Below are 115343 nucleotides of genomic sequence, written 5' to 3'. Positions count from 1 at the left end.
CGCTGAGAAAATATTCTATTTTTATCCATATCAATCGCCGTACGGATAAATTTATGAACGTGACGATCGTAACCAATCCATAAATCAATAGACTGCTGCCCCCAACTAATAATACGGTCTAATTTATTTTGCAGGTCAAAAATCAGCCTATCAACCAAATCAGAAAAAATGGGAGCATTCATATTGGCTTCTTGAATGCGCAATAAATTGGCTTGAAGTTTATCACCCGCCGCTTCCAACGTATCTTGCAGCTCACGTAATGTGCCGGATGTCTCAGAAAGTAACTGCTCACAGTTCGCGATAGCTGCTTGCCAGTCTTGATTTAACAATGCAGCGATGTCTTCTTTTACCGAGTTCTGCTGCTCATCCATAATACGCTGAGATAAATCAATACTATCAAAGATTTCAGCAACTGAATATTTTAGTGGAGCAAATACATAGCGATGCCAATAAAACTCATCACCGCCCTCTTCAGCAGCTTCTGCTGCTCGCTGTAATTCCCCTGCAACAATCGAAAGTTGCATTGAAAGTCTTAACGTTGAAAACTCTCGTTGGCGAATATAGTAATCACTGATCCCCATTCCTAACGGCGTTAGACGGTAAATTGCATTACCTTCAACAAGGTCACTAGCAAAGCGGTTAAATATCTTCTGGCGAACCATGTCATTAATGGCATTATTTGCTCTCACGGCTAGAGACTCTGTTGTCTGCTCAAACCCTTTGCAAACCTCACGAAAGGCATCAACCAGCTCCCCTTCACTCATTTCGCCATTGACTCTTTCACTGTTAAGCACCGCAACCGCCAACAAAAATGCTAAGCGTTCCGCAGGAAGTGAAATCGCAAAATCATTTTTTCGAGCCCAAGACACAAGTTCAGGGACGGTCTGGGAAAAGTCACTCATAAATCGTCCTTTTGTATTTTTTTGCGTGCCATGACATGAATATAGCGCCCCATGCTAATGTAGGGTTCCTCACGACAATATTGTTGTTCTAATGCCAACAACGCAGGAAAATCTTTTTGTTGTAACTGTCTGCTTTGCAGATAATCATGGAAGACTCGGACACCACTTTTGCCTAATATTTCCATGTTACACTCACCTAACCATTCATCAACTTGTTGAGGTAAAAGTGGTTTTTGTGGTGATAATGAACGTTTACGGCGGCGTTGGATGTGTGGCGTTGCAAGGTGAAAATTTCCCAAGATTGCATTACGCATCACCAAACCATTTGCATTATAGAACATGACAGAAAATACGCCTTTTGGTCTGATTATATCTGCCAACTGTTCAATTGCATATTTTTGATCATTAATCCATTCAAGTACCGCATGAAATAAAACAAAATCAATGGGTTCATCAATGTGTTCTGCGATATCCTGTACTGCACAATGAACAAAACGCATGTTATCGCTAATTCCCTGTTCTTTAGCGAGTTCACTTGCACGTTCCAACATTTCCTCGGATAAATCGCAAAGTATCACTTGATGGCCCATAGCGGCTAGTTTGCGTGAAAAATGTCCTTCTCCGCCACCAGCGTCCAGTATTCTAAGGGTTTGCCCGTGAAACTGATTGTCTAATAATTGTATTAAATCTTGCCAAACCACCGCTTCGCGTATTTTTCCTTTTGTCGTTCCGTAGATATTTTTTGCAAATTTATCGACAATATCATCAAAGTTGCGGTCTGCCATGTGCTATCCGGTTGCCTATCATTCATCATTACTGCGTGTTTATGGGTAAATCAGTCTCGTCACGGCCCAAATTAGCCCGCTTTGATTTAGATCTTGATAAATGTCAGTCAAATCAGTCAACGGCTACTTGATGCTGCGCGTATCGCACAAAGTGTAGGCGATAGCTGAAATATGAATTATAACAGATAATAGTTATATTTTTGCATAGTACTTTATTTTGCGTAATGAATTTAATTTTAGCATCTTTAAAGATCAATTTTGTTATTTTACCGACAATTAACAACAATATCGTGCTTTTTTCAATCTCGATATTGTCATGGACATCTTTCGATCTCTCTTAAGAATAGGCCTAGTTATGTTATTTATTTTAAAAAAATATATTGGCTCACTTTTAATGCCACTGCCATTGTTACTCATTATTGGGTTTATCGGACTAATTTTACTCTGGTTTACTCGTTGGCAACGCTCAGGGAAAGTACTCACTAGCCTAAGTTTGCTGCTAATCGCTTTGCTTGGGTTACAACCAATCTCAGATAGCTTACTTTCTCCTATAGAAGGCAAATTTAATAAACGGTATGAACTGATCACTGAAGCGCCTCCGCAAGACGTCCAGTATATTGTTGTATTAGGTGGCGGCTTTACTTATAACCCAGATTGGAGCCCAAGCTCTAACTTGCTAAATAATAGCTTACCTAGGGTAACAGAAGGGGTACGTCTATACTTACTACATCCAGGAAGTAAGCTGATTTTTACTGGAGGTAAAGCTAGCAGCACAATCAGTAGTGCTGAGGTTGCGGCTAAAGTCGCACAATCTTTAGGTGTGCCTGCACAAGACACGATCCCATTGACTGAGCCGAAAGACACCCAAGAAGAAGCCTACGAGGTCGAAAAAATTATCGGTAAGTCACCGTTTTTACTAGTTACATCCGCCAACCACTTGCCCCGAGCAATCACCATGTTTACAGACAGAGGAATGAAGCCTTACCCAGCTCCCGCTAATCAGTTAGTCATTACAAGCAATATCAATCCATGGGAAAAATATATCCCTTCGGCATATTATTTTAGTCATAGTGAACGGGCATGGTATGAGTTTCTTGGTACGATTTGGTGGCATTTGAAGCCTAATAACACACAGGCTATTGAAGAACCACTCGCTACACCCGAAAGTATTGTTGCAGAGTAAAAATGAAAAAAGGTGTAATCCATTGAGATTACACCTCAGACTGCTGACAAAGTCCTCGCTTTTTATTGAGGACTTTGAACTAATATATATTAGTGCTTAACTTTTTAGGTACTTAGTAAATAATTCTGAGTATTCGAACTCTTTAGTTTGTTCTGGATTACCTGAGTTAGTCGGTTGCGCTACTTGATTACTTCCCCCAGGTTTGTCCCTTGTTAGACTCCACATTGAAACTAAATCAACACCATTTTTTTTCGAAAAATCAGATACAAGCTTGACATCTTGAAATTTAAATAAGCTTCTATCATCATTTAAACCAATCATTGGCGTTACTTGAATTAGACTAAACAACTCTTCATCCGTTAAACCTGTAAAAATAGTTGATAACTGTTTTTTCATACCATTAATTGTACTTATGACAGCTTCCCCCATATTAATATTTTGCCCTTGATAATAATCCATTGCCATTCCATTTACTTTCATTGTTAATCCAGCATCAAAAGATTTTTTAATTAGAAGCAATCCTGTAGACGATAATCCTGATGTTGTTGTTGGTAATGTTATACTGAGTTTTATTTGAGGATTGTTGCTTTTAATTACTTGCAGTGCAGCAAATATTTTATCCTCATTATACCGTCCATTTTCAAGGTCGAAGTCTAGGCAATTTGCCCCTAAAGAATTAATTACTTCCTGATAGGATTTAATTAACTCTTCTTTTGTTTGAACATAAGATATATCATTATTTGCAGCTCCTCCGAATGAAACTGCGAAATCAACTCCTCCAGCAATTAATTCGTCACATAATGGTTTTGCCCAATTAATAGGTGTTGCTGATTGAGCAGACCAAGCCGCTTTATTATTAATATCTGCTGTTAAAAAGCCAAGATATAACATATCCATTTTATATTTTATTGCCGCACTACTATATTTTGGATTTGGCCTAGAATCAGGCCACCAAAGAGCATCAACACTGACATCTAGATATGGGCCAAACTTTGTATTACTCATATTAATACCTCAAAATTTAAATTTACTTATAAGGATCTATGATTGAATAAATTCAATCGTTATATTTAGATATACGAGTAAACGATTGAGTGGGAGTATCATAGTGATATTAATATAATACCAATTACGACATCTTCACCTTCTGAATCCTTGGAGAGCATCGACTCCCCTGAATTGCTACCACTAACGCTTCCATTCTCTTCGCCTGCACATATACTAAAATCGGGTTAAAAATTAGTTAGGGGATAGCCCTTGGTACATTAATACTTGATGAATCAGGTAACATTTTTATGTTCTTTTTTTGTAACAATTCAGAGACATGATTATTATTGCTAACACCAAAATCAATAATAGTTATACTATTTTCTATATTAATAGATAATTAACTTGATAATTTATCCTATTTAACAATAGGAATACTATTTATAAGGTGCATGGTTTTAACCAGTGAAATATAGTCAATTGTATTTTTAATAGATTATCCATTTAGTAATTTAGAAAACCATTAACTATTTATGTTCTTAGTTATATAGCTAACGAAAAATGAATTACTGCTAAAATTAAAATAGTAGAAAAAATCCTCCTAAAATATAAAACCTTTATAAAGCTCTATTAATTGATGATATATAAAAGGTATTCCATCTATAATTTTATTTCTTTGATATTGCACCTCTATACACCTACCACGTTCATAAAAATGTCTTAGCGACACAATATTTGAAGAAATAGTAAAGATATTGTTTGCCAGATTTGGTGTAGCTTGATACTTAACCAGACGAAATTAATTTAATTATATTTAATTATTTTTTCTCGTAAGTTGATTATTTTTAGCCAGGTATCATTATCATAATTTCTTTTTATGCCATAAAAAGATGGAGCTTGTATGGTAAGGTCACCTAGTGGTGTATCATTCTTATACATTAAGCTCATAAAATGATTAGCTTCTTTAGCAAGCTGCTTTCCTTCATCGTCATTGCAATTTTTTAATTTATTTGCAAGAACGGGAAATAAGGGGATTTCTAACGTTTTGTCATATTCTTTCAAACGATGATTTTCATAGAAATTCCATGCTTCAAAGATCAACCTATTTTTTTCGATATTCAGCATCCATCCGGTTCCTGATTTTTTTACTCCATTTTCACTTCGTGTAAGGCTTGGGATTTCAACTAAACTTCCAAAAGGACGTTGAATAAATTCAATTACACCTAATCCGTTATGGATATGCCCATTTAGTAACACTATTTGAGGGTAGTCTGCGAATATTTGTTTAATCTCAGCATCTTGTTTGCCAAAGCCACCGAATAAGCCAGCTCTCCAATGAGAGCTATTTAAAGGTTGATGAGTAACAATAAAAATAGGTTTCTCTGGCTCAGCTTTTTTTGCAAGTTCTATTTTTAGCCAATCGATAGATTCTTGCTTTAACTCCATCATATCCTTAAGCCCTAAATCAGTATTCAAACATAGAAAATGATAGTTATTGATAGATGATGCTACACACATAGTATTACTGGTTGTACTAACACCAAAACTTTTTAAATAATCTTGATATAAATTGACTAAATCTGGATCTAAAGAACCATCGTGGCTAGCCCCTGTTCGTACATCGTGATTACCAAGCATTAATATTAGATTTTTGTGGTATTCAGTTGGCACTGTATTTTGAAATGCTTGAAATGATGCTTGACGACGACCATGACTATTTGCAATATCACCACTCATAACTAATCCAATAGCTCCGTTTTTGAAAATATTCACAATACTTTTTAATAGAATATTGTGAGTCTTATTACTATCATTGTGTATATCGCTGATTAATCCGATTTTCATATATAAATAATCCTTGCTATCAAATTTTAAAGTATACTGATGATATTGTATTTGTTATTACCATGACAACTAAAAAAAACTGATTATTTCTGATAACATTTTTTATTTCGTATTAATATGATATTTTATAAAAACAAATTTTCACTAATAAAAAAAACAAAAATGCTTCAGTGTAATTACCAATAAATATTACAGCAGGTATAAGGTATTCAGTTTTTTTGATGAGGTATTAAATAGCTAATTCATGCATGATATCTAACATAATTGTAAAGCTGAATATAACTTTCAAATTTATCAATAACAGACCAATGATTTATAAACGACAAATGGTTGAGTCTTCTTTACTTCACATAAAACCCCTAAGAACCTTTTCATTACCCTTATGGAAGGCCAGAATTGAGTGAGAATAAAGCTAACCTATACTTTATCGATTGTTACTATGTCGGGCTCACTATGATTATGGATAGCCTTACGATAAATTGTATTTTTCTATTTTAAGAGAAAAATTTAACTTTTTTTATTTGTACTCCACATAGTCGTGGCTTACTATTTAAACTCATCTAATGATTTTGATTTCATATCACAAACAAAGGTATTTCTTTATGTTGACTAATAATACATTAGAAGGTTTTTTCGAGTTTGAATTTGAAAATGGCCAAGTAATTACAGGTAAGCAACTTAAAGCAGTGTATGATGATGGTCATACTTTTATTCATATTGATTTAACGGACACTCATTTTTCACCAGAAATTACGCTGTTCAATGGCAGTGAACTAAACCCTATTAGAGGAGGGATCATTCGAATCGATAATAATTCATCTATGTCAACGCTAGTATCTATACAAAAGGATAATAAACCAGAAGTACTTAAAGATGGTTATTATTATCATGCTTCAGGTACAAGATACTGGGATATTATTGTTAAGCCAATTTAAATATAAAAAATAGTTTTATCGATTTAACATCCAAGTATCTAATATCTAGAACATAGAGTTTAGCATCAGTAATATTTTTATAAAATATTACTATTTAGCTTTCAAAAAACTCGAGTCAACATATTGGATACTTGATTTTTATACCAAAAAAGCCAAATAGTTCTAGTTAAATTAATTTTTAGTTAGTTAACTAATGGTATTGTTCTATTTAAACATTCTAATGAAACCTTTCATATAAATAGTGGAGTGTATATATGTTAACCTTCTTAATTAAGACATCTAATAATTTATTTATTGGTATATTAATCCTATTTCTTAGTTTTATTGTACAGGCAGCAGATTATGTTGATGCTGGTAATGTATCTGTATCTTGGAGTTTAAATAAATCATCTAACCAAGCTACTTTAACAAACTTAACATTCCGTTTTAATATTAATGAGGAAACTCTTCATTACGATGGTGTTTATTTTGCACAACAATTTCACTTTTATAACTCAAATAATGTTAATAGCTTAGGCTATTTAGGGCTACAACCAAGACCAAATAAAAATGGGAAAAACTACCTAAGAGCTGTATTTTCCTCTTTTATTAAAGGAACTAAAACGAATGACCCTAATTGTAGCTTAGGTGCAGATGGTGGAGATGGCGCTAGTTGTGGCGTAGTATTTCCAGCAATTTATGGACACACTTATGAAATAACAGTGTTTAAAACAGGTTCTAACACTTGGAATGGTGAAGCCTTAGATACGACGACAAATCAGATTACCCACATAGGTAGTTGGTCATTACCTGATAATATAGGAAATTTATTGCCTTCAGGAGAAGGATTCGCAGAGTATTACGCATATTACAAACCTGGCTATCCTCAGTTTGTAGTACCAAATTGCTCATTACTAGCAAAAATAAATGTTTTATATGGACCGGTAACAACAACCGATTTTGGCGGGGATATAGGCAGTATAACTAATCCCTATGAATATAATAGTAACGAATGTAAAGGAACCAGTAGTGGTTTTAATTCTCAGACAAAGCAAATGGATGTAACAATGCCAAATGGGAATGTTTTAAGTGCTGATGGTGTAAATATAAAACGAGGTTTTGTAAGTTCTTTAACTTATTGACCTAGGATAGATTTTAGTGGTTCTGGTGACTGTAATTTAAATTGTGTATTTGCCTGCTTTGACATGTTAAATCCAACAACAAAGCAGGCATATTATGGATAAGAAAAAAACTAAAAGACCTTGCAGCAGAATCTGCAAAAGGCATTAAAACTGAAGCTGACCTCAATTTGTTCACTCGTATGTTAACCAAATTAACCGTTGAAACGACATTAAACGCTGAGTTGACTGAGCATTTGGAATGTGCAAAAAATAGTGCAAAACAGGCTCTAATACCCGCAATGGCTATCCATCTAAAACATGACTCACCGATTTAGATGAAACCGACATTCAAAATTTAAATTCAGCATTATCCAAAAATGAATTTTATTCATTAATTTTCAAATGAATAACCCCTTCAAAAAAATAACGCTAACCAACACCCAAGGTCAACTACATACTAGTCCATCTCAATAGATTTGGAATATTCTCTTAGATATTTAACTGAGGAAACGCTTTTAATTTTGAACATTCCTTGAGGAGTTTTTTGAGGTTAATTTATATAAACATTAACTAGTTAAATAACCCCACCAATTAAAATTAAAAACTTGGTGGGGTTTAATAAAAATAAATTACTAAGTACATATGCTCATAAAATCAAGTACTGCAAAATGTTAGTTTCTTTTTCCTATTATGTAGAAGCGATTATTTTATCGTCGATATAGAACTCATAACTCACTGCATGAACATCTGTTGTTGATACTATTAATAATGGAATTATTATTTTTTGATTTAAGTTAGATGTCGGAACTATCAGTTCCTCTCCATTTTTCACGCAATAATTTTCTTTCGCCAACATAAAATGTCTCTATTATTTATATGATTTTATCAATTTAAATAAAAGCAAGATATAGTATATCCATTTTATATTTTATTACTGCGCTACTATATTTTGGATTTAGTCGTGAATCAGGCCATTAAATAGCATCAACACTGACATCTAGATATGGACTAAACTTTGTATTACTCATATTAATACCTCAAAATTTAATTTTATTTATTGGAAGTTATGATTGAATCAATCCAATCGCTATATTCAGATACGCGTGTAAACGATTGAGCGGGTGGCCAAAATGAACCAGATGTAATACCAATTACGACATCTTCACCCTCTTTATTCTTGGAAAGCATAGGCCCCCCTGAATCGCCACCACTAATGCCTCCACTCTCATCTCCCGCACATATACTAAATTTGGGGTCAAAATTAGTCGGAGGATAGCCCTCTGGTACATTAATACATGAAGAATCAGGTAATATTTTTATATTCTTTTTTTGCAAGATTTTAGGGACATGATTGTTACCGTCAACACCAAAACCAATAACAGTTACACTATCTCCTGTATTGAGGGGTAGTTTATTTGATGATTTATCATATTTAACAATAGGAAAATTGCTTATAGATCCGTTAATTTTAATTAATGCAATATCACCACTTCTATTTCTACCTGCTTGACCATTAGGTAGTTTAGAATACCATTTTTCATTAATGAATACCTTGCTTATATCTTTTTTAGCTAAAAACGTATCTGGAATGTAAGAATGTCTACCGATATAAAGATATATTTTTTTGTTGTTTGTATAGGCTACATCTACACAATGTGCGGCCGTCAAAACCCAGTTATCATGGATCATAACACCATCACAATGATGCTGATTCATATCACTATTATTACTATAGTTTAAAGCAACCAAATAATTAAATTCGTTTTCATCAGCATCGTTACCATTTATAATTCTAAGTGTATTACCAATTGAAAAAGAACTACTACTAAAAACAAAAATAGTAGAAAACAAAAACATAAGATATAAATTTTTCATAAAAACCCCCTATTAACTCTTTATTTTAATCACTCGGAAATTTTATTAAACATATTAAAGTATTAGTAAACACCTCCTATTTAAATAATTAAGATAAGTATAGAAGTTAAGTTTCTTAGCAAATGAAATTAATTTCAACTAATAAATACTAAAAAAAACTAAAATACATTCAACATTGTAACACTAAAATAATATTAAATATTTTGGTTAAAATTCAGTTTGTTATAAATTTTTTATACAAGGCTGTTATTGAGTTTTATATAATGTAATCTAGTGAAAGTATTAAACATCTAGCTAATTAAATTACTTAAACCCTATAATAACACCTACAAAATAAATAAATATGATTAATAAAAGAATATCGATCGATAAAAACAATTTATATTCGCTGTGTTTTTACACTAATCTAGTAACTAATGAACTTCTGGTTTTTTATGCTTCTTTGTTTGTTTATTTAAGATTAAGAGTCTGAGTTTTATTTTGTCTCCATTTTATGTCACCTATGAAGTGAAATTTTTAGGATTTAAACAAAATTTATTATCCAGCAAAGACAATAAATATGATTTTAACTTATTAAATTTAAAGAAAATAGAGGCTAAATATGAGAAGGAAAAAAAGATTTTCAATAGAAAATGATTATTTGATTTTTGATGGAATGAACAATGAGATTTTTTTTAAAAAAAACTCTTCAAGAATAAAATTAACTGAAAAGCAATATGTGTTTTTTTCTTTATTATTAAAGAATAAATGTAGCCAACAGACGATTATAAAATCATTATGGGGAGATAATAACATAGAGAGAAAATCTAACTATTACCAAATAATTTATCAATGTAGGAAGCTGTTAATAAACAATAGAATTTCTAAAGATTTTATTATGTCAGTACCAAATTATGGAATAAGACTAAACTATAATATTTTTAATTTGGTTCTATCACATTAGCAATCAGTGCCTACAAATATTAGCGTTTGGTCATGCTTTTTACGCAACTAGGACAGTATATTGCTCTGTCGGTAACAAGGTGTCATTTTTGCCGAGGGTAAACTGTCCTTTGCGAAACATGTGCATCAGCTCAATAGCTGATAATGGGATTTGAGCACTACGGAACGTTTTAAATCCCAGCATAGACCATATTCGCACTTAATGTTGCAATGATCTTGTTTGATACGGCTATTCAGATACTTGCTTTGGCATATCGTCACCGGCTTATAAGGCATAAAGCCAGCATTAAAATTGTCTACCGCAGTGCTGTTAGCGCTACTTTACTTGACTGTCAAAGAACACGAATACTGATTAATGGTCTGTTTAAAGAAGCGTTTTTCGGCGGTGATATCACGGTACTTAGACAGCCAGCATAAAATCGATGGTATTATCGGCTGAATCAATAGCACGGTACAGTTGGTAGCATTACGCATTTGACTTTATCATTGAGGGATTGATGTTGAAGTCCAGACTTTCATAACAATGATCATTAAAAAGCACTCCACCTAACATCTAAAAAAATAATCTCAATCTCAGTGCTTAATACGATAAAACTCATTTTCTGTTTCAAGAATATGGCAATGGTGAACTCAATGATTTTTAGGAGGGATTACTATTTCATGTTTAAGACACTAACGCGAATTAAACTAGCTAAAGCCATAAACCCCATGCTAAAAACATGGGGTTCATCATCAATCTGAGGTGTAATCCATTGAGATTACCCCCTTATTTTAGCCTAAAAATTGCTTTCTAACTAACTCTAAATCTTCAAGAGTATCAACGCCAGCACCAGGGGTTGCTTTCGCTACATCCACATGAATTTTCTCGCCATACCAAAGCACCCTAAGTTGCTCTAGCATTTCGATTTTTTCTAAAGGACTCGCTTCCCAGTTAATATAACGACGAATAAAGCCCGCACGATAAGCATAAATACCAATATGACGTAAAAATGAGTCACCGATTACATCGTGGCTTTTTGCAAAATTATCTCTATCCCAAGGAATTGCGGCACGTGAAAAATACAGTGCATAACCTTCGTGATCGGTAACGACTTTCACCGCATTAGGGTTAAAAGCTTCTGGGGCATCGTAGATAGGTACAGCCAACGTCCCCATATTCGCTTTACTGCCTTGAAGATTACGAGCGACTTGGCTAATTATCTCAGGTGGAATTAAAGGCTCATCACCTTGAACATTTACTATAATTTCGTCATCTGAAAAACCATAAGTGTCAATAACCTCAGCTAACCTTTCAGTGCCAGACTGATGATTAGGGTTGGTCATACAAGCTTCGCCACCCGCTACAATCACCGCATTCGCTACATCTTGATGATCCGTTGCTACAATAACGCGGCTTGCACCAGACTTAATAGCTTGCTCCATAACACGAACAACCATTGGTTTACCGTGGATATCAGCAAGCGGCTTACCAGGTAAACGAGTCGATGCGTAACGAGCAGGGATGATAACCGTAAACATAGCAATTATTGCCCTTCATCTAATGAAACTTGACGAGCTTCATTTTCTAGTAAGACAGGGATGCCATCACGGATGGGGTAGGCTAAATGATCAAACTTACAAATAAGTTCAAGATTGTCTTTGTTATAACTTAATTTGCCATGGCAAACAGGGCATGCAATGATTTCAAGTAAACGGTGATCCATATTTTCTCCCGAATGGATTTAACTCACTTGGAGTCAGGATACCACATGCAGATATCACCGTTAACTTAATTTCTGAATAAGATCTCCTGCATAAGATGAGAGGATAAGAGCAGGAGAAATTGTCTGTTAATAATTAATAAGCGATAACGTCAGCAGCCGTTATACCATCCGAATTACGAGTAACAGAAAACTCAACGTTTTGACCTTCGAATAATGATTTGATTTTTTTATTAGCAATTGATTTCGTTGTCACAAACACATCATCTCCACCATTAAATGGTGAAATAAAACCGTAACCTTCTTTTGCGTCAAACCATTTAACTCGACCCATATGTAATTGAAAATTCATATTAAAACTCCTTTTGTTCTAAGAACAATTTTTCTTTTTATCTTTGTATCATTACTCTTTTTTGCTTCCCATTTATCAATTTGCCGAACTATTAATACACTAAAGAGTAATTAACTTTACCTATTCATGCACTAAATGATGTGCACCTCTTTATAACGCCCATAAAATATAGATTTCAGGTACCACACATCTACTGTGAAGTTAACAGTCTATTTTGACATTAAGATGACAAAACGTTAGGGCGACAACTTAACAACGTAGACTTTGTGAGGATATGAAGACTAACTAAAGAACGGAGCGTAAAATTAAACTAGTATAAAATCCACTTACTGATGTATTGCATCTAGATACATAATAAATAGATCTATATCACAGTGACAATATTATTACCATAGTGAAACGTTAGTGGCAAGTTTTTTTGTTATTTGTGATAAGTTTTTTTATTTCACTTAAAATTTTATCAGCCCCATCTGTCGATAATTGAGCTTGAACAGGAAGATACCACCAGTTTGCTTGAGCAAACGTTTGACATTTTACGGCATCTTTTTCTGTCATCAACAAACTCTCACCAGCCTTAGTTAAGGAAGAAAGTTGCTGCAATTCATAAGATTGATGATCTGCGAAAGCATAAGAACCAACCAGCTTGACGCCTTTACTCCTCAAGGAAACAAAAAAGCGTGGAGGATGGCCAATTCCTGCCATTGCAACAACATTAGGTAACTGAGTAACAATTTTTCTTTCACCGTTAACAAGGTTATGAGCTATTTCACCTTCAAGGGTCATTAGCACTTCATTAGCGTTAGGTTCACCACCGTTAACAATTATTGCATTGACACTTTTTAGACGCCCTGCTCTTTCACGCATAGGCCCTGCTGGTAGCCACCAACCATTGCCAAAACGTCGTTGACCATCAATAACCACGATTTCATAATCACGTTGTAGTGCATAATGTTGTAAACCATCATCAGTGACTATGACATCCAACTGATGGACTTCTAGCAATGCTCTAATTGCCTCACTGCGTTTAGGCGCAACAGCGACAGGGGCTTTTGTTCGATGAAAAATCAATACGGGTTCATCACCTGCAAGTTGTGTCGTAGTGGTACTATCTAGAACTAATGGATAATGTTCAGATTTACCACCATATCCTCTAGAAACCACGCCGACCCGATAACCTTGCTTGACCAATGATTCAACTAACCAAATAACAACAGGGGTTTTGCCATTTCCCCCCGCAGTTAAGTTCCCCACAACAACGATGGGGATTGGAGCTTTCCATGATCGACTTAGTCCAACTTTATAGGCCATATGTCGAATTACCGTTATCAATCCATAGAGGAAAGATAACGGCAGCAACAAGAGATACAGCCAAGATTTGCCAGACCAAATACGCTCTATCATTGTTTAAATTGAATACTATGTAATTGAGAATACGCACCATCTTGAGCCAATAGCGACTTATGATCACCACGCTCAATGATATGACCATCTTGGATAACTAAAATTTCATCTGCATTTTCTATCGTAGATAATCTATGAGCAATCACTAAAGATGTTCTGTTTTTTTGTAGCTCATCAAGCGCTGCTTGAATCGCGCGTTCAGATTCTGTGTCCAACGCAGACGTTGCTTCATCAAGAATAAGAATTGGTGCATCACGCAATAATGCTCTTGCAATCGCAATCCGCTGACGTTGCCCGCCTGACAACATCACACCGTTTTCACCGATGACTGTATCTAGCCCTTTATCAAGCTTAGACACAAAGTCCATAGCGTAAGCCATTTCTGCTGCTTTCTCAATTTGCTCTCGGCTATAACTGCCATCCGTCGCATAAGCAATATTATTTGCAATAGTATCGTTAAAAAGATAAACATGCTGAGAAACAAGCGCCACCTGACTACGTAATGAGGCTAGGGTGTATTCGCGAATATCATCCCCATCAATTTTAATACTGCCTGAGTCAATATCATAAAAACGCGTAATCAAGTTAGCAATGGTAGACTTACCAGAGCCAGAACGGCCAACCAAAGCAACTGACTTACCAGCAGGCAATGTAAATGAAATATCATCTAATGCAGGATGCTCTTTTGTTTCATAGGTAAAGGTAACATGTTCAAACTCGATATCCCCTTTAGCCTCTTTAAGCACTTTAGTACCATGGTCTTTTTCTTGCTCTGTATCTAAGATAGCGAATAAGGTTTGGCACGCCGCCATTCCGCGCTGAAATTGAGAGTTGACATTCGTCAGTGATTTCAATGGACGCATCAAAGCAAACATGGAAGAAAATACAACTGCAATAGTACCAGAAGTTAATTCATCACGGATCTCTGGAAAACTTGCCGCATATAGCACAAACGCTAATGCAAATGAGGCAATCAACTGAACAATCGGGTCTGAGATCGCTGATGCAGTCACCATCTTCATGTTTTGGCGTCGCATATTATTGCTAACTTTGTTAAAACGCTCTGTTTCAACTTTCTGCCCACCGAAAATTAAAACTTCTTTGTGCCCTTTTAACATTTGTTCAGCACTAGCCGTAACGTGCCCCATTCCCGTTTGCATATTTTTACTGATTTTACGAAAACGTTTCGAGACAATACGAATGGTAATAGAAACAACCGGCGCAATGACGATTAAGATCAGTGAAAGCTGCCAGCTGTAATAAAGCATCATTGCAAATAGACCAATAATATAAGCACTTTCACGAATAATGGTAATCAATGCCCCAGAAGAGGAAGATGCAACTTGTTCTGAATCATAAGTAATTCGAGACAGTAATGTCCCGGTTGATTGTTGGTCAAAAAAGCTAACTGGCATTCCCATCATATGACCAAACAATTTACGACGCATATTCATAACAACTTTACCAGCAACCCATGAAACACAATAGGTTGAGACAAAACTGGAGCCACCACGAACAATCATTAGACCTAACACCGCAAGTGGAAGCCATTTTAAAACGTCATTATCGGCTTTATCAAAGCCTTCATCCAACAAGGGTTTTAATAAAGAAATCATAAACGCATCACCTGCTGCGTTGATGATAAGTGCTATTGCTGCAACAATTAAACCCGCTTTAAAAGGCGAAATAATTGGCCATAAGCGGTGGAAAGTTTGTTTTGTTGAAAGGTCTTTATCATTCATACTTTTAATTACCAGACTTAATGTAAGCGCACTATTCTACTCGGGAAATAGCGGTAAGCCAAACCACAGATGATACCAACGAGGCTGTATTTCATGTCTAAACCGTAGAATATTTATATTTTCTTTTTTAAACCATAATGTTAGCTGACCTTCTTCCGCGGTATTTAACCATCTAATATTGCTATTTTTATACCGAAAATAGATTTTTTTTGCTGGAATTTTCCATGCGCTATATCTTGCAGAAGAAACTAAAGCTATTGATGGGTTAACAGTTCTTAACAGTAATTTGGTTGACGATGTGTTACTACCATGGTGTGGTGCAAATAAAATAGTAGACTGAAGCTTATGTTTGTACATCTCCACGATAGATTTTTCGCCTTGTTTTTCTAAATCTCCAGTCAATAAAATTTTATGGTACCCATCTGTGAACTGAATAACGCAAGAATCATTATTATGCGAGATTTCAGATAACTTTTCTGGCCACAAGGTTTCGAATGTTAACACTCCCCACTGCCATTTTTGTCCTTTAATACAAGGAAGATGATGAGTAATTTTCTGTTTATCAATGATCCCTTGGTTATTTATTATCTTAGATAAGCTACCAAAACTACTGCGGATGCTGAGCCACGGATACATACGAAGTAATTCCGTTGTTCCTCCCGTATGGTCTAAATGATTATGACTTAAAATTATACTAATTGGTGTTATTCCCCAATATTTAAGAAAAGGAATAATTTGACGCTGTGCATTACTATTTCCTTTCCAATAATTACCAGTATCATAGAGTAATGCTAAATTATTTTGCTCTATAACTACCGCTAACCCATGTCCGATATCTAATACAGTTAGGCTCCAATCTCCTTTTGGCTTCTGGCTATTTTTGCTTTCAACAAGAATTAAAATAATAATGCAACTAACAAGCCCAAAATAACTTTTATACCATTTGAACACGACGACTAATACACTTAACCAACAGAGAAAAAATAGATAGTAAGGGACGTTATTGAATTCCAGCCAAAAGCGACTCAAATAGTTTAATGGCTTAAAACCTATTTCAATAACTTTATCAATTGAATATAAAATTACCTTCTGAACTTCACCTATTGGGATAAGAAATAGAGTTAAAATTGCAGGTACAACAATCCAAGAAATGAGCGGAACAAACCACAGGTTAGCAATTAAGCTCATAAAATTAATACCATTAAATATAATAAGTTGTGCTGGTATCAATAAAATTAGCAACCCCACCTGTAAATGAGTCAGAGCTATAATTTTACCCACCACAGCCCTTTCAATAAGTTGAGGAGGCAATGGAAATACTGTTAACCAATAAATAATAGCTAAAACAGCAAAAGCTGATAGCCAAAAACTGTCTGACAAAATTGCTAATGGGTCTAACAATAAAATTCCCGCTATACTCCAAAGAGCCCATTGCCAAGAAAAATAATACACTGGTTTATTACGAATATAAACCCACAACAGTAGCGAAAATAGTGCTCGTGTTGCAGGAATAGCTAGTCCAGAGACCCACGCGTAAAACAAAGCGAGCACTAAACCCAATATAATGGGAACTTTTTCATTAATATACTTTAAAGGTAGAAAATACTGTCCCCCTCTAGCTATCATAAAACCGAAGAAATAAGCCAGCCCAATATGTAAACCTGAAATTGCCATTAAATGAGTCAAGCCTGTAGATTGTAATAGTTGGGATTGACGAGACGACAGTAATGTCCTTTCACCAAACATGAGCCCATAAATAACCCCAGAGTTTGCTAATGGCATAATTAATTTATAAAAATAATCTATTGTTTTTTGCCTGATGGAACAATCAGGGCTTAATATCTGTGTATCATTACTTTTTAATGTACCAATAATTCTATTAGCTAATAGATAGCGTTGTTGGTTGAAGCTCCCTTCGTTTAAAGAAGAGTGTAGTGCTCTTAATTTTCCTGTAATGCGCCATGACTGCCCCGCACAAACTGACTCACTTGTTTTCCATGTTGCATATAACGGTGGAAAGATAAGATTATTATTGATTTTATCAATACGTACTTTAAGTTTTTGGTCTCTTCCTACTACTGGAATACTAATAACTGTGACATCTATTCGGTTATTTGTTTTTGATAAAAAATACACGTTATCCCTAATATTAGTACCATTCCAGTTCCCCCACAGAAAAGCCATAATAATTAAACAAACAAACTTTCCTACTTTCTTCGTAAAATAAAAAATAGAAAACAGTGATATTAAAACTAATATAATTATTTTATTATCTAAATTTAAAAGTTCTGTAATAAATAATAAGGGAAGTATCCCAACAATCAATGCAATTGCAGCAACAGTTACTGAAATTGATGCTTGATGACAATGCCCTACAGCCTTATACCCTACCTTATAGCATACCCCTGCTAATATTTGGACAATGTTTGCCATTCATTACTGATTCCTTCTCTACTTGTCATGATTTCAATTTTGCCAAAATTTATTTTATTTTTAATCTAACAGCATCTATTTTTCGTAGCGTTTCTCACTTATTTTACAGATAAGTATATTACTTACATTTGCTTGCGAAATGCCTCGCAAAACTATCAACGCCATACATCCCATATTGAAATTAGATTGGATACTATTTCTACAATTAACAGTGTTGATGTGGATGTGGATATGGATATGGATATGGATATGGATATGGATATGGATATAAAAAAACAGCGCTATACAATATGCAAGCGCTGTTTGTTGTAATAATTAAGATTTACTAGCCAATTATTGACCGTAAATATTTACACGATCACGTAACTCTTTACCTGGTTTAAAATGTGGAACATATTTACCTTCCAGTTCCACTTTATCGCCAGTTTTTGGGTTGCGGCCAACTCGTGGAGCACGGTAGTGAAGAGAAAAACTGCCGAAACCACGGACTTCAATACGCTCACCATCGGCTAGCGTATCCGCCATATGCTCAAGAATTTCCTTTACAGCTTCCTCAACGGTTTTCGCTGAAAGATGAGATTGCTGGCTAGCCAGTCTTTCAATTAATTCAGACTTGGTCATAGTACCTCCCTAAACTACCGATACAAAGGGATAACCGAAGTTACCCCCACTTAATTATTCGCCTTTAGCTGCTTTGAAAGCTTCAGCCATCGCATTGTTGCCGAATGCAGTATCTTCTTGCTTGTTCACAGCAGCGACAGCGTCTTTCTCATCAGCTTCGTCTTTAGCGCGAACAGACAGGTTGATCACACGGTTTTTACGATCAACACCAGTGTATTTAGCTTCAACATCATCACCAACGTTCAGAACCAGAGTTGCATCTTCAACACGGTCACGTGAAGCTTCTGATGCACGCAGGTAACCTTCAACGCCCAGTGTCAGCTCAACAGTTGCGCCTTTAGCATCAACTGCGATTACTTTACCAGTAACGATTGCGCCTTTCTTAGTTGCTGCTAAGTAGTTGTTGAATGGATCTTCAGCTAACTGTTTAACACCTAAAGAGATACGCTCACGCTCTGCGTCGACTTGCAGAACAACAGCTGCGATTTCATCACCTTTTTTGTATTCACGAACTGCTTCTTCGCCTGCAACGTTCCAGGAGATGTCAGACAGGTGAACCAGGCCATCGATGCCGCCGTCCAGACCGATGAAGATACCGAAGTCAGTGATAGACTTGATTTTACCTTCAACGCGGTCGCCTTTGTTATGAGTTTCTGCAAATTGCTGCCATGGGTTAGATTTACACTGTTTTAAGCCCAGTGAGATACGACGACGTTCTTCATCGATATCCAGAACCATAACTTCAACAACATCACCAACGTTAACAACTTTAGATGGGTGGATGTTTTTGTTAGTCCAATCCATTTCTGAAACGTGAACCAGACCTTCAACGCCTTCTTCGATTTCGACGAAGCAACCGTAGTCAGTCAGATTAGTTACGCGACCAGTCAGTTTAGTACCTTCTGGGTAACGTTTAGCGATTGCGACCCAAGGATCTTCGCCCAGTTGTTTCAGCCCCAGAGAAACACGAGTGCGCTCACGGTCGAATTTCAGAACTTTAACATTGATTTCATCACCAACGTTGACGATTTCGCTTGGGTGTTTAACACGTTTCCAAGCCATGTCAGTGATATGCAGCAGGCCGTCAACACCGCCCAGATCAACGAATGCACCGTAGTCAGTAAGGTTCTTAACGATACCTTTAACTTCCATGCCTTCTTGCAGGTTTTCCAGCAGTTGATCGCGCTCAGCGCTGCTTTCAGATTCAATTACAGCACGACGAGAAACAACAACGTTGTTGCGTTTCTGATCTAGCTTGATTACTTTGAACTCAAGCTCTTTGCCTTCCAAGTGAGTAGTATCACGAACTGGGCGTACATCTACCAGTGAACCTGGTAAGAACGCACGAATGCCGTTCAGTTCAACAGTGAAACCACCTTTAACTTTACCGTTGATAACACCAGTTACAGTTTCAGCTTCTTCGTAAGCTTTTTCCAGCATCAGCCATGCTTCATGACGTTTAGCTTTCTCACGAGACAGGATAGTTTCACCGAAACCATCTTCTACTGCATCCAGAGCCACATCGATTTCGTCGCCAACTTGGATTTCTAGCTCACCCTGAGCATTTTTGAACTGTTCTACTGGGATAGCAGATTCTGATTTAAGACCTGCGTCTACCAGTACTACGTCTTTATCGATGGCAACAACAGTACCACGAACGATAGAACCAGGACGAGTTTCAATATTCTGCAGGGATTCTTCAAAGAGTTGAGCAAAAGATTCAGTCATATTAATGATCTTCAAGTGTCTTTAATTAACGTCCACTTAGCTTCCCGCCAAATGGGGTTGTTTCACAGACCCCACAACATTCCATGTCGCAAGGTAGATGCTATGCTAATAATATAATCAACATAGCGGTAAGTGCGTATATTATCTAATTATAAGCTAAAATAAAGCTTATTATCACGATAATTGTAGAATTTTTTTTGCGTAGGTGTGTGCTTTTTCAATGACTTCCTCAATAGACATACTTGTGGAATCCAGCACCAATGCATCTTTCGCGGCAATAAGGGGCGCAACTGAACGGTTACGATCACGAAAATCGCGCTCTTCAATTTCACTTAAAAGACGTTCAAAATTAACATCAAAGCCCTTTTCTTGCAACTGCTTCATACGACGATGTGCACGCTCTTGTGCAGAAGCGTCAAGGAAAATTTTTACTGGCGCGTCAGGAAAGACGACTGTGCCCATATCTCGGCCATCAGCAATAAGCCCCGGCATGGTTCTAAAAGCACGTTGGCGTCTGAGCAAAGCTTCTCTAACTCGAGGAAAAGTCGCCGTCTGTGATGCAGTGTTCCCAACTGTTTCAGTTCTAATTTGATTAGAGACATCCTCCCCTTCAAGGATCACTTTTAATACCTTTTCTTCAGGAACGAAACGCACATCTAAGTTTGCGGCTAAAGGTACTAATGCATCCTCTGATTGGATATCAACGTGATGATGTAACGCAGCCAATGCTAACACACGATAAATTGCGCCAGAGTCTAAAAGTTGCCATCCAAATTCGTTTGCTAATGCTTGGCAAAGTGTGCCTTTACCCGCTCCGCTTGGTCCATCAACGGTGATTACAGGGGCTATCGCCACCATAAAAAGTCTCCTTTTCTGCAAATAGCATTTGCTAACTGCAATTAAAATCAGTGGCGGTATTATACCAATTCGCCAGTTTTGTGAAATAAGCAGGTTCTGATGATTGCGATAAAATAGGAGAAAATTGAACGAAATGATTAAGTAGGTTGATATTTCATTTATGATATCAACCTACCTAATTAATTAACTTAAGCAGGCTAATTGTTCGAAATAATCAGGGAACGTTTTCGCCGTACAACCTGGGTCTAAAATAGTCACAGGGGTATCCGATAACGCAACTAACGAGAAACACATGGCAATACGATGGTCGTTATAGGTTTCAATTTCTGCGTGTTTTAATTTTTCTGGTGGAACAATACGAATATAATCGTGGCCTTCTTCCACTTCTGCGCCAACTTTGCGTAACTCCGTTGCCATCGCATATAAGCGGTCAGTTTCTTTAACGCGCCAATTATATATATTACGAATAACAGTTTCCCCTTTCGCGAACAGAGCCACTGTACCTATAGTCATTGCTGCATCAGGAATTGAATTCATGTCCATATCAATACCTGTTAGTGTTCCACGCTCACATTCTACATAATCATCGCCCCAGCGAATGGTTGCTCCCATTTTTTCGAGCACGTTAGCAAATTTAGTATCACCCTGTAAGCTATTACGCCCAATTCCTGTCACACGAACAATTCCACCTTTTATTGCTGCCGCAGCTAAAAAGTAGGAAGCTGAGGAGGCATCTCCTTCAACCAAGTACTCTCCCGGTGACTGGTATTGCTGTTGACCTTTAATTAAAAATTGTTGGTATTGATGATTTTCAACAGTGACACCAAAGGTTTTCATCAGCGCTAGAGTGATATCAATATAGGGCTTAGAGACTAATTCACCGATAATAGTGATAGTCGTATTTTTTTCTGCAAGAGGCGCGGCCATTAATAACGCAGTTAAAAACTGGCTTGAAACCGAGCCATCCACCGATATTTCCCCGCCAGTAAAACCACCTTTTAGGCGAATTGGTGGGTAATTTTCTTGCTCTAAATATTCGATGACTGCACCACCTTCCCTTAATGCATCCACTAAGTGTCCAATTGGGCGCTCTTTCATTCGTGGCTCGCCAGTCAAAATAATGTTGTTATGACTTAACGATAATGCAGCAGTAAGTGGGCGCATCGCAGTCCCTGCATTGCCTAAAAATATTTCCAACTCATTAAGATGAGATAAATTGCCAGCTAAACCTTCAACACTGCAACGTGTTTTATCCTCTGATAGTTGATACTTCACACCAAGTAAGCTAAGTGCATTTAGCATGTGGCGAATGTCATCGCTATCTAATAAGTTGGTAAGTACCGTTGTCCCTTTTGCCATCGCAGCGAGCAATAATGCGCGGTTTGAGACACTTTTAGACCCTGGCAAATTAATCGTGCCGTTAATTGAAGAGATAGGTTGTAATGTCAGGGATTGCATAAAAAGCATATTCTCCAGTGAGGTTTGCAAAGAGTATAATTTGGTCCCACTGTTTTATTTATTAAATATAGAAGGACACAAAAACCAGCCAAACATCCTATTTAACTGGTTTAATAAAAACACTAGGCGTTGTGGCGCTCAAAATTAGCCATAAAATCAACCAAAGCCTGTACACCAGCTAATGGCATCGCGTTATAAATCGAAGCTCGCATCCCACCAGCTACTTTATGACCTTTTAATGACAGCAGCCCCTGAGCTTTTGCTTCTTCAATAAATTTGGCATCTAATGCAGGATTTTGCATCTGAAATGGTACGTTCATCCAAGAACGATTTTCAACAGCCACACGGTTGATATAAAACTGACTATCGTCAATGGCATTATAGAGTAGTTGTGATTTTTCATAGTTACGTTTTGCCATTTCCTGCAAACCGCCTTGCTCTTTTAACCATTTGAAAACCATTCCCGCTAAATACCAAGCAAAAGTCGGTGGTGTATTAAACATAGATTCATATTCAGCCAGTACCGTGTAATCAAACACAGAAGGAGTCTGTGGCGATGCATTTCCAAGTAAGTCTTCACGGATAATAACAATCGTTAAACCCGCAGGGCCAATATTTTTCTGAGCACCTGCATAAATAACACCATAACGACTAACATCAATAGGTTTAGATAAGATGGATGAAGAGTAGTCAGCAACTATAATTTTATCTTTCGGGAAGTCAGGTTCTTCATGAATAGCTAACCCACCGATAGTTTCATTTGGGCAGTAATGGACATAAGCAGCGTCATCACTTAATGGCCATTCATTCATTGGTTTTAAGCTAACAATACCCTCTTTTTCTTCTGCAATTTGAATGACATTAGGTTTACAGTATTTCTCAGCTTCTTTTGCCGCAGATTCTGACCAATAACCACTAACAATGTAGTCTGCCGTGGTCTTATTACCCAATAAATTCATTGGAATAGTGGCAAAATGGGCGCGCGCACCCCCATGGCAGAATAAAATCTTATAATTATCTGGAACATTTAATAAAGCACGCAAATTCTGTTCAGCTTCTTTTGCTACTTCAATAAAGTCTTTTCCTCGGTGACTCACCTCCATCACCGAAACACCTAAACCCTGCCAATTACAAAATTCTTGTTCAGCGCGACGCATGACTTCAACAGGTAGCATAGCTGGACCTGCACTAAAATTATAAACCTGACTCATCGACCTCACCCTATCTTCAATATTGTTAGTAAAACTGACTTGGAGCCTTAAAGTTGTACCATTCCAAGCCTTTAGCTGCAACGGTTATTGTGGGCTTCTAACGAAAACAAGCACAGTTATTTTTTGATTATAGAGAAAAGACTTTTGTTAATTCCGTCACACTATTGACCTGCGCCATTTTATGGAGAAATTAGCAATTAATAAGAGATAATATCCCGAATAATATAATTCACTCTATCATTCGGGATATTCGTTGAAATGATTTTTTATCTCAGCCAAAGAAAAACAAATTAACTAATTACTTTGCTTACTATTTCAATGGCTTCTTTTTCAATAAGACGTAAATGTTCTTCACCACGGAAGCTTTCACAATAAATTTTATACGCTTCTTCCGTACCTGATGGCCTAGCCGCAAACCAACCATAATCCGTCATGATTTTTAAGCCACCTATTGAGGCTCCATTACCCGGTGCAGTCGTCAAGCGCTGAGTAATTTTGTCACCGGCTAAAGTATCGGCAGCAACCATTTCTGGCGATAGTTTACTTAATTTGGCCTTTTCCTCGTAAGTAGCTTTCGCTTGAATACGGTTATAAATTGGCGCGCCAAATTTTTTAGCAAGATTATTATAACGTTGCTGAGGATTTTCGCCTGTAACCGCCGTAATTTCAGCAGCAAGTAAGCATAGAATGATACCATCTTTATCCGTTGACCACGGTGTACCATCAAATTTCAAAAACGATGCGCCAGCACTTTCTTCACCGCCAAAACCTAATTTGCCACTAAATAAGCCATCGACAAACCATTTGAATCCAACAGGAACCTCGACTAACTCACGCCCGATATCATTAACCACACGGTCAATCATAGCGCTAGAAACCAACGTTTTACCAACCGCTACATCTTTACCCCATTGAGGGCGATGTTGAAATAAATAATCAATGGCAACAGCAAGATAGTGATTTGGATTCATTAACCCATCCGGTGTGACAATGCCATGACGGTCGTAATCTGGATCATTAGCAAAGGCAAGATCAAACTTCTCTTTCATTCCAAGCAAGCCCGCCATCGCCCAACTTGATGAGCAGTCCATGCGGATAACACCGTCATGGTCAAGTGGCATAAAACGAAAAGTTTGATCCAACTGGTCGTTTACAATTTCGATATCGAGATGATAGTGCTCTGCAATTTTTTTCCAATACTCGATACCAGAACCACCAAGCGGGTCGACACCAATTTTCAGACCCGACTTAGCAATGGCTTTCATATCAACAACATCGCCCAGAGCTGAGACATAAGGCATGATTAAGTCTTGCTGGGTAAGATATTCGCTTGCCATCGCAGAATCAAAACTTATTCGTTTTACGCCATCAAGATTATTGGCTAATAATTGATTGGCATTTTGCTCTATAACCGAGGTTAGATCGGTATCAGCAGGCCCACCATTAGCTGGATTATACTTAATACCGCCATCTTCTGGTGGGTTGTGTGATGGTGTGATCACAATACCATCTGCAATGTCTTGATGTGATTTGTTATAACTTAAAATAGCATGGGAAACAGCTGGGGTTGGAGTAAACCCGTTATTTTCCTGAACAATGACATGAACCTGATTCGCAACTAACACTTCAACCACAGTAATAAAAGCCGCTTCTGATAAAGCGTGTGTGTCTTTACCTACATAACAAGGGCCTGTAACACCCTGCTTTTTACGCAAATCAGCGATCGCTTGTGCGATAGCTAATATATGGTTTTCATTAAAGTTTTTACGCAATGAGCTACCACGATGCCCTGAAGTACCAAACTTAACCGCTTGGGACGAATTTCCAGACTGCGGTTGTTGCGCATAATATTGAGCGGTTAATTGAGCGACATTGATCAAGTCACTTTGAAATGGAAGCTGCCCTGCGCGTTCATGTATTGTCACTTGTTTTCTCCCAAAGCACTGATGCTTTGTTACCAACATCAGTGATATTTCAATTTTTAAATGGTGTTACTTACTTTTTCAATCACATTGGCAGGAAACTGCATTTCCTGCATGATGGCATCCACCATGCTACGTTTACGATTCGTATTCGTATTCGTGATCACCCAATAAGGTGTTCCGGGAATATGCCGAGGCTTTGATTGTTTGCCGGCAGCGAGTAATGTTTGCTCATCGCCAGCAAAATAAATACGAGTTCGACCATGCATTAATTCTGTTGCACTCGCAAAACGCTTCGCATCTAAACTATATAAAGTAGACAGAATTAACATAAAGCGGTCAATAGCTTTGCTTTTTTCTGCATAAGCATCAGATAACAAAAGCTCTCTAATGACTCTCACAGGGTTTGGGGCAACAGCGGGTGTACTTATTGCAGTTTCAGCTTTTATTGGCTGTTCCTGACGAATTTCTTTTGCTTGTACTGGCTGCCCGGATTTGAAATTTAACATACGGCGCAAGATATCCGATGCACTTTCACCGATATGCTGTGTATGGCTCGCAATATAGCGGTAAAGCTCTTCATCAACTTCTATCGTTTTCATTTTTTCCCAGTACTTTCTATTTAACTAAAATTTGCGTTGTGATTATAAGACAGATTTAAAAAAAACAAAACAATTAAAATTTCAATAACTTAAAGTAAACAATATTCTAAGTTTAATGGTAATTCAGTATGTTACCAACTTATTGTTTTGCTTATTTCACCTTAGTGGCAACGTTTAATTTTCTTAAATTCTCTCCCACAAAAACCGATTTTTATCGGGTACAGCTTATAACTCCATCCTTTTGAAATGACCTCATAAAGTCTATATGACCATTTGGATTTTACTCTCAGCCATGACATGATAGGCCTACTTGTATCACTGATAAATTGATAGAACAAATATGACTGTGTTACTTAACTATACTGTCCATAAACCTGAAAATCCTATTTCCAATAGCCCTATTGTCTTGATTCATGGGCTATTTGGTGACCTAAATAATTTAGGTGTATTAGGCCGTGATCTACAACATTACTTTGACATCATTCAAGTCGATGTGCGTAACCACGGTGACTCTTTTCGTGATGAGCAAATGAGCTACCAGCAAATGGCTCAAGATATAATTAACCTAATAAAGTCATTAGGTTATGAAAATGCCATTTTAATAGGGCATTCAATGGGCGGAAAAATAGCGATGGCTGCTACCGCCTTAGAACCTGATTTTATTGATAAAGTTGTCGCTATCGACATTGCCCCAGTCGCTTATCAAGTTCGCCGACACGATAAAATTTTTGCTGCCCTTGATGATGTGACGAAAGCACAAGCCAAGACTCGCCAAGAAGCCACTTCGATTATGCGCAATATCATCGATGAAGATGGTGTTATTTCATTTCTCCTTAAATCCTTTAAACAAGGAGAGTGGAAATTCAATCTGCCAGCCCTAAAATCCAATTATGATAAAATTATTGGTTGGGAAACCGTTCCTGCTTGGGATAAACCTGTATTGTTGATCCCTGGAGGGAATTCCCCTTATGTGCAAGCTGAATATAAAGATCAAATCGCATTACAATTTCCTAAAGCGAAAGCTTGGGTTGTCGCAGACACTGGGCATTGGGTACATGCTGAAAAACCAGAGCATGTATTAAGAGCTATCCACCGTTTTTTATCCATTCCTGAATAGTTATTTTTTCTTATTAAGCTAGATATTGAAAAGGCACGCGCCTTTTCAATATCCAAATCTATAAAATATATAAAATCTAATTCCTCAACAAATAAAACAATGAGACTAACTTCAATATAAAGATAATTATAAACATTGTATTATCAAATTTTAAAAGATCGAAATTATTAACAATGTTAAATTAACATTTAATATAAACACTCATTTATCATCAAGAAAAAGGAATGATTAATATAAAAAATGGAAAGTATTCAATCACAATCCACGCTATATTTCATCAGTGTTATTGCAAAGTTATCGGGACAAATAAACCCACAGGAACTTGAAAAGACATTAAAACAACAGACTGATTACAATAACACCTTAAAATCCATAAAAAAAAAGCATAATATTAATCTCAGGAATAAATATCAAAAAAACAAAGATATCGCTAGGATTTCTTGCCCTGCTATTTTATATAATGAGAAAAATGAAGCTTTTTTATTAGCTAATAAAAATCAAGAACAAGTATTAGTACAGAAATTTGGTAACGTACCACCAGAAATTTGGAGTATTGCAGAGCTACAGCAGCACTGGAACGGACATTGGTTACAAATTAATTTTAAACAAGGGCAATTTGATATCACTTGGTTTCAAGCCGAATTCATGAAGTATAAGTCTATTATTTTATGGGTTTTATTCTTTTCATTTATTCTGCAAATATTAGCGCTAGTTTCACCTATTGTGATGCAGGTCATTATGGATAAGGTTCTAATTCATAATAGCTTAATTACATTGGATGTTTTAATTTTCGGTTTAATTATTGCTGCACTCGTTGAGGTAATATTAAAAGGATTGCGTGAATATATTTACCACCATACCGTTAATCGTATAGATATGACCCTTGGTTTAAAACTACTGAAACATTTACTTCAGTTACCTATTCCATTTTTTAAAAATAGGCAAATTGGAGCCATTGTTACTCGCGTCAAGGAATTAGAAACCATAAGAGAGTTTTTAACGAGTAGTTTTTTCACATTATGCGTTGATGTATTATTTTTATTTGTATTTATCTATGTGATGAATTTAATTTCTACCACACTTACACTAATATTCTTATGTTCTATTCCCCTTTATCTTTTATTAGCTTGGTGGCTCACGCCCAAAATCGAGACCGCGGCACAACAACAATTTACTAATATTGCCATTAATACCTCATTTTTGACAGAAACAATCAATGGTATTGAGACCGCTAAAAGTTTATCTGTAGAGCCTAACTTTACTCGCCGTTGGGATGGACAAACATCAGATATGAGCCAAACTAATTTTATTTCTGGGCAAATTAGTTCTCGTTCTGAGCACTTAGTGATGGCAATTGAAAAAATCACTAGCGCCATTGTATTGTGGGTTGGCGCCTCAGAAGTATTAGCTTTGCAAATGACTATTGGCCAATATATTGCTTTTCATATGATGGTCAACCATGCAAATCAACCATTAGTCAAACTCGTCAAACTATGGGGAGATTATATTCGTACTGGCGTTGCCATCGAAAAGCTTTCTCAAATTATCAATTTACCGGTGGAACAAAGCCAACAAGATAATATCCTACCTATATATGGGAATATCCACATTAAAAATGTTTCATTCCGCTATCAACCCAATATGCCTTATGTCCTTAAAAACTTTAATTTAGCAATTGAAGCAGGAGAAACCATTGGGATTGTTGGCACCTCAGGGTCAGGAAAAAGCACCCTTGCCCGTTTGCTTTTAAGGCTTTACACCCCTGAAAATGGCGCTGTATATATTGATGGCGTACCTATATCAAATATTAATTTACATTCACTCAGGCAACAAGTTGGTATTGTTTTACAAGAGAACTTTTTATTTAGCCAGTCGGTTTTTCACAACATAGCCCAAACATCACCGGATGCATCAATGGATGACGTAGTCTGTGCAGCTAAAATGGCTGGAGCCCATGATTTTATCCTTAAATTACCAATGGGTTATGACACAGTACTCGCTGAAGGGGGAACATCCCTTTCTGGAGGACAAAGACAGCGTATAGCAATTGCCCGCACACTACTAGCTAACCCAAAAGTGATTATTTTTGATGAGGCCACCAGTGCTTTAGATGATGAATCCCAAGCTATTATTCAAGAAAACATGGATGTGATAGCTAAAGGAAGAACCGTGATTACTATCGCACACCGTTTATCAACAATTCGCCACCACCAGCGAATTATTGTCATGCAAAATGGAGAAATTATTGAACAAGGCAGCCATCAGCAGCTTATTGATCAAGATAGTTTCTATAAACATTTATGGGCCCTGCAACAGTCACTAAAATAAGACACGGACGTAACATGAAACATCGATTAGAACGCAACCGTTATAATAGTTTTTTACCATCTCATTTAGCAATTTTAAAAACACCACCATCTTATTTAGCCATGTATGTCGCGATATCAATCAGTATTGGTATTTTCATTGCCGTGGCTTGGGCATACTTTGGCAAGTTAGATATTCAAGCCACCACTCAAGGGAAATTAATTGTGTCGGGTCGTACACAACTCATTCAAGCGTTTGAGTTAAGTCGATTACAACAGATCCACGTTGTGGATGGTCAAGCCGTCAAAAAAGGTGACCCGTTACTGACAGTCAATGTGCTGGGGGTTGATCAAGATATTCTTAGCTTGAGTTATCAACATAATTTTCAAATAGCTGAGACATTAATCCATCAGGCCCTGCTCTCTCAGCAACCTATAACTCAATTCCCCGGCTTTTATCAGTTAACGGAAGCAGAGCAAAAAAGCGCATTAGCCAGCTATCAAACCCAACTAGCGGAGTTTACATCACTGGTCAACGAAATTGGCAATGATATACAGATAAACATCGTTAACCAGCGGGCACGTAAGAATGAACTAAGGTCTATTGATGCTTTGATAAATAACATTAAAAAGCGACTTGATGCACATCGTTCACTGACTCAGAAGCAATTAATCAGCCAGAAAGAATTTTTAGAGCAAGAACGAGAGCTGTTAATCGCAAAAAAAGAAAAGGTAAATAAATTATCTGAGTTATCTACATTAGCAAGCCAACACAATGCATTAATTGAAAAACAAAAGAGGATCAAAGCGCAAAAAAAACAAGAATGGGATGACAAGTATAAACAAGCTGCTTTCAAACAAGTTTCTCTTGAACAGGAACTATTAAAAAGCAAAGAAAGGAACCAACTTGAAGTTATTCGTGCGCCAGTAGATGGTACTGTACAACAGCTCTCAACTTATACTTTAGGTGCGGTACTGCAACCCGCACAACAGCTGATGGTTATCGTGCCAAACAATCATGTGCAATTAGCAGAAATCAAAATCTTGAACAAAGATATTGGGTTCATTCGCGAAGGGTTAAGAGCCGATGTCAAAATAGATGCCTTTCCCTACACACGTTACGGCACCATTGAAGGCGAAATTATCTCCATTTCACGTGATAGTACACAAGATGAAAATCTTGGCCTCGTTTTCTTAGGGCAAATAGGGCTTAACAAGAAAGAATTATTGGTTAACGGTAAATACATTGAACTCACTCCAGGGCTTTCTATCGTTGCTGAAATAAAAACAGATAAGCGCCGAGTCATCGATTATTTACTTAGCCCTATAAATGAATACACATCTAATGCAATGAGAGAAAGATAATTGATGGAACAGCTAAATAATAATGGATTGGATGCCTTAGTATGGGTAGCTAAGTATTACCATAAAAATGTCACGGCTGATCAACTCAGACACGCCATTGGTATGCAAACAATTTCCCCGACAGAATGGGAAATTAGAGAATGTGCTCACATTTTAGGCTATGAAACAGGGCTAATTACTTCACCGTATTCAAAGTTAGCTCATATTCCTCTTCCTGCTCTAATCTATACAAGTGGAACTTGGCAAATTCTATATCAAGATAATGAGTTAGTACTCATTAACCCACTTAATGATGAAAGCAAGCCAATTAAAGACATAAATATTGAGCAGGAAACTGAATTTGATGTTCTGTTAATTAAAGAGCAGTTGGAATCTGAGCAAAAAAAAGCCTTTGGCTTTAGTTGGTTTGTTCCTTCCATCCTAAGGCAACTAGCTAAATTACGAAATATTTTTATCCTTTCTGCCATTATTCAGATATTTGCTTTAGTGAGCCCTTTATTATTTCAAAATTTAATTGATAAAGTGCTAGTTGGCCGAAGCCTCTCCAATTTGCACATTATTGCTTTAGCTATCATGGGGATAGCTATTGCTGAACCTATATATGGGTTTATTCGTAATAAGATTTTCAGTCATACTAGCGGGCAAATTAGTGCAGAACTATCTGGAAAGATTTATCGCCACCTTATGGCTCTCCCTTTAAATTATTTTAAGACCAGAGCCACAGGAAAAATTATTGCGCGGGTTCGGGAATTAGCGCATATACGGCAATTTCTAACTGGTTCAACTCTAATGTTATTTATTGATTCTATTTTTGTACTGTTATTTATCGCTATTTTATTTTCCTATAGCAGCGTAATGGCATGGATTTTATTAGGGTCAATGGGGGTATTTTTTGTCCTATGGATGGTACTAGGCCCAATCATTCGCCAACAAACTGAAAAATCTTATCAAGCGGATGAAAACGGCCTGACTTTTCTCACGGAAACCATCACTGGAATAGAAACGATAAAAACAACCGCGACAGAAAAATACTTTAATCAACGCTGGAAGAAAATATTCAGTAAACAGTTGACGCAAAATTTTAAAGTTTCGATGCGTAGTGAGGTTGCAACTCAGTTGATAACTCTTGTCAGTAAAGTCACTACAGCAATCCTCTTATGGGTCGGTGTGAAAGAGGTGTTAAATGGAGGAATGACGGCGGGAGAGTTAGTCGCATTTAATATGCTAAGTTCACATGTTACTCAACCTGTTTTAAGGTTTGCCCAAGTTTGGCAAGACTTTCAACATACAATAATCTCACTACGCCGCGTTGGGGATATCTTAGACAACCCTATCGAAAATGAGAGAAAAGGTCTTGCAAGCACCACCAATATTCAAGGAAAAATTGAATTTCAAAATATCCGATTTCGCTATCATCCCGATACACCAGAGGTTCTCAATAATCTCTCCCTGAGCGTTAATGCAGGGGAATTTATTGGTATTACAGGCCCATCTGGTTCAGGAAAAAGTACCTTAACCAAACTATTACAGCGGCTTTATATACCGCAACACGGGCAAGTCATTGTTGATGGTACGGATTTATCTGTAGCAGATACGATATCACTGAGACGGAGAATGAGTGTTGTCCTACAAGAAAGTACTCTCTTCGTTGGGAGTATTGCTGATAATATCCGCTTAAGTATGCCGCAAGCTTCCGATGAACAGGTTATTCATGCAGCAAAATTAGCCGGTGCTTATGATTTCATCATGGATTTACCTGACAATTTTAATTATCTCTTATCAGAAAAAGGGGGAAATCTCTCCGGTGGTCAGCGACAAAGAGTTGCACTGGCCCGCGCTTTATTGACAGAGCCCGACATTTTAATCCTTGATGAAGCCACTTCTGCACTGGATTACGAATCAGAGGCCGCCATTATGGCAAACATGCCATTGATCGCACAGGGAAGAACTGTGATAAGCATTGCACATCGCTTAAACACGATTATGCATGCGGATAAAATATGTGTGCTAAACAATGGGCAAATCATCGAAATAGACACTCATGACAATCTCCTAAAATCCAAAGGGCTATACGCCAGTTTGTGGCGACAACAAACCCAGTAAGAGCTGAAAAAAGCATCACTCATATGGCAAGTGGTGCTTTTTTATTAAAACTGCTTTATTTTTAGCCTATTAAGCATATTGCCCTATGATGCAACTATAGCACTAGCGAATTAGCTAGGGTATCATGGCGCGCTGAATTACTGGCACACCCCTTTAGCAGTTATAAACATGGCAAAAGAACAAACTGATCGTACCACTCTGGATTTGTTCGCTGAGGAACGAAGGCCTGGGCGACCTAAAACAAGTCCTCTATCACGAGATGAACAATTAAGGATAAACAAGCGCAATCAATTGAAACGCGACAAAGTAAAAGGATTGCGTAGAGTTGAGTTAAAACTGAATGAAGAAGCTGTCGCTGTATTGAATCAGTTAGCTGAAGAAAAAAATATAAGCCGTAGTGAATTAATCGAAGATATTTTATTGTCACAACTTGAACAGGTTAATGAAACAATACGCAAATAGTGTCATCTTGATAAATCACACAAATTTGACAGACTTAGAAACATTTTTTCGCCAAAATAAGGCGTAAAATTCTATTTATTTTCGATCTAAGTGAACGTTAGAAGCCCATATTTACTTCTATATCCCTTAGAAAAACAAGAGGTTAATCACTTTATGGCAGTCATAGGTATTTTCTTCGGAAGTGACACTGGTAACACAGAAAATATTGCCAAGATGATCCAAGAAAGATTAGGCAAAGATGTAGCAGAAGTTCATGATATTGCGAAGTGCAGTAAAGAAGATATCGACGCTTTTGATATTCTACTTCTGGGTATTCCAACTTGGTACTACGGTGAAGCTCAATGTGATTGGGATGACTTTTTTCCAACTCTCGAAGAAATTGATTTTGAAGGTAAACTTGTCGCTTTATTTGGTTGTGGCGACCAAGAGGATTACGCAGAGTATTTCTGTGATGCGATGGGAACTATCCGCGATATTATCGAACCACGTGGTGCTGTAATTGTAGGTCACTGGCCAACGGAAGGTTACCATTTTGAGGTTTCGAAAGGCATGGCTGATGATAACCATTTTATTGGCTTAGCTATTGATGAAGACCGCCAACCTGAGTTGACTGAAGAACGTGTCGATGCATGGGTAAAACAAATCTCTGAAGAAATGTCTTTAGCTGAAATTATTGGCTAAGCAAATTTATCTTATAGATAATGGGTCACATGTAGCTCAAAATGCACCATTAGCATACGTGATCCAGTCTAAAATAATCGATAAAATATCCTAATAGGGTAGACTTACGAAAGATTATCAAAATAATGAGACAATACATGGTTTCTATTTTTATTTTCCATGCCTATAATTGTAAATCAGTTTAGAAGACAACTGGATTTATGTTAAAAATGTCTCATTATTGTTAAATTTTGATTCAAGATACAGGACAAACCCGCATGACAGACAACAATAAGGCATTGAAAAATGCTGGACTCAAAGTCACTCTTCCAAGATTAAAGATTTTGGAAGTACTTCAAGAGCCTGAGTGCCACCACGTCAGTGCGGAAGATCTCTATAAAAAGCTGATCGATATGGGCGAAGAGATCGGGTTAGCTACCGTATACCGCGTATTGAACCAGTTTGATGATGCAGGTATCGTAACCCGTCATAACTTCGAGGGTGGGAAATCTGTATTCGAATTAACTCAACAACATCATCATGACCACTTAATCTGCTTAGATTGTGGGAAAGTGATTGAGTTCACTGACGAATCTATTGAAACTCGCCAGAAAAGTATCGCCGCTCGTCATGGTATTAAATTATCTAATCATAGTTTATATTTATATGGTCATTGCGCAGATGGTGATTGCCGCGAAAGTGCGGACGCACACGAAGCAAAAGAGTAAAACACTGTCATCCCTTAGTCAAAAGGGATGAATACAAACTAAAAACCCCAGATAGAATTGCTATCTGGGGTTTTCTTTTTGCAATGCTTAATGTTATTTCTTTTTTATAGTGATATTCCTAGAGGTATGCTTAACTGTTTCATTTTTATTGTTAATTTATTGTCTTAATAGCAATAACATTGAAGTTCTATATAATAAGTTGCAATTCAATTTAGATCCTTTATATTATTTTACTGATAAATTTATTGCCACTCTATTCTAGAGTATTATTTGAATATCATGGTGATATATAAACAGCACCGATGATGACTTCCTCAATTTATAACATATGAATATATATAAATTTATCTCATTAACTCACCATAAGTGTATTAACCCAAATTAATCATACTTGGTAAAATGTAATAAAACGTAAATTTACAACTTTAGAGCGTGCATAATTATTTAGATTAAACTGATTTTTTTGTAATTTGTAAGAGATTAACTGATGAAAAAAATATACCTTTTTATTAACATTAGTTTTTTCTTCTGGTTTCTTACTTTAATAGGATGGTTTTTCAATTACGCAACCATCACCTTGTTTTCATTTATATTATCAATTTTGTTCTTGATCTTATACTTCAATCAAAAAAAGGTAGGTAACATGTTCACCAAAAGACAAAACAAGCCAGCTCCAGAGATAAACATACAACCAACAGCTAGTGAGCCTGAAATTATTGCGAAAACAGCTAAGATAGAAGAACAAGTTACCACCGCCACTGTCAGTGAAGAAAAGACCAATACGGTGATCTCAAGAGATGTTATTTTTGAAGGAAACATTACTTCTAATGAGCAAGTACATATTTATGGTAAAGTCATTGGCAACATTACAGGTAAAAATAATAGCGTTAAAGTAATGCTCAATGGACAAGTTATCGGAAATATTACCTGTAACGATCTGGTTGTTAATGGTCGAGTTGAAGGTGAGTGCTTATCGGACTCCATCAATATTGAAAATAATGGTGAAATCCACGGTACTATCCATTACAGTAATTTATCAATTAAAAAAGGTGGTATTTTGTCAGGCCAAGCAAAAGTAAAAAACACTGCCTCACATGCTGATAAAGTGACTTTATTGAAAGATAAAATAAAGCATGACATTCCTACCGTTAATGAAGATAAAGGTATCGCTTAAATTTAAGCATTAGCTTACTTATTTAGAAAGTAAGGTGAAATGAATCCACCTTACTTTCTAGTTTAAAACTATTCTTTAATATACGTATATTTTCTTGTCTTATTATTCCATTTAATATCGTTCATATATGTTATGCGATTTAACAATATAATTTAATGGCAACCACAATACATATTTTATAGTAGTCATCTTACTCAGTAGATATTGCCACTAAAAAATGGTGAACGGCATCATCACCATAAATTTAATATCTTTTTCATCTTGGAAGATATTACCATAACCACCTCCATAACTAGGAATATCAGTATGGTTATCATACTTAGTAAAGTGCAGTTTAAATAACGTATCTTTTGCTCGCCCTGATTGTACGGTATATAAAATATCGAAGTTCCATGCACTTTCTTTTAAGCGAACATCTTGTGCATATTGTGAGTTAGTACTCGGCTTCGCATCCCAACCATAAATATAAGATGTTCCTACTTGCCAACCCTCTAAATCCCAATTTTTTAAATCGTACATCACGCCTGCATAAACGGCTTTTTCATTATTGGCGTTCCAGTCCGAACGACCATCCCACCAAATATCCATCCTACCGTTTGATGTTGCCCAACCTGGAGTCATACGCTGTAGGAAATATCCTTGATTGCCTTTCGCTTTGACATAAGTCCCTTCCACTTTAAAATCGAACTGCTCATAGGTATAGCCGAATGTCATCGCTTGTAGCCATGCTAAACCATCGTAAACATCGTTAACACCACCATCTGAGACCTTGTCTTTCGCTCCATAAAATTGATAGGAAAGACGTAAATCACGGTCCACAATAGGTACGGCATAGGAAGCCTTAGCAAAATACTGATCCATATAATCCTTCGCTTGACCATAAGCCCCTTCAAGCACTAAAGAATTTTTGAAATCATATTTAAAACCAACAGATTGTAGATAACTAATTCCAGTTAGGCCGTCCGCCTCGCGGAAATTGTACATCGTGCGATACCAAGGAGCCTTATAACGGTCAGTCCACATATAGGACATGCTCAGTTCACCATTTTGATCAAAGTCGAATACTCCCCCAACTTCTAACCCACGGTAGGTCCCTGGCATATAGCTCCAATGAGATGCTAATAGTGTTTGACCTGTCGGCTGAATGTAGCCACCTCTTCCCCAGAAAGGACCATATTTTAATTTTGCCGCCGCCTTATAGAACGTCACTCCACTACGATCACCAGTCCATTTTTCATCCCAACGAGATTTTGCATCACTAAAGCCAATTTCGTTTGGCGCAGCAGGACCACTATTTGATAATTCGATTGCGGTAAAGCCCGCTAAATCTAAACCTATAATGTCTTGAAAATACCCTGATGAAAAATCAAGGCTGGCATTGATAGTTGAGTGCTTAAGGTTATCGGCATATTTTTTATATTTATCACTATTTGGGTCTAAATCTTTACGTGACCGATCCCTTTGCCAATAATAAAAACCTCCTTTCAACGTTGAATCTTCAAGGAATTGTTCAGCGTGCATAATCGGCTGGTAGCCTATAGGAAGCATCGCTAACGCAATTTTTAAGACGAGCAACTTCCTGCCAGTATTGACATGTTGATTAACCATTCTTGTATTCCTCTAATATTTTTTAATTTTATTTTTCGGCCGAAATACGATTTAGCTTTTCATTTAAATCAAAGTATTCACAATAACTTATGTTATCTGTGATGTGGTTAGCCTATTTTTTGCAACGCGAATTATCAATACAGATACTGGCTTTGTTGCCAAAATATGATCAATGACACATTAATTTAAATTAACAACGATTATCACAAATGATGACACGATATATAGTTAAACATAACCATTTGATAAATTAGAACAATAATAAAATAGCCGTTAGGATAGAAGTCTTGCCAATAGACTAATAAATAGCTAATTAATGATTCAATTGACGTTATTTTGCTGTAATAACTTGTTTTATATCACCACATTGACCTCAGTGAATAAAAATGTATAACTGGTATAAGCATATTTAGATGGGTTTTCTTAATTTATTTCATATATCAGAGAAAAATGGATGACTCAAAATAACCAACAAGGCTGGAGCATTCTCCTGACGGGGAAAAACCTTTGGCTAACTCTAGCGTTAGCCGGTGGGATTTGCTTACATGCGATTAATGTTTATATCACAATTACAACATTGCCTTCTGTTGTTAGAGATATTGGTGGACTGCAATTTTATGCGTGGAACACGACGTTATTTATCCTTTCATCAATCATTCTTTCTGTTCTTACCTCTCAGATTTTAAATCATTTAGGTCCCAAGCGAAGTTATTTACTCGCCACTGTCATCTTCTTAATTGGTTCTGTTATTTGTGCAATCACACCCTCCATGCTTATTATGCTTATTGGCCGAATTATTCAAGGGGCTGGCGGAGGGATCTTACTCACGCTATCTTACTCAATGGTTCATATCGTTTTCCCTCAGCATTTGTGGTCTAAAGTTTTGGCTATGATGTCGAGTATGTGGGGGATGGCAACACTGCTAGGCCCTGCATTAGGTGGTTTTTTTGCTGAATATGCTGCTTGGAGGGGGGCATTTTGGTGCTTAGTGTTCGTTGGAATACCTTATTTGTGGTTAACTTGGCAAACTTTACCAAGTCATAACTTAAATGATAAAGACTCCCAACCCGCTATCCCAGTTCAAGCCTTAATGTTACTTTCGGCCGCGGTGCTGGCTATTTCACTCGGAAGCTTAAGTAAAGAAAGGTTTCTCCCCATTATTGGCATGTTAGCCGCTATTTTATTATGCATACGCTTAGCCAAACTTGAACGGTCAGCTAAAAATACGCTCTTCCCTCGTTCTACATTTCACTTCAAAGCTCAACTCGCCCCGATTTACCTCACGATGGCGCTACTGGGGCTTAGTGTGCAAACAGAAGTTTTTGTACCTTATTTTTTACAAACGCTTCATGGCACTGCTCCCTTATTGTCGGGTTATTTAGCCGCATTAGTTGGAGCTGGGTGGTCAATTTCAGCCATTATTTCGTCTTCTTTGAAGCCTGAGCATGCGATAAAAACGATACGAATTGGGCCTTGTTTTACTTTTAGTGCATTAGTTATTCTGGCACTGTTTATGACCAATACTTTGTATATTGGAAACCTGCAAATCTGGGTAATTTGCTTAGCATTATTCATAACAGGTGCCAGTATTGGTGCTACATGGCCCCATTTGCTCACTCGGGTTCTACAGGTTTCTATCGGCCCTGAATCACAAAAAGCGTCTTCCGCTATTACCACATTACAACTATTTTCGACTGCATTTGGCGCTTCTTTAGCGGGTTTAATTGCCAACCTTGCAGGATTATCAACACCTGGGGGCATCGAAGGAGCGCAATCCGCTGCGGGTTGGTTATTTAATATTTTCTCTCTGGTTCCATTATTTGCTTTGATGACTGCAAATATTGTTGCTAATAGGATGAAAAACAAAGAGAAGAAAGGCGACTAACTCATCGCCTTCTATCACTCACTAATATTGTTCAAACACTAATATTGTTCAAATAACTCTTGAATTTGTTTTGCATCTTTCGTTTGCGTTAAGGCTAATTGCAGTAAAACGCGAGCTTTTTGTGGATTTAACCTTTCGGATGCTACAAAGCCATATAAATTATCATCAACTTCGGTATTGCGTGTGGTATAACCTGTTGGAACGCGGCTTGAACGAACGACAACAACATCTTCTTTCGCTGCTTTCGCTAAAGCATCAAATATTGTTTTATACATATTACCGTTGCCCACGCCTGCGCTTACAATCCCTTCAACCCCTTCTTCTCTTAAGGCTTTCACTGGTGCTGCGGACGCATTAGCATAATTATAAACAATACCTACCGCAGGAAGTTTTTCGAGCTTGCTGACATCGAATGCCGCTTTGTCACCCCGTGGTTGTGGTGCTTGGAAATACGTGACTTTACCATCACGAATAAAGCCCTCCACCCCACCATTAACTGCATCAAACGCTTGAACTTCTGTGGTGTTCATTTTACCAATATTGCGTCCTTGAATCACTTTGTCATTCATCGCCATTAAAACACCGCGATTACCAGCTGATTTATTTGTCGCTAATACCACCGCATTATATAAGTTTAGAGGACCATCAGCGCCCAAAGCTGTAGAAGGGCGCATCGCACCAACCAGAACAATTGGCTTTTTACATTGCGTGGTTAAATCAAGAAAAAATGCCGTTTCCTCTAAAGTATCAGTACCATGAGTGACAACAAAACCATCTGTTTTATCACAATCTTGGTTAATTTTTTTCGCGAGTGCTAACCAGACTTGGTCATTCATATCTTGCGAACCTATATTAACTAGCTGTTCTCCGCTTAGATTAGCAATTTTTTTGGCCTCTGGTACCGCATTGATTAAGGCATCAATCCCCACTTTACCGGCTTGATAGCTTGAGGAAGTGGCCGAATCACCACCACCTGCTATCGTTCCACCTGTTGCCAATACCGTAATATTAGGCTGAGCGATAGCGGATACCGCAAACAGTGAAGCCAATGTCGCTAAAAGCACTTTATTTGTATTTTTCATCCTATTTCCCCTTCATTAATAAACTTTAGTTATTATGTGTATTTATACTGAATTTGATGTGACCTGTGTGATTATTTTAGGATAAATCATCAATATTAAGATGATTTATCTACGAATGAATAAAAAAGCGTGAGGCTTGCTGCAAAAATCCGTATCATAGCCCGTTTGAAACACGCTATTCACAAGTGACTGACAATGAGCCAAACTTTTATTCCCGGCAAAGATGCCGCTCTTGAAGACTCCATCGATGCATTCCAAACCAAATTAAAAAAATTAGGGTTTGAAATTGAAGAAGCATCTTGGTTAAACCCTGTACCAAACGTTTGGTCAGTACATATTCGCGATAAAGAATGCCCTCTTTGTTTTACCAATGGTAAAGGGGCGAGCAAAAAAGCCGCGTTGGCCTCCGCCCTTGGCGAGTATTTTGAACGTTTATCAACTAATTATTTTTTTGCTGACTTCTATTTAGGTAAATCCATTTCTGAAGGGGACTTCGTTCATTACCCTAATGAAAAATGGTTCCCACTCACAGAAGATGATAGTCTGCCTGAAGGCTTGTTAGATAACCGCCTGCTAAAATTCTATAACCCCGATGACGCCTTAGCAGCAAGCCAATTAATTGACCTGCAATCTGGCAATGAAGAGCGTGGCATTTGCGCCCTACCATTTACCCGTCAATCAGACAACCAAATCGTTTATATTCCAATGAATATCGTCGGTAACTTGTATGTCTCTAACGGTATGTCTGCAGGAAACACCGCTAACGAAGCTCGCGTACAAGGTCTGTCCGAAGTCTTTGAACGCTTTGTGAAAAATAAAATCATTGCAGAAAGTATTAGCCTGCCAACTATCCCAACCGATGTTATGACACGCTACCCTGCTGTCGTTGAAGCAGTTGAAACCTTAGAAAAAGAAGGTTTTCCAATTTTCTGTTATGACGCATCACTCGGTGGCGAATACCCTGTAATTTGCGTGGTGTTATTTAACCCACAAAACGGGACTTGTTTTGCCTCATTTGGTGCTCACCCTGACTTTGGTGTTGCTCTTGAACGTACCGTCACTGAATTGCTGCAAGGTCGAGGTTTAAAAGACTTAGACGTCTTTAACGCACCGACCTTTGATGACGAAGAGGTTGCTGATCATACGAATCTTGAAACCCACTTTATTGATTCAAGCGGTTTAATTAGCTGGGATCTGTTCAAAGATGATGCTGATTATGCCTTTGCAGATTGGAGCTTTAAAGGAACAACGCAAGAGGAATTTACGACGCTTATCAATATCTTCAATAAACTGGGAGCTGAAGTTTATATTGCAGATTATAACCATTTAGGCGTCTACGCTTGCCGCATTTTAGTACCAGGCATGTCAGATATTTACCCTGTTGAAGACTTGCATATCGCGAATAACGCCATGGGTGCTTATTTACGCGACACGATAATTAATCTGCCGGATAGCCAATGGGAAAAACAAGACTATCTTGCCCTTATTGAGCAATTAGATGATGACGGTTTAGATGATTTTACCCGTGTTCGTGAATTACTTGGTTTAGCCGTTGGTAAAGACAATGGGTGGAGCAACTTACGTATTGGCGAATTGAAATCCATGCTAGCACTCGCTGGCGGTGACCTTGAGCAAGCACTCGCTTGGGTTGAATGGACACAAGATTTTAATAGTTCAGTGTTTACTGCTGAGCGAGCAAATTACTATCGTTGCTTACAAACCTTGCTGTTGTTATCCCAAGAGGAAGAGCGTGACCCATCGCAGTACTTTAGCGCATTTGTCCGTATGTATGGGCAAGAAGCCGTGGATGCCGCCTCAGCGGCTATTGCTGGCGAGTCATGCTTCTATGGCTTGTGGTCAATCGATGATGAGCTCAAAGCATTACCTGCACATCAAGCCTTGCTGGCGGCTTACGAAAAGCTACAAAAAGCAAAGCGCGATAGCGCCTAATGTGAACTGAAAACTGACGGGGAACTTTACCCCGTCAATATTCTTACATTTTATAGCTTCATATTAATTATAAATCCAATGAACGTTTCCAACATAAAAATAAGTAATCAACCCGATGTATTCAATTTGAATTAATCCCTATCTTGATTAAAATTTAGAATTAGCCTAATTGTTAGATAAATATTGCAGCAAATCGAGATTTCTAGACGTGAATGCTCATGGTTTATATCATAAAATATAGAGGAACATTGATACATAAGTTAAATTCAATTCCAAAGAGATCATATTCATCTTAAATCGTTAACATTTACGCGTATATTTTCACTTATTTTGGTTCTCCAAATTAACATTATAAAAATTTTTAATAAAATTTAAAAAATATTTAAATGTTATTTATCAATAAGATAGGTCGCGTTTTAACATCTCATTAACCAAATTTGCCACTCTCTCTATAGAGTTCATGATCCATATCAAATTTATCATTTATTCCCTTTGTTACTATTATTACGTGCTATAATTAATCAACTTTGTAAGAGAGTGTTGGTATGAAAGCTGACAACCCTTTTAATTTATTGCCACCTGCCGTAATGGCACAAGTCGCAGACGATGCAGCCTTTTATAAGGCGAACAAACATCCTGCAATTACTTACTTGTCAGCATTCACTGCCGGTATTTTTATCTCTATTGCGTTTGTATTCTATATCACGGCAACTACTGGGGCGGCTGAAGCGCCTTATGGTTTTACTAAGCTCATTGGTGGAATTTGTTTTTCACTAGGTCTTATGTTAGTCGTTATATGCGGTGCAGACCTGTTCACTTCCACCGTACTCACTATTGTCTCAAAAGCCACAGGTAGGATCACTTGGGGACAAATGTTCCGCAATTGGTTTCATGTCTACATTGGCAACTTAATTGGTGCGTTATTCTTTGTCGCCATTATCTGGTTCGCTGGGCAATATACCGCAGCAAATGGCCTATGGGGTCTAAACGTTTTACAAACCACCAGCCATAAATTACACCATACGTTTGTTGAAGCAGTTGCATTAGGCATTTTAGCAAACTTAATGGTCTGCCTTGCGGTTTGGATGAGTTATGCAGGCCGTAGCTTAACAGACAAACTGGTTGTTTTAGTTCTACCCGTTGCGATGTTTGTTGCAAGTGGTTTTGAGCATAGCATCGCAAACATGTTTATGATCCCACTAGGGATTATGATTAAAGAATTTGCCCCTGCTGAATATTGGGCTCAAATCAATATGTCACCAGAGCAGTTTTCGCACCTCACTGTCGGAAACTTTATTACAGATAACTTAATTCCAGTCACGATTGGAAATATTATTGGCGGCGCAATTTTAGTCGGCCTCATTTATTGGTTCATGCATTTACGTAGTGGCCAAAAACACTAATAGCCACTGACACACACGAAAAGATTTATTAAGATCCCTAAAAGATCCATTGTTAAAAGGTAAAAGTATCATGTCCGAGTTAAATGAAAAATTCGCTTTAGCATGGCAAGGTTTTAACCAAGGTAACTGGCAGAATAACGTCGATGTACGTGACTTCATCCAGAAAAACTACACTCCATATGAAGGTGATGAATCTTTCTTAGCAGGCTCTACTCCAGCAACTGACAAGTTGTGGGACAAAGTCATGGAAGGGATCAAAATCGAAAACCGCACTCACGCACCTGTTGATTTTGATACAGATGTTGCGTCAACGATCACTTCTCATGATGCGGGATACATTACTAAAGAATTAGAAAAAATTGTTGGTTTACAAACTGACGCACCTCTGAAACGTGGTCTTATCCCGTTCGGTGGTATCAAAATGGTTGAAGGCTCATGTAAAGCTTACGACCGTGCCTTAGACCCTGAAATCAAAAAAATCTTCACTGAATACCGTAAAACTCACAACCAAGGTGTTTTCGACGTTTACACGCCAGACATCTTAAAATGCCGTAAATCAGGTATCTTAACTGGTCTACCTGATGCATATGGTCGTGGTCGTATCATCGGTGACTACCGTCGTGTTGCTCTGTACGGTATTGATTTCCTGATGAAAGACAAATTTAACCAATTCACCTCTTTGCAAGAAAGATTAGAAAAAGGTGAAGACCTGCAAATGACTATCCAACTGCGCGAAGAAATTGCTGAACAGCACCGTGCATTAGGTCAAATGAAAGAAATGGCTGCAAAATACGGTTACGATATTTCTGCGCCAGCAACAAATGCACAAGAAGCAGTACAGTGGACTTACTTCGGCTACTTAGCCGCTGTTAAATCACAAAACGGTGCTGCAATGTCATTTGGTCGTGTTTCTACCTTCTTAGACGTATATATCCAACGTGACTTAGAAGCAGGTAAAATCACCGAACAACAAGCACAAGAACTGATTGACCACTTAGTCATGAAACTGCGTATGGTACGTTTCTTACGTACGCCTGAATACGATGAGCTGTTCTCTGGTGACCCAATCTGGGCAACTGAATCATTAGCAGGTATGGGCCTTGATGGTCGTACTCTGGTCACTAAAAATACATTCCGTTTCCTGAACACACTGTATACTATGGGCCCATCTCCAGAGCCTAATATGACTATCTTGTGGTCAGAAAAACTGCCTCTGAATTTCAAAAAATATGCAGCGAAAGTCTCAATCGACACTTCATCTGTTCAGTATGAAAATGATGATTTGATGCGTCCAGATTTCGATAACGATGACTATGCAATTGCATGTTGCGTAAGCCCAATGATTGTGGGTAAACAAATGCAATTCTTTGGTGCTCGCGCTAACTTAGCAAAAACCATGCTGTATACCATCAACGGTGGTGTTGATGAAAAAATGAAAATGCAAGTGGGTCCTAAACATGCGCCAATCATGGATGAAGTCTTAGACTTTGATACTGTGATGAACAAAATGGATCACTTCATGGATTGGTTAGCAACTCAGTACGTCACTGCACTGAACTGCATCCACTTTATGCATGACAAATACAGCTATGAAGCATCTCTGATGGCGCTACATGACCGTGATGTCTATCGCACAATGGCATGTGGTATCGCAGGTCTGTCTGTTGCAGCTGACTCACTGTCTGCAATCAAATACGCAAAAGTGAAACCAATTCGTGATGAAGATGGTATTGCTATCGACTTCGAAATCGAAGGTGAATACCCGCAATTCGGTAACAACGATTCACGTGTTGATGACATCGCTTGTGACTTAGTTGAGCGTTTCATGAAGAAAATTCAGAAACTGCCGACTTACCGTAACGCAGTACCAACTCAGTCAATTCTGACCATCACCTCTAACGTTGTTTATGGTAAGAAAACAGGTAACACACCAGATGGCCGTCGTGCAGGTGCACCATTCGGACCAGGTGCAAACCCAATGCACGGTCGTGACCAAAAAGGTGCCGTAGCCTCACTGACTTCAGTTGCTAAATTACCATTTGCTTATGCGAAAGACGGTATTTCTTATACCTTCTCTATCGTGCCAAATGCATTAGGTAAAGATGACGACGTTCGTAAAACCAACTTAGCAGGTTTGATGGATGGTTACTTCCACCATGAAGCATCTATCGAAGGCGGTCAACACTTGAACGTTAACGTCATGAACCGTGAAATGCTATTAGATGCAATGGAAAACCCAGAGAAATATCCACAGCTGACTATCCGTGTATCAGGTTATGCAGTGCGCTTTAACTCTCTGACTAAAGAGCAACAGCAAGACGTTATTACTCGTACTTTCACAAGCACAATGTAATAATTAGCTTATTAAAATAAAGTAAATTAAAGACCCCGCTTTATGGGGTCTTTTTATCTATACCAACAACGATATTTTTCTCTAAAGTTTGCGGTATGACAGATATTTTGGAGTGCCTGCTATGTCTATCGATGATACTAAAACTAAAACAATAGCGACAACTAATGTGACAGAAACACCAACCACGCTCGGCCGCATTCATTCTTTTGAATCATGTGGTACCGTCGATGGCCCAGGAATCCGTTTTATCGTCTTTTTCCAAGGCTGTCTAATGCGCTGCTTGTATTGCCATAACCGCGATACATGGGACACTCACGGTGGCAACATCGTCACTGTTGATGAATTAATGAAAGAAGCCGTTACCTATCGCCACTTTATGAATGCGACTGGCGGTGGTGTTACTGCATCAGGCGGTGAGGCCATTTTACAAGCTGAATTTGTTCGCGACTGGTTCCGTGCATGTAAAAAAGAAAACATCCATACCTGCTTAGATACTAACGGCTTTGTTCGTCGTTATGACCCTGTCATTGATGAACTGATGGATGCCACTGACTTAGTGATGTTAGATTTAAAACAAATTAATGATGATATTCACCAAAAGCTCGTCGGCGTGTCAAATCACCGAACACTAGAATTCGCGCAATACCTTGCGAAACGTAACCAAAAAACCTGGGTTCGCTATGTGGTGGTGCCAGGTTGGAGTGATGACGACCATTCCGTGCATTTATTAGGTGAGTTTACTAAAGATATGAGTAATATCGAGAAAATTGAATTGTTGCCTTATCATGAGCTTGGTAAACACAAATGGGAAACTATGGGCGAAGAATACAAACTTGATGGTGTTAAACCACCATCAAAAGAAGTCATGGAACGTGTTAAAAGCATTCTTGAAAGTTATGGTCACAAAGTAATGTATTAACGCTAATTAGGGTTCTATCATGAACCCTAATTACCCAACTTTATATTATCGAAATAAAGGAAGGTGCCCTATCAACTGAGTAACCGATTTCTTATTTCCGACTAAACCAATACCTGCTAATTGAATATCTTGATATTGTTGTTCTGACAGCTTTTGCTGATATTCATCATAGGTTCGGCAAGACTGAGCAAGTAAACTAAAAGGAATAATATAAATATCATTTTTCTGGTATGCAGCCACTTCAATTTCTTTCATATATAGTTCTGCTGATTTTAAAATAGGTAATGGCGCATAGATCACTCCAGGGTAATTTACATTATCTAAACTATTAAGATCGCTCCCCACCATATTATTGACTTTATTTCCTAAACTGACACCAATAACACTTGCCGCATTCATCGCCAACCCATTGGATAATTCTTGATTTACCACAATGGCACAGCGGTGCTCTACAGGATTAAACAGTGTTTTGTACTAGCAAAAATACAGAATGGTTTATTAATCTCGATAAAATTTTGACTATTTTTATATTTCCATAAAATGCATTTTATTCACGATAATAATTAATCATCAATACCTTACCAGAATAGTCTGCTTTATAATGCATCAACTTATCTGCATACTACAGCAGATAAGTTAGTTACTCTGTAAACTTGAAATACTTATCTATAATAATATATTGCTAATTCACGACTAATAGGTTCCTTTTTTATCATGAATAATGAAAACTTCAGTGCAGATAACAACCCTGCACCTACAATTAACGCAGAAACTCAAGTCGATACATTTGTTTTTCATGCAGAGCCTCGATCAGTTGATGCAGGCGAAGGCGTTAACTGGATCAGCCAATCTTGGTCTCTAGTGAAAGAAAAACTGGGTATGTGGATCTTGATTAACATCGTTCTATTTGCTTTGATTTTAATCATTTCAATGATCCCATTCTTAAATTTATTGATCACTTTTATTACACCTATTTTTATTGGTGGTATTGTTGCAATCAGTGAAAACCAGCGTAAAACAGGTCAAGCAGAAATTGGCTTACTGTTCGCAGGCTTTCAAAATAAATTTGGTGCACTGTTTGCCGTTGGCGCAATTAACTTTGCGGCGAATTTAGTGGGGATGATCATCGCATTTGTTATCGGTGGCTCTGCTATATTTGGCTTATTAATGGAAAGCAACCAATATGGCACACCTTCTGATGCGGCTATTCTTGCATCTTCGGGATCATTCTTCTTTGCTATCATTATCATTGCTGTCGCGGCATTAGTGGGTACTGCGCTAACATGGTTTGCTCCGGCTTTAATCATGAACCATAACTTCACCGTTGGCGCGGCAATTTCAGCAAGTATTCAAGCGGTTAAGAAAAATATCCTACCAGGCCTGCTGTTCTTTATCGTTATTTCTATTTTAATGGTAATCTCAGCAATTCCTTTAGGCTTAGGTTTATTAGTTACAATGCCTATTATGTATGTTTGCTACTACAGCAGCTACCGCAGCCTATTTTACTCTCAAGTAAAATAATCTCATAGTCGGTTCAATGAATACCACTAAGCTATAACAAATTAAAAGGGAGACTTTATATCTCCCTTTTTACTTTTCATTCTGAACTCCCTACCCACATCAAGATCAGTTCAAAATAAATAAACTCTACGCTACACTCATCTACATTAATTTAAATTAATAGGAATATTCCACCCATGCATTTTGATATTACTGACCTAAAGCTGTGTGTGAATGTCGCCAATGCAGGAAGTATTACAGGTGGTGCAAACTTAACACATATTACATTGCAATCGGCTAGTGAGCGCATTCGAGGTTTAGAACATAAGCTAGGCGTTGATTTATTTATTCGCTCTGTAAAAGGAATCTCTTTATCTAATGCAGGTTCCACTTTCATCGAACACGCAAATGCCATTTTGCAACAACTTGAATTGATGCAAGATGATTTGCGCCAATATAGTCAAGGCTTACGGGGACACATCAATCTCCTATGTAATGCCTCAGCACAGATGGAATTCTTACCATTACGTATTAGCGCCTATTTGCGCCAACAACCTAGCATGTCAGTTTCTGTGAAAGAAATGCCAAGTAGCGATATTGTCAGTGCGATCAAAAACAAAGTTGCTAACCTTGGCATTATTGCAGATTCCTGTGACTTTTCAGGGCTTGAAAGCCGCCCATTTTGCTATGACGAACTTATCGTTTTAGTTCATACTAATAGCGTATGGACGCAATTTGAGCACATCTCATTCGCACAAATTATTAATTCTGAATTTATCGGTTTATCTGAAGATAATCCGCTACAAAAACATATTGATAGTCATGCGAGACAACAAGGTAAACGGCTCAATTACCGCGTACGAATGCCTAATTTAGACGCAGTCATGCAGGTTGTTAATGATGGAGTTGGCATAGCAATCATACCTAAACATGCGGCACAACGGTTTAACTCCCCCACAAGTAAAATACTTAAGCTCACTGAATATTGGGCACAGCGCGAATTAGTCATCTGTACCCGTGATTTCACTCAACTCCCTGATCATACTAATGAGTTTATTAATTTCTTAATCAACTGGGAGTCGCCGTAATATTAATACTAATTTATTAGCATATGCAGACCTAAAAGCATTAACCCGATGAAAAAACAACGTCGAAATAGGGTTTCACTGATAACTTTGCGAAAATATTGACCAAGGTACATACCAATAATGGCAGGAATTAATGCCAAAAAAGAAAGCCCCCAGTCAATGCTACTCTGTTGTTGATCCATTGCTAACTTTATTGCTAATGCCACTGTTGATGCAGTAAACGCTAGCCCTAATGCCTGAATCAGCTCATCTTTGTTAAGTTTTAAGCTCTGTAAATAGGGCACCGCAGGAATAACAAAAACGCCAGTTGCTGCGGTGATCAACCCTGTTATATAACCTATTGTTGGGGAAAGCCAAATTTCATTCTTTCCCTCGACTGATGGCATTTTTTTCGCCCGAATTCCCCAGAAGCCATAGATAATAAGAACACCACCTAAAGCTAGCATCGTCCAACTCGATGATGACGTTAATGAAGGTAAAAAACTAAATACCGTTCCTAACAAGATACCCGCAATAAAACCCCATAATCGTTTAACCAACGCCATAAACTGCGGCCCAAGCAACAATTGCCATATATTGGTGATGAAAGAAGGAACAATTAACAAACTCGCTGCAACCACAGGCTCCATAGAAATGCTCAATAATCCCATTGCTATCGTTGGCAACCCTAAACCGATCACCCCTTTCACCACACCTGCTAATAAAAACACGCCTATGACTATTTCCATTCAATCCTCCCCACCAAGATATTATTTGCTGTAGCCTAACCATCTTCATGAAGTGGCACTATCTGGAAAATACTCAGGGGGGCTCAGGGAAAACTGGAAGAAATTATATCTTTGACGTAAAAAAAACCGCCACTATAAGTAGCGACGGTTTGTTAAGAAACAAGTTTAATAGATCTGCTGAATTAACCGATGTATTCTAACCCTTTCATATATGGGCGTAATACTTCAGGAACCTCAATACGGCCGTCCGCTAATTGATAGTTCTCTAAAATCGCTACCAGTGTACGACCCACCGCTAAACCTGAGCCATTCAGTGTGTGAACAAGTTGAGTTTTCTTATCGCTCTTGCCACGAAAGCGTGCTTGCATACGACGTGCTTGGAAATCCCACATGTTTGAACAAGAGGAAATTTCACGGTACGTGTTTTGCGCTGGTAACCAAACTTCTAAGTCATAAGTTTTGCGAGAACCAAAACCAATATCACCAGTACATAAAATCACTTTACGGTATGGCAAGTTCAGGAGTTGTAAAACTTTTTCTGCATGACCTGTCAGTTCTTCCAATGCATCCATCGATTTTTCTGGATGAACGATTTGCACTAATTCAACTTTATCAAACTGATGCATTCGGATCAGACCACGAGTATCACGACCATATGACCCTGCTTCTGAACGGAAACACGGTGTATGTGCCGTCATTTTCAGAGGAAGTGCATCTTCATCTAAAATTTCATCGCGTACCAAGTTAGTTACTGGAACTTCCGCGGTAGGGATCAGTGCATAAGTACTGCTATCCGCTTCCTCTTCCAACGGTTTTGTATGGAATAAATCTTCACCAAACTTCGGTAATTGACCAGTACCATACAGCGTATCGTGGTTGACTAAATACGGAACATACAACTCTTGATAACCATGTTGTTCAGTATGCAAATCAAGCATAAATTGAGCCAATGCACGGTGCAAACGAGCGATTTGCCCTTTCATCACAACAAAGCGTGCACCTGTCAATTTTACTGCCGCAGGGAAATCAAGGCCGCCAGTCAATTCACCGAGACTAACGTGGTCTTTCACCTCAAAGTCATACTGGCGAGGTTCACCCCAGCGCGCAACTTCAACATTATCAGAATCATCTTTACCATCAGGAACTTGGTCATCTGGTATATTTGGAATACTGAGTGCAATATCACGGATTTCTTGCTGCAGCTTGTCTAATTCCACTTTCGCAGAATCCAGTTTTTCACCTAACTGGTTAACTTCCTGACGTAACGGCTCAATATCTTCACCACGTGCTTTAGCTGCACCGATAGTTTTCGATCGCGAGTTACGCTCTGCTTGCAGGGTTTCAGTTTCAACTTGTAAAACTTTACGGCGTTCTTCTAATTCACGCAGCTTTTCCACATCAAGGGTAAAACCCCTGCGAGCCAGTTTTTGAGCAACTGCGTCTAGCTCCGTACGCAGTAAATTTGGATCGAGCATGCTTATCCTGTGAGTATTGTTAGTTATTGATGGTACTTAATATAACGCATTCCAGCATTATAAATAAAAGTATAGTAATTCGCTCTATAACCTTACCGCATTGCCTAGTTTAGCGATAGCGTTTTGTCGCACTAATTTGATCCTGTTGGGCTAACCAGTCTAGTTTTTCAGCAAATTTACTTTCTTGCCCCCGTTTTGTCGGGTAATAATAACGCGTTGCCTTCATTGGCTCCGGAAAATAGTTTTCCCCAGCCGCATAAGCATTTGGCTCATCATGTGCATAACGGTACTCTTTTCCGGCTCCCATTTCTTTTAATAATTTAGTCGGAGCATTACGAAGGTGATCGGGTACATCATAATCAGGCTGCATCTGTGCATCTTTAATCGCTGCTTTATAGGCAAGGTACACGGCATTGCTTTTCGGTGCACAAGCTAAATAAACGATGGCTTGAGCAATCGCACGCTCACCTTCTGCAGGTCCTACCCGTGTAAAGCAATCCCATGCAGAAATAGCTACTTGCATTGCTCTAGGGTCCGCATTTCCCACATCTTCAGATGCAATAGCAAGTAACCGACGAGCAACATATAACGGATCTCCACCCGCGGTAATGATCCTTGCAAACCAATACAGTGCAGCATCAGGGGATGACCCCCTTATTGATTTGTGCAATGCAGAAATCAAATCGTAGTAACGATCACCTTTATTATCAAAACGGACAGCACGCTCTCCACTAACTTCTTTAAGTAATTCCGAAGTCAAAACACGCTGGCCTTTGATATCAGCCTCGGCCATATCAGCCATCATTTCAAGTAAGTTCAATGAGCGCCGAGCATCGCCATTAACTAGCTGTGCAATCATTTGGCGTGTGCTATCAGGTAATACGATATTTTGCCCACCTAACCCACGAGAGGAATCACTCAATGCCTGCAACAGTACCTGTTCAATATCACTTTCCTCAAGTGATTTAAGTAAATACACTCTTGCCCGTGATAACAGTGCTGAATTTAACTCAAATGAGGGATTTTCTGTTGTTGCACCAATGAAGGTGATAGTACCGTCTTCAATATGCGGTAAAAATGCATCTTGTTGGCTTTTATTAAAGCGATGTACTTCATCCACAAACAAAATAGTTCTACGCCCAGCACTGAGGTTTTGTCGTGCTTTTTCGATGGATTCACGGATCTCTTTAATACCGGAGGTCACCGCAGAAATACGCTCAATATCTGCTTGTGCATAGTTGCCAATAATTTCAGCGAGTGTTGTTTTACCTGTTCCTGGTGGCCCCCATAAGATCATGGAGTGCAGATGCCCAGCCTTAATAGCACGAGGCAACGGTTTCCCTTCTGCCAACAAATGCTTTTGACCAATATATTGTTCAAGAGTTTCAGGCCGCATGCGTGCTGCTAAAGGTTGAAATTCATTCTGCGAAAAATCAAGAGATAGGTTACCCACAAGATCCTCTTTTTACCTCTTAACAAATAGGGTATCTATCATCAGGTTAACTGCGCCTGATGATGATGAGTTTCATTAGCCCTTAATGCTTATTTTGCACTGGAACGTTGGTCATCTAAAGTAACCCCTTTTGGTACAGTAAATTTAAATTTACTGGCGTCCACATGACCATTTTTTTGCTCTTTTAGTTGATAAGCACTAACTTGCCCATCTTGCTCAACGGCAGAAAATTTTTCAATTGTTCCATCTGGTGAAACGGTAATTGAAAAGCTTTTCAATGTTCCATTTGTTTGCCTAGGCTTTAAATCAAACGTATTTCCTTGCTGAATGATTGAGTATTGTTTCCAATCCTTCGGGTTATTACGTGTGATTAATAAGAATGGGGTATCCTGCGTGGCATCCGCTAAATTGGTAACCGTCACTTGCTCAACAAATGGGTTATAGAACCACAAGTTTTTACCATCGGAAACCAATACACTTTCATCCGGTGATGTCATATTCCAATTGAATAAATTCGGGCGTTCAAGCCATAAGTCCCCAACACCTTCTTGTACGAGATCCCCTTCAGGACTCGTCACTTTTTGTGAAAAACTGGCTTGAAAACTATTGACCTTATTCAGGCGAGCCTGAAGGTCTTGACTCGCATCTGCCAATACTTGGCCAATATGTAAACTAAAGGCTAATGCGCCCAATAACAGCATTTTTTTCATCGAACAAAGCCCTTTATATTATCCCCCAAGAGACGTATCGACTTTATACACCCCTTGAATAAAACCCGCAATTAGTACATTAATTTATTAAATTGCTGACAAATTTTTAGCGCCCCATTGGCGGTGGTGAAAGGACTTCACGGTTACCGTTATGCCCTTGTTCACTAACAATACCTTGTAGCTCCATTTGTTCAACGATCCTTGCTGCTCGGTTATAACCAATTCGGAATTGACGTTGAACACCAGATATAGAAACTCGTTGTTTTTCAACGACAAACTCCACCGCTTGGTCGAATAGAGGGTCGAGTTCTTCCCCACCACTATCATAGCCACCACCGTCGTTATCATCGCTACAAGTCGTAATGCTATCAATATATTGCGGTTTACCGCGCGCTTTCCAATCATTAACAACTGCATGCACTTCTTGGTCACGGACAAATGCACCGTGTACCCGCATTGGAATTGAAGAGTTTGGCGGTAAATACAGCATGTCCCCCATACCAAGCAAGGACTCAGCACCACCTTGGTCAAGAATAGTACGTGAGTCAATTTTACTGGAAACAGTAAAGGCAATACGCGTTGGGATATTAGCTTTAATTAGCCCTGTAATGATATCAACGGAAGGACGTTGCGTAGCAAGTACAAGGTGAATACCTGCAGCACGCGCTTTTTGTGCCAAACGAGCAATAAGCTCCTCAACTTTTTTACCTGCTGTCATCATTAAGTCAGCAAATTCATCAACCATCACGACAATATAAGGTTCTTTTTTCAGCATTGGATGTTCCATTTCCATGCTATCTCCCGGTTTCCAGAAAGGGTCTGGAATTGGGCGCTGCATATCCGCTGCTGCTTTAATTTTTTCGTTATAACCAGCTAAGTTCCGCACACCCAGCGCCGACATGAGTTTATAACGACGTTCCATCTCATTAACGCACCAACGCAATGCATTTGCTGCGTCTTTCATATCGGTAACCACTTCCGTCAATAAGTGTGGAATACCTTCGTAGATGGAAAGCTCCAACATTTTCGGGTCAATCATAATAAAGCGAACATCTTCAGGCTTCGCTTTATATAAAATACTGAGGATCATCGCATTGACCCCAACTGACTTCCCTGACCCAGTTGTACCTGCAACTAATAAGTGAGGCATTTTCGCTAAATCAGCCACCACTGGGTCGCCTTCAATATCTTTACCCAAAACAATCGTTAGTGGTGAAGGATTCTTTCTAAAATCATCGCAATCCAGCACTTCTCTTAAATAAACGGTTTGACGTTTCTCATTAGGCAGTTCAAGCCCAACATAGGGTTTGCCAGGTATGACTTCAACCACACGTACCGCAACGGTAGATAACGAACGCGCTAAATCGCGAGATAAGGTTGAAATACGTGCAGCTTTCACCCCCGGTGCTAAGTCGAGCTCAAAACGTGTGATAACAGGCCCCGGTGAAAAACCAACAACTTCGGCTTTAACACGATAATCATTTAAACGCGCTTCAATTAACCTTGCTGTTTGCTCAAGCTTAAACATATCCACCGGCTCTTCTTGCTCAGGAGGGCTAGACAGTAGATCAAGAGATGGCATTGGCGTTGTTGGTTTTGGTAATGGTTGATCATTACGTACCAAGAACGGATGAAATAGGCTGTCTTGCTGTGGCTGCTGTGGCTGCTGTGGCTGCTGTGGCTGCTGTGGCTGCTGTGGCTGCTGTGGCTGCTGTGGCTGCTGTGGCTGCGCAAAAGTGTGTGCCGTTGATAACGGACTAGCAAGCCCTTCACTTATATTATTTTGTGAGATAACAGGCGAAGCTGACACCGCGCTAAATGACGGCATAAAGAGTGGATCTGCCGGTTCGTCATCGACTAAATCATCAACCGGAGAAAAGCTATCTAGCACTGAAAACTCTTTTCTCAGGTCAATTTTGGGTTCAAAATTATCTTGCTCCTGCTGATAGCGACTGTCGCTATCCATGCTATTAGCCACGGGTGCAGATGCAGGAATTGTATGGGTATTTTCCGTTGATGGCCAACGATGCTCAATTTCAGGCTGAGTCCATGCGCTCGTTTCCGGTGACACTACCTGCTCAACGGCAGGTTGAGTCGGCGTATCAATCGGATCTAACGCTTGTTTAGTTGACTCGTAGTCTGTTTCATCAATATCACCATAGCGTTCTCGTTGCTGCTCAATGAACTGTGCTCGTAACAATTCATCTTGTTCTATATCTTCATTATTCGCTGTATCACTCGCGTCCCCAGCTGACCACTGCTGGTATATTTGTTCACGTTTTGACGCTTCTTCTTGACGACGTTGTAATTCAGCGTCGCGCTGAGATGGTATCCGAATACCATATAACTCACGGCGAGTTGGTAACCGGACAGGATTCGGTCTTGGTAGCTCAGGTTCCATATTTTGCTTAACTTGAGCATGGCGTTCTAACGCTGCAACTGAAATACCCGCAGCTTCTAATGCCGCAGGGTCTGAAACCCGTTCAGATACTGGCGTGTGAGTGATATTTTCAACAATATCACTCACATTAAACTCTGTTGATGAAGGTGTTGAAACGGGGGAGCTATACTGTTGCTGCACTGGATTATTTACTTGCTCAGCGTAAGAAACAGTGCTTTGATGCTGAGACTCCAGTTGTTGGGGCGCAACATTGTGTGATTGAGATGCAGGTGGAACATTTGAGACTTGAGATGCTATACCTAATTGCGGTTCATAGTCATCAGGCACCTCAAAATGATAGGTGTTAGCTTCATCTACCGCTGAGAAAGATGGTATATTTTCAGATTGTGTCGTTTCTTGTGCCACTGGTGAAACCACATCTTCGGTGACGGCTTTAGTTATTACAACATTTTCACTAGCTACAGACTCTACTGAAGGAAGTTCTTCTGTTACTAATTCAGCAACAGTCGGCGCTGAAAATAACACATCATCCAAATCAATATCAGCTTGATCATCATTTGCTCTATGCTCAGCTTCTTGTGCTCGTTGTAAAGCACCTTCAGTTTCTTCTACATCATAGTCATTTAAATCATCTCCCCTTGCACGATTCGTTAGTAACGTAATAGGGAGAAGGATTGCTGCTCCTATCTTTTCTGCAATAGTCAACCATGACCAACCTGTGAACAAAGTAAAACTAATCACCCACAAAAATAGCAGCGCTAATGTAGCTCCCAATGAATTAAACCAAGGCATGATTGCGCTACTAAACACGCTGCCAATAACTCCACCTGACGCGAAATTAGGTAAATCATCAAAGTTAAGAGCAGCTAAACCACAAGAAGATAAAATTAAAGCAAGCCCACCAATTAGCCTTAATGATAGTGAGAAAAAATCAACATACCTACGCTGACTTTCATACTGAAAAATTGCCCAACAACCTAGGAGCAATAAAGGGGGAATAGCAAATGCAAGGACACCAAAAGCGGAGAAAAGGATATCTGCGCTCCATGAACCAACGCTACCGCCTAGATTCTTAACCGGGGCATTCCATGTTGTTTGCGACCAACTAGGGTCGGAAGGACTGAAACTCAATAAAGCAACCATTAAAAAGATAGCGCTCAAACAAATTGCGAGCAAAATAACCTCTAATAGCCGTCTTCCGCTACTTAGCTTTTTAAACTTAATATGTTTATCTTCTGTATATTCTTGGCTCATTATTGTTTCTTTTACTGACTGATGTACTTTACTTACTTATGTTTATTCTAACATTAATCGTCTTACTGTGCCTGTTTTGCTGTGACTAAGATAAATCGCTACATCACCGCATCCATAGGATTCAGTATTTCATCTAACGTATAAGGATTCAATTTCTATTTATCGTTAAAACTCTTAATTATTTATAGCTTTAAAATCAATAAATTGGAAATTAAATTTATTGATTGCTAATAGAGTTTCGTAAAAAAACGTAAGAAAGGCTTAGTTTGCTATCAAATAAGGGATTTAAAGAGAAAAAATCAGATTTTCATTATATTTAAACGGAACAACGCTGAGTAAACTCAGCGTTGAAACTGCAGTGCGACAACAAAGCTGAAGAGCTGTGCTGAAGTGAGGCCAAAAAAGCAATAATTAGCGAGTTTTAATCACTAAGCGATTGCTTTGTTTAACTTCTTCCATTACCACATAAGTACGAGTATCGTTAACGCCAGGTAAACGTAACAGAGTTTCACCTAACAGCTTACGATATGCGGACATATCAGGCACACGCGTTTTCAACAAGTAGTCAAAATCACCAGAAACAAGGTGACATTCCTGAATTTCTTCAAGTTTTTGAACTGCATTATTGAATTGTTCAAATACATCTGGCGCACCACGGTTCAATGTAATTTCAACAAATACTAATAAAGATGCATCTAAGTAGTGAGGGTTTAATAACGCCGTATAACCAGAAATAAACCCTTGTCTTTCAAGACGACGAACACGTTCTAAACATGGAGTCGGAGATAAACCAACACGTTTAGATAATTCTACATTAGAAATTCGTCCGTCTTTTTGCAATTCGTTTAATATATTCCTGTCGATACGGTCAAGGTCTTTGCCAGGACGCTTTTTATTGTCAATCATCTCTTTATCTCTCTTTCTCTAATTGTTATTTTCTACATCTATAAAATAGCACCTTCGCCGCCACCTTTTTTATTTAAGAATAGTGTTCAGGAGCAAATTTTATTCATAATACTGAATTCGTGTGAATGTAATTATCACTCACAATCATTACTCGTTTTCTAAGTTTGTAAGTAGCGTAAAGCTAACTTTCCAGCAAGAACAAAAATAGGCCATTTCCATTGACCTGCTAGATAATTAACTCTTACATAGATGTTTTCGCAAATGCGCAGCCGATTGTCAAAGTAAATGAATAAAAATCAGTACAAGATTTCGCTTTTTTTTCCAGTAAAACGTTTCGCAGCCTTAATTCAAGATAATTCCTAAAAATTGTGATGCGTGACACAACCAATTTTTCTCACACTTTTTTTACAATTAGTTGATGTTGCCTATCAGAGAAATTAGCAACATGACACTAACTCGCACCTAAACCGCTTTTGTTAACCTTCTATTTCTCCTACAATCTTACTAATGGTTTTTTTAGATTAAAAGAGGAATTCATGAGCACAACTATACATCGCAAGTTAATCATTCTAGGTTCCGGTCCTGCGGGTTACACTGCCGCAGTCTATGCTGCGCGAGCGAACTTAAGCCCTGCTCTCATTACTGGGGTAGAAAAAGGCGGTCAATTAACGACTACGACTGAGGTTGAAAACTGGCCCGGTTCCCCTGAAGGGCTAACGGGTCCGGGTCTCATGGAGCGTATGCACGAGCACGCAGTAAAATTTGAAACTGAGATTATCTCTGACCATATTCAAAAAGTAGACTTAAAGCAACGTCCTTTTCGTTTAATGGGTGACGAAAGTGAATATACCTGTGATGCTTTGATTATCGCAACAGGGGCTTCCGCTCGTTATATCGGTTTACCCTCTGAAGAGGCATTTAAAGGTCGCGGTGTTTCAGCTTGTGCAACCTGCGATGGTTTTTTCTACCGTAATCAAAAGGTTGCTGTTGTAGGCGGGGGAAATACGGCGGTCGAAGAAGCGCTGTATTTATCAAATATCGCTTCAGAAGTTCACCTTATCCACCGTCGTGATAGCTTCCGAGCAGAAAAAATTCTGATCAATCGTTTAATGGATAAAGTAGAAAACGGCAATATTATCCTACACACTGACCGCACCTTAAACGAGGTCTTAGGTGATGATATGGGCGTTACCGGCGTTCGCCTTGAATGCACTAAAACTCATGCTATGGAAGAAATTCCTGTAATGGGGGCATTTATTGCTATTGGTCATAGCCCAAACACGGCGATGTTTGAAGGTCAATTAGATTTAGATAATGGCTACATCAAAGTCCAATCAGGTACCCACGGTAATGCAACTCAAACTTCTGTCGAGGGGGTATTTGCTGCTGGGGATGTTATGGATCATATCTATCGTCAGGCTATTACATCAGCGGGAACCGGCTGTATGGCAGCATTAGATGCAGAGCGATATCTAGATGGACTGGCATCTAAATAATTCATCACTTATTTAGGACGGGTCATTATTTTAAAATAAGGCTTTAATCTTAAACGGATTGAAGCCTTATTATTATCTATCGTCATGATGTCCCTCTTTGTTAACTATTTGCTATTACGAAGTATTTTTAAGAGCAAGTTTATATTGTGGCCCTACATCACTACCTATACTGTTTTTACATAATATTAACTTTAGAAGGTATGAGTATGGGCAACAATTAAAATGTGATTCAATTCGCAGTTATGTTTATTTAATTATTGTGGTGCTTGCTATCATCTAAGGAGTTGTCATCATAGGAACAATGAATTGCGCCGTTCGTTCTGAAAGTCAGTTAAGTTAAATTGACCGCATCCCCGCCTATGTTACTCGCTGTTTTTATCCCCCTCTATTATGAGCTACCTTATTGCCAATGCAAAATCGGAGATTTAATACCATAGAAGAAAAAGACAGAGCATGGGGAAGTTTATTAAACGGGAAATATTAATTTTACCTTTGCAAAACAATTTAATAACAAAACACTATTCGCGTTAAATAACCTATTTTTATTATGTAACATATCTTAATGAAACTGCTATGATGTACTCTAAATTAACCAAATTGCATGGTCAGATCAAGAACACAACTTTTCGTATCATCATCAATTGTGTTGCTAGATCACTAAGTTATCGTTCCATGTGATTTAAAATGCAATAAACACATGATAAAAACAACGTTAGATTGCGCAATCTAACCACACTCAAACTACACCTGCTAACTAAATCATTATGGATAAATCAAGACAGACTGAATTGGTACGTTGGTTAAAACAACACAGTGCCCCTGCTAAGCGCTGGTTACGAATTTCTATGCTGTTAGGCATGCTCAGTGGCTTACTGATCATCACTCAAGCATGGTTTTTAGCCGTTATCCTACAAGCTTTAATTATGGACGGTATACCACGAGAACAGTTAATTACCCCTTTTGTTCTGCTAATTGGCGTCTTTATCCTCCGGGCCATTGTCACTTATATCCGAGAACGTATTGGTTTTCGCTGTGGTCAAGTTGTTCGCCAAGAAATCCGTACAAAGGTGTTAGATAAGCTACAAGAACTCGGGCCTGTTTGGGTTAAAGGCAAGCCCGCAGGTAGCTGGGCAACTATCATTCTTGAGCAGATTGAAGATATGCAGGATTACTATTCCCGTTATTTACCTCAAATGTATTTAGCGGCGATTATTCCTGTGATGATTTTGATAGCCATATTCCCATTTAATTGGGCTGCCGCCATGATCTTATTCGTTACAGCGCCCCTGATCCCTATTTTTATGGCGCTGGTTGGTTTAGGTGCAGCAGATGCTAACCGACGCAATTTTATTGCTTTGGGCCGCCTTAGTGGTAGCTTCCTTGACAGGCTACGCGGGTTAGATACCCTGCGCTTATTCTTCCGTGAAAAGGCAGAAATTAAGCAAATTCGTGAATCAACTGAAGATTTTCGTTCCAGAACGATGGAAGTTCTGAGAATGGCATTTTTATCTTCTGGTGTACTCGAATTTTTCGCTTCGATTTCGATTGCGGTTGTGGCTGTTTACTTCGGGTTTTCTTATCTGGGTGAAATAAATTTTGGTAGCTATGGCTTACCTGTGACTCTATTTGCAGGTTTTCTCGCGTTAATCCTCTCTCCTGAATTTTTCCAACCTTTACGTGATCTTGGCACTTATTATCATGCAAAAGCACAAGCTGTTGGCGCAGCTGAAACTTTAGAGATGTTATTACGTAGTGAGGGTGAGAAAAAGCCACAGCAAGGCAATAAAACTGTCCCTAATGAACCCATTCGTATCCAAGCCAAGCAATTAGAAGTTTTATCGCATGACGGCGTGCGTCTTGCTGGCCCGTTGAATTTTACCATCGAACCACAACAACGTATTGCAATTGTCGGGCAAAGTGGTGCGGGCAAAAGCTCATTACTCAACTTATTGCTGGGATTTTTGCCCTATAACGGCTCTATCACGATTAACGACATTGAACTTAGTGAGTTGTCCCCTGAGCAATGGCGTGAGTTACTCGGCTGGGTTGGACAAAACCCACACCTACCAGAACAAACATTGATAGAAAATATCTGTTTAGGTAAACCCGATGCAACTGAAGAAGAAATTCAGCAGTGTATTGACCGTGCTTACGTCTCTGAATTTTTGCCCATGCTACCTGATGGGCTAAATACCCGTATTGGGGACTACGCTGCTCGCCTTTCTGTCGGCCAAGCTCAACGTATTGCGGTTGCTCGGGTCTTATTAAAACCGTCGCGTTTATTACTCTTAGATGAACCAGCCGCGAGTTTAGACTCCCATAGTGAACAACGGGTTATGCAAACTCTAAATCAATTATCAGAGCAGCAAACAACCCTTTTAGTTACCCACTTACTGGAAGAAACCATCGATTATGACCAAATATGGGTGATGGCTAATGGTCAAATCATTCAACAAGGTAACTATAAGCAACTTAGCCAATCTGAAGGCCCATTCGCTCAATTACTTGCCTACCGTAGTGAGGAGCTTTGATAATGAAAGTCTTATTACCCTTCTTAGCCCTTTATCGTCGCCATTGGTTTTTAATCACTTTGGGCATCATTTTAGCCATCGTCACGCTGCTCGCAAGTATTGGTTTGCTAACACTATCAGGTTGGTTTCTAGCGGGAACAGCCATTGCCGGCTTCCCTGGCCTCTATTATTTCAATTATATGCTACCTGCCGCAGGTGTTCGTGGTGCAGCTATTTTCCGTACCGCAGGCCGATATGCAGAGCGCTTAGTTAGCCATGATGCCACCTTTAAGGTACTGGCTCACTTACGGGTTTTTGCCTTTAGCAAAGTGCTCCCTCTTTCTCCCGGTGGTATCAGTCGTTTTCGGCAAGGTGAGTTACTTAACCGTCTTGTCGCTGATGTGGAAACCCTCGATCACCTCTATTTACGTGTATTATCACCGATTATTACTGCATTTTTCGTCACGTTTGTCTTGATCTTCGGTTTAAGTTACCTCGATCCTCGCCTTGCATGGACGCTCGGTGGCGTAATGTTGTTCTTGCTATTTACCATGCCATATGCATTTTACCGTGCAGGAAAACCAATTGGTCACGAACTGACTGAATTAAGGGGCCACTATCGGGCTATTTTGACATCCGCTTTACAAGGGCAAGCTGAGTTAACCCTATTTGGTGCGATGGCTCGTTTTCGCCAAAACTTATGGGACATAGAAAACAGTTGGCAAGCTCGCCAACAACAACAAGCGGCACTGACAGGGCTGTCCCAAGCGATTATTTTATTTGCCTCTGGGGTCACTGCGACATTGCTCTTGTGGATGGCTGCAGACCATGTTGGCGGAGATACCAAACCCGGCGCGTTAATTGCGTTATTTGTTTTTTGTGCGCTAGCGGCTTTTGAAGCGCTCGGCCCAGTTGCTGTTGCTTTCCAACATATGGGGCAAGTTATTGCCTCAGCCACACGGGTTTCTCAGCTAATGACCGCGAAACCTGAAGTCACTTTCCCAACGGAAAGCACAACGATAAATACCCTCGAAAATTTGACCGTCGATAATATTTCATTTACTTATCCAGAACAGCCATTCGCTGTTTTGAATAATGTGTCATTAACGTTAAATAAAGGCCAGCACGTTGCTTTACTCGGCAAAACAGGCTGTGGTAAGTCCACACTTTTACAGCTTCTAACACGTGCATGGGATACCGATAGCGGCACTATTTATTTGAACGGCAAACCAATTCAGGAATATAGTGAGCAGACCCTACGCAGTGTCATGTCCGTAGTTCCACAGCGTGTACATGTGTTTAGCGATACATTACGCAATAACTTACTGCTCGCTAATGAACAAGCAACAGATGCAGAACTTAACGATGTTTTACATCAAGTAGGTTTAGGCAACTTGCTGGAAAATGAGCTTAAGCTTAACGCATGGATGGGTGAAGGTGGTCGCCAGTTATCTGGTGGAGAACAACGCCGTTTAGGCATTGCCCGCGCCTTATTGCATAATACCCCATTAGTGTTAATGGATGAGCCAACAGAAGGGCTTGATGCGCAAACTGAACAACAAATTTTAGTGTTGCTCAAAGAAAAATGTGCAGACAAAACGTTGATTGTGATTACTCACCGTATGCAAGGCCTTGAAGAAATGGATAACATCTGTGTAATGGATAATGGTAAAATTGTTGAGCAAGGTACTCATCAGGCACTAATTGCGATGCAAGGCAAATATTACCTGTTCCGCCAACGCCACTGGGCACAACAACCACGTTGAGGCGTATATGTACCAACTAGATGACGACTCTTACCTATTTCCTCCCGTGTCTGAAGCGATGCGTGAGCCCAATGGTTTATTGGCCATCGGTGGAGATCTTTCATCAAAAAGGCTGCAAGCAGCTTATTATGATGGTATCTTTCCTTGGTTTAATCCTGGAGAGATGCCTTTATGGTGGTCCCCCGATCCCAGAGCCGTATTGATGGTTGGTGATTTACACATCAGTCGCTCAATGAAAAAGGTATTGAAAAAGCAGCGTTATCGCGTAACAGTTAACCATGCTTTTAAACAGGTTATAGAAGCCTGTTCTGTACGCCAAGAAGGTACTTGGATTTTACCTGAAGTCCAAGAAGGCTACTTGGCTTTACACCAAGAGGGACGAGCGCACTCTGTTGAAGCATGGTATGGCGATCAACTTGTTGGCGGTCTTTATGGCGTAAACGTGGGTCACCTATTTTGTGGGGAATCCATGTTCAGTAGAATGAATGATTCATCCAAATTTGCTTTTATTACATTCTATTTTCATTTTTTGCGCTATAATGGGCAGCTTTTTGATTGTCAGGTGCTTAACCACCATACCGCCTCAATAGGTGCAAAAGAAATATCCCGTAGGGATTTTTTACATATTCTTTATCGGTGGCGTGACAAAGCGATTGATCCCGCCTGCTGGTTACCGCAATCGATTGAATTACCGCCAATTTTCAATTAGTGAATTTTGGTTTTACAATAATTTTATACCCCCATGTAGAAATAAAGATCGTGTTAAAATGCGACACTTCTTTACTTAGTGCGGGTTTTTGGGCATTATCTTGCCCGTTAAAAATCAGGTTATTAAACTTAGAGGATTAGATGGCCAAAGAAGACAATATTGAAATGCAGGGCACTGTGTTAGATACCCTGCCAAACACAATGTTCCGTGTTGAACTGGAAAACGGTCACGTGGTGACTGCTCATATTTCTGGAAAAATGCGTAAAAACTATATCCGCATCCTGACAGGCGACAAGGTAACTGTAGAGTTAACTCCTTATGACCTGAGCAAAGGCCGAATCATTTTCCGTAGCCGTTGATATTCTCTTCAGGCAAGGCCTGACATGACCACAGGTGAAAAATACACCTGTGGTTTATTTTGTTAGAATACCGCATCCTCCGGGGAGGCCTTGTGCACGCTACTGAAGCTGTACGTCAGTGTGTTACTTTTTTCATCAAGCCCGATACTTACCGAGCCACCATTTGTTAATGAACCAAACAGCAATTCATTTGCTAATGGTTTTTTAAGGTTATCCTGAATGGCGCGAGCCATAGGTCGGGCTCCCATTGCTTTGTCATAACCTTTTTCACATAACCAACGACGAGCCGCTGCGCTCACTTCAATTGATACCCCTTTCTCATCAAGCTGAGCTTGTAGCTCGACAATAAATTTATCAACTACTTGGGCGATAATATCTGGCGTTAATGAATTGAACCAAATGATCCCATCGAGACGATTACGGAACTCTGGTGAGAACGCTTTTTTGATTTCGGACATCGCATCTGTACTATTGTCTTGCTCTGCAAAACCAATAGAACGACGTTGTGTCTCCTGTACCCCTGCATTCGTTGTCATCACGACCACAACATTACGAAAATCAGCCTTACGGCCATTATTATCCGTTAATGTTCCGTGATCCATGACTTGCAGGAGAATATTAAACACATCAGGATGTGCTTTTTCAATTTCATCCAACAGCACAACGGAGTGAGGGTGTTTAATGACGGCATCAGTCAATAAACCACCTTGGTCAAAACCAACATAGCCTGGAGGGGCACCAATAAGACGACTGACGGTATGGCGCTCCATATACTCCGACATATCAAAACGTAGTAATTTGATGTCTAATGCTTTAGCTAACTGTACGGTAACTTCTGTTTTACCTACCCCTGTTGGGCCTGCAAACAAGAATGAACCGACGGGTTTATTTTCCAAGCCTAAGCCAGCTCGATTCATTTTGATGGCTTCAGATAATGCATCAATGGCTTTATCTTGACCAAATACTAACATTTTCAAACGTGAATCAAGGGTTTTGAGTTTGTCTTTATCACTCGACGAAACTGTTTTTTCTGGGATACGAGCAATGCGAGCCACCACGGTTTCAATTTCAGGAACACCGATGGTTTTTTTGCGCTTGCTGATAGCGACAAGACGAGTTCTTGCCCCTGCTTCATCAATAACATCAATTGCTTTGTCAGGTAAATGCCTATCAGTAATATATTTAATAGATAAATCCACTGCCGCCTGAATAGCTTTTGCGGTGTAACGCACATCGTGGTGCGCTTCATACTTAGGTTTTAACCCTGTGATGATGCGAATAGTTTCTTCTGGTGTAGGTTCAACAATGTCAATTTTTTGGAAACGGCGGGCTAAGGCTCTGTCTTTCTCAAATATACTGCTAAATTCTTGATAGGTTGTTGAGCCAATAACGCGAATGCGGCCACCTGACAGTAGCGGCTTAATCAAATTAGCGGCATCAACTTGCCCACCAGAAGCGGCACCCGCACCAATAATGGTGTGAATTTCATCAATAAATAAGATACTTTTCGGGTCTTTTTCCAGCATTTTCAACAGCGCTTTGAAACGTTTTTCAAAATCACCACGGTATTTCGTTCCCGCTAATAAAGACCCAATGTCTAAGGAGTAAATGATGCAACCTTTCATCACATCAGGGACGTCGTTTTGCTCTATACGCCATGCAAGGCCTTCTGCAATAGCTGTTTTACCAACGCCTGATTCACCGACCAATAGAGGGTTATTTTTACGACGGCGACACAAAACTTGAATGGTACGCTCTAATTCAGCCTGACGGCCCACCAGCGGATCGATATTACCTTTCCTAGCCTGCTGGTTCAGATTGGTCGTAAAGTTGTCCATATGGTCTTCTGAGACTGGTTGCTCTTCATTTGGCGTACTATTGGAGGATATATCTTGTTCTGATGAAGAAGGTTCTTCACCTTTAACCGTACCATGAGAAATGTAATTCACTACATCTAGGCGGCTAACATCATGCTTACGCAATAAATATGCAGCTTGCGACTCTTGTTCGCTAAAAATCGCCACAAGGACATTTGCACCACTCACCTCACTGCGCCCAGATGATTGCACATGGAAAACGGCTCGCTGCAACACACGTTGGAAACTCAGCGTAGGCTGTGTATCTCGGTTATCATTTTCGGGTAGCAAAGGTGTAGTTTGTGCGATGAAGTGTTCCAGTTCTTGGCGTAATGCGACAAGATCAACCTTACAAGCATCTAAAGCTTCGCGCGCAGAGATATTACTCAGTAACGCCAGCAATAGGTGCTCCACAGTCATAAATTCATGGCGACTGTCTTTCGCTTTCGTAAAAGCTACATTTAAACTAAGCTCCAGTTCTTGATTGAGCATAAGCACCTCCCAAAATTGATATTAAGCCCGGTCAGACCTTCTCTATAGTGCAAAGCAAAGGGTACTCATGTTCACGGGCAAAAGTATTGACCTGTGCCGCTTTTGTTTCAGCAACCTCTGCGGTAAAAATTCCACAAACTCCCTTTCCTTGAAAATGGACATCTAACATTATCTGTGTAGCGCGTTCTTCATCAAAAGAAAAGTATTTTTGTAACACTTCGACAACAAAATCCATCGGAGTATAATCGTCATTATTTAATAGTACCTTATACATTGATGGTGGCTGTAAGGTTTGATCCACTTCATCTTTAAAAATGACGTCAGTTTTAAATGTGCCCAGAAAATCACTCATTACTTTCTTGCTCAGTGTTTAACTTCAATTTAAGCATAGTCTTTATTATCAACGATTTCTATCAGTCATGCTGATAGTCTTACCAAACTATGCCGTTAGAGACCATACTCTTTTTTTCTTATCAATCTTTAAATCACAGTGTAACACGGCTGATTCACTAACTCCTATAATTAGCAATTTGTGAGCCACATCAAATATCACAGAAAATAGCCGTCAACGTTTATCGAATTCTTAACACTTTACCATAATTCCTGAGACTCTCCTCTTGACCTGAGAATCTAATTTATTACAGTATGTTTTGCGAGCAATGAACGCAGTATTTTTACTTAAATTCTGTGTATTTTTTATACATTTCTGTAAACATAATATTTACAAATTTAAAGGATAAAATATGGAGACAGGTATCGTTAAGTGGTTCAATAACGCAAAAGGCTTTGGTTTTATTTGCTCGGCTGATGGCGGAGAAGATATTTTTGCTCACTATTCCTGTATCAAGATGGACGGCTACAGGACGCTAAAAGCAGGCCAGAAAGTTCAATTCAGCGTAATTATTGGCCCAAAAGGTAACCATGCTGACCTCATTATTCCTATTGAAGCTGAAGATAGCCCTACCGATAGCAGCGAATTGAATTAATTTTTTAATCAATAGAGCACAGTTAATTATTTCAATTACATTGATGAGGTCAATAATTAACTGTGGCTATTCTTTGAAATTACTGAGTTTTATTACCGCCAGTTTGTAAATGACACATATCACCATACAGCGATGTTAATAACGCGTACTGTTCAATATCGTAGAATGCGCACTGATTTGCAGTAAACTCTTTTGCAACTTCAATCATAAATTTCACGGCAGCAGCAATATCCACTTCATGGCTTGCCCCCGTTGAACACCCTGGCACTAGTGTTTCTGAGCAGATAGCAACCCCGACAACAGGTGCTGATGTTGATACCGCTGGTTGTAAAATGCTATTGATGTGGTGAAGGCCATTACCGTATGGAGTGATGTCTTGAATAGATAATGGAAATGTGATGGCTTTTTGCCCACTACTCCACTCCATTAAACGGATCAAGTCCTCAGATACTGGTAGGATATAACCATTTTTCACCGTAGGTGACAGCGCATAACCCTTGTGATTGAGTAAGCGATTTCCTTTGGTCGTATCCACTGATAAAACCGCATCCGCCTCTGGAATTGCCTCATGTTGGTTCATTGTGGCATCTTCAAGAGGAGAATCCATAAAATCAACAGGTGTATGTGGGCGTGTTGGCGCATTCGGGCAAACATGCGTAGTGATAATAACATCGCCCACTAATTTATCCCCTTTTTCGTGCATTTGAGCCAATTTTAATGCTGTAGCAATCGCTGCAATGGCGCCATCAGCATCAGAAACAACCCCAATGCGAGATGGCCTAGCACCAATGCCACCTAGGCGGCCAATAATACCCAATGTTGGGGCATTTTTACCTTGGAGTTTACCTTGCGTGCCGGGTATGCTGATACGAATAAAATCGCTTTGACCTTTATGGTCTTTAACTGTTTTGGATATTACTTCGATTTGTGGGAAATTTTGGAACAATTCAACAATGTCTTCTCCCTTAACACTAGCGCAATCGATCACATCGTAAACGCAAAGAGTTTGTTTTAGACTCATTGTACTTCCTTCAATTTTAATTATTTTTTATAAGAATGAAGGGCTACTCCGAAGCTATTCGATATGCTTCCTTTCGCCCTGTATGAAACCCTAAAACTATCTAGGTTCCATTTTTCCTGATGAAGGCGTATTCACGCACTTAAATAAAAGACTAACTGTATAAACCACTTATAATTAACTACTTACTTTTACTAACTATTATTACGATTAGTGACATACTGGATTACTTTTTCACACTTTTTTGCAGCCAATAAGGATCACCAACCATACAACCAAGATAGGCTGCTTTATGGCAGAGGTTAGTTGATAATTGCACCATAACCTCATCGTTCATTTGTGTTTCAGGCAAACTTAGGCACAAGGCATATAACGTATTTTGTGATGGGTCAAAAACTGTACTAGATACAGAAGCTACGCCTGTAACAGACTCATTCATCGAAAACTCCCAACCGCGTTCAGCGATAAGACTCATTCGTTCAGTTAGCCTTGCTTGTTCTTCTTTTGGCTCTCGACCTATAATTTTTGCTTTTTCATCTAACGGTAACCTAGCTAATAATGCACGCCCCGTTGAAGTACCAAGGATAGGTAAACGTGTTCCTGGTTGAGTGATTACCTGTAACATGCGGTTGCCAAAACGAGCATGAACAACACGAACCATATCGTCATCAAGTGCAGAGACGTAACTCGTAAAACCGCTATCTTTTACTAACTCATCCAATGCTTCAAGCATCATATCGATTAACGGATTCATGCCTCTTGCTCGGTGAGCCAGTTCCATAATCAATAAACCAGGACGATAAATCGGTGCGTTATTTTTCTTTTCCAATAAACCAAGCTCCGCCATTTGTTTTAGCAAACGTGAAGCGGAACTTTTTGGCATCCCTAATTCATTGACTAACGTCGTGACTGTCAGTTCAGTACCTAAACGAAGGAATAATTGGTATACATCAACAACGCTAGATAAAATACTCATGACCCTAAACCTTGGGTTAATACACTATAGCTTTGTGGCTTTCGATCTCTCAGATAAGGCACTTTGAGACGTGTGTGTGCTTGTTCTTGGAAATCTATTTCACCAATTAATAGCTGCTCACCATCACAGCCTGCTTCATATAGTACTTGCCCTCGTGGGCCTAATACTTTACTACCACCAAACAAATGTAGGTCGTCTTCATGGCCCCAACGGTTTACAGCCAGTAAGTGCGTGCCATTTTCTAAGGCTCGGCAAGCGCTATTAATGTCCCAAACATCTCTATCCTGTACACACCAAGCGGAAGGCGCTAACAGTAATTCAGCTCCCTGCAAGGTTAAAATACGCGCAACTTCAGGGAACCCCATGTCATAACAAATCATGACACCAATTTTGCCAATCGGTGTTTCAAACACAGGGAAGCTATCACCACGCCCAAACCATTGTTTCTCTAAACCAAAAGCATGAACTTTGCGAAATACGCCGCTAATTCCATCGCATTCAGGGTTCCAAACACCCACGGAGTTATAGACATCGCCTAAATAGTCACCACGTTCGACAAAGCCGCTAACAATGGTGATATTAAAACGAGTAGCGAGTTCACTAAATAAGTTGTAGGTGTCACTCCCTGTGGAATCGCTCAAATCCCACAGTTTTGTGGTCAGCAAGTCGCCACGATAACCGGTCGTTGCTAATTCAGGAAAACAAATCAGTTTAGCGCCTGAGTCGGCAGCCTGCTGGCACATCTGAGCCATGCGCTGTAAGTTATTTTGTTTATTACCTAGCTCAGAATTAAACTGAGCCAATGCAACCTTAACTTTTATACCTGACATTGATTAACCCTTAATCTAAATCAGAGACTTTGCGAAAATGCACGGCGTCTATACCTTTTGCTTTTGCATGCCAATTCATACCTATCCAATAGGCGACAGCACTGGTGGCCAATGAATTCAATGCTGGAATACCAAAATCTGCATTAAATGGCCCTAATTCTGAGGTTCCCCACCCCACAATTACAGCAACTAACCATACAAATAATGTTATCGGGTTATATGCTTCGCAACTTGCAGGTAAAACCCCTTGTGCTCGAGTTACATCAAGCTCTTCCCGGTCTCGTTTTAAAATGTAATAGTCGACAACCATGATCCCCGCAACTGGTGGGATGGCTATACCTAAATAAATAAGGAAGCCTATAAAGTTATCTAAAATACCTAACATTGACGCGATGGTACCAAAAATACCTATCACCCATGTTAAATAACGGCGGTCGAAACGCTTATTAAAAATAGCATTGAGTAATGTCGAAAACCCTAAAGATGAAGAGTACAGATTGATATCATTCATTTTTATGGTTGAAAAAATAACAATCGACGCGCCTAATAGGCCTGTTAATGCCATCATTAAATCAAATACTTCGCTTGTACGTAATGATAGCGCCATCAATACTGCTATCATGTTTACAAGAAGTTCACCAAAGAAAGTACCAATTAATGTCATCCAAAATACGTCTTTAGGTGCTTTCATAAAGCGGCTGATATCGGGAGTTGTAACTGCCGCAATGATAAAGCCACCTGCAACCATCGTAATGGCGGCAGGCATAGTCATAAGTGGCCCGGCGGGTTCAGTGTCATTGATTAATACGCCAATGTCCTGACCTGATAACAAATTATATGTCGCCCAACCTAACGCGAATAAAAATAGCGGTGTTGAGATATTTGCAGTAATAGATAAAAATCGATACCCACATACTGTAATAACTGTCACCGCAATACCTGTAATAAGTGACCAAGTCCCTGGTGTTAGCACATTAGTCGCTTTATACATACCATCCGCAAAGAAGCCATTTTGTACACCAAACCACCCCATTAAAGCGATGGCAATTACGCCACCAATAAGAGCTGAGCCTAGCTTACCAAAACCAGCCCACCTAGAGAGTAAACTGATGGACATACCTTCACGGCAAGCAGCCGCCCCAAGCCCCCAACTGACCACCTGTAAAATTACAGAGCCAAGCATAGTTGCCCAAAACGCCTGCCAAAAAGTTAATCCAAACCCGAGAGCCGCACCTAACATCACCTGTGAAACACAAGCTAGTGCGCCAATTCGTAGAATTAACACTTCATAGAACGGCCTACGAGCACTTTGGGGTACTCGAGCCAAAGAATAATCTTCACCTGCTTTGTTCGCCATACTGCACCTGCTGTGTGGGTTGTCTTTGCTTATTTTTTACTGGCTTATTATGGGTTCCATTAAATGGAACTAGGTTTCATTTATTCTACAGACAAATAATATCCATGATTGATACCAATCCGCAAGTAGAATTTATCTTTTCAGATAGTTTTTTTATTATGGAATATTTAGAGAAATGAGAAAATATCTAAATCAAAAAAAATTTTATTGATAAATTAACGGGTTAAAAACCCCTCATTTAGTTAACATAACTTAACTGAGGAACTTGGTTCCATTAAGCGGAACCACCCTAAATCCCCTAGCAAGTCAGCGTTAAACCACAAATTAACATCTAAAAATAGAATTATCGTTCAGGCAATAGCACTTAGATATATCCAAAAAATATTTTATGCAAAATACAAAGTTGAGCAAAAGGCCGAGCAGACAAAGCTGAAGAGTAAAACACTTGAAATGGTTATCAATTGGAACACCTCGGTATCAAAAATTCAATACCGAGGCAAATATAAACTAATAAACTATTCCCTTGCCAGTGCATCAATGGGATTTAGCCTTGCCGCATTGCGTGCAGGTAAAAAACCGAAAACAACCCCAATTGCAGTCGAACAAGCAAATGCGCTGATTAATGCCACAGGATCAAAAGAAAAAGACCAGCCAGGTAATGCCATTTGAGCGAGTAAACTGATGCCATAAGATAGCCCAATACCCAGCAGCCCCCCCATCAGACACACGAAAACAGCTTCAATTAAAAATTGTTGCATGACATCGCTGGTTCTAGCCCCTACAGCCATACGAATACCAATTTCACGCGTTCGTTCTGTGACGGAAACTAACATAATATTCATGACGCCAATACCACCAACCACCAGCGAAATAACTGCGACTAACGTTAAAAACAGCTGCATGGTCTGTGTGGTTTTTTCTGCTGTTTTTACAAAAGTATCAAGGTTATAGGTGAAAATATCCTTTTTACCATGCCGTAGTGTTAATAAACGTGTCAATTGCTGTTCCACCACTTTTGCATCGTAACCTTCTTTCACTCGCACGGTAATATTGTCATAGTATGGACGGTTAAGTACTTTGCTATTCACGGTCGTGTCCGGTAACCAAACCGACAATGAATTATTCGAACCAAAAGCCGATTTTTTTTCTTCAAGTACCCCAATAATTGTTGCGGGCATGTTGCCAATTAACAAGGTTTCCCCAATAACATGAGCTTGCTTAGGGAAAAAACGACGTTTGGTATTTGCATCAATAACCACGACTTGTGCTCGCCTATCTACCATATCTTGAGTAAAATTCATCCCCTCAGAAAATTTTGAGGCATAAACATTAAAATACTCCCGCCCTACACCCAAAAGTTGTGCAGAGGCATCTAGATTACCTTTCCTTAGACGAGCTGAACTACTGAGCTCCCCTGAAATGGCATGGACATAAGGCTGCTTTGCTAGCGCATCAATATCTGATGGTTTTAGGGATTGACGATTTTGTGCATCATCACTACCAAAGTCTTCCCCTGGATAAATTGAAATAGTATTCGTCCCAATTGATTTGATATCATTTAGAACCATACCTTGAGCAGCATCACCTATCACCATGATTGAGACTACCGATGCAATACCAATAATAATCCCAAGCATAGTCAGCAGGGTGCGCATCTTATTGACAACCATAGCGCGCCAAGCCATTAGTAAAGCCTCACTAAATCGGCCATATACTTGAGCTAAAGAGAATTTTCTTGGAGGTGTTTTTGGCAATGAACTCGCCGTTTTGGATGCTACTGTGCCGCTGTCTTTTAGGATCTCTCCATCTTTGATTTCAACGATCCGCTCAGCTTGCTCCGCCACGTTTGGATCATGAGTAACAATGATTACGGTATGCCCCTGAGCACAGAGATCTTTCAGGATTTTCATGACCTCTTTCCCTGAATAACTATCTAGTGCCCCCGTTGGTTCATCCGCTAAAATTACCTGACCGCCATTCATCAGTGCACGCGCAATACTCACTCGTTGTTGCTGTCCACCTGAAAGTTGGCTAGGACGGTAGTTAACTCGCTCCCCTAACCCTAACCGTTGTAATAATTGGGCTGCTCGCTCACGCCGTTGAGCTTTACCTGCTCCGGCATAAACAGCCGGCACTTCAACATTTTGCTCCGCGCTTAAATGGCTTAGTAAATGATAACGCTGAAAAATAAAGCCAAAATGTTCACGGCGCAGCTCGGCAAGTTGGTTATTATCTAAAGTGACAATATTTTGGCCATCAATGATGTAATCCCCAGAGGACGGCTTGTCCAAGCAACCAATGATATTCATCAATGTGGATTTACCAGAACCCGATGCTCCGATAATCGCCACCATTTCACCTGCATTAATTTTAAGCGAGATATTTTTTAAAACGGTGACTTGGTTTTCCCCTTCGCCATAACGGCGGGTGATCCCTTGCAGCTCAATTAATGCGGACATTTTAACTCTCCGCACCGCTGTGCCCAATGATCACTTTATCGCCTTCATTGAGCCCTTTAACCACTTCAACATAGACATCGTTACGGCTACCTATTTCAATTTGTTTTTTCTCTGCTTTTTGACCTTGTAGCAAATCCACTTCATAAACTTGCGCAGAGATTTCATCCCCGAGAGCAGAAAGAGGCAATAGCAGCACATTTTTACGGGAATCGAGTTCAATCTTGACCTGCGCCGTCATTTGTAATTTTAATAAGTGCTGTGGGTTAGGTACCTCAAAACGTGCATAATAGAAAATAGCATCATTGATTTTTTCTGGCGTAGGTAAAATATCTTTCAGTTTTCCGGAGAATTTTTTATCCGGTGCACCCAATACTGTAAAAGATGCACTCTGTCCCGGCTCCAAATAAATCACATCGGCTTCTGAGACTTCGGCCTTCACTAACATGGTGTCCAAATCTGCTAACGTCAAAATCGTTGGAGCTTCTTGCGCCGCAATCACCGTCTGCCCTTGTAAGGTTTTAATGAAAGTGACAATACCATCCATTGGCGCTGTGATTTGTGTATATTTAAGATTGGTCTTTGCCGTGTCTAAAGTGGCTTGATTACGCTTAATTTGTGCTTGAGAATTAGCCACCTGTGCCTTTTTCACATCGACGTCAGTTTTGGCTTTATCCAGATCTTGTTGAGCAACTGCTTGTAATTTAGCCAAACTTAGATGACGCTGATAAGTTATCTCTGCGAGGCGAAGTTCTGCTTGAGCTAATGACAAATTAGATTCAAGTTCTCGAATGGTTGCTTCAGACTCCATAACGTCGTTTTGCGCTTTTTTGGGGTCAATAACGGCTAATAAATCGCCCTTTTTAACATAATCCCCTTCTTTAACGTATAAAGTTTGTAGCTGCCCACTAACCTGAGCCCCCACATCAACCTTACGTACCGCATCAAGCTTACCTGTTGCAAGTACTTGTTTGTCTAAATCACCTCGGGTGATATCGACCGTTTGAAAAACCTCTTCTTTCTCCCCACGAAAGAAAAAGCCAGCGGCGCTAGCTATCATAATGGTAATTACCAAAATTATCGGCCACTTCTTTTTCGGTTTTGACTTCATGTATCTTTGCTTCCTATGAACAAAAAGAGGGCTATGCCCTCTAAATTGCTGGCAAAATGAGAACGGGTTTCCCCTATTTCGAGTGCCAGCCAAAAACCAATGATTGAATGATATATAATTTAAGTTATCAATTAATTAAACACATAGCTTACCTAGCCATCCATTTATCAATAATTAATCAACAAACTCTATATTTTTTATATGATATCACTGTTAATTCGCTTTCCCCCTAGCAAGCCATGCAACACGCGAAAACATATTTTTCAGTTGCAGAGGGATACTATCAGGCCCTATCTCAGCTGCACGATTTACGGTTGCCAAAGCTAAATCTGGTTTTGACGTACGTGAAATCGCTTTGATGATAACGCGCCTTGCCGACACTTTTGCATTGTCAGGTATATCGGCAATTTCATGATAAAAGCTTCTGAACCCTTCGCGATATAGGAAATGTTCCATATCTGGTGCCGTTAGCATAGTTAAACGGTCCCTATCTGGGGAGTTAATTTTGTTGGCATAATGCGTGGCTGTCGCTGCATATTTACGGCCTGCTTCGTCTCCATCCGTCAAAACATGCCACTCAATCCCCATTTTATTAGCGAATTTTAACAACGGCTTCAACCCACTTTGGGCAAATGCAATTACCTTGATCCCTTCAGTCTCAAAATAATAGTTACATTGCCGTGCAAATTCGCTCATCAACCAAATTTCAGTTTCCCCTTCAACTAATAACCAACAACGCGCGAAAAGAGCAGAAGGCCGGTTAAAACGGATGTGAAAAGAAATTTTACGCAATTCTTCGGTGCTTAAATCATTATCATTCAAACGATAAGCAGAAACTTTATTAGTATTACGTACTAAACGGCATAGATCTTCTAATGGCGCGAGTGACAGGAGTTCTCCTGAATTGGTGGTGGTTATACGCTGAAGCGAAAATAAACTAAATAGCCCCCAAGCGATAGATAGCATAATAGGATGTAACCGTGTTTCTGGATCTTCCACAATAATGAGTGGTCGAGCATGCTTATCGAGGTGGATATTACCTTTTGATTGCAACAGTGAATAAAACATCCCTAAGATAATTAAACGGATATTGCGCTGGTTTGGTTTTGCAATTAGACGGTTAATATTGTCCAATGCTTTCCAACCTTGCCGACGAGGTTCGATATTCGCTAATGAATGATCAACTTTAATAATATGTGAGCTTTGCCCTGAAAAATAATGACTTAGCAACTGTTGCATAGCATCTATACCGCCGACTAAATCCTCATCACTTAAGCGCTCAGGGTTATTGACCAATGCAGTGGTTAATTCTTTAATGCGCACATTAAACGTATCGCGAAATTCTTTTTGCCCTGAAACTAATGTTTCTGGGTTAATCGACTGTAAAAAACGAGCATCACGTAAGCGGATAACAGGATATAACCTTTTAATTTCATTGATATACTTATCAACATTATCCAGTGATAACTTATTTCCACCCGAATTTAAAAAACTTTTATCGACAACAATCGTATTATCGTCTTTAAGTTCAGCACTGACGCGGTAAAAGATATGTTTAAGATCATCGTCATTATCGACCCAAACAGAGGTCAAATTATGAAATCGATAAGATTGGTGACGCCCTTTTTGACGTTCACAGAATTTTAAGACTATCTGCAATGAACGATAACGGGACTCATCATTCCCCGCTGGATGGTGAAAGTCATGCAAACTGAATTGGTAATCTTGATGTTCAGGAGAAAGGAGTAGATCCAGCGCATCAAGTAAACTGGATTTCCCCCAAGAGTTTTCGCCAACTAAAACGGTACTATTATTGAGTTCTAAAGAAAGCCGGTTGATCCCTCTAAACCCGTATATTTCCACACGTTCCAGATACATATCACTCTCCTTAGAATATTTTTAGTTCACTCAAACGTTAATTTATTAAAAACGTTAATTCATTCAAACCCTATGCAACTGACATAAAATAGCGAGTGATTCCACCAGTTGAACATACAAAAGAATAATATTTAGAGCTTACCGATTAACCTACTTATTTACTATAAATATGTATATAAAATAAAAATCGTCATAACAAAATAGCTAACTGTGTTGAGCATCTAATTACAGTGTTATAAAATAGTAAAACTTTTATTTTTAGTATTTTTGACCTAAATTTAGCTAATTAACCAATAAAAAAATTTTACCCCTAAAATAGGGTTTAGCACTGTGCGTTAAATCAATTTTATGCTGCAATAACTTAAATTTAAAAAATAAGTATGACTCTTTTTTAAATTAGCTTAGTCTATGGGATAACCTTTAAGGATGCGCCATGTATTCAGGACTCTTAATCATTCTTTTGCCATTAACATTTGGTTATCTTATTCCTATTAAAAGCAAACCTATTCTTCATCGCGTGCACCAATCACTGAACTCAATGGTATATGTGATTTTATTCCTAATGGGAATAACTCTTGCACTACTTGAAAACTTAAGTGTTCACTTAATTTCTATTTTAATTTACGCCGTTACCTTTTTTGGTTGCATATTTTCTTTGAATCTTATCTCTCTGTTATTACTCGATAAAGTCGATCCTTGGAAAATTCCACAGCATAAACAAGAAAAACCCCCATCAAGGGTCAAAATGGTTCTTGAATCCCTACAACTCTGTGGGGTACTGCTATTGGGCTTTGTGGTTGGGTTAACAGGATTTAGCTTCCTACATTATGCCGATAAGGGTAGCCAAATCGCACTAATGCTGCTGTTGTTACTCGTTGGTATTCAATTACGTAACAGTGGGATGAGTATCAAACAAATATTAATCAATCGCCGCGGTACGACGATTGCATTTGTCATGGCGATAAGTGCCTTAGCTGGCGGTGCATTAGCTGCGTTCTTACTTGATCTTCCTATAAAAATGGGTTTAGCACTGGCTTCTGGTTTTGGTTGGTACTCACTTACAGGGATTGTCTTAACCGATGCTTATGGCCCAGTAATGGGCAGTGCCGCTTTTTTCAACGATTTGGCTCGCGAGCTGGCAGCCATTATGCTGATCCCCTTGATTATTAACCGTTATCGCTCTACCTCTCTTGGTATTTGTGGTTCAACATCCATGGATTTTACCCTCCCCGTTTTACAACGCAGTGGTGGTGTGTCAATTGTCCCAGCAGCCATTGTTCATGGCTTCGTACTTAGTCTTATTACGCCAATTTTAATGGCGTTCTTTACATAGGTAAAATTTCAGTCACAATAGCCGTTAATTTGCGTGAAACAGGAAATTAACATGAGAGACAAACAACGTGTTTTGGTGTTGGGCGCTAGCGGCTATATCGGACAAAATCTCATACCTCAGCTCATTGAGGAAGGCTACGATGTCATCGCAGGGGCTCGCCGTGTAGATTGGATGCTATCCCAAGGTTGGCGGGATACGCAATGTGTCTATGTTGACCTTCATGACCCCGAAACACTAAAAGGCGTGATGCAAGATATTGATATTGTCTATTTTCTTGTTCATAGCATGGCTGATCAAGCCAATCTTATTGAGCGTGAACGAGCTGCTGCGCGCAATGTACAACAAGTCCTTGAGGGGTCAGGGGTCAAGCACATTATTTATCTCAGTGCGTTACAACACGGCCATACTTATTCTCCCCACCTGATTGCTCGACGCTTAACTGGGGATATCTTGCGTGAAAGCCAAATCCCAGTCACTGAAATTCGTTCGTCTATTATTGTGGGCTCAGGTTCAGCGGCATTCGAAATCATGCGCGATATGGTGTACAATCTAGCAATCCTCACACCACCACGCTGGGTACGTTCAAAATCATCCCCCATTGCTCTGTCGAATATCCTTCATTACCTAACGCAACTAGCAAAAATCCCTACAACAGAAAATCGTATTTTCGATGCTGGTGGGCCTGAATTTATTAGTTATCAAGAGCTATTCAAGCGTTTTATCAAAGTCAGTGGAAAACGCCGTTTACTGATCCCAATTCCTATTCCTGTCAGTATGATCTCCGTGCATTTTATTAGCTTAATTACATCCGTCCCCCCTTCAATTGCTAAAGAGCTTATCCAAGGCTTGCAATATGACCTCCCTGCGGATGACAAAGCCTTACGTGAATTAATCCCGCAAACGTTGATCTCCTTTGATGATGCTGTAAGAGCAACATTAGCAGAAGAAGCCGATGCCGTTGATAATGCAGATTGGGGATATGACCCTGAAGTGCGAAAACGCTGGAGACCCGGCTATGGCTACTATCCGAAACAAGCGGGCTCAACGTTAGGTACAACAGCAAGTAGTGAGTCACTTTGGCATGTTATTCAACAAATTGGCGGCAAATATGGCTATTTTTATGCTAACGGTCTATGGAAAACGCGCGCTATTATGGATGATATGATGTTGAATAAAGTGAAATATGGCCGCCCTGCTCGCGAAGAGCTACAACTGGGTGACGAAATTGATGGCTGGCGCGTGATAAACCTTGAACCCAATAAACAACTTAGTTTGTTATTTGGTATGAAAGCCCCCGGTTTAGGCCGTCTTACATTCACCATTCATGACAGCGGAAATCGCCGTTCTATCGACGTTAGGGCATGGTGGCACCCCGCTGGCTTCAGTGGTCTATTATATTGGTTTGCTATGATGCCAGCCCACCTGTTTATCTTTAAAGGCATGGCGAAACATATTAGTGAACTGGCTTTTGAACGAGATAAACAACTTGCGAAACAGCAGCAAGCAGAGCAACAAACCGCTAAAACTGAATAAGTTTAGTGTGAAAAGCAAATTTTTATGCAGAATTTATTGCATAAATATGCTTACAGGATTAATATCACAGGTAGTTAAAAAAGATATTATTGGTAAGCATGAGCATTCAATTAAAAAACATAAACTGTTTCTATGGTTCCCACCAAGCACTCTTTGATATCAATCTAGAGTGCTCTGCGGGGGAAACGATGGTATTACTCGGTCCAAGTGGAGCAGGTAAAAGCTCTCTCCTGCGAGTTCTCAATTTATTAGAAATGCCACGTTCTGGTCATTTGAATATTGCTGGTCAACAATTTGATTTTTCATCCACACCAGATGCAAAGTCCATCCGTGAACTACGCCAAAATGTAGGTATGGTTTTCCAGCAATATAATCTATGGCCTCATCTGAGTGTGATGGACAATCTGATTGAAGCACCTTGCCGCGTGTTAAAATTATCAAAGCAAGAAGCTTATGCAAAAGCTACTAAGCTCTTAGAACGCTTACGTTTATCTCAATTTTCTGACCGCTACCCGCTGCATTTATCCGGTGGGCAACAGCAGCGTGTGGCGATTGCTAGAGCATTGATGATGGAACCTCAAGTTCTATTGTTTGATGAGCCAACCGCGGCACTTGACCCTGAAATTACGGCACAGGTTGTCGACATCATTCGAGAACTGTCAGCAACAGGTATTACGCAAGTTATCGTCACTCACGAAGTGGAGATTGCTCGCAAAACCGCTAGCCGTGTGGTGTATATGGAAAACGGCCATATTGTCGAACAAGGGGATGCAAGTCATTTTACTGCACCTCAAACAAAAGCATTTGCAAATTATCTGTCCCATTAATAGATATAGGATTAAGCAATGAAAAAAATTATATTCGCTGCGCTGCTGGGCGCCGTAACCCTATCTGCAACTGCTGCGGACAAAGAAACTATCCGTTTTGCAACGGAAGCAACTTATGCGCCATTTGAAATGTTTGATAAAAACAACCAAATCGTCGGTTTCGATGTTGATTTAGCCAATGCGATGTGTGAAAAAATGAATGCCACTTGTACATTCACTCACCAATCATTCGATAGCTTGATCCCAAGCCTTAAATTCCGCCGCTTTGAAGCTCTGATGGCAGGTATTGATATTACCCCTGAGCGCCAACAACAAGTTGATTTTACAGAAACTTATTACCCTAACTCTGCTGAATTTATCGCTATCAAGGATAAAGTGACTTCAGTTGATCAGTTAAAAAATAAGAAAATCGGCGTACAAAATGGTACGACCCATCAAAAATATATCATGGAACAACATAAAGACATGACCACAGTTCCTTATGATAACTACCAATCTGCTATCCTAGATCTACAAAATGGTCGTATTGATGCTGTATTTGGTGATACCGCAGTCGCTGACGAGTGGTTAAAAGCTAAAGGTAACGAAAACTTAGCCGCTGTAGGTGAGAAAGTGACTGACCCACAATATTTCGGTATTGGTTTAGGTATTGCGGTACGTAAAGGAAATAAAGAGCTGTTGGATAGAATGAATAAAGCCTTAGCTGATGTTAAAGCAGACGGCACTTATGATGCTATCCACAAAAAATGGTTTCAACAGTAATTGATATAATTAATGAGCAACTTTCTATTTCTAACAAGTGCCGCCGGTATTACCGTCGGCCTTGCCGTTTCTGCGCTGATCTTGGGGCTGATTCTCGCGATGTTGTTTACCGCATGGGAGTCCGTCCGCTTTAAGCCGATTACTTTTTTAGGGACTTGCTGGGTCACCTTGATCCGCGGTTTACCTGAATTATTAGTGGTTTTGTTTGTCTACTTCGGTACATTGCAATTTATCAACCTACTTGGTGATGGCTTTGAATTGAACCTCGGCTTTTGGCAAACCACAATCCAAATCGACCCAAGTATTTTCTCTGCCGGTAGTGGGGAGTTTGACTATACCCCTTTTATTTGTGGTGTTGTTGCCCTTGCCCTATTATATGCCTCCTATGCTTCTCAAACACTCAGGGGCGCTTTAAAAGCCGTTCCTTATGGTCAGTGGGAAGCAGGCTTTGCATTAGGCTTAAATAAGCGTACCATTTTCTTTCGGTTTATCATGCCGCAAATGTGGCGCCATGCCCTACCGGGGCTAGGTAACCAATGGCTGGTATTATTGAAAGATACGGCATTAGTTTCGCTTATCAGTGTCAATGATTTGATGTTACAAACAAAAACCATTGTAAACCGCACTCATGAGCCGTTTACTTGGTATGCGATTGTTGGTTTGATTTACCTTGCTATTACATTAATTAGCCAGTTGGTGTTAAAGCGTATTGAGCTGCGTACCACCCGCTTTGAGCGAGGTGAATCAAAATGATGGATTTAATATTAAAAATTTTACCGGGACTACCAACCAGTTTATCCCTGACGTTTAGCGCATTAATTGTCGCTTTTCTCTTAGCTGCATTATTTACCTTAATTTTGTCGCTAAAAACTCCCGTCGTTTCCCAAGTGGTAAAAATCTATATTACACTGTTTACCGGTACACCATTGCTGGTTCAATTTTTCTTAATTTATAACGGCCCAAGCCAGTTTAAATCTTTGCAAAATTACCCTATGTTCTGGGACTTTATTTCTACGCCTTGGGTCTGTGCAATGATTGCATTGGCATTAAACAGTGCCGCCTATTCCACCTTGCTATTCCACGGTGCAGTCAAAGCAATACCATCTGGGCAATGGCAATCATGCCAAGCACTTGGTATGAGCAAAATGCAAACCATGCGAATTATTTTGCCTTATGCCTTCAAACGTTCGTTATCGTCCTATTCCAATGAAGTAGTCTTAATTTTCAAAAGTACCTCACTAGCCAGTACCATCACCATGCTGGATGTAATGGGATATAGTCAGCTTATCTTTGGTCAAACATGGGATGTGATGGCATTTGTTGCGGCGGGTATTATTTATTTAGTGGTTAATGCAATTTTAACCGTGCTAATGCGTTTAATTGAACACAAAGCATTAGAATTTGAGCACAGGGGTTAGCTCTTCTTTCTCGCCGACAAGTAAAAAAAGCTTGGTGTTATACCAAGCTTTTTTATTCACTCAATCGAATTTTTAAAGAGTAATTAAATTGCAAATGAAATAATTCAACATATTAAATAGATATGATTAATGAGTTTATTATGCAAAAAATTCAATTTGATATTTCTTTTGAGCAAGAAAAACGGCTTACATACTTTAATAAAAAAAATAATATATAACTCACCATTAAATAATGAAAAAATTAAGACTTCCCTAGCTAATGCTTTCGGATTTATATCTATATTTGAGGTGTATAAAAACATAGCTAAAAATATAAACTCTGGCTTAATCAATGATATAACCCTACCCATTTGTAGTTATGCAAACTTACAAATAGAGGGAAACCAATCAACTATTGAAGAGCTAAAAACTGAAATAAAGAATAAATTAAAATCTAATAATGATTATTATTCATTAATTTCTTATAATGGCAATTTCAGTTAAACACGAAAAAAACAATTATATATATAAATTTTTCGCCCCTAATAGAGGGGTAAAAAAATATGATGATGAAAGTAATTTTTATGAAAATATAAAAGATTTACTCTCCTATCATAGTAATAAAGCCACACCAAATCATATAGATAAATTTGAATTATTATCTATGGATTCATTCTAATTTAAAAATTAAATTAATATTCCCTTGATAACATAATGAATATTATATCGCTAATTGTACAGTAAAGCCCATTACATAGCTTTTACTGTACAATACGTTTTAGCAACGTCAGCACTTCAAAATGTGCAGTATGAGGGAATAAATCAAACAACTGTACCTTACAGACTTGATAGCCAGCCAACAATTGTATGTCTTGAGCCATCGTTTGTGCATTACAACTAGAATACAGGATATATTCAGGCTGCATACGAGAAAGGTAATCGCATAATTCTTTACCAATTCCTCTACGTGGCGGATTGACTAAAATAAGCTGTGGAATATCCTGATTCGCCGTGGCAAAACCCGTTGAATCCAGAGCTTTAAACTCAACATGCTTTAATCCAAGTTCATTCGCTGATTGTTGTGCACTGGCAATCGCTGGCGCACTGATTTCAATCCCCGTTAAATGGGTTGTTTTTTCAGCACAATGCAAGCCAAAACCCCCAACACCACAAAATAAGTCCCATAAACTGTCGATATGTAACTCTTTCACCCATTCTCTTGCAGTTTGGTATAGCTTTGCTGCAACTACAGGGTTAGTTTGAAAAAAACTTTGTGGACGAATAAACAACGGTACCTGATTAAACTCTTCGCGTAACGTTTGTTGCTCTGTTAGATAAATTTCTTGCTCACCTTCGAGTATCGCCATATGAACAGGCTGAATATTAGCAGTGATCACCACCAGTTGAGGTAACTTTTCTTGCAACCAAGGTAGCGCGTTTCTCAGTTGCTGGAGCTTTTTCTCTGAACGTAACACAAAACGCAGCATAAATTGCCCTGAGTGCCAACTTTGAGTCAATAATAAATACTTTAACTCTCCACGCTTACGCTCAATATTGTAGGGCGTCAAACCTGCCCTTGCGATAAAAGGGATTAAAGCCGCAAATACATCAGAAAACGCTGTTGGATATAAAGGGCAATCAGTGAGATCGGTACCTTGTCCATCACGACCTGAAATACCAAAAATTGGTTTTTCAACACTTCCACTAACTACCATTTTGGCTTTATTGCGAAAAGCAATTTGTGGCCCAGTGACTGGGGGGGGAAATACAGAGGCCCCAATTTCGGGCAACAACGCCTGTAATTGGCGTTGTTTTTCGATAATTTGTTGCTCAGGTGAAAGTCTCAGCCATTGGCACGAACGGCATTGCCCCGAGAGATATTTTTCACAATACATATTGAGTTAGTGGAGGATAACTGACGGTTTATCATCAGAAGAAGGTTCAGTCCCGTCTTCAGTACTATCATCTTCTTCGCTGAATTCATCTTGATTGGCATAGAGCAAATTATTGCTGAAAATCTCAAAAATAATAGCTGAAATTTGTTCTTCCGCTTGCTGTAAAAAATGACAGAACTGGCGATACGTCATACCGGCTTCTAGTGAAAATGATTGGCTAACAATCAGCTTAGGCAAATTTTCATCATTAATTTCGAGGAAAACTTTAGCGGTTAATGAGCTGGCATTAATTTGGCTGATATTCGCCACTAATGTCACAATAGCAGTTGGTTTTAACTCAGCCAGTGCGGATAGCACCAAAACATTATTTAAAATATCGAGCTTAGCATCAAAAATACCATCTATGTTTTGCATGTGGGGTAAATGTAACGCAGCGCAAGAATCACACTCGAAATAAGAGGTTTTGAGTTGGTCTAGCCATTCACGCAATTTGGTGATGTCAGGGTAACAAATAGAATCCATGGGCAATAACCTTTTTAAACTCAAACTTTTTAACTCAAACTTTTAAAATCAAACTGTTAACATCAAAACAGTAACGCACTAATAGGTTGTTAGAGTCTTTATATCCCCTAACAGAAAAGTGAGTAATTCTCACACATTGTAGGTAGAAACACCAGAAAAACCGCGTTTATTCTGACTAAACATCAGGTTTATCATCTTTACCATCAACAGACTCAGATTTTTTTGCTACTTTTGGGTTTTCTGGCCTATTATCAATTCCTAGAAAACTCAAGCCGTGGATCGCACGCCAGACGATGTTGATTATAGCAGGAAGTAAACACCCAATTCCAACCATGATAATCGCGACAATCACTCCTTGCTGCATCAATGGTTCAGGTAACGTGACATAGCCATTTAATACTAGTAGCACAACAATGAGTAGAATAATCCCTACTCCCTCTAGCACCAATATTGGTTTTGGCATATCCGCCAATGAACGCATCATTCTTTTCGATTGCGGTTTATTACTCATATTCTTACCCTTTGGCAATGGCTATACCCTATTTGACGCTAAATTATATGTCATGCCTATAGGTATAACAGGAAAATCCGACTTTTATTTCATAACTTATATAGGCATAGTATTGTACATTATTGCTCAAATTTGAATTCAAGATAAAAGGAGATACTATGTATACTGTTATTTTTGGTCGCCCAGGCTGCCCATACTGTGTTCGTGCCAAAGAACTCGCTGAAAAACTGAAAAATGAGCGCGATGATTTTGACTACCGTTATGTTGATATTCAAGCTGAGGGCATTTCGAAAGAAGACCTGTCTAAAACTGTGGGTAAAACCGTTGAAACCGTACCTCAAATATTTATCGATGAAAAACACATCGGCGGCTGCACTGATTTTGAAGCTTACGCTAAAGAACATTTGAATTTATACAAATAATTAGCCTACCTAGTTTTTAGTTCTTAATAAACAAAGCTGCTCACTTTTGCTACAAGTGACAGCTTTTTGTTCTTTTTGTGCTATTTAAATTAAATTTCATAAAAAAATGTGCTTTTTTTCATCATTTGAAGAACTTTTTTTTTTAGCCGGAGTCTTAATTTATGCCACTGCTTTTCTTTGATGTCCCCATATTGACGAGCCCGATAGCCAACTCTATGTTTTCATGCTATCGGGTTTTTTATTTTTAACGGGTTAGCTCCCCTTGCAACGTGATGATTAATTTTCGTTTTCCCCCATAATTTCGATGTTCACACAAATAAATACCTTGCCATGTTCCCATATTTAAACACCCTTTCGTTATAGGGATGGTTAAACTTGAACCAAGTAAACTACTTTTAAGGTGGGCAGGCATATCATCGCTACCTTCATAATCATGCTTATAGTAAGGTTCATTTTCCGGAACTGCGTGATTAAAAAAACATTCAAAATCCTCCCGAACCGTATAATCCGCATTTTCGTTAATTGTCAAAGATGCTGAGGTATGCTGAATAAAAATATTCATTATACCAACTTGAATTAAGCTGATTTCCGGTAACTGCCTGAGAATCTCTTCTGTGATTAGGTGAAAACCTCTTTCTCTTGCATTGAGCTGTATCTCTTTTTGCCACCACATGGCTGCTCTCCTTATTTATATGGCCAAGCTAAATAATTATTGAGTCATTTTTAAACCGCAAGTAAATTTGTCCCGCAAAGTTGCAACAATAAGATAAAAGGGCTTTACCTGCTAAGCCAGAGACTTTAATCTCTCCTTTTTATTACTAACTATCTGTCCGAGGTACTGAAACTGTGCTGGAACAACTAAATATTGATCTTTTTAATCTGATCAACGCCGCACCAGAGACCGCCAGTGGAACGATAGCGATGGCCAATGTTATTGCTAAACGTTTAATTCTTATCTTCCCTCTTTTCACTGTCGCGTGTTGGTTTTGGGGTGCCCAGCAAAATATGACTCGCCAACGTGCTTTTGCTTGTAAAGCCGCTATTGCGATTGTCATAGGCTTAGCCATTTCTTGGTTAATTGGCTATATTGCCCCACATGATCGCCCATTTGTGATGGGTATCGGCACTAATTTTTCTGATCATGAGCCAACCCCATCATTTCCAAGCAATCATGGTACTATCGTCTTCACCTTCGCCTTTGCTTTCCTTTTTTGGCTAAGAACTTGGGTAGGCTTAGTCATGATAATTCCAGCCATTGTAATTGCTTGGTCACGGATCTACCTTGGTGTCCACTGGCCTTTAGACATGGCAGGGGCTTTTATACTAGCCATCGTAGCGTGCGGGATTTCACAAATCGTCTGGTCGATAGGCGCAAATAAAATCCAAGAACCGATTACTCGCCTCTATCACTTCGTGTTTGCTTCTTTAATACGCAAAGGCTGGTTCCAACCATAACCGCCAATATAAAGTACTGGCGTTAATTAACGTTGGTACTTTAACCATTTTAAAATTGAGCCAAATCAAAGTTTATATTTGTTTTTTATTTTTGGTTAACTAAATTTTTTGAATTATCAATGGGATTAATAAAACAATTAATTAACAAATGTTTTGTTACGATTTTTAATTATTTTTTCCGATGCAAAAAAAGTAACTTCATTCTATCTTAAAATCTCTAGAAATAATTAATATATATTTCTTTACCTTCCTAATGAATCATTAATTAATCACGTACTAAATCATCTATCAAAAACAAAATAAATACTTATTTATCAGGTAATTATAACTTTCTATCATTCTTCAACTAGCAGGGTAATTATAGTAAATATTAATAATTTTACTTTCATGGGCTATATTTTAATCTAACTGATTTTAATCATTAATATAATAATGTTTTTCTATAATAATTAATTTCATTCATCTTTAACTTATTTAGTATTTATTTAATCAACATAAATACAGGTAAAAAAATCAACTTAACACAAATTTATTTAACATTTTTATAAAATACATTGAATACCGATAATTTTAGGGGATATTTCTCTTTTGAGATAGTGATCACGGCATTTTATTCTGGTAAAATATAAATTCACACTTTCAAAATCCATATTTAAACTTTGCTGATAAAATTACAAAACTGATTGAAAATAAATTTACAGTTAATTTTAGTTTTATTTTCAATCAGATTGTTACGTAAAAGAAAGCAATTTTATTGAGTGATTGTTCGTACCAAAAGATTAAAACGTCGTAACGCATTTGAACGTTACACACTAAATGTTTTTTTGACTTAAATTTTCGGAGACTATTATGGATACAACAAAAGTTGATTCCATCGACAAAACAGCCTCGCAAACAGTAAATTGCACTGCTTGGCGCAGAACTGACACAGTATGGATGCTGGGTTTATATGGTACAGCTATCGGTGCTGGCGTGTTGTTTTTGCCAATTAATGCAGGCATGAGCGGTTTATTACCTGTTTTACTGATGCTGGTATTAGCCTTCCCAATGACATTTTTTGCTCACCGCGGATTAACACGCTTCGTTCTTTCTGGTTCAAAGCCTGACGGTGATATTACTGAAGTCGTTGAAGAACACTTTGGTCGTATGGCGGGTAACTGGATCACACTGCTTTATTTCTTTGCAATTTATCCTATTCTTCTTGTTTATGGTGTATCCATTACCAATAACGTAAATAAATTCCTCACTGAATTACTCGGCGTTGGCGCACCGCCTCGCTGGTTATTAGCACTGATCCTTGTCGGTGGGGTTATGGCGATTGTTTCTTTTGGCGAAAAATATATCGTTAAAGTCATGAGTATGCTGGTATTCCCATTTATCGCGGTACTGGTTGCATTCTCACTGTATATGATCCCTCACTGGAGCGGTGATGTCCTCAATACATTAACATGGGAAGGTATCACTGAAGCGACTAAAAATACTGGCGGGCAAAGTATCTGGATCACCATTTGGTTAACTATCCCTGTGATGGTATTCGCATTTAACCATTCGCCAATTATTTCGGCTTTCTCTGTAGCAAAACGTGAAGAGTACGGTGATGCCGCCGAACAAAAATGTTCAAGAATACTTGCTTCAGCCCATATTTTAATGGTACTGACAGTCATGTTCTTCGTGATCAGCTGCGTCTTTACCTTATCTTCAGCTGACCTTGCACAAGCGAAAGCACAAAACATCAGTATCCTTGACTACCTGTCTGGCTACTTTGATCAACCATTCATCAAATATGCCGCTGCAATCATTGCATTCATCGCAATCATTAAGTCTTTCCTAGGCCACTACCTAGGGGCACGTGAAGGTTTCAACGGCCTAGTTGAACGTGCGTATCGAGCAAAAGGTAAAACCGTTGATATTCGTAAGTTAAATCGCGGTACTGCCATCTTCATGTTAGTCACAACTTGGTTAGTGGCGACATTAAACCCAGGGGTACTGGATATCATCGAAAGCCTTGGTGGCCCCATCATCGCCATCTTACTGTTCTTGATGCCGATGTATGCCATCAGCAAAGTCCCTGCAATGCGTAAATATTCAGGCAAAATCAGCAATGTATTTATCGTAATTATGGGTCTGGTCGCTATCTCTGCAGCAACATATAAGCTATTCTTTTAATTGAAGCTCCCAGGTAGCTAAGCTATATCCGAAAGCTACCTGATTTCAATGACTTTCTACAAAAGGAAGCACTGAATATGATAAGTGTATTTGATATCTTTAAAATCGGTATCGGCCCTTCAAGCTCCCACACTGTAGGACCTATGAAAGCGGGCAAACAATTTGTTGATGACCTAATTCAACATCACTTACTCACAGCAACTACACGTATTACCGTCGATGTCTACGGCTCTCTTTCCTTAACAGGAAAAGGCCACGCCACAGATATGGCGATTATCATGGGTCTTGCTGGCAATTTGCCAGATACCATTGATATCGATTCTATTTCCGCTTTTATACGCAACGTTGAACAAACACAGAGGCTATCTCTTGCTCATGGGCAACATGAAGTCGATTTCCCTATTAACGGGGGAATGAACTTCCATAGTACTAATCTGCCACTACATGAAAATGGAATGAGTATTACAGCATTCAGTGGTGATGACGTTATTTACAGCAAAAATTACTATTCTATCGGTGGTGGTTTTATCGTCGATGAAGAACACTTTGGCCAGTCAGATAAAAATATTGTGCAAGTCCCTTACCCATTTAAATATGCGGCTGACCTGCAAAAACATTGTAAAGACACAGGATTATCACTTTCCGCACTCGTGATGCAGAATGAATTAGCATTGCATAGTAAAGAAGAAATTCAACAATACCTCTCATCCATATGGGATGTCATGAAATCTGCAATTGAACGGGGTGTCACAACGGAAGGTTTGCTACCCGGCCCATTACGTGTACCACGCCGGGCAGCCGCACTACGTCGTCAACTCGTGACAACCGATAACACCAATATGGACCCAATGGCAGTAATTGATTGGATCAATATGTATGCGCTGGCAGTCAATGAAGAAAATGCGGCTGGAGGCCGAGTTGTCACTGCGCCAACCAATGGTGCATGTGGTATTGTGCCTGCGGTATTAGCTTATTATGATAAATTCATTCGCCCTGTGAATGAAAACTCATACACCCGTTATTTTTTAGTTTCCGGTGTCATTGGTGCGTTATATAAAATGAATGCATCAATTTCCGGTGCTGAAGTGGGTTGCCAAGGCGAGGTCGGAGTCGCTTGCTCAATGGCCGCTGCTGGCCTTGCTGAATTAATGGGCGGTAGCCCTGAGCAAGTTTGTATTGCTGCAGAAATCGCTATGGAACATAATTTAGGTCTGACCTGTGACCCCGTTGGGGGGCAAGTTCAAATTCCTTGTATTGAACGTAACGCTATCGCTTCAGTAAAAGCCGTCAATGCTGCACGTATGGCATTACGTCGTGTTAGTGATCCCCGAGTGTGTCTTGATAAAGTTATTGAGACAATGTACGAAACAGGTAAAGATATTAACGCTAAGTATCGTGAAACATCCCAAGGTGGTTTAGCAATTAAATTAGCACACTGTGAATAGTTAATTTTATACCTAAAAATGCCTGCTTAGTACAGGCATTTTAAATTGAGAATTAATTTTTAATCACTAACAAATAGAAAGCTTTAAATTTTATTGCAAATAAATGGTATAGCTTTATTGTATATATTATCTAATCCTTTTAATGATTCAACCAATACAGCTTCTCCTTTTTGTGCTAAACCACTTGAAAGCTCCGCTATTTTATCGATAGCATCTTCGCCATCTATATTATAGTTATTTATATTAGAAATATCACCACCTCTCACACTACCTCGATTACTACCGTTATTTATTACTGCGCAAGGTAAGTTTAAATTTTCTTTATAGGTAATTGATGTTTTTTCTCCATTAGCAATTTCTACAATATTCTTAAGTTTATCTACTAGTTCTTTTTTCTCTTCACCCGTTTTTTTATATAAATCTTGATGTTGTTCAAATTCTTTTTGCAATTGACTGAACTTTTCATTAGAGGTATCTAAATCTTTTTTATATTTAGTAACTTCTATTTTCAGACGGCTAATTTCATCTTTATTATCTTTACGTTGCTTCGTAAATTCTTCTAGCTGAGCCTTTACTGTATCATATTTATTTTTCAATTCTTTATATTCAGCTTTAACATTAGCTAATTTCTCATTTTGTTCTTTACACGCTTTCTTAGAAGAATTAATCTCTAGCTCTAATTTATTTTTTTCATGCCTTAATCCATTGCTAGTTTCTTTTAATGTTGATATTTCTGCGAGTGCTATTTTAATTTGATTATCACTATTAACTGCCTTTTCATTCGCTATTGATAATTCATTTTCTAATTTATTTTTTTGTATTGTCAATTCTGATATTTTACTTTTTAGTTCTATATTATTATTAGCCTGATCATTTAAATTTAAATTTAAACTATCTAATTCACTGTTCGTATCTAATAATTTCTTTTTTACCAGCTCTAGTTCTTTAGTTTCTTGTGATAATTTTTGATTTAGCCCATCAACCTCTTGTTTTTTCTCTCCTAATAAACCTTGTAATGTAGTTAGCTCTTTTGTTTTTGTTGCCAACTCGTTAGTTAATCTAACCTTATCTTCTTTGGATTTATTAAATGTTGCTTCCAAGGATAATTTTTCTTTCTTTAAAGATAAAAACTCTTGGTGTATTTTAACATTATTTTTTTTCACTTCTCCAATTTCTGCTTTTAGTGCTTTATTATCATTCCTATACTTGATTAAATCATTCATATGATTTTTTATGTCAATTTCTAATTTTTTCCTTTCTTCAATATATTGTTTTTCCTTAGTGATTAACTCTTTTTTTAATTCTTCATTTCTTTGTTGTTGATGGCTTATCTCTAAATCCAATTTATTTTTTTCTGCTTTTAATTTTTTAACCAAATCTTGTGACGACTTTAGGTCAGTTTTTAGCTCATTTATTTCTTTACTATCAATTTCTTTATTTTTTAAATCCTGCCTTAGGTTATTTATGGTTATTTTTTGCTCGTTTATTTTTTCATCTTTTAATGCTAAATCTTTTAGCATTTCTTTTTCTTTTTGTTTTTCATTTCTATACTCTTGAAGCGTTTCCTTGTACTCCTTAATATCTTTTTGTAATTTTCTTAATGAATCCCCCCCTTTAATAAAAGACCGCTCCTCGTTAATTGCATTTTCAGTATTCAATACTTTACCACCTGACAGTCTAGCATTATTTACGCCTTCATTTAAACTTCCCCCCCCTTCAATAACACCATTATTAATACCTTCATTTGTGGCTTTTCCTCCAGCCATTATATGATTATTAATATTATTATTTTCTACTTTCCCACCGGTTACAATACCATTACCATAACCAGTATCAACAGAATCTCCACCTTGCATTACACCAGTATTTATACCATTATTTTCTACTTTCCCACCGTTAACAGTGTTCTCACCAATACCTTTTTTATTTAATCGGTTTTCTAATTGTTGTGTTCTTTCTTCTATGGTCATATCCATTAATAAATCTCCATTTTAATAAATTGAAATAACATATGAATATCGAATGATTATTACTAATAAATAAAAACATTAGACACCAAACGATTTCAATAATTATTAAATTGAATTCGAACTATTGCAATTGAAGTTTATCTGTAAAAAGATTGGACATTATATAATTAGCGATTACTATAATTTCACATGCAATAAAAAAGATCTCAAAAGAGATCTTTTTTATTTATTTAACTTATTATTGCTTATTACCCAAAAATGGCACTCCACCAGCCACTAATTGTTTTCATGATGTAATCCCAAATTCGGCCAAAAAACCCTGCCTCCTCAACGGCACTTTTTGCCACTAAAGGATGTTGTTCGACAACTTCATCATTAAGAATAAAATTAATCGTTCCCACTACTTGGTTCTTAGCAAGAGGCGCTTCAAGTGAATCGTTAGTTAGTTGAATATCCACTTTTAAATTTTGCAATTGCCCTTTTGGAATAGTAATTGAAACGTCATCGGCAACACCTAAATCAACTTCTGAAGTATCACCAAACCAGACACGTTGTTTTTTCAAAGTCGCATCTGCTTTAATTGGCGTGACTGTTTCAAAAAAACGGAAACCCCATGTCAGTAATTTTTCACTTTCGCTAAAACGAACACGGTCACTTGGTGCTCCCAATACAACTGAAATCAACCGCATATCGCCTTCTGTTGCAGAGGCGACTAGGTTATGGCCTGCACCACTCGTGTGCCCCGTTTTTACACCATCAACTTTTAAATTTTGGTTCCATAACAGACGATTACGGTTAGGCTGACGAATTTTATTAAAGGTAAATTCCTTTTCCTTGTGCAGTGCGTATTCATCAGGAACATCACGGATCATCGCTTGTGTTAACAGTGCCATATCACGCGCAGTGCTGTATTGTCCTTCTGAATCAAGACCATGAACGGTTTTAAAATGAGTATTTTTCAAACCCAGCTTTTGCACGTATTGATTCATTAAACTCACAAATGAGTCTTGGCTCCCTGCAACATAATCGGCAAGTGCAATACTGGCATCGTTACCTGACTGAATAACAATCCCTTTATTTAAATCCAACACAGAAACGCGATCTTTAGGTTTCAAAAACATCAATGAAGAGCCTTTTAGCACAGGGTTCCCCGTCGCCCATGCATCTTCACCGACAGTAACAATATCTTGCGGTGTAATTTTGCCTGCTTTTACCGCTTGGCCAACCACATAACTGGTCATAATCTTAGTTAAGCTTGCAGGATCTAAACGTTCATCTGGGTTACCCGATGCGAGAATTTTTCCGCTGTTATAATCCATTAGGACAAAAGCTTTCACATCAACCTGAGGAGCAACCGGGGTCTGAGCCGCATAAGCACTTCCACTTACGGCAATCAATAGACTCAACCCAATACCAACTTGGCGGGTTTTTAGGGACAATAATTTTTTACTCATCGGTTATTCCTTTACTTATTCATAAAACATACAAAATTTCATTCTTGCTTGCTCAACATCACTAAACGATGAACCTGTCGCTGTGACAAAATCGATAACGCAATCTAACTCGGTTTAATATAAGACTTTATTTTCACATAGGCCACCAATAGGAAATAAAGATTGTGTCTCTATGTAAATTTAAACTATCTTAACGATGGCTAATGACAAAAACCAATTTAGGAGATAGCAATGTTAACTGTATGGGGACGTGTCAATTCTTCCAATGTCAAAAAAGTACTTTGGTGTTTAGAAGAACTGAAAATCACTTATAATCAAAAAGATGTGGGTGGCCCATTTGGTGGGTTAGATACACCTGAATATAAAAAAATGAATCCAAACAGTACCATTCCAACTCTACAGGATGATGACTTTACACTGTGGGAATCAAATGCGATTTTACGTTACCTTACGGAAAAGTTTGATCACTCTCACTTATTACTGGCCAAAGATGTGCAAGAACGAGCAGCAGCCGACAAATGGATGGATTGGAGTAGTGCTAATTTATTCGACCACATTAAACAGATGATGAACAAAATTGTGCGTGTCCCTGAAACGGATAGAGACCCGGAACAAGTTAAAATTATTTATAGCAATATTAATCAGTTACTAACAATTGCTGACAATGCGTTAGCCAACCAAAGCTATTTCAGTGGCGATAAATTTGGTATCGCAGACATTGCTATTGCACCACTATTTTACCCTTGGCATAAAATCGTCACGCAGCGCCCAGAATTTACAAATTTGGAGCGCTGGTACCAGCAGCTGACTACGCGTCCTGCGTTCCAAAAAATCGTCATGATCCCGATTAAATAATCACAGAGTCATATTCATCAAACTTGGGTTTGGGTACTGGTATTCAAATCCGAGTTCTTGGCAAATTTTATTACCGTTAATGATTTTTCCGTCTAATATACTCTCCTCTTCAATAAACTGAGGTGGGACTAACCCAATAGATTGGGCTGCATGAGTATAAAATTCGGCCCGCGTTGGATGAATTGGCGCACAAAGATTATAAATATGTCCTCCTTTTGGCTGCTGTAGCAATAATAAAATAGCGTCAATCACATCATCTTGATGCACCATATTGACAGGCTGATTAGCCCCTTTCACCTCTATTTTACCCGCAAGGAAACGCCCTGCATGACGCTTTTCTCCCACTAATCCCGCTAACCGTAGAATATCCACCGAAATATTCGGTAGCTGGTGAAGCCATTGCTCCGCTGCAATTAACGCTCTTGCAGAAGCCGTTGAGCCCTTGCGTTCTGCCTCCTCTGTTAATTCACCATTTTGTTCCCCATATACCGATGTAGATGACGTGAAAATAACTTTAGGAACACGATAAGTCACGGCGCAATTAACTACAGTTTCTATCGCCTCAACATATTGTTCGACATTCACTTTTGAGGGCGGGAGCAAAATGACTAGCGCCTCACTTTCTGACATCAGTTGAATTAAATCCTCTGAGGCACATTCAAGTTCTGGCGTTAAGGTTAATGGATAAGCCTCAATCCCCACGGCTCTTGCGGCATCAACGCCATCGGTTGTCGTTTTAGTTCCAACCACTCGCCAGTCATTTGCCTGTAAAGCCTGCGCTAGGGGTAACCCCACCCAGCCTAAACCAATAATTGCCACTTTTTTCATAGGACTTTTCCTCAACCCGCTGAATTTAAGAATAGGTTATCTGAATATCATAAAACTTCCGAATACAATTTATGAAAGATTAATCACTATAAAAGCGCATCAACTAATTATTATTGGTTATTTTTTAAAAAAAGGTTGCATTCATAGTGGGAAATCGGATAGGTTGAATAGAAATCAGTATTTAGTTGGCATATTGAATGTTTAATCATTCATGTTATTAAAAGAACGGAAGACATTATGAATCGTATTTCACGCAACCATCATCATCACCATCATCCTGATTAGTCTTTCGGGCGATGTGTGCTGGAAGACGATCAACGAATCTTCCGGTGGCTGAAATGCAAATTGAGAGAACCCTCGGAAGATTATCTTCCGAGGGTTTTTTCGTTTTAAAACAAAAAGTTTATTAAAGGGATATGGGGTAAAATTATGTTGGATAAATCACGTTTACGTATTGCAATTCAAAAATCAGGCCGTCTGAGTGAAGAATCAAGAGAACTGCTCGCTCGCTGTGGTATAAAAATCAATTTACAACAACAACGCTTGATTGCTTATGCAGAAAATATGCCTATTGATTTACTTCGTGTTCGTGATGACGATATTCCAGGACTGGTCATGGACGGTGTTGTTGACTTAGGGATCATTGGTGAAAACGTTCTTGAAGAGGAGTTATTAAATCGCCGCGCACAAGGTGAAAATCCTCAATACAAAACACTGCGTCGCCTCGATTTTGGTGGATGCCGCCTATCATTAGCCGCGCCATTGGATTTTAACTACACTGGCGCAGAATGCTTGAATGGCGCTCGTATTGCCACCTCTTATCCGCACTTATTAAAACGTTATTTCGACCAAAAAGGCATTCAATTTAAGTCCTGTCTTTTAAACGGTTCTGTGGAAGTGGCGCCGCGTGCAGGGTTATCAGATGCGATTTGTGACCTTGTTTCTACGGGTGCCACATTAGAAGCCAACGGTCTAAAAGAAGTGGAAGTTATTTATCGTTCTAAAGCCTGTTTAATCCAACGTGATGGTGAAATGTCAGCCGACAAACAGCAGCTTATCGACCGTATGATGACTCGTATTCAAGGTGTCATTCAAGCGCGTGAATCCAAATACATCATGTTACACGCACCAAGTGAAACACTCGAAGAGATCATCGCCTTACTACCGGGGGCGGAACGCCCAACCATTTTACCTCTAGCTGGTGAACAAAGCCGTGTCGCCATGCACATGGTCAGCTCAGAAACCTTGTTCTGGGAAACAATGGAAAAACTCAAGGCATTAGGAGCAAGCTCTATACTTGTGCTGCCAATTGAAAAAATGATGGAGTAAAACATCATGAAAATGGGATTTAACCAACCTGTTCGCTGGTCGGCTTGTAATCAAGATCAACAAAGCGCTTTACTGATGCGCCCCGCTATTGCGGCCTCTGGCGGCATTAGTACTGCGGTGAGCCAAATTATTGACCAAGTCCGTAACGAGGGCGACGCCGCCCTCCAAGCACTAAGCCGCCGTTTCGATAAAACTGAAATCGAAACAGTACGAGTACCTGCAAATGCCGTTAACGCGGCAGAGGCTCGTCTTGGCGATGAAATCAAAACAGCAATGAAAACAGCTATTGGCAACATTCGTCGTTTTCACGAAGCCCAAAAACCCACTCCGATTAGAGTGGAAACACAGGCAGGCGTAGTGTGCCAACAAGTCACACGCCCAATCGATGCGGTGGGTTTATATATCCCAGGCGGCTCTGCGCCATTGCTCTCTACGGTCATGATGTTGGGAACCCCTGCGAACATTGCAGGCTGTCGAAAAATTATCCTGTGTTCACCACCACCGATCGCAGATGAAATTCTATATGCAGCGAAACTGTGTGGTATCCACGATATTTTCCAAGTGGGTGGTGCGCAAGCGATTGCAGCGATGGCATTTGGTACCCAAAGTATTCCTAAGGTTGATAAAATTTTTGGCCCCGGTAATGCCTATGTCACTGAGGCAAAACGCCAAGTGAGTCAAAGCCATGATGGAGCGGCTATTGATATGCCTGCGGGGCCTTCTGAAGTGTTAGTGATTGCTGATAACCAAGCAAACCCTGCATTTACAGCCTCAGACTTGCTATCCCAAGCCGAGCATGGCCCTGATTCGCAGGTTATTTTATTAACTGACGATGAAAACTTTGCCCAGCGAGTACTCGAAGAAACAGAAAAGCAATTAGCACAGCTTTCACGCGCTGAGATTGCCAGAGCAGCACTCGGAGCAAGCCGAGTCATCATTGCCGATTCCATCGCTCAATGTATCGAAATTAGCAATCGCTATGGCCCTGAGCACTTGATTTTACAAACACGCAATGCCGATGAACTCGTCGATTCTATCACGAGTGCGGGCTCAGTGTTTGTCGGGGATTGGTCACCGGAGTCAGCGGGGGATTACGCATCAGGCACCAATCACGTATTACCGACTTACGGGTATACTGCAACCTATTCAAGCCTTGGGCTCGCGGATTTTATGAAGCGAATGACCGTGCAAAAGCTGTCAAAACAAGGGTTATTAGGCTTAGCCAACACCATTGAAACCTTAGCGCAAGCAGAGCAGCTCACGGCTCACAAAAATGCCGTTACCTTACGCGTTAACGAATTAAAAAAACAAAATCAGGAGTAAGTCATGAGCCAACCATTTAATGCCGCCAGTCTTGCACGTGAAAATGTCAAAACCATGACCCCTTATATGTCGGCGCGCCGCTTAGGGGGAAATGGTGATGTTTGGCTCAATGCCAACGAGTATCCGATTGCTCCTGATTATCAATTTAGTGAACATAACCTAAACCGCTATCCTGAATGCCAACCAGTGGCAGTTATTCAAAACTATGCCGCCTATGCTCAAATCGCACCCGAGCAAGTGCTAGTTTGCCGCGGTGCCGATGAGTCTATCGAATTATTGATCCGTGCCTTTTGCGAGCCGGGTAAAGATGCAGTGATGTTCTGCCCACCGACTTATGGCATGTACAGCGTTAGCGCTGAAACTTTTGGCGTTGAACAAAAGACAATTTTAGCGCTGCCGGATTGGTCGCTCAACGTTGACGCTATCCGCGACAATCTTTCGAATACCAAATTGATTTATATTTGTAGCCCAAATAACCCAACCGGCAATATTATTGATAATAAAGAATTACGTGAAGTGCTAGATATGGCGGCGGGCCGTGCATTAGTCGTGGTCGATGAAGCCTATATCGAATTCTGCCCACAATACAGCGTAGCAAGCTGGTTAGCGAAATACCCAAATCTGGTTATTTTGAGAACCTTATCCAAAGCTTTTGCCTTAGCTGGGCTACGCTGTGGCTTTACTTTGGCTTCCCCTGAAGTGATTGACGTGTTATTGAAGGTAATCGCCCCTTACCCATTATCAACCCCTGTTGCGATGATTGCTGCGCAAGCACTTGAACCGCAAGGTATTACAGCAATGAAAAGCCGTGTGGCAACCGTCACAGAAAACCGTATTGCACTGAGCGAGGCACTGCGCGATTTATCGGTAGTCGAACATGTTTATCCCAGCGAAACCAACTATATTTTAGTTCGCTTTACCGATGGCAATAAAGTATTTAAAGCCCTATGGGATCAAGGCATTATCTTACGAGACCAAAGCAAACAGCCGGGTCTTGTTAATTGCTTGCGTATCACTATCGGAACTGAAATTGAAAACACCCGTGTTATTGACGCTATTGCAGCACTTTGCTAATTAGGAATGACTCATGAGCCAGAAAATTCTTTTTATTGACCGTGATGGTACATTAATTACTGAGCCGCCAACGGACTTTCAAGTCGACAGCTTAAGCAAACTTGCCTTTGAAAAAGCCGTCATTCCAAGCTTACTTGCACTGCAAAAAGCCAACTACCGTTTAGTGATGATAACCAACCAAGACGGTTTAGGGACAGACAGCTTTCCAACCGCTGACTTTGAACCACCTCATAATCTAATGATGCAAGTTTTTGAGTCTCAAGGTATTAAGTTTGATGAAGTGTTAATTTGTCCCCATAAACCTGAAGATAACTGTGCATGTCGTAAACCTAAACTTCAGTTGGTTGAACGCTATTTAGATAGCAACGTACTCGATAGTGAAAATAGCTATGTGATTGGTGACCGTGAAACCGATATTCAACTCGCTAAAAACATGGGGATAAAAGGGTTGCGCTATAATCCAACCGATCTTGGTTGGGAAGCGATTACAGCGCAATTAACCAAACGTAACCGCCATGCACTGGTGAAACGTGTTACCAAAGAGACCAATATCCAAGTTGAAGTATGGTTAGACCAAGAAGGCGGTAGCAAAATCAATACTGGCGTAGGTTTCTTTGACCACATGCTAGACCAAATCGCCACACATGGCGGGTTCCGTTTAAATGTTGAAGTCAACGGTGATTTATTTATCGATGACCACCACACCGTCGAAGACACTGGCCTTGCTTTAGGTGAAGCGTTGAAAATCGCGCTAGGCGACAAACGCGGAATTGCTCGCTTTGGTTTCGTGCTGCCAATGGATGAATGCCAAGCACGTTGCGCACTGGATATTTCAGGCCGCCCACACCTTGAATATAAAGCCGAATTCAAATATCAACGTGTCGGTGATTTAAGCACAGAAATGATCGAGCACTTCTTTAGTTCACTTTCTTACGCAATGGGCTGCACCTTACATCTCAAAACGAAAGGGAAAAACGATCATCACAAAGCAGAAAGTTTGTTTAAAGTCTTTGGCCGTACCTTGCGCCAAGCAATACGTGTTGAAGGGGACACATTACCAAGTTCGAAAGGAGTTCTTTAATGAACGTTGTTATCCTTGATACAGGTTGTGCCAATTTAGCCTCCGTAACCTATGCCGTGAAACGTTTAGGCTATTCTCCTGTAGTTAGCCGTGATACCAACACCATTTTGCAGGCAGACAAAGTCTTTTTGCCGGGTGTCGGCACGGCTAGCGCGGCCATGGAAAAGCTGACTGAGCGTGAATTAGTGCCGTTAATAAAAGCACTAACCCAACCAGTGTTAGGCATCTGTTTAGGCATGCAATTACTCGGTTCATTCAGTGAAGAAGGTCAATCAACGGTGCCACTATTGGGGTTAATTGATAGTCCTGTACAAAAAATGGATGCCAATGGGCTTCCAGTTCCACATAGCGGCTGGAATCAGGTTAAAGCCCTAGCAGGAAACCCTTTGTTTAGGGACATCCCAGATAATGCCTATTTCTATTTTGTACACAGTTATTCGATGCCAATTTCCAGCAATACTATCGCACAAACTCAGTATGGCAACCCGTTTAGCAGCGCGGTGAATTGCGATAACTTCTATGGTGTCCAATTTCACCCAGAACGTTCTGGTGCCGCAGGGGCTCGCTTGATTCAAAACTTTTTGGAGATGTAATCATGATCATTCCTGCATTAGACTTAATCGATGGTACGGTGGTGCGATTGCACCAAGGTGATTACGCCAAGCAAACGGATTATGGCAATGACCCACTTCCTCGTTTGCAGCAATATGAACAAGAAGGGGCAAAATTATTGCACCTCGTCGATTTAACCGGTGCAAAAGACCCACAAAAACGCCAAATTCCATTACTGAAAAAATTATTAGCGGGTGTCAGCGTACCTGTGCAAGTGGGTGGCGGTATTCGTACCGAAGAGGATGTTAAGACGCTACTTGAGGCAGGAGCAACCCGTGTGGTGATTGGTTCCACCGCAGTCACCCAACCTGAATTGGTTAAATCATGGTTTGAAACCTATGGCGGAGAAGCCATTGTTCTTGCATTAGATGTGCGTATTAATGACAAAGGTGTAAAAGAAATCGCTATCAGCGGTTGGCAAGAAAATTCAGACCTAACTTTAGAGCAAGCTATTGAAATTTATCGCCCTTATGGCTTAAAGCATGTGCTTTGCACCGATATTTCTAAAGATGGCACCTTAGCTGGCTCTAATGTGAATTTATACCAAGAAGTGAGCCAAAAATTCCCTGATATTGCCTTTCAGGCATCAGGAGGGATCGGTAATTTAGAGGATATCGCCGCTATTCCTGCATCAGGCGCTGCGGGAGTGATTGTCGGCCGTGCTTTATTAGAAGGCAAATTTACTGTTGCGGAGGCAATCGAATGTTGGCAAAACGCATAATTCCTTGTTTGGATGTTCGTGACGGACAAGTCGTCAAAGGCGTACAATTTCGCAACCACGAAATCATTGGCGATATCGTCCCTTTAGCACAACGTTACGCCCAAGAAGGGGCTGATGAACTGGTATTTTATGATATCACCGCCTCTTCAGATGGCCGTGTTGTTGATAAAAGCTGGGTGGCTAAGGTCGCTGAGGTGATTGATATTCCATTCTGTGTTGCTGGTGGTATTAAAAGCATTGAAGATGCATCGCAAATTTTATCTTTTGGTGCAGACAAAATCTCGATCAACTCCCCTGCGCTATCAGACCCAACGCTGATCAGCCGCTTAGCCGAGCGTTTTGGCGTACAATGTATCGTCGTGGGCATTGATACTTGGTTCGATGAAAGCACCAATGATTACCAAGTTTACCAATTTACTGGTGATGAAAAGCGCACGACACAAACACGCTGGAAAACCCTCGATTGGGTGAAAGAAGCCCAACAACGCGGTGCGGGTGAGATCGTCTTAAATATGATGAACCAAGATGGTGTACGCCAAGGGTATGATCTGGTACAACTGAAAAAAGTCCGTGAAGTTTGCCAAGTGCCATTAATTGCCTCTGGCGGTGCGGGTGAAAAAGTCCATTTCCTTGATGCCTTCGCAGATGCCCGTGTTGATGGGGCTTTAGCCGCTTCCGTTTTCCATAAGCAAATAATTAATATCGGTGACTTAAAACAATACCTAGCCGAAAATGGAGTTCAAATTAGAGTATGTTAACCACAGAACAATGTAGCCAACTGGCATGGCAAAAAGTCGATAATTTAATGCCTGTGATCGTTCAACACGCCGTTTCAGGGGACGTACTAATGCTTGGGTATATGAACCCTGAAGCGCTACAAGTCACCATAGAAAGCCGCAAGGTCACCTTTTTTTCTCGCACCAAGCAGCGTTTATGGACAAAAGGCGAAACATCGAATCACTTTTTGAACCTTGTGGATATTTATCCTGATTGTGACAGCGATACCTTGCTGGCACTCGCGCTGCCTGAAGGCCCAACCTGCCACAACGGAACACAGAGCTGCTTTGCACCAGCGCAGAGTGATTGGGGCTTTTTATTTGAACTAGAATCCTTACTCAAAGCGCGCAAAACAGCATCACCAGAAAGCTCATATACCGCGCGTTTATACGCCAGTGGAACTAAACGTATCGCACAAAAAGTCGGGGAAGAAGGCGTGGAAACGGCATTAGCAGCTACCGTAAATGACCGTGCTGAGCTGACCAATGAAGCAGCTGATCTAATGTACCATTTATTAGTGTTACTACAGGATCAAAATCTTGATTTAAGCGTGATAATCAAACGGTTAAAAGAGCGTCATCAGTAAATAATCTGCTGCCAGCGAGACTGGCAGCCTATTTTAGGGATGTAAAATTTTATCGATTTGCTCATCACTGAGCGAAATAGCAAAAAATTTCAGATAAAAATCCGCCGTTTCTTGCTTCATATCGATATCCGCAAAGCGTTCTGGGTACAAGATTTGCGCTAACCACAGAAACTGCAATGCCTCTTCGGAGGTTTCACGGCACCACCAGAACATTCCCTTTGGGTTTACATACACTTGCTGATTTTTCACCGCATCAAGCGCACGCCATTGGGAAGATGACATGATCATTTCAGCATCTTCTTTATTCATCGCTACAATGACGTCAGGGTTAGCCGTAATAATCGCCTCTAGCAATACCTCCCCTGAGTTATTTTTCTTATCAGAAAACCACGTTTCCGCCACATTTTTTGCCCCCGCTAAATCCATCCAATCTTGGTTTAATGACGGACGACCAGAGGTAAATAATGCATTTCCCATGCTGTGGTATACCGTACGCTTTTCTGTCTCAGTAAGTCCGCTTAAACGCTCGCTCACTAATGCAATGTTACGGTCAAAATAACGTTGGTATTCAAGGGCTTTTTTCTCTGCATCAGGGCCTAGTTCGGTTGCCGTGGCTTGTACTCTAGCTTGCAAGGCTTGTAGTGAATTGGCAGGATATTCAACCACTTTTACCCCTGCGCTCGCCAGTAAATCGCGCTGAGGAACGTCCATGCCTTTAGCAACAAACAGTAATTGAGTACGCAATGAAATAATTTGTTCAGGATTTAATTGATTGCTAATACTGATAACTGGAACATTATCAATGTTGGGTAACATTTGGCGAAATAATGGAATTTTCTTCGCGATCACCGATGTGCCGACAATCTGCTCACCATAACCCAACATCATAATAATAGTGTTCTGTGCCGGCCATGGCGTCGCTATTCGCAATTCTGGGTTATCTGTTTTGCTGTCAGATAAGCTACTAATACATAGCCCCATCAGCAAAATAACCGTTTGTATAAAAGCCGTTTTTCTCATACCCATCACGCTCCCTTACTCGAAAGTAAAAAAGCGTGCTCCTTATTTTTATTCAGCGAATTAGAAGTCAAACGTTACGCTAGCGCGGACTTCACGGCCTGAGCCAATAAAGGCGCTATTACCACCGCCTTGCCCATTGCTTCCTCCTGGGAAAATCGATGCCCAATAACGCTCGTCGGTCACATTGTTTACTGATAACCGAACTGTGGTGGGTACTTGATTGATTTTGGTGCTGTAGCGCGTCCCTAAGTCCAGTGTGGTATAGCTATCGATCCAACTAGTATTGGTATCATTCGCTGCGCGTTTGCCGGTGTAATGTACATTGGCGCTATACACCAGTTCAGGCATTGACGGTAAACTGTACTCAACGAGCATATTCGCTTGCACTTTAGGCACCCCAACAACACGCTTATCTTTCGTACTTGATAAGCCCGTATCTTTCAATTTAGGGTCAAGGAAAGTGACGCCACTATAAACATTCAACCCTTGCCACACATGGCCTGTCGCAGTGAGCTCAAGCCCTCTATTCGTTTGTTTTCCTTGCTCGCGAAACATGTCATTACTATCGACATAAGCAAATGGACGTTCCAAATGGAATAAGGCTGCGCCTAAGTTTAAATCCGCGACATCCGCTTTCACCCCAATTTCATATTGCTTACTACGATAAGGGTCTAAAGTCTGTCCTTCATTTTTAATCCCTTGGCCTAATGGCGCCGTATCCCCTTCCTCCAGCGAATCTGCATAGCTCACATAAGTCATCACGTTCGGGGTAATTTTATACATCAGCGCTGCTTGCGGACTGAGGCTGTGGGTATTAGTTTGGCTAGTTTTGTGGTTTTGCTTGTCAAAACTACGGCTTTCTATCCAGCTTTGACTAAGATAAAACATCGCTGACCATTGCGGATCAAAGGTGATGGTGTCACCAATGGTAATACTTTGCTGACTATTTTCAGCAGATTTATAACGTGAGCCCCCCGTATGAATCTTGCCATCCGAAGGCTCTTCCATCGGTGATGGATGATAAATATGGGTGGTGCCTAAATTGCGTCGGATACTGTCCTCTTTTGAGCTATAAATCGACCACACATAACCATTAGTCGCTAATGATAAGTCATGGCCGATAGACCCCGTATCCACATGCCCATTTAACACCACTGAGTTACTTAATACTCTAAAACGCCCCGATGCAGGTGAGTCCGTCAACGAGCGAGCAATTGTTCCATTATTATCTTGAATGGTACTGGTCACGGTACGCATTGCGCGATCCGCTTGTTGGTAACCAACCGCTGCTTTTAGTGACCAATCCTCATTAAAATCATGGATTAATCGAGTGCTAACGGTATCAGTCGTTAAATCATTTCCTGCGGTATGCAGTGCCAAGTTTTTATTTTGTGGGTTGGGTGCTTTCGGCAGTTTAATCTTAGGCCCATAGCTAAAGCTACCGACATAGCCTTTTTGCACAAAATTGTAATGGCTGGCATTCAGTTGTAATTGCGTACCCGGTTGAATATTCCAATCCAGTGCAACTGAGGCAAGTTTACGACGTAGTGTACTGTCATCTACACTGCCAGTGCCTTCCTCATCCAACAAGTTAAGCCGATAACCAAAGCGTTTGTCTTCATCAAAATAACCGCCTAAATCAGCATGGCCACTATAGGCATTGCGGCTTTGGTAGCCTAATGTTAAACGCTTAATATCTTCAGGGCGTTTTGCCGTGAAATTGAATTGCCCTGCGGGGCTTGCTGGGCCATACAGTGCTCCCGTCAGGCTATTAATAATTTCCACTCTATCAAGCATTTCAACTGGGAATGCTGTCGTTGAAACCATGTATAAATCATCAAGGCGGCTATTCGCGACTACAGAGCCTTGCATACCACGGCTTTGTGGACGTCCTACATCCATCCCGCCACGTGCTTGCATCTGTGTGCTTGGCGCATATTTCAATAACTCACTCAGGCTTTTGGCCTGTTGGTTATTGATCATTTCGCGGCTAACCGTCGTTGTAGAATATGGCGTATCAATCCATTCACGAGTACCTAATGGACCAAGATCAACCGCAGACGTAAAAAAACCGGCTCCGGCTTGCGACTCTGTCGTAACATCATATGATGCAGCCGTTACCCACATACGGTCTTGCTCAGATTTAGCAAGTTGTTCAGAAACTTGTGCAGCAACAATGGATGGAGTGGCCCCTGCAATAAGTGGCAATATTACATATAAGTTAAATTTACGGTTCATATTATCTTTTTCGTTATATAAAATATTATATTACCGATAATAAAATGCGTCGTAAATGATCTAACTCAATTCTTAACAATTAGCATTCTCACTACCTTGGATGAAATTATAAATATAACAAATTGAATTTTAAGAAAATAAAATAAACAGCAGAAGATGAAATAGAAAAAGCCACAAACCCACGCACAAAACAGATAAAAAGCATATCTGATATGCAATTTATAACATTTCGCCTATTTTGCTTTTTAATGACCTCCTGTTTCGAGGTTGTATCTCTATCTAAACTTGTTATTATTCTCTAATATTGATGTGGTTTTAAAGGGAAAAACGGTGTCTGAAAATTCTATTTTTATGCAGCTCACGCAGTTACTTGATAAAAATAATGCTAAATATCGTGTAATGGAGCACCCCACTGCGGGGAAATCAGAAGAAGTGGCAAAAATACGGGGGACGCAGCTTGGTCAAGGTGCAAAAGGGCTAGTATGCCATGTTAAAGGCAATGGAATTCGTCAGCATGTGTTGGCTATTTTACCGGCTGATAAACAAGCAGATTTAGGTAAAATTGCATTAGCCATTGGGGGAACCCGTGCTTCCTTAGCAAGTCCGAAAGAAGTGGATGAACTGACTCAATGTGTGTTCGGTGCTATTCCCCCATTTAGTTTTCACCCTAACTTAAAGTTAATTGCAGACCCACTCTTATTTAAACGTTTTGAGGAATTAGCCTTTAATGCAGGTACATTAGAGCGCTCTATTATTTTAAATACAGAAGATTACCAAAGAATTGCTGCCCCCACTTTAGTGGAGTTTGTTCGTACAGAAGAAAGTTAGCCGCCTAATCGTAAAAAAGGGTTATTCCGCAGAATAACCCTAAATGTCTATGATTGATTACGCTGTTGGTCGTATTCGATACTGGCTTGTTTTAGTGCCTGAAAATCAGACCCACAAATCACACGCTTCAATGCGGCGAATTTGGCTTCTGGCCATTCATAGATTTTCAGCGCCAAGAGTTCAGTAATCACTTCAGGTGCAAACCGGTGTTTAACGGGCTTGGCAGGGTTCCCCCCAACAATACAATAAGGCTCGACATCTTTAACGACCACACTGTTAGTCGCAATAACAGCGCCTTCACCAATTTTGACACCCGGCATGATAAAAGCCCGCATGCCAATCCATACTCCGTCACCAATCACCGTATCCCCTTTCCCGATATAAGCTTCTTCAATATATTCAAGAAAAGGATACAAACAAAACCAATCCATACGGTGGGTGTGGTTTCCCCCCATCAAAATTACCGCTTCACTGCCAATACAGACGTAATCACCAATGTAGAGCTGGTCTACATCCCACGCTAATTGCCAATCTCGGCTTTGTTCATCCCCTTGCAGGTAACGAACAACTGAATCTTCAAAACCATTATCCCAACAATCACTGTAGTAACTATGTTTGCCTTTAATATGAATATTGGGATTTTGCACAACTTCGTGCAGTAATTGGTATTTTGACCAATGTTTTTGCTTCATGGTAATAAACCCTTTAAACCGTTTATATTTACCATAGAACGCTTTCTATAGTGATGCATTCGCGCTCAAAATACATCACTATCAGCAACTCGAGGCTGATTTAATAATGGGTTTAACATCTAATGCCCTCTTATCGGCTATCTATAAACTTAAATGAGGCTCTGCTAGCTTCAAACTGGCTTTTCTCGCCACTAACCCTAAAATACAACCCACTAACATCACTATCGCAAGGGACAACTTAGGCGCTATTGGTAAAGATATAGCGAATAACCCCAATGCCGCACCACCTGCCATTTGTACAAAGCCGACTAACGCAGAAGCCGTCCCGGCTTCCTGACCAAATGGCTCCAAAGCGTAGCTGGTGGCCGTTCCCATCATAAATGCCAACCCTGTACAGGCACAGGCGACAGGTAACATATACACCATCCAATGATTTTGTCGCAATTCGGGTAACACAACAAAACCAAGTAGCAAACCTAAACAACCTAGAGCCATCATGGAACTTCCCACTAACAAACAGGTTGGGCGCCCCATTTTGTGAATAAAATAGTTAGCAATATAGCTGGCAAACATAACCCAAAAACCATTAATACCAAATACGATAGAAAATGCCAACGGAGTCAATTGGGCATCCCCCATCAAAACACTAGGTGCAAGGGAAACATAAGTTAACGCCATTCCCATCGTACCCGCATTAACTAGTGCAAAAGTCATAAATTGGCCATTACCCAAGATACGCCAATAGGTTTTAAACAACTTATTTTTGACTTGTGGTAAGTCCGTTGGGCGCGTTTCAGGTAAAAATATGACAATTAAAACTAATATCACTACAGCATATAAGGCAAGAAACCAAAAGGGGGCTCGCCATCCCCAAGCTTCGGCGAGTAAGCCTCCCAATAATGGGGCTAAAGCAGGGACAATATTCAGTGTGCCATTTAAAAAACCAAAGGCACGGGCAGCTTCAGTGCCATTCATGCGGTCACGGACACAACTAAATGCCACAACAGAAGTGCAACACACAGCAACACCTTGCAGCAACCTTGAGGCAATAAAGACTTCTGAGGTCGTAGCTATAATGGCAACGCCAGAGCCCACGATATACAGTAGCATTCCTGCGATTGCAACAGGTTTCCGCCCATATTTATCCACTAGTGGCCCAGAGACTAGTTGTCCTAACCCTAATACTAAGATAAATAAAGCAATTGTCGACTGAATAACCGACTCACTACTGCCTAAATCCTTCGTAATATCGGGGATCGTCGGTAAATATAAATCAATACCTAAAGGGCCTAATAATACTAATAAAAGCAATAAAATAAGAAAGTTACGCATAAACTATGTCTAAAATAGGCTAGTAAATATTTTTACTTAAAGATTAATAAGTGAAATAGACAGGAAACCCTGCTGAACTATCAAAAAAATAGCTGTAAAATTAATTATTCAATAATAAATATGTAGTAATTTTTATTGCTAAAAAGGCGCTAAACCTAGCGCCTTTTATATCATCAATAATCAATGATGATCGATCATTCCATCCATTCAGTATGGAAAGCGTCAATTAGCACGAATTATAAATAACTTTATTTTTCAATGCAATGTATATTTACACTGTATATTAATCATGTTTTTTTTGGCTTTTTTCTGTGCATTTTGGTATATTTTTTCCATCTCAGCCCCCCTCACAGCACCCCCAAAATGGAGTTATAAAAGATGGCTTATTACAGTGTTGAAAAGCGCCCTAGAGCTGATGGTACTGTAAAATACAGATGTACAGTTGGAGTAAAAGAAGGTGGAAAGTATATTTATAGAGAAAATAAAACATTTAGTAAAGCGGCGGCGGCTAAATCTTGGGGGGTTAGACGTGTTGCCGAAATCGAACAAGTTGGCATACCTAAGCCGGAATCGCCAACAAAAATTAAAGTAGGCGAATTAATTCGAATGTACTTAGATGAGCCAGGGCTAGGCGGGAAATCAGGAACAACGAAAAAATATGTACTCAATTCACTATTAACATCTTCTTTAGGGGATATTTATTTATCAAAGTTATCTGTTAACGATGTCATTGAACATTGCAAGCTAAGAAGGGCTTCAGGCACAGGACCAAACACTGTAAGCCAAGATGTAAGTTACTTAACTGTGGCTTTAAACTCAGCAAAATCCGTGTTTGATATTGAATATACCGACAACCCAGCAAGGGATGCTAAGCCCATACTTAATCAAATGGGAATAATAGCAAAATCTAATGTTCGCAGTAGACGGCCCACAAAGGAAGAAACACAGTTAATTCTTGATGCTTTAACTCAGCGTCAAGCCAGAAAGCAATGCAGAATACCTTATCGAGATATTTTCATGTTTTCTATATTGTCTTGCATGCGCATAGGAGAGGTCTGCAAAATACTTTGGTCTGATGTGGATTACTCTAATCGCTCAGTTATAGTCCGTGATAGAAAAGACCCGCGTAAAAAATCAGGAAATCACATGAGTGTTCCGCTTCTGGGTGAAGCGTGGGATATTTTGAATAGACAAGATAAAACTGATGAGAAAATATTCCCTTACAACTCGCAGTCAGTCTCAAAAGGTGTCCATAAAGTTAGGGATGCTTTAGGTATCGAAGATCTAAGATATCATGATTTACGCAGGGAGGGAGCCAGCAGGCTGTTTGAAGCTGGATTTTCTATTGAGGAAGTAGCTCAAGTTACAGGGCATAAATCACTTACAACTCTATGGCAAGTTTACACCGAATTATTTCCTCAAACTCTTCACGACAAATATAACAAGTTAACAGGAAAGTGATCTACATGTGCCAGCTTGAACTGTTGGCGCATCCCCCCTCATTCAATCCACATAAAAACCAACAAAATATCTTGATCTTTGATTGTGATTTACTGTATATAATTACAGTTATATTTTACTGTATATAAAACTAGTTGGTTTGATCTACGAAGGAGTGTTTTATGGTTGCCATCAAGATCCGCTTTAATAGCAACAAAAAAGGTAAATTACCTACAGGTACTTTTGAAGCATTGCAAAAAGAAATAGCAAAAAGATTAAGTGCTAAATACCCCGATCTAAATATCGATATAAACTGGGGTACTCAAGATAATCTATCTATTGATGGTCTTGGGAAGAATGAGAAGAAAACGTATATTGAAGAAACGCTGGAAGAGATATTTAACGATGGTGATTGGCTTCCTGAAACCCAAGAAGCCGAAGTGGAATATTTTGATAAGTGATCGAAATGCGCCAACTACTCGAGCTGGCGCATTAGTTTTTATTGTTGCTCCACCTGTTCCGCAGCTTCCTGCTCTGCCCTTTCCGTTTCTTCCGCAACACGTTTAGCTTCTTCTTGCGCCAATCGCTCTGCTTCTATCTTAGCGAGTCTCTCAGCTTCAGCTTGCTTTTGATTGTAGAGGGAGTTAGGTGGCATTTCGACACGCATGTCTATCCAGCGCGATTCAGGCACGTCACAAGGTTCGTAGTTTTCGAAGTAAACAGGCACGCCTTCTTCATCAAAGTGCTTAATGCGCTTATTCTGGAAACGTTCTGGCATATCTGCGTTCTGTTGGTGGAAAACAAAAATTTCAATATCGCCATCTGGTCTCACCTCGTAATCAATGAGAACCATGTTTTTACCATTATGGTCTTGCGGAATAACAAAGCCGTTATTGATACCCCATGCACCATCCGCATTAAAGCCCACAACACCTTTAATGCGGTAATGGCCAACACCAAGGTGTTCCATTTCAACACCTTCAGATTCGTCGTTTAACTCAAAGTCATCAGAGAATAGTTTCACAATCGGGGATGCTGCTTTTAAGTTTCCGTTTGAGTCTTTGGTTGTATTTGATTCTGACCATATTTTAATCCAACTACCAAGTTGACTTGCTTTTACTGAGCGAAAATAAACTACGTCATCTAATGTTGTTTTGCCCATCTGGAAAAAGTAAGCTCCAGCCCCCACTTGAACGATATTACAACCACCACTACCAGGTATTTTACCCGTATCAGTTCCTCTAATGCCGTAAAACCCTGACCTGTAATCAATAGCGGTTCCCATATTCGCATATTGAGGCAATCCAGCAGCACCTAGGCCATAATCACCCACTAACATTAATTTAGTTGTAGACCCTGCAGATGCTTTCGGAATTTCAACCCTCCCATGCCATGAGCCACCAATTGTGTTGTATTGAAGAAATGCTAATGAATCATCACTCTGTGGTGCATATAAATTTAATTGGTCACCGCTGTTACGTGATAGAGTGACAGATGGTAGCAATATTGAACCAGTTAAAGCTCCTCCTTTTTTATCAAGCTTCCCCTCTAGCTGCTTATCCATTTCTGCAACCGTGCGAAGCTTAATTTTCTGGCCAGTCGGTAATTCAACATCAATGGTTCCCTGAGCCGTCATCCACTGATTTAAAATTTCTGTGTAGACTTCACTCGCAATAACCTGCGCCGTCGCTTTATTAACGCCATCAGAAATAGAGTCAATCATTGTTGTTAGAATGATATATTTCGCATTAGTCAGTTTTGCTGAAACAGGAAATTCCAACGTTAAAGCCGTGTTACTTTCAATGGAATAAATGCTATTAATGAGCAAGTTGGAACCATTTTCAATCAGCACAACCTGACCGACTGAAACAAGCGTAGTGTTATCTTTCCAGCGTGTGCCTGT

The 115343-nt window shown here is 39.4% G+C and carries 96 protein-coding genes, 1 pseudogene and 1 other annotated feature (1 of these 98 running past the window's edge); of the genes and pseudogenes, 48 read left to right on the top strand and 49 right to left on the bottom strand.

What is annotated here, in order from left to right; genetic code table 11:
• Together mukF and cmoM are read right to left on the bottom strand one after the other, a co-directional pair.
• Positions 1–902, bottom strand: partial view of a chromosome partition protein MukF gene (gene mukF, locus ACLPIE_RS07455; RefSeq protein WP_430260890.1) — the 5' portion only. Its footprint begins 424 nt before the window's first position; the window shows 902 of its 1326 coding nt (coding positions 1–902); the start codon lies at positions 900–902; the stop codon falls past the left edge of the window.
• Positions 899–1687 (bottom strand): tRNA uridine 5-oxyacetic acid(34) methyltransferase CmoM, encoded by a 789-nt coding sequence (cmoM, locus tag ACLPIE_RS07450; protein ID WP_430260889.1) that lies wholly within the window; start codon positions 1685–1687, stop codon positions 899–901. Before cmoM ends, mukF begins: the two co-directional genes overlap by 4 nt.
• Positions 1688–2042: 355 nt before the next feature.
• Between cmoM and elyC the strand changes: the two genes are divergently transcribed.
• Positions 2043–2870, top strand: a complete 828-nt coding sequence (gene elyC / locus ACLPIE_RS07445; RefSeq protein WP_430260888.1) for an envelope biogenesis factor ElyC — start codon at positions 2043–2045, stop codon at positions 2868–2870.
• 96 nt (positions 2871–2966) lie between these two features.
• On the opposite strand, the gene ACLPIE_RS07440 is transcribed toward elyC, so the two are convergent.
• Together ACLPIE_RS07440 and ACLPIE_RS07435 are read right to left on the bottom strand one after the other, a co-directional pair.
• Positions 2967–3875 (bottom strand): glycoside hydrolase family 18 protein, encoded by a 909-nt coding sequence (locus ACLPIE_RS07440; protein ID WP_430260887.1) that lies wholly within the window; start codon positions 3873–3875, stop codon positions 2967–2969.
• A 786-nt stretch (positions 3876–4661) separates the two neighbouring features.
• Positions 4662–5702 (bottom strand): metallophosphoesterase family protein, encoded by a 1041-nt coding sequence (locus ACLPIE_RS07435; RefSeq protein WP_430260886.1) that lies wholly within the window; start codon positions 5700–5702, stop codon positions 4662–4664.
• Between the two features lie 602 nt (positions 5703–6304).
• Here ACLPIE_RS07435 and ACLPIE_RS07430 point away from each other — a divergent pair.
• The 3 genes and pseudogenes from ACLPIE_RS07430 to ACLPIE_RS07420 all read left to right on the top strand — a co-directional run.
• Entirely contained in the window at positions 6305–6637 is a 333-nt protein-coding gene (locus ACLPIE_RS07430) for a hypothetical protein (protein WP_430260885.1), read from the top strand.
• Between the two features lie 254 nt (positions 6638–6891).
• The gene (locus ACLPIE_RS07425; RefSeq protein ID WP_430260884.1) at positions 6892–7758 is read left to right on the top strand and encodes a hypothetical protein; all 867 of its coding nucleotides are present in this window, start codon (positions 6892–6894) and stop codon (positions 7756–7758) included.
• 98 nt (positions 7759–7856) lie between these two features.
• Positions 7857–8056, top strand: a pseudogene (locus ACLPIE_RS07420) (IS256 family transposase); the annotation flags it as partial.
• Positions 8057–8787: 731 nt separating this feature from the next.
• Here ACLPIE_RS07420 and ACLPIE_RS07415 read toward each other — a convergent pair.
• From ACLPIE_RS07415 to seqA, 15 genes are all read right to left on the bottom strand, one after another.
• On the bottom strand, positions 8788–9612 hold the full coding sequence (locus tag ACLPIE_RS07415) for a S1 family peptidase (RefSeq protein WP_430260883.1): 825 nt from the start codon (positions 9610–9612) through the stop codon (positions 8788–8790).
• 982 nt (positions 9613–10594) lie between these two features.
• On the bottom strand, positions 10595–10738 hold the full coding sequence (locus tag ACLPIE_RS07410) for a hypothetical protein (protein ID WP_430260882.1): 144 nt from the start codon (positions 10736–10738) through the stop codon (positions 10595–10597).
• 587 nt (positions 10739–11325) lie between these two features.
• Positions 11326–12072, bottom strand: a complete 747-nt coding sequence (gene kdsB / locus ACLPIE_RS07405) for a 3-deoxy-manno-octulosonate cytidylyltransferase (protein ID WP_430260881.1) — start codon at positions 12070–12072, stop codon at positions 11326–11328.
• Positions 12073–12077: 5 nt separating this feature from the next.
• Positions 12078–12257 carry a Trm112 family protein gene (locus ACLPIE_RS07400; protein WP_008911883.1) on the bottom strand — a complete coding sequence of 60 codons (180 nt, stop codon included), beginning with the start codon at positions 12255–12257 and terminating at the stop codon, positions 12078–12080.
• A gap of 133 nt (positions 12258–12390) precedes the next feature.
• Positions 12391–12606, bottom strand: coding sequence for a cold-shock protein (locus ACLPIE_RS07395; protein WP_004256206.1), 216 nt, complete (start codon positions 12604–12606; stop codon positions 12391–12393).
• 402 nt (positions 12607–13008) lie between these two features.
• Complete coding sequence (gene lpxK / locus ACLPIE_RS07390) at positions 13009–14007, bottom strand: tetraacyldisaccharide 4'-kinase (protein ID WP_430260880.1); 999 nt, start codon at positions 14005–14007, stop codon at positions 13009–13011.
• On the bottom strand, positions 14004–15749 hold the full coding sequence (gene msbA / locus ACLPIE_RS07385; protein ID WP_430260879.1) for a lipid A ABC transporter ATP-binding protein/permease MsbA: 1746 nt from the start codon (positions 15747–15749) through the stop codon (positions 14004–14006). The genes lpxK and msbA overlap by 4 nt, the downstream gene beginning before the upstream one ends.
• A gap of 36 nt (positions 15750–15785) precedes the next feature.
• Positions 15786–18182 (bottom strand): DNA internalization-related competence protein ComEC/Rec2, encoded by a 2397-nt coding sequence (locus ACLPIE_RS07380; protein WP_430260878.1) that lies wholly within the window; start codon positions 18180–18182, stop codon positions 15786–15788.
• A 333-nt stretch (positions 18183–18515) separates the two neighbouring features.
• Positions 18516–18803 carry an integration host factor subunit beta gene (gene ihfB / locus ACLPIE_RS07375; protein ID WP_430260877.1) on the bottom strand — a complete coding sequence of 96 codons (288 nt, stop codon included), beginning with the start codon at positions 18801–18803 and terminating at the stop codon, positions 18516–18518.
• Between the two features lie 54 nt (positions 18804–18857).
• Positions 18858–20531, bottom strand: a complete 1674-nt coding sequence (gene rpsA, locus ACLPIE_RS07370; RefSeq protein ID WP_004909559.1) for a 30S ribosomal protein S1 — start codon at positions 20529–20531, stop codon at positions 18858–18860.
• A gap of 174 nt (positions 20532–20705) precedes the next feature.
• Entirely contained in the window at positions 20706–21389 is a 684-nt protein-coding gene (gene cmk, locus ACLPIE_RS07365) for a (d)CMP kinase (RefSeq protein WP_430260876.1), read from the bottom strand.
• Positions 21390–21572: 183 nt separating this feature from the next.
• Entirely contained in the window at positions 21573–22847 is a 1275-nt protein-coding gene (gene aroA / locus ACLPIE_RS07360) for a 3-phosphoshikimate 1-carboxyvinyltransferase (protein WP_430260875.1), read from the bottom strand.
• Between the two features lie 122 nt (positions 22848–22969).
• Complete coding sequence (gene serC, locus ACLPIE_RS07355; RefSeq protein ID WP_430260874.1) at positions 22970–24058, bottom strand: 3-phosphoserine/phosphohydroxythreonine transaminase; 1089 nt, start codon at positions 24056–24058, stop codon at positions 22970–22972.
• A 290-nt stretch (positions 24059–24348) separates the two neighbouring features.
• Positions 24349–25983 carry a phosphoglucomutase (alpha-D-glucose-1,6-bisphosphate-dependent) gene (gene pgm / locus ACLPIE_RS07350; protein WP_430260873.1) on the bottom strand — a complete coding sequence of 545 codons (1635 nt, stop codon included), beginning with the start codon at positions 25981–25983 and terminating at the stop codon, positions 24349–24351.
• A 56-nt stretch (positions 25984–26039) separates the two neighbouring features.
• Positions 26040–26582, bottom strand: a complete 543-nt coding sequence (seqA, locus tag ACLPIE_RS07345; protein ID WP_430260872.1) for a replication initiation negative regulator SeqA — start codon at positions 26580–26582, stop codon at positions 26040–26042.
• Between the two features lie 340 nt (positions 26583–26922).
• On the opposite strand from seqA, the gene ybfF reads away from it, so the two are divergent.
• The 8 genes from ybfF (at position 26923) to ACLPIE_RS07305 (ending at position 36497) form a co-directional block, all read left to right on the top strand.
• Positions 26923–27699 (top strand): esterase, encoded by a 777-nt coding sequence (ybfF, locus tag ACLPIE_RS07340; protein ID WP_430260871.1) that lies wholly within the window; start codon positions 26923–26925, stop codon positions 27697–27699.
• Positions 27700–27939: 240 nt separating this feature from the next.
• Positions 27940–30027, top strand: coding sequence for a peptidase domain-containing ABC transporter (locus ACLPIE_RS07335; RefSeq protein ID WP_430260870.1), 2088 nt, complete (start codon positions 27940–27942; stop codon positions 30025–30027).
• A gap of 14 nt (positions 30028–30041) precedes the next feature.
• Positions 30042–31370: an HlyD family type I secretion periplasmic adaptor subunit gene (locus ACLPIE_RS07330; RefSeq protein ID WP_430260869.1), complete on the top strand. Its 1329-nt coding sequence runs from the start codon at positions 30042–30044 to the stop codon at positions 31368–31370.
• Between the two features lie 3 nt (positions 31371–31373).
• Positions 31374–33473 (top strand): type I secretion system permease/ATPase, encoded by a 2100-nt coding sequence (locus ACLPIE_RS07325; protein ID WP_430260868.1) that lies wholly within the window; start codon positions 31374–31376, stop codon positions 33471–33473.
• Positions 33474–33641: 168 nt separating this feature from the next.
• Positions 33642–33935: a LexA regulated protein gene (gene ybfE, locus ACLPIE_RS07320; protein WP_430260867.1), complete on the top strand. Its 294-nt coding sequence runs from the start codon at positions 33642–33644 to the stop codon at positions 33933–33935.
• Positions 33936–34088: 153 nt separating this feature from the next.
• Positions 34089–34616 (top strand): flavodoxin FldA, encoded by a 528-nt coding sequence (gene fldA, locus ACLPIE_RS07315; RefSeq protein WP_430260866.1) that lies wholly within the window; start codon positions 34089–34091, stop codon positions 34614–34616.
• Between the two features lie 257 nt (positions 34617–34873).
• Positions 34874–35323 carry a ferric iron uptake transcriptional regulator gene (gene fur, locus ACLPIE_RS07310; protein WP_430260865.1) on the top strand — a complete coding sequence of 150 codons (450 nt, stop codon included), beginning with the start codon at positions 34874–34876 and terminating at the stop codon, positions 35321–35323.
• A 643-nt stretch (positions 35324–35966) separates the two neighbouring features.
• Positions 35967–36497, top strand: a complete 531-nt coding sequence (locus ACLPIE_RS07305) for a bactofilin family protein (RefSeq protein WP_430260864.1) — start codon at positions 35967–35969, stop codon at positions 36495–36497.
• Between the two features lie 210 nt (positions 36498–36707).
• Here ACLPIE_RS07305 and chiP read toward each other — a convergent pair whose 3' ends face one another.
• Positions 36708–38105, bottom strand: a complete 1398-nt coding sequence (gene chiP / locus ACLPIE_RS07300; RefSeq protein WP_430260863.1) for a chitoporin ChiP — start codon at positions 38103–38105, stop codon at positions 36708–36710.
• Between the two features lie 454 nt (positions 38106–38559).
• On the opposite strand from chiP, the gene ACLPIE_RS07295 reads away from it, so the two are divergent.
• Entirely contained in the window at positions 38560–39990 is a 1431-nt protein-coding gene (locus ACLPIE_RS07295) for an MFS transporter (protein WP_430260862.1), read from the top strand.
• A gap of 38 nt (positions 39991–40028) precedes the next feature.
• Here the strand turns inward: ACLPIE_RS07295 and ansB are convergent, their stop codons facing one another.
• Positions 40029–41072 (bottom strand): L-asparaginase 2, encoded by a 1044-nt coding sequence (gene ansB, locus ACLPIE_RS07290; RefSeq protein ID WP_430260861.1) that lies wholly within the window; start codon positions 41070–41072, stop codon positions 40029–40031.
• A gap of 195 nt (positions 41073–41267) precedes the next feature.
• Between ansB and ycaO the strand changes: the two genes are divergently transcribed.
• From ycaO to pflA, 4 genes are all read left to right on the top strand, one after another.
• Positions 41268–43022: a 30S ribosomal protein S12 methylthiotransferase accessory factor YcaO gene (gene ycaO, locus ACLPIE_RS07285; protein ID WP_430260860.1), complete on the top strand. Its 1755-nt coding sequence runs from the start codon at positions 41268–41270 to the stop codon at positions 43020–43022.
• Between the two features lie 545 nt (positions 43023–43567).
• Positions 43568–44425 carry a formate transporter FocA gene (gene focA, locus ACLPIE_RS07280; RefSeq protein WP_430260859.1) on the top strand — a complete coding sequence of 286 codons (858 nt, stop codon included), beginning with the start codon at positions 43568–43570 and terminating at the stop codon, positions 44423–44425.
• A 70-nt stretch (positions 44426–44495) separates the two neighbouring features.
• The gene (gene pflB, locus ACLPIE_RS07275; protein ID WP_430260858.1) at positions 44496–46778 is read left to right on the top strand and encodes a formate C-acetyltransferase; all 2283 of its coding nucleotides are present in this window, start codon (positions 44496–44498) and stop codon (positions 46776–46778) included.
• Positions 46779–46899: 121 nt separating this feature from the next.
• On the top strand, positions 46900–47697 hold the full coding sequence (gene pflA / locus ACLPIE_RS07270) for a pyruvate formate lyase 1-activating protein (RefSeq protein ID WP_430260857.1): 798 nt from the start codon (positions 46900–46902) through the stop codon (positions 47695–47697).
• A gap of 45 nt (positions 47698–47742) precedes the next feature.
• Here the strand turns inward: pflA and ACLPIE_RS07265 are convergent, their stop codons facing one another.
• A complete protein-coding gene (locus ACLPIE_RS07265; RefSeq protein WP_430260951.1) occupies positions 47743–48162 on the bottom strand; it encodes a DUF2000 domain-containing protein in 420 nt (139 codons plus the stop codon).
• A 249-nt stretch (positions 48163–48411) separates the two neighbouring features.
• Here ACLPIE_RS07265 and ACLPIE_RS07260 point away from each other — a divergent pair, with 249 nt between their 5' ends.
• The gene (locus ACLPIE_RS07260) at positions 48412–49218 is read left to right on the top strand and encodes a BPSS1780 family membrane protein (protein ID WP_430260856.1); all 807 of its coding nucleotides are present in this window, start codon (positions 48412–48414) and stop codon (positions 49216–49218) included.
• 176 nt (positions 49219–49394) lie between these two features.
• A complete protein-coding gene (locus tag ACLPIE_RS07255; RefSeq protein WP_430260855.1) occupies positions 49395–50285 on the top strand; it encodes a LysR substrate-binding domain-containing protein in 891 nt (296 codons plus the stop codon).
• A gap of 8 nt (positions 50286–50293) precedes the next feature.
• On the opposite strand, the gene ACLPIE_RS07250 is transcribed toward ACLPIE_RS07255, so the two are convergent.
• From ACLPIE_RS07250 to lrp, 6 genes are all read right to left on the bottom strand, one after another.
• Positions 50294–51013 carry a sulfite exporter TauE/SafE family protein gene (locus ACLPIE_RS07250; RefSeq protein WP_430260854.1) on the bottom strand — a complete coding sequence of 240 codons (720 nt, stop codon included), beginning with the start codon at positions 51011–51013 and terminating at the stop codon, positions 50294–50296.
• Positions 51014–51195: 182 nt separating this feature from the next.
• Positions 51196–52488, bottom strand: a complete 1293-nt coding sequence (gene serS, locus ACLPIE_RS07245; RefSeq protein WP_430260853.1) for a serine--tRNA ligase — start codon at positions 52486–52488, stop codon at positions 51196–51198.
• Positions 52489–52597: 109 nt separating this feature from the next.
• Positions 52598–53941: a replication-associated recombination protein A gene (locus ACLPIE_RS07240; RefSeq protein ID WP_430260852.1), complete on the bottom strand. Its 1344-nt coding sequence runs from the start codon at positions 53939–53941 to the stop codon at positions 52598–52600.
• A gap of 89 nt (positions 53942–54030) precedes the next feature.
• Positions 54031–54651: an outer membrane lipoprotein chaperone LolA gene (gene lolA / locus ACLPIE_RS07235; RefSeq protein WP_430260851.1), complete on the bottom strand. Its 621-nt coding sequence runs from the start codon at positions 54649–54651 to the stop codon at positions 54031–54033.
• Positions 54652–54757: 106 nt separating this feature from the next.
• Positions 54758–58306 carry a DNA translocase FtsK 4TM domain-containing protein gene (locus ACLPIE_RS07230; RefSeq protein ID WP_430260850.1) on the bottom strand — a complete coding sequence of 1183 codons (3549 nt, stop codon included), beginning with the start codon at positions 58304–58306 and terminating at the stop codon, positions 54758–54760.
• Positions 58307–58717: 411 nt separating this feature from the next.
• A complete protein-coding gene (gene lrp, locus ACLPIE_RS07225) occupies positions 58718–59212 on the bottom strand; it encodes a leucine-responsive transcriptional regulator Lrp (RefSeq protein ID WP_430260849.1) in 495 nt (164 codons plus the stop codon).
• A gap of 536 nt (positions 59213–59748) precedes the next feature.
• Between lrp and trxB the strand changes: the two genes are divergently transcribed.
• The 5 genes from trxB to infA all read left to right on the top strand — a co-directional run bounded on the left by trxB (position 59749) and on the right by infA (position 66052).
• The gene (trxB, locus tag ACLPIE_RS07220) at positions 59749–60708 is read left to right on the top strand and encodes a thioredoxin-disulfide reductase (RefSeq protein ID WP_430260848.1); all 960 of its coding nucleotides are present in this window, start codon (positions 59749–59751) and stop codon (positions 60706–60708) included.
• Positions 60709–61472: 764 nt separating this feature from the next.
• On the top strand, positions 61473–63239 hold the full coding sequence (cydD, locus tag ACLPIE_RS07215; RefSeq protein ID WP_430260847.1) for a heme ABC transporter permease/ATP-binding protein CydD: 1767 nt from the start codon (positions 61473–61475) through the stop codon (positions 63237–63239).
• A 2-nt stretch (positions 63240–63241) separates the two neighbouring features.
• Positions 63242–64984 carry a heme ABC transporter ATP-binding protein/permease CydC gene (cydC, locus tag ACLPIE_RS07210; protein WP_430260846.1) on the top strand — a complete coding sequence of 581 codons (1743 nt, stop codon included), beginning with the start codon at positions 63242–63244 and terminating at the stop codon, positions 64982–64984.
• Positions 64985–64991: 7 nt separating this feature from the next.
• Positions 64992–65693, top strand: coding sequence for a leucyl/phenylalanyl-tRNA--protein transferase (gene aat / locus ACLPIE_RS07205; protein WP_430260845.1), 702 nt, complete (start codon positions 64992–64994; stop codon positions 65691–65693).
• A 140-nt stretch (positions 65694–65833) separates the two neighbouring features.
• Entirely contained in the window at positions 65834–66052 is a 219-nt protein-coding gene (infA, locus tag ACLPIE_RS07200) for a translation initiation factor IF-1 (protein WP_004244560.1), read from the top strand.
• A gap of 62 nt (positions 66053–66114) precedes the next feature.
• Here infA and clpA read toward each other — a convergent pair whose 3' ends face one another.
• Together clpA and clpS are read right to left on the bottom strand one after the other, a co-directional pair.
• Positions 66115–68400, bottom strand: coding sequence for an ATP-dependent Clp protease ATP-binding subunit ClpA (gene clpA / locus ACLPIE_RS07195; RefSeq protein WP_430260844.1), 2286 nt, complete (start codon positions 68398–68400; stop codon positions 66115–66117).
• A gap of 31 nt (positions 68401–68431) precedes the next feature.
• Positions 68432–68752 carry an ATP-dependent Clp protease adapter ClpS gene (clpS, locus tag ACLPIE_RS07190; RefSeq protein ID WP_430260843.1) on the bottom strand — a complete coding sequence of 107 codons (321 nt, stop codon included), beginning with the start codon at positions 68750–68752 and terminating at the stop codon, positions 68432–68434.
• Between the two features lie 391 nt (positions 68753–69143).
• Between clpS and cspD the strand changes: the two genes are divergently transcribed.
• Positions 69144–69386: a cold shock domain-containing protein CspD gene (gene cspD / locus ACLPIE_RS07185; RefSeq protein WP_430260842.1), complete on the top strand. Its 243-nt coding sequence runs from the start codon at positions 69144–69146 to the stop codon at positions 69384–69386.
• Positions 69387–69465: 79 nt separating this feature from the next.
• Here cspD and ACLPIE_RS07180 read toward each other — a convergent pair whose 3' ends face one another.
• The 7 genes from ACLPIE_RS07180 to ACLPIE_RS07150 form a co-directional block, all read right to left on the bottom strand.
• Positions 69466–70407, bottom strand: coding sequence for a DUF1177 domain-containing protein (locus ACLPIE_RS07180; RefSeq protein ID WP_430260841.1), 942 nt, complete (start codon positions 70405–70407; stop codon positions 69466–69468).
• Positions 70408–70630: 223 nt separating this feature from the next.
• Positions 70631–71380: an IclR family transcriptional regulator gene (locus tag ACLPIE_RS07175; protein WP_430260840.1), complete on the bottom strand. Its 750-nt coding sequence runs from the start codon at positions 71378–71380 to the stop codon at positions 70631–70633.
• Positions 71377–72210: a nitrilase-related carbon-nitrogen hydrolase gene (locus ACLPIE_RS07170; RefSeq protein WP_430260839.1), complete on the bottom strand. Its 834-nt coding sequence runs from the start codon at positions 72208–72210 to the stop codon at positions 71377–71379. The genes ACLPIE_RS07175 and ACLPIE_RS07170 overlap by 4 nt, the downstream gene beginning before the upstream one ends.
• A gap of 10 nt (positions 72211–72220) precedes the next feature.
• Positions 72221–73567, bottom strand: a complete 1347-nt coding sequence (locus ACLPIE_RS07165) for a purine-cytosine permease family protein (RefSeq protein WP_430260838.1) — start codon at positions 73565–73567, stop codon at positions 72221–72223.
• 515 nt (positions 73568–74082) lie between these two features.
• A complete protein-coding gene (gene macB / locus ACLPIE_RS07160) occupies positions 74083–76026 on the bottom strand; it encodes a macrolide ABC transporter ATP-binding protein/permease MacB (protein WP_430260837.1) in 1944 nt (647 codons plus the stop codon).
• Between the two features lies 1 nt (position 76027).
• Complete coding sequence (gene macA / locus ACLPIE_RS07155; RefSeq protein WP_430260836.1) at positions 76028–77134, bottom strand: macrolide transporter subunit MacA; 1107 nt, start codon at positions 77132–77134, stop codon at positions 76028–76030.
• Positions 77135–77347: 213 nt separating this feature from the next.
• Complete coding sequence (locus ACLPIE_RS07150; RefSeq protein ID WP_430260835.1) at positions 77348–79012, bottom strand: DUF2813 domain-containing protein; 1665 nt, start codon at positions 79010–79012, stop codon at positions 77348–77350.
• A gap of 433 nt (positions 79013–79445) precedes the next feature.
• On the opposite strand from ACLPIE_RS07150, the gene ACLPIE_RS07145 reads away from it, so the two are divergent.
• From ACLPIE_RS07145 to ACLPIE_RS07115, 7 genes are all read left to right on the top strand, one after another.
• Complete coding sequence (locus ACLPIE_RS07145) at positions 79446–80345, top strand: LysO family transporter (protein ID WP_430260834.1); 900 nt, start codon at positions 79446–79448, stop codon at positions 80343–80345.
• Between the two features lie 51 nt (positions 80346–80396).
• Positions 80397–81878, top strand: coding sequence for a DUF2867 domain-containing protein (locus ACLPIE_RS07140; protein WP_430260833.1), 1482 nt, complete (start codon positions 80397–80399; stop codon positions 81876–81878).
• 98 nt (positions 81879–81976) lie between these two features.
• Positions 81977–82705, top strand: a complete 729-nt coding sequence (artP, locus tag ACLPIE_RS07135; protein ID WP_430260832.1) for an arginine ABC transporter ATP-binding protein ArtP — start codon at positions 81977–81979, stop codon at positions 82703–82705.
• Between the two features lie 18 nt (positions 82706–82723).
• Positions 82724–83467, top strand: coding sequence for an arginine ABC transporter substrate-binding protein (artJ, locus tag ACLPIE_RS07130; protein ID WP_430260831.1), 744 nt, complete (start codon positions 82724–82726; stop codon positions 83465–83467).
• Positions 83468–83479: 12 nt separating this feature from the next.
• Positions 83480–84220, top strand: coding sequence for an arginine ABC transporter permease ArtQ (gene artQ / locus ACLPIE_RS07125; RefSeq protein ID WP_430260830.1), 741 nt, complete (start codon positions 83480–83482; stop codon positions 84218–84220).
• Positions 84217–84885 (top strand): arginine ABC transporter permease ArtM, encoded by a 669-nt coding sequence (gene artM / locus ACLPIE_RS07120; RefSeq protein WP_430260829.1) that lies wholly within the window; start codon positions 84217–84219, stop codon positions 84883–84885. Before artQ ends, artM begins: the two co-directional genes overlap by 4 nt.
• Before the next feature lie 168 nt (positions 84886–85053).
• Positions 85054–85368, top strand: a complete 315-nt coding sequence (locus ACLPIE_RS07115) for a hypothetical protein (RefSeq protein ID WP_430260828.1) — start codon at positions 85054–85056, stop codon at positions 85366–85368.
• Positions 85369–85625: 257 nt separating this feature from the next.
• Here the strand turns inward: ACLPIE_RS07115 and rlmC are convergent, their stop codons facing one another.
• The 3 genes from rlmC to ACLPIE_RS07100 form a co-directional block, all read right to left on the bottom strand.
• Positions 85626–86759 (bottom strand): 23S rRNA (uracil(747)-C(5))-methyltransferase RlmC, encoded by a 1134-nt coding sequence (gene rlmC, locus ACLPIE_RS07110; RefSeq protein WP_430260827.1) that lies wholly within the window; start codon positions 86757–86759, stop codon positions 85626–85628.
• Between the two features lie 6 nt (positions 86760–86765).
• On the bottom strand, positions 86766–87281 hold the full coding sequence (locus ACLPIE_RS07105) for a YbjN domain-containing protein (protein WP_430260826.1): 516 nt from the start codon (positions 87279–87281) through the stop codon (positions 86766–86768).
• A gap of 175 nt (positions 87282–87456) precedes the next feature.
• Positions 87457–87792, bottom strand: a complete 336-nt coding sequence (locus tag ACLPIE_RS07100; RefSeq protein ID WP_430260825.1) for a YbjC family protein — start codon at positions 87790–87792, stop codon at positions 87457–87459.
• Positions 87793–87950: 158 nt separating this feature from the next.
• Between ACLPIE_RS07100 and ACLPIE_RS07095 the strand changes: the two genes are divergently transcribed.
• On the top strand, positions 87951–88214 hold the full coding sequence (locus ACLPIE_RS07095; RefSeq protein WP_430260824.1) for a GrxA family glutaredoxin: 264 nt from the start codon (positions 87951–87953) through the stop codon (positions 88212–88214).
• Between the two features lie 244 nt (positions 88215–88458).
• Here the strand turns inward: ACLPIE_RS07095 and ACLPIE_RS07090 are convergent, their stop codons facing one another.
• Entirely contained in the window at positions 88459–88887 is a 429-nt protein-coding gene (locus tag ACLPIE_RS07090; RefSeq protein ID WP_430260823.1) for a secondary thiamine-phosphate synthase enzyme YjbQ, read from the bottom strand.
• A gap of 173 nt (positions 88888–89060) precedes the next feature.
• Between ACLPIE_RS07090 and ybjG the strand changes: the two genes are divergently transcribed.
• The 3 genes from ybjG to ACLPIE_RS07075 all read left to right on the top strand — a co-directional run bounded on the left by ybjG (position 89061) and on the right by ACLPIE_RS07075 (position 93280).
• Positions 89061–89669 (top strand): undecaprenyl-diphosphate phosphatase, encoded by a 609-nt coding sequence (gene ybjG, locus ACLPIE_RS07085; protein ID WP_430260822.1) that lies wholly within the window; start codon positions 89061–89063, stop codon positions 89667–89669.
• Positions 89670–90518: 849 nt separating this feature from the next.
• Complete coding sequence (locus tag ACLPIE_RS07080; RefSeq protein ID WP_430260821.1) at positions 90519–91835, top strand: serine/threonine transporter; 1317 nt, start codon at positions 90519–90521, stop codon at positions 91833–91835.
• Positions 91836–91912: 77 nt separating this feature from the next.
• A complete protein-coding gene (locus ACLPIE_RS07075) occupies positions 91913–93280 on the top strand; it encodes an L-serine ammonia-lyase (protein ID WP_430260820.1) in 1368 nt (455 codons plus the stop codon).
• An 83-nt stretch (positions 93281–93363) separates the two neighbouring features.
• On the opposite strand, the gene ACLPIE_RS07070 is transcribed toward ACLPIE_RS07075, so the two are convergent.
• Positions 93364–95256 (bottom strand): coiled-coil domain-containing protein, encoded by a 1893-nt coding sequence (locus ACLPIE_RS07070; RefSeq protein WP_430260819.1) that lies wholly within the window; start codon positions 95254–95256, stop codon positions 93364–93366.
• A 242-nt stretch (positions 95257–95498) separates the two neighbouring features.
• The gene (locus ACLPIE_RS07065) at positions 95499–96704 is read right to left on the bottom strand and encodes a serine hydrolase (protein WP_430260818.1); all 1206 of its coding nucleotides are present in this window, start codon (positions 96702–96704) and stop codon (positions 95499–95501) included.
• A 231-nt stretch (positions 96705–96935) separates the two neighbouring features.
• On the opposite strand from ACLPIE_RS07065, the gene ACLPIE_RS07060 reads away from it, so the two are divergent.
• Positions 96936–97559, top strand: coding sequence for a glutathione S-transferase family protein (locus tag ACLPIE_RS07060; protein ID WP_430260817.1), 624 nt, complete (start codon positions 96936–96938; stop codon positions 97557–97559).
• Here ACLPIE_RS07060 and ACLPIE_RS07055 read toward each other — a convergent pair whose 3' ends face one another.
• On the bottom strand, positions 97560–98387 hold the full coding sequence (locus ACLPIE_RS07055) for an SDR family oxidoreductase (protein ID WP_430260816.1): 828 nt from the start codon (positions 98385–98387) through the stop codon (positions 97560–97562).
• Positions 98388–98647: 260 nt separating this feature from the next.
• Positions 98648–98775: a sequence feature (His leader region), on the top strand.
• Positions 98776–98816: 41 nt separating this feature from the next.
• On the opposite strand from ACLPIE_RS07055, the gene hisG reads away from it, so the two are divergent.
• The 8 genes from hisG to hisIE are packed head-to-tail and all read left to right on the top strand — an operon-like array spanning position 98817 to position 105890.
• Positions 98817–99716: an ATP phosphoribosyltransferase gene (hisG, locus tag ACLPIE_RS07050; protein ID WP_430260815.1), complete on the top strand. Its 900-nt coding sequence runs from the start codon at positions 98817–98819 to the stop codon at positions 99714–99716.
• Between the two features lie 6 nt (positions 99717–99722).
• On the top strand, positions 99723–101039 hold the full coding sequence (gene hisD, locus ACLPIE_RS07045) for a histidinol dehydrogenase (protein ID WP_430260814.1): 1317 nt from the start codon (positions 99723–99725) through the stop codon (positions 101037–101039).
• Positions 101040–101042: 3 nt separating this feature from the next.
• Positions 101043–102113 (top strand): histidinol-phosphate transaminase, encoded by a 1071-nt coding sequence (hisC, locus tag ACLPIE_RS07040; protein ID WP_430260813.1) that lies wholly within the window; start codon positions 101043–101045, stop codon positions 102111–102113.
• A 13-nt stretch (positions 102114–102126) separates the two neighbouring features.
• Positions 102127–103194: a bifunctional histidinol-phosphatase/imidazoleglycerol-phosphate dehydratase HisB gene (gene hisB, locus ACLPIE_RS07035; protein WP_430260812.1), complete on the top strand. Its 1068-nt coding sequence runs from the start codon at positions 102127–102129 to the stop codon at positions 103192–103194.
• Positions 103194–103787 carry an imidazole glycerol phosphate synthase subunit HisH gene (gene hisH / locus ACLPIE_RS07030; protein WP_430260811.1) on the top strand — a complete coding sequence of 198 codons (594 nt, stop codon included), beginning with the start codon at positions 103194–103196 and terminating at the stop codon, positions 103785–103787. Before hisB ends, hisH begins: the two co-directional genes overlap by 1 nt.
• Before the next feature lie 2 nt (positions 103788–103789).
• A complete protein-coding gene (gene hisA, locus ACLPIE_RS07025) occupies positions 103790–104527 on the top strand; it encodes a 1-(5-phosphoribosyl)-5-[(5-phosphoribosylamino)methylideneamino]imidazole-4-carboxamide isomerase (protein ID WP_430260810.1) in 738 nt (245 codons plus the stop codon).
• Positions 104509–105285, top strand: a complete 777-nt coding sequence (gene hisF, locus ACLPIE_RS07020) for an imidazole glycerol phosphate synthase subunit HisF (protein WP_430260809.1) — start codon at positions 104509–104511, stop codon at positions 105283–105285. Before hisA ends, hisF begins: the two co-directional genes overlap by 19 nt.
• Positions 105279–105890: a bifunctional phosphoribosyl-AMP cyclohydrolase/phosphoribosyl-ATP diphosphatase HisIE gene (gene hisIE, locus ACLPIE_RS07015; RefSeq protein ID WP_430260808.1), complete on the top strand. Its 612-nt coding sequence runs from the start codon at positions 105279–105281 to the stop codon at positions 105888–105890. Before hisF ends, hisIE begins: the two co-directional genes overlap by 7 nt.
• A 33-nt stretch (positions 105891–105923) precedes the next feature.
• On the opposite strand, the gene ACLPIE_RS07010 is transcribed toward hisIE, so the two are convergent.
• The gene (locus ACLPIE_RS07010; protein ID WP_430260950.1) at positions 105924–106910 is read right to left on the bottom strand and encodes an ABC transporter substrate-binding protein; all 987 of its coding nucleotides are present in this window, start codon (positions 106908–106910) and stop codon (positions 105924–105926) included.
• A 60-nt stretch (positions 106911–106970) separates the two neighbouring features.
• Complete coding sequence (locus ACLPIE_RS07005; RefSeq protein WP_430260807.1) at positions 106971–109148, bottom strand: TonB-dependent receptor; 2178 nt, start codon at positions 109146–109148, stop codon at positions 106971–106973.
• Between the two features lie 351 nt (positions 109149–109499).
• Here ACLPIE_RS07005 and ACLPIE_RS07000 point away from each other — a divergent pair, with 351 nt between their 5' ends.
• Complete coding sequence (locus ACLPIE_RS07000) at positions 109500–109976, top strand: YbaK/prolyl-tRNA synthetase associated domain-containing protein (RefSeq protein ID WP_430260949.1); 477 nt, start codon at positions 109500–109502, stop codon at positions 109974–109976.
• 47 nt (positions 109977–110023) lie between these two features.
• On the opposite strand, the gene ACLPIE_RS06995 is transcribed toward ACLPIE_RS07000, so the two are convergent.
• Both ACLPIE_RS06995 and ACLPIE_RS06990 read right to left on the bottom strand, forming a co-directional pair.
• Complete coding sequence (locus ACLPIE_RS06995; protein ID WP_430260806.1) at positions 110024–110668, bottom strand: CatB-related O-acetyltransferase; 645 nt, start codon at positions 110666–110668, stop codon at positions 110024–110026.
• 141 nt (positions 110669–110809) lie between these two features.
• Positions 110810–112000 (bottom strand): multidrug effflux MFS transporter, encoded by a 1191-nt coding sequence (locus ACLPIE_RS06990; protein ID WP_430260805.1) that lies wholly within the window; start codon positions 111998–112000, stop codon positions 110810–110812.
• A 378-nt stretch (positions 112001–112378) separates the two neighbouring features.
• On the opposite strand from ACLPIE_RS06990, the gene ACLPIE_RS06985 reads away from it, so the two are divergent.
• Positions 112379–113461 (top strand): tyrosine-type recombinase/integrase, encoded by a 1083-nt coding sequence (locus ACLPIE_RS06985; protein ID WP_430260804.1) that lies wholly within the window; start codon positions 112379–112381, stop codon positions 113459–113461.
• 161 nt (positions 113462–113622) lie between these two features.
• Positions 113623–113901 carry a DinI-like family protein gene (locus tag ACLPIE_RS06980; RefSeq protein WP_430260803.1) on the top strand — a complete coding sequence of 93 codons (279 nt, stop codon included), beginning with the start codon at positions 113623–113625 and terminating at the stop codon, positions 113899–113901.
• 38 nt (positions 113902–113939) lie between these two features.
• Here ACLPIE_RS06980 and ACLPIE_RS06975 read toward each other — a convergent pair whose 3' ends face one another.
• Positions 113940–115292 (bottom strand): phage tail fiber protein, encoded by a 1353-nt coding sequence (locus ACLPIE_RS06975; protein WP_430260948.1) that lies wholly within the window; start codon positions 115290–115292, stop codon positions 113940–113942.
• Positions 115293–115343: the final 51 nt, after the last annotated feature.

It is taken from the genome of Providencia sp. Me31A (assembly GCF_050487165.1).
Lineage (GTDB): Bacteria > Pseudomonadota > Gammaproteobacteria > Enterobacterales > Enterobacteriaceae > Providencia.
The sequence above is the reverse complement of the archived record's forward strand: the minus strand, read 5'-3'. Positions and strand labels throughout refer to the sequence as shown.

Excerpts from the sequence above, each read along its gene's own strand:
- ACLPIE_RS07305 (WP_430260864.1), top strand. The coding sequence starts at position 35,967 with ATGTTCACCAAAAGACAAAACAAGCCAGCTCCAGAGATAAACATACAA.
- ACLPIE_RS07165 (WP_430260838.1), bottom strand. The coding sequence starts at position 73,567 with ATGGCGAACAAAGCAGGTGAAGATTATTCTTTGGCTCGAGTACCCCAA.
- ACLPIE_RS07175 (WP_430260840.1), bottom strand. The coding sequence starts at position 71,380 with ATGAGTATTTTATCTAGCGTTGTTGATGTATACCAATTATTCCTTCGT.
- serS (WP_430260853.1), bottom strand. The coding sequence starts at position 52,488 with ATGCTCGATCCAAATTTACTGCGTACGGAGCTAGACGCAGTTGCTCAA.
- clpS (WP_430260843.1), bottom strand. The coding sequence starts at position 68,752 with ATGAGTGATTTTCTGGGCACATTTAAAACTGACGTCATTTTTAAAGAT.
- focA (WP_430260859.1), top strand. The coding sequence starts at position 43,568 with ATGAAAGCTGACAACCCTTTTAATTTATTGCCACCTGCCGTAATGGCA.
- ACLPIE_RS07000 (WP_430260949.1), top strand. The coding sequence starts at position 109,500 with ATGCAGCTCACGCAGTTACTTGATAAAAATAATGCTAAATATCGTGTA.
- ACLPIE_RS07060 (WP_430260817.1), top strand. The coding sequence starts at position 96,936 with ATGTTAACTGTATGGGGACGTGTCAATTCTTCCAATGTCAAAAAAGTA.
- ACLPIE_RS07425 (WP_430260884.1), top strand. The coding sequence starts at position 6,892 with ATGTTAACCTTCTTAATTAAGACATCTAATAATTTATTTATTGGTATA.
- ACLPIE_RS07400 (WP_008911883.1), bottom strand. The coding sequence starts at position 12,257 with ATGGATCACCGTTTACTTGAAATCATTGCATGCCCTGTTTGCCATGGC.
- cydC (WP_430260846.1), top strand. The coding sequence starts at position 63,242 with ATGAAAGTCTTATTACCCTTCTTAGCCCTTTATCGTCGCCATTGGTTT.
- ACLPIE_RS07335 (WP_430260870.1), top strand. The coding sequence starts at position 27,940 with ATGGAAAGTATTCAATCACAATCCACGCTATATTTCATCAGTGTTATT.
- ihfB (WP_430260877.1), bottom strand. The coding sequence starts at position 18,803 with ATGACCAAGTCTGAATTAATTGAAAGACTGGCTAGCCAGCAATCTCAT.
- lpxK (WP_430260880.1), bottom strand. The coding sequence starts at position 14,007 with ATGATAGAGCGTATTTGGTCTGGCAAATCTTGGCTGTATCTCTTGTTG.
- artJ (WP_430260831.1), top strand. The coding sequence starts at position 82,724 with ATGAAAAAAATTATATTCGCTGCGCTGCTGGGCGCCGTAACCCTATCT.
- trxB (WP_430260848.1), top strand. The coding sequence starts at position 59,749 with ATGAGCACAACTATACATCGCAAGTTAATCATTCTAGGTTCCGGTCCT.
- fur (WP_430260865.1), top strand. The coding sequence starts at position 34,874 with ATGACAGACAACAATAAGGCATTGAAAAATGCTGGACTCAAAGTCACT.
- ACLPIE_RS07380 (WP_430260878.1), bottom strand. The coding sequence starts at position 18,182 with ATGGCAAACATTGTCCAAATATTAGCAGGGGTATGCTATAAGGTAGGG.
- ACLPIE_RS07325 (WP_430260868.1), top strand. The coding sequence starts at position 31,374 with ATGGAACAGCTAAATAATAATGGATTGGATGCCTTAGTATGGGTAGCT.
- pflA (WP_430260857.1), top strand. The coding sequence starts at position 46,900 with ATGTCTATCGATGATACTAAAACTAAAACAATAGCGACAACTAATGTG.
- ACLPIE_RS07145 (WP_430260834.1), top strand. The coding sequence starts at position 79,446 with ATGTATTCAGGACTCTTAATCATTCTTTTGCCATTAACATTTGGTTAT.
- hisIE (WP_430260808.1), top strand. The coding sequence starts at position 105,279 with ATGTTAACCACAGAACAATGTAGCCAACTGGCATGGCAAAAAGTCGAT.
- ACLPIE_RS07010 (WP_430260950.1), bottom strand. The coding sequence starts at position 106,910 with ATGAGAAAAACGGCTTTTATACAAACGGTTATTTTGCTGATGGGGCTA.
- ACLPIE_RS07005 (WP_430260807.1), bottom strand. The coding sequence starts at position 109,148 with ATGAACCGTAAATTTAACTTATATGTAATATTGCCACTTATTGCAGGG.
- ACLPIE_RS07395 (WP_004256206.1), bottom strand. The coding sequence starts at position 12,606 with ATGAATTTTCAATTACATATGGGTCGAGTTAAATGGTTTGACGCAAAA.
- ACLPIE_RS07140 (WP_430260833.1), top strand. The coding sequence starts at position 80,397 with ATGAGAGACAAACAACGTGTTTTGGTGTTGGGCGCTAGCGGCTATATC.
- rpsA (WP_004909559.1), bottom strand. The coding sequence starts at position 20,531 with ATGACTGAATCTTTTGCTCAACTCTTTGAAGAATCCCTGCAGAATATT.
- macB (WP_430260837.1), bottom strand. The coding sequence starts at position 76,026 with ATGTCCGCATTAATTGAGCTGCAAGGGATCACCCGCCGTTATGGCGAA.
- cspD (WP_430260842.1), top strand. The coding sequence starts at position 69,144 with ATGGAGACAGGTATCGTTAAGTGGTTCAATAACGCAAAAGGCTTTGGT.
- ACLPIE_RS07230 (WP_430260850.1), bottom strand. The coding sequence starts at position 58,306 with ATGAGCCAAGAATATACAGAAGATAAACATATTAAGTTTAAAAAGCTA.
- ybfE (WP_430260867.1), top strand. The coding sequence starts at position 33,642 with ATGGCAAAAGAACAAACTGATCGTACCACTCTGGATTTGTTCGCTGAG.
- chiP (WP_430260863.1), bottom strand. The coding sequence starts at position 38,105 with ATGGTTAATCAACATGTCAATACTGGCAGGAAGTTGCTCGTCTTAAAA.
- ACLPIE_RS07410 (WP_430260882.1), bottom strand. The coding sequence starts at position 10,738 with ATGCTGGGATTTAAAACGTTCCGTAGTGCTCAAATCCCATTATCAGCT.
- ACLPIE_RS07090 (WP_430260823.1), bottom strand. The coding sequence starts at position 88,887 with ATGTGGTGGCAAAAAGAGATACAGCTCAATGCAAGAGAAAGAGGTTTT.
- ACLPIE_RS07070 (WP_430260819.1), bottom strand. The coding sequence starts at position 95,256 with ATGGATATGACCATAGAAGAAAGAACACAACAATTAGAAAACCGATTA.
- cmk (WP_430260876.1), bottom strand. The coding sequence starts at position 21,389 with ATGGTGGCGATAGCCCCTGTAATCACCGTTGATGGACCAAGCGGAGCG.
- ACLPIE_RS07180 (WP_430260841.1), bottom strand. The coding sequence starts at position 70,407 with ATGAGTCTAAAACAAACTCTTTGCGTTTACGATGTGATCGATTGCGCT.
- infA (WP_004244560.1), top strand. The coding sequence starts at position 65,834 with ATGGCCAAAGAAGACAATATTGAAATGCAGGGCACTGTGTTAGATACC.
- ACLPIE_RS07080 (WP_430260821.1), top strand. The coding sequence starts at position 90,519 with ATGGATACAACAAAAGTTGATTCCATCGACAAAACAGCCTCGCAAACA.
- ACLPIE_RS06980 (WP_430260803.1), top strand. The coding sequence starts at position 113,623 with ATGGTTGCCATCAAGATCCGCTTTAATAGCAACAAAAAAGGTAAATTA.
- hisG (WP_430260815.1), top strand. The coding sequence starts at position 98,817 with ATGTTGGATAAATCACGTTTACGTATTGCAATTCAAAAATCAGGCCGT.
- lolA (WP_430260851.1), bottom strand. The coding sequence starts at position 54,651 with ATGAAAAAAATGCTGTTATTGGGCGCATTAGCCTTTAGTTTACATATT.
- elyC (WP_430260888.1), top strand. The coding sequence starts at position 2,043 with ATGTTATTTATTTTAAAAAAATATATTGGCTCACTTTTAATGCCACTG.
- artP (WP_430260832.1), top strand. The coding sequence starts at position 81,977 with ATGAGCATTCAATTAAAAAACATAAACTGTTTCTATGGTTCCCACCAA.
- ACLPIE_RS07075 (WP_430260820.1), top strand. The coding sequence starts at position 91,913 with ATGATAAGTGTATTTGATATCTTTAAAATCGGTATCGGCCCTTCAAGC.
- lrp (WP_430260849.1), bottom strand. The coding sequence starts at position 59,212 with ATGATTGACAATAAAAAGCGTCCTGGCAAAGACCTTGACCGTATCGAC.
- ACLPIE_RS07065 (WP_430260818.1), bottom strand. The coding sequence starts at position 96,704 with ATGAGTAAAAAATTATTGTCCCTAAAAACCCGCCAAGTTGGTATTGGG.
- hisH (WP_430260811.1), top strand. The coding sequence starts at position 103,194 with ATGAACGTTGTTATCCTTGATACAGGTTGTGCCAATTTAGCCTCCGTA.
- cydD (WP_430260847.1), top strand. The coding sequence starts at position 61,473 with ATGGATAAATCAAGACAGACTGAATTGGTACGTTGGTTAAAACAACAC.
- ACLPIE_RS07255 (WP_430260855.1), top strand. The coding sequence starts at position 49,395 with ATGCATTTTGATATTACTGACCTAAAGCTGTGTGTGAATGTCGCCAAT.
- macA (WP_430260836.1), bottom strand. The coding sequence starts at position 77,134 with ATGAAGTCAAAACCGAAAAAGAAGTGGCCGATAATTTTGGTAATTACC.
- ACLPIE_RS06985 (WP_430260804.1), top strand. The coding sequence starts at position 112,379 with ATGGCTTATTACAGTGTTGAAAAGCGCCCTAGAGCTGATGGTACTGTA.
- ACLPIE_RS07330 (WP_430260869.1), top strand. The coding sequence starts at position 30,042 with ATGAAACATCGATTAGAACGCAACCGTTATAATAGTTTTTTACCATCT.
- aat (WP_430260845.1), top strand. The coding sequence starts at position 64,992 with ATGTACCAACTAGATGACGACTCTTACCTATTTCCTCCCGTGTCTGAA.
- ACLPIE_RS07435 (WP_430260886.1), bottom strand. The coding sequence starts at position 5,702 with ATGAAAATCGGATTAATCAGCGATATACACAATGATAGTAATAAGACT.
- aroA (WP_430260875.1), bottom strand. The coding sequence starts at position 22,847 with ATGCAATCCCTGACATTACAACCTATCTCTTCAATTAACGGCACGATT.
- artM (WP_430260829.1), top strand. The coding sequence starts at position 84,217 with ATGATGGATTTAATATTAAAAATTTTACCGGGACTACCAACCAGTTTA.
- ACLPIE_RS07170 (WP_430260839.1), bottom strand. The coding sequence starts at position 72,210 with ATGTCAGGTATAAAAGTTAAGGTTGCATTGGCTCAGTTTAATTCTGAG.
- ACLPIE_RS07150 (WP_430260835.1), bottom strand. The coding sequence starts at position 79,012 with ATGTATCTGGAACGTGTGGAAATATACGGGTTTAGAGGGATCAACCGG.
- ACLPIE_RS07430 (WP_430260885.1), top strand. The coding sequence starts at position 6,305 with ATGTTGACTAATAATACATTAGAAGGTTTTTTCGAGTTTGAATTTGAA.
- ycaO (WP_430260860.1), top strand. The coding sequence starts at position 41,268 with ATGAGCCAAACTTTTATTCCCGGCAAAGATGCCGCTCTTGAAGACTCC.
- ACLPIE_RS07295 (WP_430260862.1), top strand. The coding sequence starts at position 38,560 with ATGACTCAAAATAACCAACAAGGCTGGAGCATTCTCCTGACGGGGAAA.
- ansB (WP_430260861.1), bottom strand. The coding sequence starts at position 41,072 with ATGAAAAATACAAATAAAGTGCTTTTAGCGACATTGGCTTCACTGTTT.
- msbA (WP_430260879.1), bottom strand. The coding sequence starts at position 15,749 with ATGAATGATAAAGACCTTTCAACAAAACAAACTTTCCACCGCTTATGG.
- hisA (WP_430260810.1), top strand. The coding sequence starts at position 103,790 with ATGATCATTCCTGCATTAGACTTAATCGATGGTACGGTGGTGCGATTG.
- pflB (WP_430260858.1), top strand. The coding sequence starts at position 44,496 with ATGTCCGAGTTAAATGAAAAATTCGCTTTAGCATGGCAAGGTTTTAAC.
- hisC (WP_430260813.1), top strand. The coding sequence starts at position 101,043 with ATGAGCCAACCATTTAATGCCGCCAGTCTTGCACGTGAAAATGTCAAA.
- ACLPIE_RS07250 (WP_430260854.1), bottom strand. The coding sequence starts at position 51,013 with ATGGAAATAGTCATAGGCGTGTTTTTATTAGCAGGTGTGGTGAAAGGG.
- clpA (WP_430260844.1), bottom strand. The coding sequence starts at position 68,400 with ATGCTCAATCAAGAACTGGAGCTTAGTTTAAATGTAGCTTTTACGAAA.
- ybfF (WP_430260871.1), top strand. The coding sequence starts at position 26,923 with ATGACTGTGTTACTTAACTATACTGTCCATAAACCTGAAAATCCTATT.
- artQ (WP_430260830.1), top strand. The coding sequence starts at position 83,480 with ATGAGCAACTTTCTATTTCTAACAAGTGCCGCCGGTATTACCGTCGGC.
- hisF (WP_430260809.1), top strand. The coding sequence starts at position 104,509 with ATGTTGGCAAAACGCATAATTCCTTGTTTGGATGTTCGTGACGGACAA.
- rlmC (WP_430260827.1), bottom strand. The coding sequence starts at position 86,759 with ATGTATTGTGAAAAATATCTCTCGGGGCAATGCCGTTCGTGCCAATGG.
- fldA (WP_430260866.1), top strand. The coding sequence starts at position 34,089 with ATGGCAGTCATAGGTATTTTCTTCGGAAGTGACACTGGTAACACAGAA.
- hisB (WP_430260812.1), top strand. The coding sequence starts at position 102,127 with ATGAGCCAGAAAATTCTTTTTATTGACCGTGATGGTACATTAATTACT.
- ACLPIE_RS06990 (WP_430260805.1), bottom strand. The coding sequence starts at position 112,000 with ATGCGTAACTTTCTTATTTTATTGCTTTTATTAGTATTATTAGGCCCT.
- ACLPIE_RS07440 (WP_430260887.1), bottom strand. The coding sequence starts at position 3,875 with ATGAGTAATACAAAGTTTGGCCCATATCTAGATGTCAGTGTTGATGCT.
- ACLPIE_RS07100 (WP_430260825.1), bottom strand. The coding sequence starts at position 87,792 with ATGAGTAATAAACCGCAATCGAAAAGAATGATGCGTTCATTGGCGGAT.
- kdsB (WP_430260881.1), bottom strand. The coding sequence starts at position 12,072 with ATGTTTACGGTTATCATCCCTGCTCGTTACGCATCGACTCGTTTACCT.
- ACLPIE_RS07415 (WP_430260883.1), bottom strand. The coding sequence starts at position 9,612 with ATGAAAAATTTATATCTTATGTTTTTGTTTTCTACTATTTTTGTTTTT.
- seqA (WP_430260872.1), bottom strand. The coding sequence starts at position 26,582 with ATGAAAACGATAGAAGTTGATGAAGAGCTTTACCGCTATATTGCGAGC.
- ACLPIE_RS07055 (WP_430260816.1), bottom strand. The coding sequence starts at position 98,387 with ATGAAAAAAGTGGCAATTATTGGTTTAGGCTGGGTGGGGTTACCCCTA.
- ACLPIE_RS07095 (WP_430260824.1), top strand. The coding sequence starts at position 87,951 with ATGTATACTGTTATTTTTGGTCGCCCAGGCTGCCCATACTGTGTTCGT.
- serC (WP_430260874.1), bottom strand. The coding sequence starts at position 24,058 with ATGAGTCAGGTTTATAATTTTAGTGCAGGTCCAGCTATGCTACCTGTT.
- ACLPIE_RS07105 (WP_430260826.1), bottom strand. The coding sequence starts at position 87,281 with ATGGATTCTATTTGTTACCCTGACATCACCAAATTGCGTGAATGGCTA.
- cmoM (WP_430260889.1), bottom strand. The coding sequence starts at position 1,687 with ATGGCAGACCGCAACTTTGATGATATTGTCGATAAATTTGCAAAAAAT.
- ACLPIE_RS06995 (WP_430260806.1), bottom strand. The coding sequence starts at position 110,668 with ATGAAGCAAAAACATTGGTCAAAATACCAATTACTGCACGAAGTTGTG.
- hisD (WP_430260814.1), top strand. The coding sequence starts at position 99,723 with ATGAAAATGGGATTTAACCAACCTGTTCGCTGGTCGGCTTGTAATCAA.
- ACLPIE_RS07260 (WP_430260856.1), top strand. The coding sequence starts at position 48,412 with ATGAATAATGAAAACTTCAGTGCAGATAACAACCCTGCACCTACAATT.